The 113,799-nt window shown below is 57.0% G+C and carries 111 protein-coding genes, 1 tRNA gene and 1 pseudogene (2 of these 113 running past the window's edge); 70 read left to right on the top strand and 43 right to left on the bottom strand.

What is annotated here, in order from left to right; translation table 11 throughout:
• The 9 genes from FOY93_RS03035 to FOY93_RS02995 all read left to right on the top strand — a co-directional run.
• Positions 1-64, top strand: the 3' end of a protein-coding gene (locus tag FOY93_RS03035) for an EAL domain-containing protein (protein ID WP_115876526.1). 575 nt of this gene lie to the left of the window's left edge; only the last 64 of its 639 coding nucleotides appear in the window; its start codon lies beyond the left edge, outside the window; the stop codon is at positions 62-64.
• Positions 61-603: a helix-turn-helix transcriptional regulator gene (locus tag FOY93_RS03030; RefSeq protein WP_115876527.1), complete on the top strand. Its 543-nt coding sequence runs from the start codon at positions 61-63 to the stop codon at positions 601-603. Before FOY93_RS03035 ends, FOY93_RS03030 begins: the two co-directional genes overlap by 4 nt.
• Before the next feature lie 32 nt (positions 604-635).
• Positions 636-1,130: a Csu type fimbrial protein gene (locus tag FOY93_RS03025; protein WP_143344621.1), complete on the top strand. Its 495-nt coding sequence runs from the start codon at positions 636-638 to the stop codon at positions 1,128-1,130.
• 2 nt (positions 1,131-1,132) lie between these two features.
• Positions 1,133-1,909 (top strand): fimbrial biogenesis chaperone, encoded by a 777-nt coding sequence (locus FOY93_RS03020; RefSeq protein WP_143344620.1) that lies wholly within the window; start codon positions 1,133-1,135, stop codon positions 1,907-1,909.
• Positions 1,830-4,118: a fimbria/pilus outer membrane usher protein gene (locus FOY93_RS03015; RefSeq protein ID WP_232057368.1), complete on the top strand. Its 2,289-nt coding sequence runs from the start codon at positions 1,830-1,832 to the stop codon at positions 4,116-4,118. The genes FOY93_RS03020 and FOY93_RS03015 overlap by 80 nt, the downstream gene beginning before the upstream one ends.
• Positions 4,109-5,065: a Csu type fimbrial protein gene (locus FOY93_RS03010; RefSeq protein ID WP_133293734.1), complete on the top strand. Its 957-nt coding sequence runs from the start codon at positions 4,109-4,111 to the stop codon at positions 5,063-5,065. Before FOY93_RS03015 ends, FOY93_RS03010 begins: the two co-directional genes overlap by 10 nt.
• A gap of 125 nt (positions 5,066-5,190) precedes the next feature.
• Positions 5,191-5,931: a winged helix-turn-helix domain-containing protein gene (locus FOY93_RS03005; protein WP_127729524.1), complete on the top strand. Its 741-nt coding sequence runs from the start codon at positions 5,191-5,193 to the stop codon at positions 5,929-5,931.
• 1 nt (position 5,932) lies between these two features.
• Positions 5,933-6,406 (top strand): FidL-like protein, encoded by a 474-nt coding sequence (locus FOY93_RS03000; RefSeq protein WP_023615762.1) that lies wholly within the window; start codon positions 5,933-5,935, stop codon positions 6,404-6,406.
• 29 nt (positions 6,407-6,435) lie between these two features.
• Complete coding sequence (locus tag FOY93_RS02995) at positions 6,436-6,942, top strand: GNAT family N-acetyltransferase (RefSeq protein WP_133293733.1); 507 nt, start codon at positions 6,436-6,438, stop codon at positions 6,940-6,942.
• Positions 6,943-7,034: 92 nt separating this feature from the next.
• On the opposite strand, the gene tsr is transcribed toward FOY93_RS02995, so the two are convergent.
• Positions 7,035-8,699, bottom strand: a complete 1,665-nt coding sequence (gene tsr / locus FOY93_RS02990; protein ID WP_133293732.1) for a methyl-accepting chemotaxis protein — start codon at positions 8,697-8,699, stop codon at positions 7,035-7,037.
• Between the two features lie 83 nt (positions 8,700-8,782).
• Positions 8,783-9,223: a homoprotocatechuate degradation operon regulator HpaR gene (hpaR, locus tag FOY93_RS02985; RefSeq protein ID WP_143344618.1), complete on the bottom strand. Its 441-nt coding sequence runs from the start codon at positions 9,221-9,223 to the stop codon at positions 8,783-8,785.
• Between the two features lie 270 nt (positions 9,224-9,493).
• On the opposite strand from hpaR, the gene hpaG reads away from it, so the two are divergent.
• The 14 genes from hpaG (at position 9,494) to yjiA (ending at position 24,355) form a co-directional block, all read left to right on the top strand.
• Entirely contained in the window at positions 9,494-10,771 is a 1,278-nt protein-coding gene (gene hpaG / locus FOY93_RS02980) for a 4-hydroxyphenylacetate degradation bifunctional isomerase/decarboxylase (RefSeq protein WP_133293730.1), read from the top strand.
• Entirely contained in the window at positions 10,768-12,234 is a 1,467-nt protein-coding gene (gene hpaE / locus FOY93_RS02975; RefSeq protein WP_008502108.1) for a 5-carboxymethyl-2-hydroxymuconate semialdehyde dehydrogenase, read from the top strand. Before hpaG ends, hpaE begins: the two co-directional genes overlap by 4 nt.
• A gap of 2 nt (positions 12,235-12,236) precedes the next feature.
• The gene (gene hpaD / locus FOY93_RS02970; RefSeq protein WP_133293729.1) at positions 12,237-13,088 is read left to right on the top strand and encodes a 3,4-dihydroxyphenylacetate 2,3-dioxygenase; all 852 of its coding nucleotides are present in this window, start codon (positions 12,237-12,239) and stop codon (positions 13,086-13,088) included.
• 9 nt (positions 13,089-13,097) lie between these two features.
• A complete protein-coding gene (locus FOY93_RS02965) occupies positions 13,098-13,478 on the top strand; it encodes a 5-carboxymethyl-2-hydroxymuconate Delta-isomerase (RefSeq protein ID WP_133293728.1) in 381 nt (126 codons plus the stop codon).
• Positions 13,479-13,545: 67 nt separating this feature from the next.
• Complete coding sequence (hpaH, locus tag FOY93_RS02960; RefSeq protein WP_133293727.1) at positions 13,546-14,349, top strand: 2-oxo-hept-4-ene-1,7-dioate hydratase; 804 nt, start codon at positions 13,546-13,548, stop codon at positions 14,347-14,349.
• 9 nt (positions 14,350-14,358) lie between these two features.
• Positions 14,359-15,156, top strand: coding sequence for a 4-hydroxy-2-oxoheptanedioate aldolase (gene hpaI / locus FOY93_RS02955; RefSeq protein WP_133293726.1), 798 nt, complete (start codon positions 14,359-14,361; stop codon positions 15,154-15,156).
• A 21-nt stretch (positions 15,157-15,177) separates the two neighbouring features.
• Complete coding sequence (hpaX, locus tag FOY93_RS02950; RefSeq protein ID WP_133293725.1) at positions 15,178-16,530, top strand: 4-hydroxyphenylacetate permease; 1,353 nt, start codon at positions 15,178-15,180, stop codon at positions 16,528-16,530.
• The gene (gene hpaA, locus FOY93_RS02945; protein ID WP_048028628.1) at positions 16,502-17,392 is read left to right on the top strand and encodes a 4-hydroxyphenylacetate catabolism regulatory protein HpaA; all 891 of its coding nucleotides are present in this window, start codon (positions 16,502-16,504) and stop codon (positions 17,390-17,392) included. Before hpaX ends, hpaA begins: the two co-directional genes overlap by 29 nt.
• 195 nt (positions 17,393-17,587) lie before the next feature.
• Positions 17,588-19,150: a 4-hydroxyphenylacetate 3-monooxygenase, oxygenase component gene (gene hpaB, locus FOY93_RS02940; RefSeq protein ID WP_143344617.1), complete on the top strand. Its 1,563-nt coding sequence runs from the start codon at positions 17,588-17,590 to the stop codon at positions 19,148-19,150.
• Between the two features lie 17 nt (positions 19,151-19,167).
• A complete protein-coding gene (locus tag FOY93_RS02935) occupies positions 19,168-19,680 on the top strand; it encodes a 4-hydroxyphenylacetate 3-monooxygenase reductase subunit (protein WP_111964122.1) in 513 nt (170 codons plus the stop codon).
• Between the two features lie 179 nt (positions 19,681-19,859).
• The gene (locus tag FOY93_RS02930; protein ID WP_111964123.1) at positions 19,860-20,777 is read left to right on the top strand and encodes a helix-turn-helix transcriptional regulator; all 918 of its coding nucleotides are present in this window, start codon (positions 19,860-19,862) and stop codon (positions 20,775-20,777) included.
• A gap of 191 nt (positions 20,778-20,968) precedes the next feature.
• Positions 20,969-23,122, top strand: a complete 2,154-nt coding sequence (locus tag FOY93_RS02925; protein ID WP_111964124.1) for a carbon starvation CstA family protein — start codon at positions 20,969-20,971, stop codon at positions 23,120-23,122.
• A gap of 65 nt (positions 23,123-23,187) precedes the next feature.
• Entirely contained in the window at positions 23,188-23,391 is a 204-nt protein-coding gene (locus tag FOY93_RS02920; protein ID WP_003856610.1) for a YbdD/YjiX family protein, read from the top strand.
• A 10-nt stretch (positions 23,392-23,401) separates the two neighbouring features.
• Complete coding sequence (gene yjiA, locus FOY93_RS02915) at positions 23,402-24,355, top strand: GTPase (protein WP_115876542.1); 954 nt, start codon at positions 23,402-23,404, stop codon at positions 24,353-24,355.
• 62 nt (positions 24,356-24,417) lie between these two features.
• Here the strand turns inward: yjiA and FOY93_RS02910 are convergent, their stop codons facing one another.
• Complete coding sequence (locus FOY93_RS02910) at positions 24,418-25,776, bottom strand: esterase-like activity of phytase family protein (protein ID WP_133293724.1); 1,359 nt, start codon at positions 25,774-25,776, stop codon at positions 24,418-24,420.
• A 410-nt stretch (positions 25,777-26,186) separates the two neighbouring features.
• Between FOY93_RS02910 and FOY93_RS02905 the strand changes: the two genes are divergently transcribed.
• Positions 26,187-26,732, top strand: coding sequence for a YfaZ family outer membrane protein (locus tag FOY93_RS02905; protein ID WP_133293723.1), 546 nt, complete (start codon positions 26,187-26,189; stop codon positions 26,730-26,732).
• A gap of 51 nt (positions 26,733-26,783) precedes the next feature.
• Here the strand turns inward: FOY93_RS02905 and FOY93_RS02900 are convergent, their stop codons facing one another.
• Positions 26,784-28,154, bottom strand: a complete 1,371-nt coding sequence (locus tag FOY93_RS02900; RefSeq protein ID WP_133293722.1) for an NAD-dependent succinate-semialdehyde dehydrogenase — start codon at positions 28,152-28,154, stop codon at positions 26,784-26,786.
• A gap of 151 nt (positions 28,155-28,305) precedes the next feature.
• On the opposite strand from FOY93_RS02900, the gene FOY93_RS02895 reads away from it, so the two are divergent.
• From FOY93_RS02895 to FOY93_RS02885, 3 genes are read left to right on the top strand one after another with little or no spacing between them, the layout of a single operon-like run.
• A complete protein-coding gene (locus FOY93_RS02895; RefSeq protein WP_133293721.1) occupies positions 28,306-29,049 on the top strand; it encodes a helix-turn-helix transcriptional regulator in 744 nt (247 codons plus the stop codon).
• 48 nt (positions 29,050-29,097) lie between these two features.
• Positions 29,098-29,751: a LysE family translocator gene (locus FOY93_RS02890; RefSeq protein WP_133293720.1), complete on the top strand. Its 654-nt coding sequence runs from the start codon at positions 29,098-29,100 to the stop codon at positions 29,749-29,751.
• Between the two features lie 3 nt (positions 29,752-29,754).
• Positions 29,755-31,026, top strand: a complete 1,272-nt coding sequence (locus FOY93_RS02885) for a DUF445 domain-containing protein (protein WP_032660921.1) — start codon at positions 29,755-29,757, stop codon at positions 31,024-31,026.
• On the opposite strand, the gene FOY93_RS02880 is transcribed toward FOY93_RS02885, so the two are convergent.
• The 7 genes from FOY93_RS02880 to FOY93_RS02850 all read right to left on the bottom strand — a co-directional run bounded on the left by FOY93_RS02880 (position 31,023) and on the right by FOY93_RS02850 (position 36,642).
• Positions 31,023-32,099, bottom strand: a complete 1,077-nt coding sequence (locus tag FOY93_RS02880) for a DUF2955 domain-containing protein (protein WP_133293719.1) — start codon at positions 32,097-32,099, stop codon at positions 31,023-31,025. The two genes, FOY93_RS02885 and FOY93_RS02880, sit on opposite strands and share 4 nt — an antisense overlap.
• Positions 32,089-33,156, bottom strand: a complete 1,068-nt coding sequence (locus FOY93_RS02875; RefSeq protein ID WP_133293718.1) for an HlyD family secretion protein — start codon at positions 33,154-33,156, stop codon at positions 32,089-32,091. The genes FOY93_RS02880 and FOY93_RS02875 overlap by 11 nt, the downstream gene beginning before the upstream one ends.
• Positions 33,153-33,623, bottom strand: a complete 471-nt coding sequence (locus FOY93_RS02870) for a MarR family winged helix-turn-helix transcriptional regulator (RefSeq protein WP_136195663.1) — start codon at positions 33,621-33,623, stop codon at positions 33,153-33,155. The genes FOY93_RS02875 and FOY93_RS02870 overlap by 4 nt, the downstream gene beginning before the upstream one ends.
• Positions 33,624-33,769: 146 nt before the next feature.
• Positions 33,770-34,465 carry an ArsR/SmtB family transcription factor gene (locus tag FOY93_RS02865; protein WP_133293716.1) on the bottom strand — a complete coding sequence of 232 codons (696 nt, stop codon included), beginning with the start codon at positions 34,463-34,465 and terminating at the stop codon, positions 33,770-33,772.
• Positions 34,458-34,835, bottom strand: coding sequence for an amino acid-binding protein (locus FOY93_RS02860; protein WP_133293715.1), 378 nt, complete (start codon positions 34,833-34,835; stop codon positions 34,458-34,460). The genes FOY93_RS02865 and FOY93_RS02860 overlap by 8 nt, the downstream gene beginning before the upstream one ends.
• A complete protein-coding gene (locus FOY93_RS02855; RefSeq protein ID WP_033144543.1) occupies positions 34,828-35,151 on the bottom strand; it encodes an antibiotic biosynthesis monooxygenase family protein in 324 nt (107 codons plus the stop codon). Before FOY93_RS02855 ends, FOY93_RS02860 begins: the two co-directional genes overlap by 8 nt.
• Before the next feature lie 75 nt (positions 35,152-35,226).
• Positions 35,227-36,642: an aldehyde dehydrogenase family protein gene (locus FOY93_RS02850; protein ID WP_133293714.1), complete on the bottom strand. Its 1,416-nt coding sequence runs from the start codon at positions 36,640-36,642 to the stop codon at positions 35,227-35,229.
• 100 nt (positions 36,643-36,742) lie between these two features.
• On the opposite strand from FOY93_RS02850, the gene FOY93_RS02845 reads away from it, so the two are divergent.
• Complete coding sequence (locus tag FOY93_RS02845) at positions 36,743-37,645, top strand: LysR family transcriptional regulator (RefSeq protein ID WP_143344616.1); 903 nt, start codon at positions 36,743-36,745, stop codon at positions 37,643-37,645.
• On the opposite strand, the gene FOY93_RS02840 is transcribed toward FOY93_RS02845, so the two are convergent.
• Positions 37,632-38,111 (bottom strand): carboxymuconolactone decarboxylase family protein, encoded by a 480-nt coding sequence (locus FOY93_RS02840; protein WP_133293712.1) that lies wholly within the window; start codon positions 38,109-38,111, stop codon positions 37,632-37,634. The two genes, FOY93_RS02845 and FOY93_RS02840, sit on opposite strands and share 14 nt — an antisense overlap.
• A gap of 101 nt (positions 38,112-38,212) precedes the next feature.
• Here FOY93_RS02840 and pdxR point away from each other — a divergent pair, with 101 nt between their 5' ends.
• Complete coding sequence (gene pdxR / locus FOY93_RS02835; protein ID WP_136195665.1) at positions 38,213-39,601, top strand: MocR-like pyridoxine biosynthesis transcription factor PdxR; 1,389 nt, start codon at positions 38,213-38,215, stop codon at positions 39,599-39,601.
• Between the two features lie 39 nt (positions 39,602-39,640).
• Here pdxR and FOY93_RS02830 read toward each other — a convergent pair whose 3' ends face one another.
• Entirely contained in the window at positions 39,641-39,802 is a 162-nt protein-coding gene (locus tag FOY93_RS02830) for a DUF1127 domain-containing protein (RefSeq protein ID WP_045357378.1), read from the bottom strand.
• Positions 39,803-39,978: 176 nt separating this feature from the next.
• On the opposite strand from FOY93_RS02830, the gene FOY93_RS02825 reads away from it, so the two are divergent.
• Positions 39,979-41,397 (top strand): aminotransferase-like domain-containing protein, encoded by a 1,419-nt coding sequence (locus FOY93_RS02825; RefSeq protein ID WP_133293710.1) that lies wholly within the window; start codon positions 39,979-39,981, stop codon positions 41,395-41,397.
• A gap of 61 nt (positions 41,398-41,458) precedes the next feature.
• On the opposite strand, the gene FOY93_RS02820 is transcribed toward FOY93_RS02825, so the two are convergent.
• Positions 41,459-42,580 carry a ribosomal protein uL16 3-hydroxylase gene (locus FOY93_RS02820; protein WP_143344615.1) on the bottom strand — a complete coding sequence of 374 codons (1,122 nt, stop codon included), beginning with the start codon at positions 42,578-42,580 and terminating at the stop codon, positions 41,459-41,461.
• A gap of 331 nt (positions 42,581-42,911) precedes the next feature.
• Here FOY93_RS02820 and FOY93_RS02815 point away from each other — a divergent pair, with 331 nt between their 5' ends.
• The 15 genes from FOY93_RS02815 (at position 42,912) to FOY93_RS02745 (ending at position 61,661) form a co-directional block, all read left to right on the top strand.
• Complete coding sequence (locus tag FOY93_RS02815) at positions 42,912-44,132, top strand: VWA domain-containing protein (protein ID WP_143344614.1); 1,221 nt, start codon at positions 42,912-42,914, stop codon at positions 44,130-44,132.
• Between the two features lie 249 nt (positions 44,133-44,381).
• Positions 44,382-45,755, top strand: a complete 1,374-nt coding sequence (locus tag FOY93_RS02810) for an SrfA family protein (RefSeq protein WP_133293708.1) — start codon at positions 44,382-44,384, stop codon at positions 45,753-45,755.
• A complete protein-coding gene (locus tag FOY93_RS02805; RefSeq protein ID WP_133293707.1) occupies positions 45,756-48,761 on the top strand; it encodes a virulence factor SrfB in 3,006 nt (1,001 codons plus the stop codon).
• Positions 48,761-51,424 (top strand): putative virulence factor, encoded by a 2,664-nt coding sequence (locus FOY93_RS02800; protein WP_133293706.1) that lies wholly within the window; start codon positions 48,761-48,763, stop codon positions 51,422-51,424. The genes FOY93_RS02805 and FOY93_RS02800 overlap by 1 nt, the downstream gene beginning before the upstream one ends.
• A 6-nt stretch (positions 51,425-51,430) precedes the next feature.
• Positions 51,431-52,390 carry a hypothetical protein gene (locus FOY93_RS02795; RefSeq protein ID WP_143344613.1) on the top strand — a complete coding sequence of 320 codons (960 nt, stop codon included), beginning with the start codon at positions 51,431-51,433 and terminating at the stop codon, positions 52,388-52,390.
• Positions 52,391-52,398: 8 nt separating this feature from the next.
• Positions 52,399-54,354 (top strand): vWA domain-containing protein, encoded by a 1,956-nt coding sequence (locus tag FOY93_RS02790; RefSeq protein ID WP_136195669.1) that lies wholly within the window; start codon positions 52,399-52,401, stop codon positions 54,352-54,354.
• A complete protein-coding gene (locus FOY93_RS02785) occupies positions 54,354-55,040 on the top strand; it encodes an ABC transporter ATP-binding protein (RefSeq protein ID WP_136195670.1) in 687 nt (228 codons plus the stop codon). Before FOY93_RS02790 ends, FOY93_RS02785 begins: the two co-directional genes overlap by 1 nt.
• A gap of 31 nt (positions 55,041-55,071) precedes the next feature.
• Positions 55,072-56,253, top strand: coding sequence for an ABC transporter permease (locus FOY93_RS02780; RefSeq protein ID WP_232057367.1), 1,182 nt, complete (start codon positions 55,072-55,074; stop codon positions 56,251-56,253).
• Positions 56,243-57,778 carry an SUMF1/EgtB/PvdO family nonheme iron enzyme gene (locus tag FOY93_RS02775; RefSeq protein WP_143344612.1) on the top strand — a complete coding sequence of 512 codons (1,536 nt, stop codon included), beginning with the start codon at positions 56,243-56,245 and terminating at the stop codon, positions 57,776-57,778. Before FOY93_RS02780 ends, FOY93_RS02775 begins: the two co-directional genes overlap by 11 nt.
• A gap of 18 nt (positions 57,779-57,796) precedes the next feature.
• The gene (locus FOY93_RS02770; RefSeq protein ID WP_133293703.1) at positions 57,797-58,495 is read left to right on the top strand and encodes a hypothetical protein; all 699 of its coding nucleotides are present in this window, start codon (positions 57,797-57,799) and stop codon (positions 58,493-58,495) included.
• An 11-nt stretch (positions 58,496-58,506) separates the two neighbouring features.
• Positions 58,507-58,989 (top strand): hypothetical protein, encoded by a 483-nt coding sequence (locus tag FOY93_RS02765; RefSeq protein WP_133293702.1) that lies wholly within the window; start codon positions 58,507-58,509, stop codon positions 58,987-58,989.
• 51 nt (positions 58,990-59,040) lie between these two features.
• Positions 59,041-59,517 carry a hypothetical protein gene (locus tag FOY93_RS02760; protein WP_197737687.1) on the top strand — a complete coding sequence of 159 codons (477 nt, stop codon included), beginning with the start codon at positions 59,041-59,043 and terminating at the stop codon, positions 59,515-59,517.
• Between the two features lie 25 nt (positions 59,518-59,542).
• The gene (locus FOY93_RS02755) at positions 59,543-59,971 is read left to right on the top strand and encodes an IrmA family protein (RefSeq protein WP_127729460.1); all 429 of its coding nucleotides are present in this window, start codon (positions 59,543-59,545) and stop codon (positions 59,969-59,971) included.
• 1 nt (position 59,972) lies between these two features.
• Positions 59,973-61,223 carry a hypothetical protein gene (locus FOY93_RS02750; protein ID WP_136195672.1) on the top strand — a complete coding sequence of 417 codons (1,251 nt, stop codon included), beginning with the start codon at positions 59,973-59,975 and terminating at the stop codon, positions 61,221-61,223.
• Between the two features lie 129 nt (positions 61,224-61,352).
• Positions 61,353-61,661 carry an SH3 domain-containing protein gene (locus FOY93_RS02745; protein ID WP_232057366.1) on the top strand — a complete coding sequence of 103 codons (309 nt, stop codon included), beginning with the start codon at positions 61,353-61,355 and terminating at the stop codon, positions 61,659-61,661.
• 59 nt (positions 61,662-61,720) lie between these two features.
• On the opposite strand, the gene FOY93_RS02740 is transcribed toward FOY93_RS02745, so the two are convergent.
• Positions 61,721-62,323: an ATP-dependent Clp protease proteolytic subunit gene (locus FOY93_RS02740; protein ID WP_008501342.1), complete on the bottom strand. Its 603-nt coding sequence runs from the start codon at positions 62,321-62,323 to the stop codon at positions 61,721-61,723.
• Between the two features lie 284 nt (positions 62,324-62,607).
• Between FOY93_RS02740 and FOY93_RS02735 the strand changes: the two genes are divergently transcribed.
• Positions 62,608-63,225 carry a response regulator transcription factor gene (locus tag FOY93_RS02735; protein WP_143344611.1) on the top strand — a complete coding sequence of 206 codons (618 nt, stop codon included), beginning with the start codon at positions 62,608-62,610 and terminating at the stop codon, positions 63,223-63,225.
• Positions 63,226-63,228: 3 nt separating this feature from the next.
• Here FOY93_RS02735 and FOY93_RS02730 read toward each other — a convergent pair whose 3' ends face one another.
• From FOY93_RS02730 to FOY93_RS02710, 5 genes are all read right to left on the bottom strand, one after another.
• The gene (locus tag FOY93_RS02730; RefSeq protein WP_143344610.1) at positions 63,229-68,811 is read right to left on the bottom strand and encodes a trifunctional serine/threonine-protein kinase/ATP-binding protein/sensor histidine kinase; all 5,583 of its coding nucleotides are present in this window, start codon (positions 68,809-68,811) and stop codon (positions 63,229-63,231) included.
• A gap of 9 nt (positions 68,812-68,820) precedes the next feature.
• Positions 68,821-69,201 carry a response regulator transcription factor gene (locus FOY93_RS02725; RefSeq protein ID WP_133293698.1) on the bottom strand — a complete coding sequence of 127 codons (381 nt, stop codon included), beginning with the start codon at positions 69,199-69,201 and terminating at the stop codon, positions 68,821-68,823.
• Between the two features lie 23 nt (positions 69,202-69,224).
• Positions 69,225-69,485 (bottom strand): XapX domain-containing protein, encoded by a 261-nt coding sequence (locus tag FOY93_RS02720; RefSeq protein WP_111964146.1) that lies wholly within the window; start codon positions 69,483-69,485, stop codon positions 69,225-69,227.
• Positions 69,482-69,703 carry a DUF1427 family protein gene (locus FOY93_RS02715; protein WP_133293696.1) on the bottom strand — a complete coding sequence of 74 codons (222 nt, stop codon included), beginning with the start codon at positions 69,701-69,703 and terminating at the stop codon, positions 69,482-69,484. The genes FOY93_RS02720 and FOY93_RS02715 overlap by 4 nt, the downstream gene beginning before the upstream one ends.
• Before the next feature lie 61 nt (positions 69,704-69,764).
• Positions 69,765-70,451, bottom strand: a complete 687-nt coding sequence (locus tag FOY93_RS02710) for a hydrolase (protein WP_133293695.1) — start codon at positions 70,449-70,451, stop codon at positions 69,765-69,767.
• A 218-nt stretch (positions 70,452-70,669) separates the two neighbouring features.
• Between FOY93_RS02710 and FOY93_RS02705 the strand changes: the two genes are divergently transcribed.
• The 4 genes from FOY93_RS02705 to FOY93_RS02690 are packed head-to-tail and all read left to right on the top strand — an operon-like array spanning position 70,670 to position 75,416.
• On the top strand, positions 70,670-72,541 hold the full coding sequence (locus tag FOY93_RS02705; RefSeq protein WP_048225481.1) for an amidohydrolase: 1,872 nt from the start codon (positions 70,670-70,672) through the stop codon (positions 72,539-72,541).
• Entirely contained in the window at positions 72,541-72,948 is a 408-nt protein-coding gene (locus tag FOY93_RS02700; RefSeq protein ID WP_090419234.1) for a DoxX family protein, read from the top strand. The genes FOY93_RS02705 and FOY93_RS02700 overlap by 1 nt, the downstream gene beginning before the upstream one ends.
• Positions 72,945-74,564 (top strand): MFS transporter, encoded by a 1,620-nt coding sequence (locus tag FOY93_RS02695; RefSeq protein ID WP_143344609.1) that lies wholly within the window; start codon positions 72,945-72,947, stop codon positions 74,562-74,564. Before FOY93_RS02700 ends, FOY93_RS02695 begins: the two co-directional genes overlap by 4 nt.
• Positions 74,565-74,594: 30 nt before the next feature.
• The gene (locus FOY93_RS02690) at positions 74,595-75,416 is read left to right on the top strand and encodes an alpha/beta fold hydrolase (RefSeq protein WP_143344608.1); all 822 of its coding nucleotides are present in this window, start codon (positions 74,595-74,597) and stop codon (positions 75,414-75,416) included.
• A gap of 107 nt (positions 75,417-75,523) precedes the next feature.
• Here FOY93_RS02690 and fosA read toward each other — a convergent pair whose 3' ends face one another.
• Positions 75,524-75,949 (bottom strand): FosA/FosA2 family fosfomycin resistance glutathione transferase, encoded by a 426-nt coding sequence (gene fosA / locus FOY93_RS02685; protein ID WP_143344607.1) that lies wholly within the window; start codon positions 75,947-75,949, stop codon positions 75,524-75,526.
• 199 nt (positions 75,950-76,148) lie between these two features.
• Between fosA and trpS the strand changes: the two genes are divergently transcribed.
• Positions 76,149-77,153 (top strand): tryptophan--tRNA ligase, encoded by a 1,005-nt coding sequence (trpS, locus tag FOY93_RS02680; RefSeq protein WP_143344606.1) that lies wholly within the window; start codon positions 76,149-76,151, stop codon positions 77,151-77,153.
• A gap of 174 nt (positions 77,154-77,327) precedes the next feature.
• Positions 77,328-77,675 (top strand): hypothetical protein, encoded by a 348-nt coding sequence (locus tag FOY93_RS02675; protein ID WP_047059065.1) that lies wholly within the window; start codon positions 77,328-77,330, stop codon positions 77,673-77,675.
• A 50-nt stretch (positions 77,676-77,725) separates the two neighbouring features.
• On the opposite strand, the gene FOY93_RS02670 is transcribed toward FOY93_RS02675, so the two are convergent.
• The 4 genes from FOY93_RS02670 to FOY93_RS02655 form a co-directional block, all read right to left on the bottom strand.
• Positions 77,726-78,223, bottom strand: coding sequence for an Hcp family type VI secretion system effector (locus FOY93_RS02670; RefSeq protein ID WP_023315311.1), 498 nt, complete (start codon positions 78,221-78,223; stop codon positions 77,726-77,728).
• An 18-nt stretch (positions 78,224-78,241) separates the two neighbouring features.
• Positions 78,242-78,574 carry a DUF1493 family protein gene (locus FOY93_RS02665; RefSeq protein WP_064673157.1) on the bottom strand — a complete coding sequence of 111 codons (333 nt, stop codon included), beginning with the start codon at positions 78,572-78,574 and terminating at the stop codon, positions 78,242-78,244.
• Positions 78,568-79,026 (bottom strand): STM2901 family protein, encoded by a 459-nt coding sequence (locus FOY93_RS02660; protein WP_040020219.1) that lies wholly within the window; start codon positions 79,024-79,026, stop codon positions 78,568-78,570. Before FOY93_RS02660 ends, FOY93_RS02665 begins: the two co-directional genes overlap by 7 nt.
• A gap of 216 nt (positions 79,027-79,242) precedes the next feature.
• Entirely contained in the window at positions 79,243-79,710 is a 468-nt protein-coding gene (locus FOY93_RS02655; protein WP_143344605.1) for a SymE family type I addiction module toxin, read from the bottom strand.
• Positions 79,711-79,797: 87 nt separating this feature from the next.
• Here FOY93_RS02655 and FOY93_RS02650 point away from each other — a divergent pair, with 87 nt between their 5' ends.
• Positions 79,798-80,667 (top strand): phosphorothioated DNA-binding restriction endonuclease, encoded by an 870-nt coding sequence (locus FOY93_RS02650; RefSeq protein ID WP_143344604.1) that lies wholly within the window; start codon positions 79,798-79,800, stop codon positions 80,665-80,667.
• Positions 80,668-81,212: 545 nt separating this feature from the next.
• Here FOY93_RS02650 and FOY93_RS02640 read toward each other — a convergent pair.
• The 5 genes from FOY93_RS02640 to FOY93_RS02620 are packed head-to-tail and all read right to left on the bottom strand — an operon-like array spanning position 81,213 to position 84,916.
• Positions 81,213-83,546, bottom strand: a complete 2,334-nt coding sequence (locus tag FOY93_RS02640) for a primase-helicase zinc-binding domain-containing protein (protein ID WP_143344602.1) — start codon at positions 83,544-83,546, stop codon at positions 81,213-81,215.
• 14 nt (positions 83,547-83,560) lie between these two features.
• A complete protein-coding gene (locus FOY93_RS02635; protein ID WP_047721534.1) occupies positions 83,561-83,881 on the bottom strand; it encodes a DUF5375 domain-containing protein in 321 nt (106 codons plus the stop codon).
• The gene (locus FOY93_RS02630; RefSeq protein ID WP_017692848.1) at positions 83,878-84,105 is read right to left on the bottom strand and encodes a hypothetical protein; all 228 of its coding nucleotides are present in this window, start codon (positions 84,103-84,105) and stop codon (positions 83,878-83,880) included. The genes FOY93_RS02635 and FOY93_RS02630 overlap by 4 nt, the downstream gene beginning before the upstream one ends.
• Positions 84,102-84,653: a host cell division inhibitor Icd-like protein gene (locus FOY93_RS02625; RefSeq protein WP_143344601.1), complete on the bottom strand. Its 552-nt coding sequence runs from the start codon at positions 84,651-84,653 to the stop codon at positions 84,102-84,104. The genes FOY93_RS02630 and FOY93_RS02625 overlap by 4 nt, the downstream gene beginning before the upstream one ends.
• Positions 84,650-84,916 carry a helix-turn-helix transcriptional regulator gene (locus FOY93_RS02620; RefSeq protein ID WP_023165627.1) on the bottom strand — a complete coding sequence of 89 codons (267 nt, stop codon included), beginning with the start codon at positions 84,914-84,916 and terminating at the stop codon, positions 84,650-84,652. The genes FOY93_RS02625 and FOY93_RS02620 overlap by 4 nt, the downstream gene beginning before the upstream one ends.
• 537 nt (positions 84,917-85,453) lie before the next feature.
• Here FOY93_RS02620 and FOY93_RS02610 point away from each other — a divergent pair.
• The 3 genes from FOY93_RS02610 to FOY93_RS02600 are packed head-to-tail and all read left to right on the top strand — an operon-like array spanning position 85,454 to position 87,010.
• Positions 85,454-86,197, top strand: a complete 744-nt coding sequence (locus FOY93_RS02610; protein ID WP_143344599.1) for a capsid protein — start codon at positions 85,454-85,456, stop codon at positions 86,195-86,197.
• A 2-nt stretch (positions 86,198-86,199) separates the two neighbouring features.
• The gene (locus tag FOY93_RS02605; protein ID WP_014830132.1) at positions 86,200-86,418 is read left to right on the top strand and encodes an ogr/Delta-like zinc finger family protein; all 219 of its coding nucleotides are present in this window, start codon (positions 86,200-86,202) and stop codon (positions 86,416-86,418) included.
• Between the two features lie 28 nt (positions 86,419-86,446).
• Positions 86,447-87,010: a phage polarity suppression protein gene (locus tag FOY93_RS02600; RefSeq protein WP_143344598.1), complete on the top strand. Its 564-nt coding sequence runs from the start codon at positions 86,447-86,449 to the stop codon at positions 87,008-87,010.
• Between the two features lie 5 nt (positions 87,011-87,015).
• Here FOY93_RS02600 and FOY93_RS02595 read toward each other — a convergent pair whose 3' ends face one another.
• The gene (locus tag FOY93_RS02595) at positions 87,016-87,159 is read right to left on the bottom strand and encodes an acetyl xylan esterase (protein ID WP_143345700.1); all 144 of its coding nucleotides are present in this window, start codon (positions 87,157-87,159) and stop codon (positions 87,016-87,018) included.
• Positions 87,160-87,303: 144 nt separating this feature from the next.
• On the opposite strand from FOY93_RS02595, the gene FOY93_RS02590 reads away from it, so the two are divergent.
• Positions 87,304-90,057 (top strand): restriction endonuclease, encoded by a 2,754-nt coding sequence (locus FOY93_RS02590; RefSeq protein WP_143344597.1) that lies wholly within the window; start codon positions 87,304-87,306, stop codon positions 90,055-90,057.
• 73 nt (positions 90,058-90,130) lie between these two features.
• On the opposite strand, the gene FOY93_RS02585 is transcribed toward FOY93_RS02590, so the two are convergent.
• The 5 genes from FOY93_RS02585 to rraB form a co-directional block, all read right to left on the bottom strand.
• Positions 90,131-91,387 carry a tyrosine-type recombinase/integrase gene (locus tag FOY93_RS02585; RefSeq protein WP_143344596.1) on the bottom strand — a complete coding sequence of 419 codons (1,257 nt, stop codon included), beginning with the start codon at positions 91,385-91,387 and terminating at the stop codon, positions 90,131-90,133.
• Positions 91,388-91,550: 163 nt separating this feature from the next.
• Positions 91,551-91,635, bottom strand: a tRNA-Leu gene (locus FOY93_RS02580).
• 104 nt (positions 91,636-91,739) lie between these two features.
• Positions 91,740-92,462 (bottom strand): topoisomerase II, encoded by a 723-nt coding sequence (locus FOY93_RS02575; RefSeq protein WP_143344595.1) that lies wholly within the window; start codon positions 92,460-92,462, stop codon positions 91,740-91,742.
• A 30-nt stretch (positions 92,463-92,492) separates the two neighbouring features.
• Positions 92,493-93,251, bottom strand: coding sequence for a tRNA isopentenyl-2-thiomethyl-A-37 hydroxylase MiaE (miaE, locus tag FOY93_RS02570; RefSeq protein WP_143344594.1), 759 nt, complete (start codon positions 93,249-93,251; stop codon positions 92,493-92,495).
• A 46-nt stretch (positions 93,252-93,297) separates the two neighbouring features.
• Entirely contained in the window at positions 93,298-93,723 is a 426-nt protein-coding gene (gene rraB / locus FOY93_RS02565) for a ribonuclease E inhibitor RraB (RefSeq protein ID WP_006810300.1), read from the bottom strand.
• 99 nt (positions 93,724-93,822) lie between these two features.
• Here rraB and argL point away from each other — a divergent pair, with 99 nt between their 5' ends.
• The 4 genes from argL to xynR all read left to right on the top strand — a co-directional run bounded on the left by argL (position 93,823) and on the right by xynR (position 96,977).
• Entirely contained in the window at positions 93,823-93,918 is a 96-nt protein-coding gene (gene argL / locus FOY93_RS23645) for a putative translational regulatory protein ArgL (RefSeq protein WP_213014347.1), read from the top strand.
• Positions 93,888-94,892, top strand: a complete 1,005-nt coding sequence (gene argF / locus FOY93_RS02560) for an ornithine carbamoyltransferase (RefSeq protein WP_045339574.1) — start codon at positions 93,888-93,890, stop codon at positions 94,890-94,892. Before argL ends, argF (FOY93_RS02560) begins: the two co-directional genes overlap by 31 nt.
• Before the next feature lie 396 nt (positions 94,893-95,288).
• On the top strand, positions 95,289-95,987 hold the full coding sequence (locus tag FOY93_RS23940) for a DUF3828 domain-containing protein (protein WP_306434533.1): 699 nt from the start codon (positions 95,289-95,291) through the stop codon (positions 95,985-95,987).
• A 231-nt stretch (positions 95,988-96,218) separates the two neighbouring features.
• A complete protein-coding gene (gene xynR / locus FOY93_RS02545) occupies positions 96,219-96,977 on the top strand; it encodes a DNA-binding transcriptional repressor XynR (protein WP_133293670.1) in 759 nt (252 codons plus the stop codon).
• A 4-nt stretch (positions 96,978-96,981) separates the two neighbouring features.
• Here xynR and FOY93_RS02540 read toward each other — a convergent pair whose 3' ends face one another.
• The 5 genes from FOY93_RS02540 to FOY93_RS02520 form a co-directional block, all read right to left on the bottom strand.
• Positions 96,982-98,592 carry a glycoside hydrolase family 43 protein gene (locus FOY93_RS02540; RefSeq protein WP_143344593.1) on the bottom strand — a complete coding sequence of 537 codons (1,611 nt, stop codon included), beginning with the start codon at positions 98,590-98,592 and terminating at the stop codon, positions 96,982-96,984.
• 11 nt (positions 98,593-98,603) lie between these two features.
• Positions 98,604-99,986 carry an MFS transporter gene (locus FOY93_RS02535; protein WP_143344592.1) on the bottom strand — a complete coding sequence of 461 codons (1,383 nt, stop codon included), beginning with the start codon at positions 99,984-99,986 and terminating at the stop codon, positions 98,604-98,606.
• A gap of 226 nt (positions 99,987-100,212) precedes the next feature.
• Entirely contained in the window at positions 100,213-102,180 is a 1,968-nt protein-coding gene (yagF, locus tag FOY93_RS02530) for a xylonate dehydratase YagF (RefSeq protein ID WP_143344591.1), read from the bottom strand.
• 14 nt (positions 102,181-102,194) lie between these two features.
• On the bottom strand, positions 102,195-103,103 hold the full coding sequence (yagE, locus tag FOY93_RS02525; RefSeq protein ID WP_143344590.1) for a 2-keto-3-deoxygluconate aldolase: 909 nt from the start codon (positions 103,101-103,103) through the stop codon (positions 102,195-102,197).
• 211 nt (positions 103,104-103,314) lie between these two features.
• Entirely contained in the window at positions 103,315-103,767 is a 453-nt protein-coding gene (locus tag FOY93_RS02520; protein WP_143344589.1) for a YhcH/YjgK/YiaL family protein, read from the bottom strand.
• A 675-nt stretch (positions 103,768-104,442) separates the two neighbouring features.
• Between FOY93_RS02520 and arcA the strand changes: the two genes are divergently transcribed.
• The 5 genes from arcA (at position 104,443) to FOY93_RS02495 (ending at position 109,626) form a co-directional block, all read left to right on the top strand.
• On the top strand, positions 104,443-105,663 hold the full coding sequence (gene arcA, locus FOY93_RS02515; RefSeq protein ID WP_143344588.1) for an arginine deiminase: 1,221 nt from the start codon (positions 104,443-104,445) through the stop codon (positions 105,661-105,663).
• 10 nt (positions 105,664-105,673) lie between these two features.
• Positions 105,674-106,585: a carbamate kinase gene (arcC, locus tag FOY93_RS02510; RefSeq protein ID WP_143344587.1), complete on the top strand. Its 912-nt coding sequence runs from the start codon at positions 105,674-105,676 to the stop codon at positions 106,583-106,585.
• Between the two features lie 26 nt (positions 106,586-106,611).
• Positions 106,612-107,616, top strand: a complete 1,005-nt coding sequence (argF, locus tag FOY93_RS02505; RefSeq protein WP_008501386.1) for an ornithine carbamoyltransferase — start codon at positions 106,612-106,614, stop codon at positions 107,614-107,616.
• 46 nt (positions 107,617-107,662) lie between these two features.
• On the top strand, positions 107,663-109,066 hold the full coding sequence (locus FOY93_RS02500) for a YfcC family protein (RefSeq protein ID WP_047742986.1): 1,404 nt from the start codon (positions 107,663-107,665) through the stop codon (positions 109,064-109,066).
• 80 nt (positions 109,067-109,146) lie between these two features.
• Complete coding sequence (locus tag FOY93_RS02495) at positions 109,147-109,626, top strand: arginine repressor (RefSeq protein WP_143345699.1); 480 nt, start codon at positions 109,147-109,149, stop codon at positions 109,624-109,626.
• A 3-nt stretch (positions 109,627-109,629) separates the two neighbouring features.
• Here the strand turns inward: FOY93_RS02495 and FOY93_RS02490 are convergent.
• A pseudogene (locus tag FOY93_RS02490) lies at positions 109,630-109,747 on the bottom strand (hypothetical protein).
• Between FOY93_RS02490 and FOY93_RS02485 the strand changes: the two are divergent.
• From FOY93_RS02485 to ridA, 4 genes are all read left to right on the top strand, one after another.
• Positions 109,727-109,831 carry a pyrBI operon leader peptide gene (locus FOY93_RS02485; protein WP_022646880.1) on the top strand — a complete coding sequence of 35 codons (105 nt, stop codon included), beginning with the start codon at positions 109,727-109,729 and terminating at the stop codon, positions 109,829-109,831. The pseudogene FOY93_RS02490 and the gene FOY93_RS02485 sit on opposite strands and share 21 nt — an antisense overlap.
• Before the next feature lie 34 nt (positions 109,832-109,865).
• Entirely contained in the window at positions 109,866-110,798 is a 933-nt protein-coding gene (pyrB, locus tag FOY93_RS02480; RefSeq protein ID WP_143344586.1) for an aspartate carbamoyltransferase, read from the top strand.
• Between the two features lie 13 nt (positions 110,799-110,811).
• Positions 110,812-111,273 carry an aspartate carbamoyltransferase regulatory subunit gene (gene pyrI, locus FOY93_RS02475; protein WP_143344585.1) on the top strand — a complete coding sequence of 154 codons (462 nt, stop codon included), beginning with the start codon at positions 110,812-110,814 and terminating at the stop codon, positions 111,271-111,273.
• A 73-nt stretch (positions 111,274-111,346) separates the two neighbouring features.
• Entirely contained in the window at positions 111,347-111,733 is a 387-nt protein-coding gene (gene ridA / locus FOY93_RS02470) for a 2-iminobutanoate/2-iminopropanoate deaminase (protein WP_008501391.1), read from the top strand.
• A gap of 50 nt (positions 111,734-111,783) precedes the next feature.
• Here the strand turns inward: ridA and FOY93_RS02465 are convergent, their stop codons facing one another.
• On the bottom strand, positions 111,784-113,799 hold the 3' portion of the coding sequence (locus tag FOY93_RS02465) for a beta-N-acetylhexosaminidase (RefSeq protein WP_143344584.1). It continues 369 nt past the right edge of the window; 2,016 of the gene's 2,385 nt are visible here — the last part of the coding sequence; its start codon lies beyond the right edge, outside the window; the stop codon is at positions 111,784-111,786.

The following is a 113,799-nucleotide window of genomic DNA, read 5'->3' as shown; positions in this document are numbered from 1 at the left end:
TTTCGCGCTGGCCCGCGCCAGCGCGGCCGATTACGGCCAGGGCTATCTGTGGGGTAGAAAATGACCCCTTTCATTCTGAATGCTGGCTATCAGGTTATCGTTCTGAGCGGGAATACGTTTTTATGGCTTGGCCTCACTTCGATGATCTCGACGGCCGTAACCCCTCGCCCGGAGATGTATTGGATCCATGACGTTAATCCGGAAGGGCTTTTGCGCCTGCAGGAACGGCTGCTCAATACACACGCTGGAGAGAACTGGCTGGTATTTACGGATGCAGCGCGGGTCTGCGACGTTCACGCCTTCCTGCGCAACGAGCGGGTCCGAGTGGTCGCGGACAACCTCTCTTTTGCGCAGCTAAGCCACTGTTTTAGCGACACGACATTCGCCTTCGAAAACGCCGCCATGCTCTCGTATCAGGAGAGACGGGTTTGCATGTTGCTCCATAAAGGATTCAGTCCGGTTCGCATCGCAAAAATCATGAATAAGTCCCCTAAAACGATCTACACCCACAAGCGTAACGCGATGAACAAATTTTGCTGCCACAGCCTGGCGGAATTCCATCGAAAACTCTGCCTGCTGGACGCTCAGTCATTCGCTTTGTAATTCCACTGTTACTCACGTCAGGAAATAAAATCATGAAAATTATTCCCACCGTTGCATGTTGTTCCGTTCTCCTGCTTCCTGCTGCTGCGATCGCCGCAGACAGTAGCGCAAGCGCGACGATGCACGTATCACTTGAGGTCGTAAAGTCGTGCACCCTCAAAGCCAACGACCTCAACTTCTCGCGTCACGGCTCCGATGAGTCGAGCGAAATCCAGGCCAAAACGCAGGTCGATATCGTCTGTACCAACGGCACGCCTTTCACCCTCACCGCCACCAGCAACGACGGCGAAAACGGAACCTTCTGGCTGAAGCCGGAAAACGGCGAAACGGGCGCACAGAAGATTGCGTGGAAACTCTTTGCCGACGAAGGCAAACAGACGCAAATCACCGGCACGAATGGCCTGGACGATACCGGCAACGGTGTGGAACAGGAGGAAACGCTGTATGGCGTCATTGAAGCCGGGGCGCTGACAACCGCCCAGGCAGGTACCTACAGCGACGATATCACGTTAAAACTGGAGTACTGATCGTGCGTCGCTACCTTCCCTGCTTCATTCTATGGCTCATGATGCTGGCGCTGCTGTCACGCTACGCGCTGGCCGCCACGCTTCAGGTGGCCCCGGTAACGCTCGATCTGCAGAGCGACCAGCGGGCAGCGGCGGTCTATCTCACTAACAGTGGGAAAGAGGCCATCCATGCGCAGATTCGGGTGTACGAATGGATGCAAAAAAACGGTAAAGATGTTCTGGTGAACACCGGGGAGGTGGTCACCAGCCCGGCGATGACATCACTGGCGCCGGGCCAGCAGCAGCTGGTGCGCATTATCGTCATGCAGCCAGGCAACCGTGCAAAGGAGCAAAGTTACCGGCTGGTCATCGACGAACTGCCGGACGCCACGTCCCGCGCCGCCAATCCCACCGCGGTGCACTTCCTGCTGCGCTACTCGATTCCGGTGTTTATTGCCGGGAACCAGAGCGCGCCCGTCAGCCACGATGCCCTGAGCTGTGAGCAGGCAGACATACCGGCCACTCTCCGCTGCTTTAACGCCGGAAACCGCCATATCCGCCTGAGCCACCTTGAGGCCCTGACGGCCGATGGGCAGGTTGTAGGGTCGATTAAAGGCCTGGCGGGCTATGTGCTCCCGGGACAAATCGCCCTTTTATCGCTCAAGCAGCCCTCACGACACGCGCTCAGCTCGCTGCGCGTCTATCTCAATGATGACCATCATGCCAGCCAGATACCCCTGCGCCCGCTCGCTTCTCGCGCTCCTGTTTTGGCTACCGCTCATGCTGTCAGCCAGGGCTGAACCCACCGACACCGTACAATGGCTGGCCATTACCGTGAACCACGCCCCGCGAGGCGAGCTGTGGGCCTGCCGGGTGGTGGATAATGCGCTATGGATAAGGCGCAGCGACATGAAAAAGCTGGGGCTTCACGCCCCGGACGATCGCGCAGAGTGGGTTGAGCTGACCTCCCTGCCGGGCCTGAAGGTCAATCTCGACGTGCTGTCCCAGCAGTTGTCGATTACCGCAGAAGCAGACGCGCTCGAGGGCCAGCAGCATCTGACCGTCTCAAGGCCCACGCCGATGTACCGCTATCCTGATGCGCAGCCCGTCAACGCCTATACGCTCGGATACGCGCTCTACGCCAGCGACGTGCAGGGGAAGCGCCAGCTTAACGCCCAGACCATGCTGACCGCGTCCGGAGGGCTACCCGGAACGTTCAGCAGCAGTTTTTCAAGCCATGCCGGGGAGGAAAACAGCGCCGGTCGGCCTACCCACACCCGTCTCGAAACCCGCTGGCAGTGGGACAACACCGACTCGCTGACCACGCTGGCGCTGGGCGACAGCATCACCACCGGCACCCGCTGGAGCCGGCAGGTACGCTTTGGCGGTCTGCACTGGGCACGTAACTTTGAGCTTAATCCCCAGCTCAATACCGAACCGCGCAGCCGCTACAGCGACACGGCCGTGCTACCTTCCACGGTCGATCTATATATCGACGGCCTAAAGCAGAGCAGCCAGCGCGTCACGCCGGGAGACTTTCTGCTGGATACCCTGCCGTCCTTCACCGGCAGCGGGCAGGCGGAGGTGGTGATTACCGATATCAACGGTCAGCGTCGCGCCGTACAGCTCGATCTCTACGGCGCCCCGGGCATGCTGGCGGAAGGGCTCAGCAGCGGTTCGCTGGACATCGGCTGGATGCGGGAAAACTACGCCCTGCACTCCGACGACTATGCCGCCTCGCCGCTGCTGGACGCGGGCTGGCGCTATGGAGTGAATAATCACCTGACGCTGGCGCTGCATACGGAGCAGCAGCGCAGGCTGCACAACGTGGGCACGGGCGCTGACTGGCTGGTCTCCCCCGCCGTAGGGGTGGTCAGCCAGCACGTTGCCGTGAGCGATAGCCCTTACGGTCAGGGCGTTCAGTGGGGCCTCGGCTGGCAGTGGAACGGCAGAGGAACGGGCATTTCTGCCAGCACCGTCCGTACCGGGGCGGATTTCGCCGACAACGCCCGCATGAGCGGTGCCGCGCCCGTCAGGCGCAGCGACAGCGTGTGGGTAAGCCAGTCCGTCCCTCATTTCGGTACCGTGGGCGCGGGCTGGGTACAGCAGAACATTCAGGGCAGCACAGAGCGCTACCTCAACTCCTCCTGGTCGGTGTCGCTGCCGGCACACATCTCCACCACGCTGAGCTATACCCGCTCGTTTACGGATGCGTCGAGTCACGTTCAATTGCTGTTTTCCGTCCCATTGAGTCGCGAGGACACGCTCTCCGCTCAGGCCAGCCGGGATACGCCGCGCATGGATTACCGCCACCAGCCGGACGATGAGGCCGGCGGCTGGTCATGGGAGCTGGGCCAGGGCTTTGGCGAACGACGTGAAAGATATGCGGACGTAGGCTATCTGGGCCGAGCGGGCGAATGGCACGTTGGGCTGCAGCAGGGTGCCAGCCAGGGCAACCAGTACGCCTCCGCCGAAGGTAGCCTGACGCTGCTGGACGGCAGCCTGCACGCGCTGCGCTACATCCAGCAGGGCATGGCGCTGGTCTCCACGCACGGTATTGGGCACGTACCGGTGATGCTGGAAAACCGCCCGGCCGGTGAAACGGATGAGGACGGTTATCTCCTGCTGACCGACCTGCCGCGCTACCACAACAGCAAAGTCAGCATTAACCCGCTCGATCTGCCCGCCGATGTGATCGCCCCCGTCACCGACATGCATGCCAGGCCGGGCAACAGCAGCGCGGTCAAAGTCGATTTTAACGTCCATCACGCCGTCACGGTTCAGGCCCGGCTGGTCGACAGCCGCCGCAGGCCGCTCCCACTGGGCAGCGTCGTGTCAACGCCGCAGGGTGCCACCATCGTGGGACGCGACGGCTTTATCTGGCTTGAAGATCCGCCCCTGCCAGGTGAGCTGGTGGTGAAGACCGGTGAGGGGGAGTGCCGGGTCACGCTTCCGGCGCCGCGTACCGCGTCATCTATACAGAATATCGGAGAACAACTGTGTCACTAAGAGCGCCGTTATTATTGCTGCTCGCCCTGTCCGTGAAGGCGATGGCGGCAGCCTGCTGGATTACGTCCATGCCCGCCATTAACTTTGGCAACGTCGTCGCGGGCAATACCACCTCCGTCAACACCGAGGTCAAGTTTAGCTGCCAGGCCGACAACGAGGGCAGGACGGAATATCTCAACGTCTGCCTGAGCAGCGTAGACGCCCCGCCCTTTGAGATGATCTCGCCGGGGGACCAGGAGGGAAAACAGTACACCCTCCTCTTCCGCCTGCTGAACGGCGCAGCGCGCTCTCAGGAGCTGGGGCCTGCCAGCAGCGGGAACCTGATTCAGCAGACTCTGGCCGCGCAAAGCAATGCCAACGTCAGCGGTACCTTTCCGCTTATCGCTACCATTCCGGCAGGGCAAAGCCAGCTTCCGGCCTACCACTATTACAACTACAACATGAATCTGCGTATCGCCTGGCACAGCGCCCTGCGTCAGGATGCCCTGCAAAACTGCTCGGACGGTTCCGCAGAGGGGGAGCAGGTGCAGGGCGGCACCAGCGCGCAGGCTGAAATCAGCCAGGGGTGCTACATCGAGCGCGTGACGCCCCTTAACTTCGGCACCCTGACCAGCACCGCGACCCTGCGTCCGACGCGTTCCACCGCCACCCTCACCACGCGCTGTCCGGCCGGAACCGCGTTCACCCTTGCCATGGGCAAAGGCAACCATGCCAGCGGTAACCAGCGGCAGCTCTGCAACAGCGAGGGCCAGTGCCTGCGCTACGGGCTCTGGCAGGATGAGGCGGCCACGCAACGCTGGGGAGATCAAAGCAGCGGCGATGCGCTGCAGGTCACCAATCCCGCTGGCGGCCCCCAGAACTACACCGTTTATGGCGAGGTCCCGGCACAGCCGCTAACCGGTACCGGGGAATTTATTGATGACGTGATTATCACGCTGACTTATTAAACCACCCAAAATCCTGTCTGGATCAATGTTATCGGTAACAATGGCGTTAAAATAGCCAGCAATGCAGCCCGGAAGGCGTAGATCTTCTCTTTTATTTTTTATCTCTGTTTTTATTACAACAACTTATGAAATACCTGCTTGCTGACGCCATCGTCTATAACGACGAGGACGGTTCTGTTTCTCTTATCAATGCGCCGGATGAGGATGCGCAGCTCCTCACCTGTACGGCCAATACCATCATGAAGCTGCTGGTTCAGCATCATGGGAACGTGGTTGAACGGGAAACCTTTCTCCAGGAAGTCTGGGATCGGCGAGGGCTACAGGGATCTAACAACTCCTTAAACCAGTACATCAGCATTCTGCGCAAGATGCTGGCGGCCCTGCTTCCCGACGCGCTGCTTATCGTTACCGTACCGAAAACGGGCTTTATGCTCAGCGCGGACGTCACGGTCACTCCGCTGGAGGAGGCTCCGCCGACCGCCGAAACGGCAAAACCTGCATGGCGCGTTCGCCCGGAATGGCTGTTCTGCGGCGCGCTCACGCTGGTCGTCGTTGCGCTATGCCTCTGGATCGCGCTGATCAAGCCAGAAAATTCACAAAGGGAGATCCATCTGCTGACGCATATCGGCACCTGCCCGGTCTACACCTTTACGCCGCTGGCGGACGTGTTTCACGGGAAGGCAATAACGCTGGCGCAAACGCTTCAGAAGGACGGCCATCTTCCGTGCCTGAAAAATTCAATTTTCTACATGCACATTCAGAGAACGCTTTTCTACGGCCACGAAGGGCGGCTGGTGCTCTCCCAATGTTCCCTCACGCGGGGTAAAGCCAGCGCCTGTCGTACGCTTTACTATTACGAGTGGTGATATGAGACACAAAAAAGTTTGGCTAATCCTGTTCCTCAACCTGCTGCTGCTGGGCGCCGTGACGGCGTGGTACTTTCACACGCCCCCGCTGTCGGTGGCCTGCGATGGAAACCTGACCTTCTCCGACCGGCGCGACAGCCACGATTTCACCTTTGACGGTGAGATCATTATGCGTTTTCATCCCGACAAAACGGGGTATATCACGGTTAACGGCAGCGTGGTGAATGCCCCGCGCAGCTGGGAGGTTTCCCGCCAGGAGATGTTTAAATGGCGTCACGTGGAGGGCGAACTGTATGAGATTGCTATTCAAAAAGTGGAGCGTTTTAGCCATGACGCCATGCCGCCCGGGGTCTTTGAAAAATACGTTGCCGGCCTGACGCTGGGCAATAAAAGGCTTCTGACGATCGAGCGCACGCCGGAAGACGCGCTGGTGATCAGCAATTTCTATTCGCCGGTGCTGATCTGCTCGGAATAATGTCGACGGGTCAGGCTATACTTGCCGCCATGACTATTCGCATTCGCCCTACCACCCGCAACGACGTTGCCGCCCTGCCCGCCATTGAACGCGCGGCAGCCGGGTGCTTCCGTGGCTTCCCGGCACTCGCCTGGCTTGCCGATGGCGTGGTCATTTCCGCTGAACAACACCTCGGCTATGTCGAACGCGGGCTAAGCTGGCTGGCGCTGGCAAACGACCACCCCGTCGGGTTTATCCTTGCCGAAGCCCATCCGTCATCACTGTTTATTGTCGAACTCTCGGTTGATCTGCACTCGCAGGGAAAAGGGATCGGCAGGCAGCTCATCGCCTGCGTGGCAGAACATGCCCGTAACAGGGGGCTGACAGCGCTGACGCTGACGACGTTCAGGGACGTCCCGTGGAATGCGCCGTTCTATGCCCGGCTGGGGTTTGAAAAAATGACGACGCTGACGCCTGAACTGCGTCGGAAAAGGGAAGAAGAGACGGCGCACGGCTTCGCGTATGAAACGCGCTGCGCCATGCGCCTGCCTCTGTAATATCGCCCGGTAGCGCTGCGCTTACCGGGCCTACAAAACCACGAACCGTAGGCCGGGTAAGGCGCAGCCGCCACCCGGCACAACACACGGCGTTAGAAGGTTTCCCAGTTATCACCTGCGTCAGCGGTAACCGCTTTACGCGTCATCGCCGGTGCTGAAACGGTTTTCGCAGAAGCGAATTCGCGCGCTTTCATCTGCTCCTGCTGAATGCGGAATACCGCTACGGCCTGAGTCAGACGGCTTGCCTGCTCTTCAAGGGCGGCCGCCGCTGCGGCAGATTCCTCAACCAGCGAGGCGTTCTGCTGGGTCACGCGATCCATCTCTGCTACCGCCAGACCCACCTGGTCGATACCGCGGCTCTGCTCGTCAGACGCAGAGGCGATTTCACCCATGATGTCTGTGACGCGTGTTACCGCATTCACGATCTCACCCATGGTTTCACCGGCGCTTTCGACAAGCGTTGAGCCTACTTCCACGCGGCCCACGGAGTCTTCAATCAGGCTCTTGATCTCGCGTGCCGCCTGGGCGCTGCGCTGGGCCAGGTTACGTACTTCACCTGCCACCACCGCAAAACCACGGCCCTGCTCGCCCGCACGCGCCGCTTCTACCGCCGCGTTCAGTGCCAGAATGTTTGTCTGGAAGGCAATCCCGTCAATCACGCTGATAATGTCGGCGATTTTCTGCGAACTGCCCGCGATATCGCGCATGGTCTGCACCACGTTATCCACCACTTTGCCGCCTTTCTGCGCGGTTTCAGAGGCGCTCAGCGCAAGATGGCTTGCCTGACGAGCGTTCTCGGCGTTCTGCTTAACGGTCGCCGTCAGCTGTTCCATGCTGGCAGCGGTCTCTTCCAGGGAAGCGGCCTGCTGTTCAGTACGGGAGGAGAGGTCGTTGTTGCCCATCGCGATTTCACTCGCGCCGCTGTAGATAGCGTTCGCGCCGTTACGCACGTCGCCAACGGTACGCACCAGTTCGCCCTGCATATGACGCAGCGAGTCGGCCAGTTCACCCATCTCGTTGGTGCCCTGAACCTCAATGCGCTTCACCAGGTCGCCGCTGGCGATATGGCGAATGTTGTCGATCAGACGATTCAGCGGAGAGATCAGCGTCTGCTTGATGTTCAGCCAGACGGCCACGATAACCACCAGCACGGCAATCAGGACGCTAATCAGCACCCAGATAGCCTGGCTGTAGGAGCTGTTGCTGTCTTCGACCGCCGTCTGATACAGCTTGTCGTTCTGCTGCAGGTAGCTCACATACTGCTTCTCAAAACCGTCCTGATAGCTCTGGGTCGGCTGGTCGAAGAAGGCGTTGATTTTGCCCGCGCCCAGCAGCTGAATCAGCTCCGCCAGCGCGCCGTGGTAAATATCATAGTTACGCTTGATCTCCATGGCATCCGCATCGCTTTGACGCGGATCGCGCGGCAGGGCTTCGTAGGCAGCCCAGTTTTTTTCCGCCTGTTTCAGAGACGAAGACGCGATTTGCATCAAATCGTTAACGGTCGCGCCGCTGCCGATATTGCTCTGATCCATCATATAGCGGATACCCGCACGGTTCAGGGTATTACGGGTTTGCAGCAATGCTACCCAGCTGGCGTTCAGCGTGGACTGTTGCTGGCGAATGGTTTGCAGGACGGTGAAATTCTCTTTGTCATTCTTAAGGGCATTAAAGAAAAGACCACCGGACGTGAGTTGTAAAAGGCCAAATATCGCTAAAACCAGCATTAAGCTGGTGACAATCTTGATACGGTTTAACATGTTTTCTCTTTCCTCAGACAGATACAGAATTTTCGGCCTGGAAAGGGAAAACTTTACGAAAATCATCCTGGAATTTGTGGTTTTTACTCTTCTTCCCGCGCTGCGTTATGCCGGTTTCCGAGTTCAATAAACTCTTCCAGCAGCGCCGTCAGCTGTTTCATCTTCTCCGGCGTGTATTCCGCCTCGATCTGCTGATACGCCTCTTCGACCTGCGCCTGGGCGTGTTCATACAGCGCATTTCCCTCTTTGGTCAGCGATACGTACAGCTTGCGCTGGTCGTTCACCGGCTTCAAGCGCAGCACCAGGCCGTCGCGCTCCATCCGCGTCAGGATGCCGGTCAGGCTCGGGCGCAAAATACAGGTGCGAAACGCCAGATCGTGAAAATCCATCGACGGATGTTCAGCCAGCACGCGCACAAGGCGCCACTGCTGCTCGGTCAGGTTATGGCGCTTCACGATTGGGCGGAAATAGGACATCGCCGCTTCCCGCGCCTGCAGCAGCGCGATGGTTAATGAATCATGCATAGCGTCTCCCCTTCACATCATTAACAAGTAAACAATCACTAAAAGATGTTTTTATAAACAACGCGTTTTCCGTCAAAAAGTCTAACAGAAACCCGTCAATTTTATTAACCCTATGATTTAAATATTAATAAAGTCCAACATGTAAATTTATTGTTATTCATATCACAAATTTTTCACTTCTGATTGCGAAATAAACAGCAAAAGCATAAAACCAGATCATTAACATATTAATGAAATCCAAACCGGACATCCGGCCTGAGGAGTATGTAAATGAAAGGTACCGTTTTTGCCGTCGCCCTCAACCATCAAAGCCAGCGTGAAGCCTGGCGTGAGGCCTTTGAAAAAGCCCCCTACAACACGCCGCCGAAAACAGCGGTGTGGTTTATCAAACCGCATAACACGGTGATCCGCGCGGGCGAGTCGATCCCCTTCCCGCAGGGTGAAACGGTGCTGAGCGGCGCCACGGTGGCGCTGGTCGTGGGCAAAACCGCCAGCAAGGTGCGCGTGGAGGACGCCGCGGAATATATTGCGGGATACGCACTCGCCAACGAGGTGAGCCTGCCGGAAGAGAGCTTCTACCGCCCTGCCATCAAGGCGAAATGCCGGGACGGATTTTGCCCGCTCGGTGAAATGGTCGCCGTTGGTAACGTGGATAACCTGACCATCATCACCGAGATCAACGGCCGCGAAGCGGACCACTGGAACACGGCCGACCTTCAGCGTAACGCAGCCGAACTGCTGAGCGCCCTGAGCGAGTTCGCTACCCTCAATCCCGGCGATGCGATATTGCTCGGTACCCCGCAAAGCCGCGTTGAGATCCGCCCGGGCGATCGGGTGCGTATTCTGGCGGCAGGTTTTCCGCCGCTGGAAAACCCGGTGGTAGATGAACGCGACGTCGCTCACACGCACCGCACGCCGCCGCACGCCACGCTGTTTGCCCTCGGTCTGAACTATGCCGACCACGCCAGCGAGCTGGACTTCAAGCCGCCCACCGAGCCGCTGGTATTTATCAAAGCGCCAAACACCTTCAACGGCGACGGCCAGACGTCGGTGCGCCCGAACAATATCGAGTACATGCACTATGAAGCGGAGCTGGTGGTGGTCATCGGCAAAACCGCGCGTAAGGTGAGTGAAGCCGAGGCGATGGACTATGTTGCGGGCTACACGGTCTGCAACGACTACGCCATCCGCGACTACCTGGAAAACTACTACCGCCCGAACCTGCGGGTAAAAAGCCGCGACGGGCTGACCCCCATTTCCCCAAACGTCGTGCCAAAAGAAGCCATTCCCGACCCGCACAACCTCGCCCTGCGCACCTTCGTCAACGGCGAGCTGCGTCAGGAAGGCACCACGGCGGATCTGATCTTCAGCATCCCGTACCTGATCGCCTACCTGAGCGACTTTATGACCCTGCAGCCGGGCGACATGATTGCCACCGGCACGCCGAAGGGGCTCTCCGACGTGGTGCCGGGCGATGAGGTGGTGGTGGAAGTGGAAGGCGTGGGACGCCTGGTGAACCGAATTGTGAGTGAGGAGACGGCAAAATGAAAAAGATTAACCACTGGATCAACGGTAAAAACGTCGCGGGCAGCGACTACTTCCACACCACTAACCCGGCCTCCGGCGAGGTCCTGGCAGAAGTGGCCTCAGGCGGCGAAGCCGAAATCCATCAGGCCGTTGCCGCCGCCAAGGAGGCGTTTCCGAAGTGGGCCAACCTGCCGATGAAGGAGCGCGCGCGCCTGATGCGTCGTCTGGGCGATCTGATCGACCAGAACGTGCCGGAGATCGCCGCCATGGAAACCGCCGATACTGGGCTGCCGATCCACCAGACCAAAAACGTGCTAATTCCGCGCGCCTCGCACAACTTCGAATTTTTCGCCGAGGTGTGCCAGCAGATGAACGGCAAAACCTACCCGGTCGACGACAAGATGCTCAACTACACCCTGGTGCAGCCGGTGGGCGTCTGCGCGCTGGTGTCGCCGTGGAACGTGCCGTTTATGACCGCCACCTGGAAGGTCGCGCCCTGTCTGGCCTTAGGCAATACCGCGGTGCTGAAGATGTCCGAGCTCTCCCCGCTGACCGCCGACCGTCTGGGCGAGCTGGCCCTCGAAGCGGGTATTCCGGCGGGCGTGCTGAACGTCGTTCAGGGCTATGGCGCCACGGCAGGCGACGCGCTGGTGCGTCATCACGACGTGCGCGCGGTCTCCTTCACCGGCGGCACCGCCACCGGGCGCAACATCATGAAAAACGCCGGGCTGAAGAAGTACTCCATGGAGCTGGGCGGCAAATCCCCGGTGCTGATTTTTGAAGACGCCGACATCGAGCGCGCGCTGGACGCCGCCCTGTTCACCATCTTCTCGATCAACGGCGAGCGCTGCACCGCGGGCTCGCGCATCTTTATCCAGCAGAGCATCTACCCGGAATTCGTCAAGCGCTTCGCCGAGCGCGCCAACCGCCTGCGCGTGGGCGACCCGACCGATCCGAACACCCAGATTGGCGCGCTGATTAGCCAACAGCACTGGGAAAAAGTCTCCGGCTATATCCGCCTCGGCATCGAGGAAGGCGCAACCCTGCTGGCGGGCGGCCCGGACAAACCGACCGACCTGCCTGCACACCTGAAGGGCGGCAACTTCCTGCGCCCGACCGTGCTGGCGGATGTTGATAACCGCATGCGCGTGGCGCAGGAGGAGATCTTCGGGCCGGTGGCCTGCCTGCTGCCGTTTAAAGACGAAGCGGAAGGTCTGCGCCTGGCGAACGACGTGGAGTACGGCCTGGCGTCGTACATCTGGACCCAGGACGTCAGCAAGGTGCTGCGTCTGGCGCGCAGCATTGAAGCGGGCATGGTGTTCGTCAACACCCAGAACGTGCGCGACCTGCGCCAGCCGTTTGGCGGCGTGAAGGCCTCCGGCACCGGCCGCGAGGGCGGTGAGTACAGCTTCGAGGTGTTCGCGGAGATGAAGAACGTCTGCATCTCCATGGGCGACCATCCGATTCCAAAGTGGGGGATCTGAGCATGGGTAAACTAGCGTTAGCGGCGAAAATCACCCACGTACCGTCGATGTATCTCTCCGAGCTGCCGGGCAAAAACCACGGCTGCCGCCAGGGCGCCATCGACGGTCATAAAGAAATTAGCAAGCGCTGCCGGGAGCTGGGCGTCGATACCATTATCGTCTTCGACACCCACTGGCTGGTGAACAGCGCGTACCACATCAACTGTGCGGACCATTTTTCGGGCGTCTACACCAGCAACGAGCTGCCGCACTTTATCCGCGACATGACCTACGACTACGACGGCAATCCGGAACTCGGCCAGCTCATCGCCGACGAGGCGGTGAAGCTCGGCGTGCGCGCCAAAGCGCACAACATCCCGAGCCTGAAGCTGGAGTATGGCACGCTGGTGCCGATGCGCTACATGAACGCGGATAAGCACTTCAGGGTGGTCTCCATCTCGGCGTTTTGCACGGTTCACGACTTCGCCGACAGCCGCAGGCTGGGCGAGGCCATCGTCAGCGCCATCGAAAAATATGACGGCACCGTGGCGGTGCTCGCCAGCGGCTCGCTGTCGCACCGCTTTATCGACGACCAGCGCGCCGAGGAAGGGATGAACAGCTACACCCGCGAGTTCGACCGCCAGATGGACGAACGCGTGGTGAAGCTGTGGCGCGAGGGTCAGTTCAAAGAATTCTGCAGCATGCTGCCGGAGTACGCCGACTACTGCTACGGCGAGGGCAACATGCACGACACGGTGATGCTCCTGGGCATGCTCGGCTGGGACAAATACGACGGCAAGGTGGAGTTTCTCACCGAGCTGTTCGCCAGCTCCGGAACCGGCCAGGTCAACGCCGTTTTCCCGCTGCCCGCCTAAGGAGCCACCATGCCGCACTTTATTGCTGAATGTACCGAGAACATCCGCGAGCAGGCCGACCTGCCGGGGCTGTTCGCCAAAGTGAACGAGGCACTCGCCGCCACGGGCATCTTCCCTATCGGCGGTATCCGCAGCCGCGCCCACTGGCTGGACACCTGGCAGATGGCCGACGGCAGGCACGATTACGCCTTTGTGCATATGACGCTGAAAATCGGCGCCGGGCGCAGCCTGGAGAGCCGGGAAGCCGTGGGGGAGATGCTGTTTGGCCTTATCAAAGCGCACTTCGCGGAGCTGATGGCGAGCCGCTACCTGGCGCTGTCGTTCGAGCTTGACGAGCTGCACCCGACCCTTAATTACAAACAGAACAACGTGCACGCGCTGTTTAAGTAATACCGGCACGGTCAGTCCCCTCTCCCACAGGGAGAGGGTGAAAACAAAGATAAAACAGGATATCGCCATGCTCGACAAACATACCCATACCCTGATCGCCCATCGTCTGCATCAGGCGGAACAGTCCCGGGAGCAGATCCGCGCGATCTCGCTGGACTACCCGGAGATTACCATTGAAGACGCCTACGCCGTTCAGCGCGAATGGGTCAGCCTGAAGATTGCCGAAGGCCGCGTGCTGAAGGGCCACAAGATCGGCCTGACGTCCAAAGCGATGCAGGCCAGCTCGCAGATCAGCGAGCCGGACTACGGCGCGCTGCTGGACGACATGTTCTTCCACGACGGCAGCGACATCCCGGTCGACCGCTTCATCGTCCCGCGCATTGAAGTGGAGCTAGCCTTCGTGCTGGCAAAACCGCTGCGCGGCCCGAACTGCACTATCTTCGACGTCTACAACGCCACGGACTACGTCATCCCCGCGCTGGAGCTGATCGACGCCCGCTGCCACAACGTCGACCCGGAGACCCAGCGTCCGCGCAAGGTCTTCGACACCATCTCCGATAACGCCGCCAACGCGGGCGTGATCCTCGGCGGCCGTCCGATTAAGCCCGACGAGCTGGACCTGCGCTGGATCTCCGCCCTGCTCTACCGCAACGGCGTGATCGAAGAGACCGGCGTGGCCGCAGGCGTGCTTAACCACCCGGCGAACGGCGTGGCGTGGCTGGCGAACAGGCTGGCGCCGTACGACGTGCAGCTTGAGCCCGGCCAGATTATTCTCGGCGGCTCGTTTACCCGCCCGGTGCCCGCCAGCAGGGGCGACACCTTCCACGTCGACTACGGCAGCATGGGCTCCATCAGCTGCCGCTTTGTCTAGGAGAGCACGATGCAAAACGCATTCAAAGCGGCGCTGAAAGCAGGCCGTCCGCAAATCGGTTTATGGCTGGGGCTGACCAGCAGCTACAGCGCCGAGCTGCTGGCCGGGGCAGGCTTCGACTGGCTGCTGATCGACGGCGAGCACGCGCCGAACAGCGTGCAGACCGTCTTAACCCAGCTGCAGGCTATCGCCCCTTATCCCAGCCAGCCGGTGGTCCGGCCATCGTGGAACGACCCGGTGCAGATCAAACAGCTGCTGGACGTGGGTGCGCAAACCCTGCTGGTGCCGATGGTGCAAAACGCCGACGAAGCGCGGCTGGCGGTACGTGCCACCCGCTACCCGCCTGCGGGCATTCGCGGGGTGGGCAGCGCCCTGGCGCGCGCGTCGCGCTGGAACCGCATTCCCGATTACCTGCAGCAGGCCAACGACGCCATGTGCGTGCTGGTGCAGATTGAAACCCGCGAGGCGCTGAAAAACCTGCCGCAAATCCTGGACGTGGAAGGCATCGACGGCGTGTTTATCGGCCCTGCGGATCTCAGCGCAGACATGGGCTTTGCAGGCAATCCGCAGCACCCGGAGGTGCAGGCCGCCATCGAGCAGGCGATTGCGCAGATACGCGCCGCCGGTAAAGCACCCGGCATCCTGATGGCGAACGAGCCGCTGGCAAAACGCTATCTTGAGCTCGGCGCGCTGTTTGTTGCCGTCGGGGTCGACACTACCCTGCTTGCCCGCGGCGCGGAAGCGCTGGCGGCACGTTTTATCGAAAAACCGGTTACGTCAGTTAATAACAATAAATCCGTCTACTAAACGTAAGATCTGGAGCGCACCATGACGACCTCTACCCTGCAAACCCATGATAATAAAGCTGTTGAACATCGCGCCATTAACAAGCTGTTCCGTCGCCTGATCGTCTTTCTTTTTATCCTGTTTGTCTTCTCGTTTCTCGATCGCATCAACATCGGCTTCGCCGGGCTGACGATGGGTAAAGATCTTGGCCTCACGTCAACCATGTTTGGCCTGGCCGCGACGCTGTTTTACGTCACCTACGTGCTGTGCGGCATTCCGAGCAACATCATGCTGGCGAAGATCGGCGCACGCCGCTGGATCGCCGGGATCATGGTGGTGTGGGGTATTGCCTCTACCTGCACCATGTTCGCCACCAGCCCGCACACGCTCTATGTTTTACGCATGCTGGTGGGCATTGCCGAAGCCGGCTTCCTGCCGGGGATTCTGGTCTACCTCACCTGGTGGTTCCCGGCCTATCACCGCGCCCGCGCCAACGCGCTGTTTATGATCGCCATGCCGGTAACAATGATGCTCGGCTCGATCCTCTCCGGCTACATTCTGGCGATGGACGGACTGTGGAATCTCAAGGGCTGGCAGTGGCTATTCCTGCTGGAGGGGCTGCCGTCGGTGGTGCTCGGCGTAGTGACCTGGTTTTACCTCAACGACACGCCGGACCAGGCCACCTGGCTGGACGAGGACGAAAAGCAGGCGCTCAAAACGATGATCGCCCGCGAGCAGGAGGTCGCGATTGCCCAATCCGTCACGCCGCGTTCCACGCTGCGCGAGGTGCTCACGCCCGCCGTGCTGCTTTACACGCTGGCCTACTTCTGCCTGACCAATACGCTGAGTGCAATCAACATCTGGACGCCGCAGATCCTGCAAAGCTTCAACACGGGAAGCAGCAATATCGTCATCGGCCTGCTGGCGGCGATCCCGCAGTTTTGCACCATCCTCGGGATGATCTGGTGGAGCCGCCGCTCCGACAGGCTGAAAGAGCGAAAAAAGCACACCATCCTGCCGTACCTGTTCGCTGCGGCGGGATGGATGCTGGCCTCCGCGACGGATCACAGCCTGATCCAGCTGCTTGGCATCATCATGGCCTCAACCGGATCGTTTACCGCCATGGCGATATTCTGGACCACGCCGGATCGGGTTATTAGCCTGCAGTCCCGCGCGGTGGCGCTGGCGGTGATCAACGCCATCGGCAACGTCGGCTCCGCCGTCAGCCCGCTGCTGATTGGGATCCTGCGCGACGCGACCGGCAGCTTCAGCTCGGGGCTGTGGTTTGTGGCCGGGCTGCTGGTGGTCGGCGCGCTGGTGCTGACGCGCATTCCGATGACGCAGCGGGATCAACAGAGGAACGATCATGTGCCAGAACCCTATCGCCAACATTGATATCAGCAAGGAGTACGACGAAAGTCTGGGCACCGACGATGTGCACTACCAGTCATTTGCCCGCATGGCGGCCTTTTTTGGCCGCGACATGCAGGCGCATCGTCACGACCAGTACTTTCAGATGCACTTTCTCGATACCGGGCAGATTGAGCTCCAGCTCGACGATCACCGCTATTCGGTGCAGGCCCCGCTGTTCGTCCTCACGCCGCCGTCGGTGCCGCACGCGTTTATCACCGAATCCGACAGCGACGGTCACGTGCTGACGGTCCGTGAGGATCTGATCTGGCCGCTGCTGGAGGTGCTCTACCCCGGCACGCGGGAGGCGTTTGGCCTGCCGGGGATCTGCCTCTCGCTGGCGGATAAGCCGGACGAGCTGGCGGCGCTGAAGCACTACTGGCAGCTGATCGCCCGCGAATCCACGGAACAGCTGCCCGGGCGCGAGCATACCCTGGTCCTGCTGGCGCAGGCGGTGTTTACCCTGCTGCTGCGCAACGCGAAGCTCGACGACCACGCCTCAGGCGGCATGCGCGGCGAGCTGAAGCTGTTCCAGCGCTTTACCCAGCTGATCGACACCCACTACCACCAGCACTGGACGGTGCCGGAATACGCCAGCGAGCTGCACCTGACCGAATCCCGCCTGACCGATATCTGCCGCCGCTTCGCCAACCGGCCGCCAAAACGGCTGATCTTCGACCGCCAGCTGCGGGAGGCCAGGCGCCTGCTGCTCTTCTCCGACAGCACGGTCAGCGAGATTGCCTGGCAGCTGGGATTCAAAGATCCGGCCTATTTCGCCCGCTTTTTTAACCGCTTAGTGGGATGCTCGCCCAGCGCATATCGGGCGCAGAAAGTACCGGTTTCCTGAACGCATCACGGTTCGTAGGGCGGGTAAGCGCAGCGCCACCCGCCGAAAAGCCGCACAGATCACAAAACCACATCCCACCCGAAAAGTACCCGTCGTTGTCCCAATCGTCCCTTCACGTTACGTCCCTCTCAGGCTTCAATTAAACAACAAAAACAAAACATAAATTTAACAACACTATTCCGATACGAGGTCCCTATGAAGCCTGAAGATTTCCGCGATGATGCCAAACGTCCGTTAACCGGTGAAGAGTATTTAAAAAGCCTGCAGGACGGTCGTGAGATTTATATCTACGGCGAGCGCGTCAAAGACGTCACTACCCATCCGGCGTTTCGCAATGCGGCAGCCTCCATCGCACAGATGTACGACGCGCTGCACAAGCCGGACATGCAGGACACGCTATGCTGGGGCACCGACACCGGCAGCGGCGGCTATACCCACAAGTTCTTCCGCGTGGCGAAAAGCGCCGACGACCTGCGCCAGCAGCGCGATGCCATCGCCGAGTGGTCGCGACTGAGCTACGGCTGGATGGGCCGCACGCCGGACTACAAGGCCGCGTTCGGCTGCGCGCTCGGCGCCAACCCGGCCTTCTACGGCCAGTTCGAGCAGAACGCCCGCAGCTGGTACACCCGCATTCAGGAAACCGGCCTGTACTTCAACCACGCCATCGTTAACCCGCCGATCGACCGCCACAAGCCGGCGGACGAGGTGAAAGACGTCTACATCAAGCTGGAGAAAGAGACCGACGCCGGGATTATCGTCAGCGGCGCGAAAGTGGTAGCCACCAACTCGGCGCTGACCCACTACAACATGATCGGCTTCGGCTCCGCGCAGGTGATGGGCGAAAACCCGGACTTCGCGCTGATGTTCGTCGCGCCGATGGATGCCGAGGGCGTGAAGCTGATCTCCCGCGCCTCTTACGAGATGGTGGCAGGCGCGACCGGCTCCCCTTACGACTACCCGCTCTCCAGCCGCTTTGACGAGAACGACGCGATCCTGGTGATGGATCACGTGCTTATCCCGTGGGAAAACGTGCTCATCTACCGCGATTTCGACCGCTGCCGTCGCTGGACGATGGAAGGCGGTTTCGCCCGCATGTACCCGCTGCAGGCCTGCGTGCGCCTGGCGGTGAAGCTCGACTTCATCACCGCCCTGCTGAAGAAATCCCTGGAGTGCACCGGTACCCTGGAGTTCCGCGGCGTGCAGGCAGATCTCGGCGAAGTGGTGGCCTGGCGCAACATGTTCTGGGCGCTGAGCGACTCCATGTGTTCCGAAGCCACCCCGTGGGTCAACGGCGCGTATCTGCCGGATCACGCCGCGCTGCAAACCTACCGCGTGATGGCGCCGATGGCCTACGCCAAAATCAAGAACATCATCGAGCGTAACGTGACGTCCGGCCTGATTTACCTGCCGTCCAGCGCCCGGGATCTGAACAATCCGCAGATCGACCAGTATCTGGCGAAATACGTGCGCGGCTCCAACGGCATGGATCACGTTGAACGTATCAAGATTTTGAAACTGATGTGGGACGCCATCGGCAGCGAGTTCGGCGGTCGTCACGAGCTGTACGAAATTAACTACTCCGGCAGCCAGGATGAAATTCGCCTGCAGTGTCTGCGCCAGGCGCAGAGCTCCGGCAACATGGACAAGATGATGGCGATGGTCGACCGCTGCATGTCCGAATACGACCAGCACGGCTGGACCGTACCGCACCTGCACAACAACAGCGATATCAACATGCTCGACAAGCTGCTGAAATAGCGCAGCGGGAGGTTGCAATGCATTCAGATGAACAACGCCTGCGTTTTCGCGACGCAATGAGTAGCCTGTCGGCGGCGGTAAACGTGGTCACCACCGAGGGCGAGGCGGGCCGCTGCGGCATTACCGCCACCGCCGTCTGTTCGGTCACGGACACCCCGCCGTCGGTCATGGTGTGCATCAACGCCAACAGCGCCATGAACCCGGTATTCCAGGGCAACGGCAGGCTGTGCGTTAACGTGCTGAACCACGAGCAGGAGATCATGGCTCGCCATTTCGCCGGGATGACCGGTATGACGATGGAAGAGCGCTTTGCACTCTCCTGCTGGCAGAAAGGGCCGCTGGCGCAGCCTGTGCTCAAGGGTGCGCTCGCCAGCCTTGAAGGTGAGATTAGCCAGGTGCAAACCATCGGCACGCATCTTGTCTACCTTGTTGAAGTTAAAAACATTATCCTGAGTGACGCGGGACACGGCCTGATCTACTTCAGGCGCCGTTTCCACCCGGTCATGCTGGAGGCAGAAGCCGCCTTGTGATGCCCCCTCGCGCTGGCCTTTTTTTCCGGCCAGCGCCGCTTTCTACAAAAACTCCTAAGGTTTCCCCTAAATCACGCCGTTATATAGCCATAAGAGAAATTTTCTGCGACTGAATACTGACACTACCTGTCAGTGCATCCGCATCATTCAGCGCATACCTAAATATACAGGATGACCTTATGGCTAAAACGACGCGTAGCCGCTCGGCTGAACGTCTGGTCGATATTCTGGTTGAGCTACATTTAAACGGTGTGGTAAACCGCAGTGCGCTAATGGAGAAATTTAAAATTACCGAGCGTACCGTCTACCGGGATTTAAATGCCCTCTCTCCCATTGTTGAACATTTCGGTAACGGGCTATATCGGCTGATCCATTCTGCACAATCGCCCGGCGGACAAGGCTTACATCACACCCTTGCTAACTTCCTGAATGCTGACAGCTTTTTCCCTGAAAGAAATACGGAATTCTGGCAGAAGCTTGAAACGCGCGTTGACGAAAACCATATTCTTATTCTTGGCAATGAAGCAGAACACACGGTAGAGCGTGATATTCGCCGTCATTTAACGAAAATCGAGAAATCGATTAAAAACCATAATGTTTGTCAGATCGTTTATAAGGGTAAAACCCGTCTGATTAATCCCTATAAACTCATTAACAAAAAAAATATATGGTATTTACAAGCCACCGAAAATAGCCGACTGAAATCCTTCTCCTTGAGCCAGATTAGCTGGTTTGATATTCAGAAAACGACCTTCACTCCTGAAGAAAACGTTCTTGAGCTGCTGGAGAAAAGCCTCGACCCCTGGGTATCTGAAGATACTTTCGCAGTGAAAATATTTATTAAAGATAATATTTCACATTACTTCCTGCGCCGCGATCTTCTGCCGGAACAGGAGCTGCTGGAGGAGCAACAGGGCGGCGTCACGCTGCGCTGCCAGGCGGCACACGAGAACCAGATCCTGCCGCTGCTGTTCTACTGGCTCCCCCATATTCAGATACTGGAACCGAGCTGGCTGAAGGAGAAGCTCATCAGGACGCTGGAAAGCTATCTGGCCGTGGAGCGAACCCCGAATAATCAAGTGATCTCAATCACATAATTTCGCCCACTGGCGGCGAGCCGAAACCGCTCGTCGCCGCCTTTGACCGCTCACCCGGCACTTTCAACCACTCATTCATTTACCGTCCTTTACGCGCGCGTTGATCTGGCACGATCGCTCCAGCATTAATCAATACCTCCTCACAACGAACCCTGACCCTTTTTTCTTTACATAAAAAACCAGGTCTTACTATGGATACTAAAAAACTACTGAAGCACGTGCCCTGGGCCTTACTCGGGATCCTCGGCGCTTTTTGTCTGGCGGTTGTCGCATTACGCCGGGGCGAACACGTAAGCGCCCTGTGGATCGTGGTCGCGTCCGTTTCCGTCTATCTTGTGGCTTATCGCTACTACAGCTTATACATCGCGCAGAAGGTCATGAAGCTCGACCCAACGCGCGCCACTCCGGCGGTCATTAACAATGACGGCCTGAACTACGTGCCAACCAACCGCTACGTGCTGTTTGGTCACCACTTTGCCGCTATCGCCGGGGCAGGCCCGCTGGTCGGCCCGGTACTGGCCGCGCAGATGGGCTACCTGCCGGGTACGCTCTGGCTGCTCGCTGGCGTGGTGCTGGCGGGTGCGGTGCAGGACTTTATGGTGCTGTTTATCTCTTCTCGCCGTAACGGCGCCTCTCTGGGTGAGATGGTCAAAGAAGAGATGGGCCGCGTGCCGGGGACTATCGCCCTGTTCGGCTGCTTCCTGATTATGATCATCATCCTCGCGGTGCTGGCCCTGATCGTGGTGAAAGCCCTGGCCGAAAGCCCGTGGGGCGTCTTCACCGTCTGCTCTACCGTGCCGATTGCGCTGTTCATGGGGATCTACATGCGCTTCCTGCGTCCGGGACGCGTAGGTGAGGTGTCGGTCATTGGTATCGTGCTGCTGGTGGCCTCTATCTACTTCGGCGGCGTCATCGCGCACGACCCGTACTGGGGCCCGGCGCTGACCTTCAAGGACACCACCATCACCTTCGCGCTGATTGGCTATGCGTTTATCTCCGCGCTGCTGCCGGTCTGGCTGATTCTGGCCCCGCGCGACTACCTGGCGACCTTCCTGAAAATCGGCGTGATCGTCGGGCTGGCAATCGGGATTGTGATCATCAACCCTGAACTGAAAATGCCGGCGGTGACCCAGTACATCGACGGTACCGGTCCGCTGTGGAAAGGCGCCCTGTTCCCGTTCCTGTTCATCACCATCGCCTGCGGTGCGGTCTCCGGCTTCCACGCCCTGATCTCCTCCGGTACCACGCCTAAGCTGCTGGCAAACGAGAAAGACGCACGCCTCATCGGCTACGGCGCCATGCTGATGGAGTCCTTCGTGGCGATCATGGCGCTGGTTGCCGCGTCTATCATCGAACCGGGTCTGTACTTCGCGATGAACACCCCTCCGGCGGGTCTCGGTATTACCATGCCGAACCTGCACGAGATGGGCGGCGACAACGCGGCGCTGATTATGGCGCAGCTGAAAGACGCCAGCGCACACGCGGCTGCGACCGTCAGCTCCTGGGGCTTCGTGATTTCGCCTGAGCAGATCATGCAGACCGCGAAGGACATCGGCGAACCGTCCGTGCTGAACCGCGCCGGTGGCGCACCGACGCTGGCTGTCGGTATCGCACACGTGTTCCACAAAGTGCTGCCGTGGGCGGACATGGGCTTCTGGTACCACTTCGGTATTCTGTTCGAAGCGCTGTTCATCCTCACCGCGCTGGACGCCGGTACCCGTGCGGGCCGCTTCATGCTGCAGGATCTGCTGGGTAACTTCGTGCCGTTCCTGAAGAAAACCGACTCTCTGGTAGCAGGCATTCTGGGTACGGCGGGCTGCGTCGGCCTGTGGGGCTACCTGCTGTATCAGGGCGTTGTCGACCCGCTCGGCGGCGTGAAGAGCCTGTGGCCGCTGTTCGGTATCTCTAACCAGATGCTGGCGGCTGTAGCTCTGGTGCTCGGTACCGTTGTCCTCGTGAAGATGAAACGCACCAAATACATCTGGGTCACCGTGGTCCCTGCGCTGTGGCTGCTGCTCTGCACCACCTGGGCGCTTGGCCTGAAGCTGTTCAGCGCCAACCCGCAGCTGGAAGGCTTCTTCTTCATGGCTAACCAGTACAAAGAGAAGATTGCCGCAGGCGGCGCGGATCTGACCGCCCAGCAGATTGCCAACATGAACCATATCGTGGTGAACAACTATACCAACGCGGGTCTGAGCATTCTGTTCCTGGTGGTGGTGTACAGCATCATCTTCTATGGCATCAAAACCTGGCTGAAAGTGCGTAACGCCGACGGCCGTACGGACAAAGAAACCCCGTACGTGCCGGTGCCTGAAGGCGGCGTGAAGACCTCTTCACACCATTAATCCAGCATGTCACTCCAGGCCCGGATCGCTGCGCGCCACCGGGCTTTTTCTTATCAGGACCCGTTATGTTTGGTAACTTAGGCGAAGCAAAAAAATACCTCGGTCAGGCGGCGAAAATGCTGATTGGCATTCCGGACTATGACAACTACGTTGAGCATATGAAGACCAACCATCCGGATAAGCCGTACATGACCTACACTGAATTCTTCCGCGAGCGTCAGGAAGCGCGCTACGGCGGAAGTGGAGAAGGCGGCGTCCGCTGCTGCTAAAGGAGAGACCATGACCCCGATTGCCGTTACCCTGCTGACCGGTTTCCTCGGCGCCGGTAAAACCACCCTGCTGCGCCACATTCTGAACGAGCAGCACGGCTTCAAAATCGCCGTCATCGAAAACGAATTTGGCGAAGTCTCCGTAGACGACCAGCTGATTGGCGATCGCGCCACGCAGATCAAAACCCTGACCAACGGCTGCATCTGCTGCACCCGCTCTAACGAATTAGAAGATGCCCTGCTGGACCTGCTCGACAGCCGCGATCGCGGGGAAATCGACTTTGACCGCCTGGTGATCGAGTGCACCGGCATGGCCGATCCCGGCCCGATTATTCAGACCTTTTTCTCCCATGAGATCCTTTGTCAGCGCTATCTGCTGGACGGCGTGATTGCCCTGGTTGATGCGGTCCACGCCGACGAACAGATGAACCAGTTCACCATCGCCCAGTCTCAGGTGGGCTACGCCGACCGCATCCTGCTGACCAAAACCGACGTGGCGGGCGAAAGCGAAAAGCTTCGCGAGCGCCTGACCCGCATTAACTCCCGCGCGCCGATTTACACGGTGACGCACGGCGATATCGACCTGTCCCAGCTGTTCAACACCAACGGCTTTATGCTGGAGGAGAACGTCACCGCGAAACCGCGCTTCCACTTTATGGGAGACAAGCAAAACGACGTGGCGTCGATTGTGGTGGAGCTGGATTATCCGGTGGATATCAGCGAGGTCTCCCGCGTGATGGAGAACCTGCTGCTGTCGTTTGCCGACAGGCTGCTGCGCTACAAAGGAATGCTGTGGATTGACGGCGAACCCAACCGCCTGCTGTTCCAGGGCGTGCAGCGCCTGTACAGCGCCGACTGGGACCGCCCGTGGGGCGATGAAGCGCCGCACAGCGTGATGGTGTTTATCGGCATACAACTGCCGGAGGAAGAAATTCGGGCGGCGTTTGCGGGTCTGAAGAAATAACCGCATCGAACATCCCCTCTCCCCTATGGGGAGAGGGCTAGGGTGAAGGGTAAGCCCTGGTATTATTTCACCGCCTCCGGAAGCGTCACAATCCACAGCTCGCTGTCCGACTCCGGCTTCTTCAGCGGCTTCACGCTGAGCGTGGTTTCCACCGGTTTATCATCCAGCGTCAGCTTGCCTTCCGCGTTCACCCGATAATCCTTGAGCTTCTTGCCCTCGACCGGGTTTTGCATCGCTACCTTTACGCCAAAGTCGTTATCGTTCGCCACCGCAAGCGTTTTGCTGTCGATCAGCGCCAGCCCTTCGGCCTTCTCCTGCTGCCAGCCCAACGCGCGCAAATCGACGACCTGCGTTTTAGCCGCAAGGGTAATGCCGCGCTGCGCCAGGGTTTTCTCATCATCAAACTCAGGGTACTCGCCCGGCTTGTCGAAGGCGGAAAGGTCGCTCGCCTTGCTGAGATCCACCTTGTAAATCAGGTTACGCATTCCGTCGTTTTTATCGCTTCCCTGCTCAATCAGCAGGATGTGCTGGTCATCAAGCGCCACGATATCGCCGATTTTGGCGTCGCTGTTTTTGTCGTAGGCCGCGCTGTCGATGGGGTAACCGTACATTGCGGTTTTGCCGGTTGCCGGATCGAAGCTCACCAGACGCGTAAACAGCGCCTGCTTTTTGCTCTTACCGTCGATGTCCAGCGTGCTCTGCACGGCGGCGATAATGCGTCCGTCCGGCATCCGGGTCAGGCCTTCAAAGCCCCGGTTCGGCTGGCGCCATTTGATGATGTTTGGCAGGCCGCCCGCGATGGATTTCTCCCCTTCCGCGGCCTGCGGCCCGTGGATCGCCAAGATCTTCCCTTTGCTGTCGACGTTAATCAGGAACGGACCATATTCGTCGCACAGCCAGTAGCCGCCTTTTCCGTCCGGGGTGATGCCTTCTGTGTCCAGGCCACGGTTGTCACCCCTGAGCGTCTTTAAGGTATCGCTGAACGCCACTTCATTGGTGGAACCAATCACGCCGCTTTGCAGCGGCAGACCGTTAATCTCGCCTTTATCATCATGCAGCGGGCGGGCATCAACCGCCTCCGCTTTGCCGTTCTGGACGCGGATGGTCATCAGCAGCGGCGCGAAATCAGGCGTGACAAATATTTTGGCTTCGTTTTTACCCATTTTTGGCGCATCGGCGTTGGGACCGCGATCGGTCACGGTCGCAAAGGTCAGGGCATCGCCCTGCTTGCCCGTAAACAGCAGGCCGGAGCCGATTCCCACAGGGAGTCCGTTCGGAAACGCATCGGCAAACGCGCCGCTGTAGCTCACGTGGGAGCCTTCAGGGAAGCTGACGACATAGCGCTCAGCAGTGGGCTGCGCCGCGAGGCCAGAGAAAGAGAGCGCACAGCCGATAAGCACAGGAATAATTTTTCTTTTCATATTGTTAGTGTCCAGGAAGTGAAGCCAACAACGTAAAGAAGGAACGTGTCAGAAAAATGACATGGCGGAAAGCGACCTGGCGTTGCGGGACGTATAACCACCTCCAGAAATGTAAACCTGTGTCTTAATCTGTGACAACTGAAACACTTTTGGAAATTATTAGAAACTCAATTAATTCAACACGAACTACATTCTCCGGCTCGTTCAGCGTACGTTTAATCAAAACCCTGAACCATCCCTAAACGCGAATGCATTACGTATTGACTCCTTGCCGGCTCAACATTCAACCAACATTTAAAATTCAAAAACCCAACAAAATCAGCTTAAAAACGCGACAAACATCACATTTGCAGTGATAAACAGCTCTTGTTAAGGTGCCCTCAGATTAATTTGATGAAGAGGAAAAACTCATGAAAAAGCTCAACGTTCTCCTTCTTTCCGCTCTGACCGCCGTATCAGGCTCCGCACTGGCCATGGGCGGCAGCATTGAGCAGGGTAAGAACTTCACTAACCTGAACGTCGAAATGGGTAAATCAACCTCTGGTCTGTACACCGAAGGTAGCTGGCTGAAAAACACCGACGACGGCACCACGACCGGTGGCGTGGGTGCAGGCTACAACTTCGAGGTCGGCCCGGTGATGCTGAACGCAGGCGCTAAGGCCCTCTACGTTGGCCCGAAGAAAGGCGATAACGGCGTGGCGTTCCCGGTCGGCGGCGGTGTGAACGTTGCCCTGACCGACAGCATCAGGGTATTCGGTGAAGGCTACGTTGCTCCAGACGGCCTGAACAACAGCGTGAAAAACTACGTTGAAGCGAACGGCGGCGTAAGCTGGACGCCAGTGAAGCCGGTGACGCTGAAGGTGGGTTATCGTCACGTGAGCGTTGATGGCAAAGACGGTCGTCCAAACCACACGCTGGTAGACGGCGCTTACTTCGGCGGCGGCGTGAGCTTCTAATCCACCTGATAAATAAAAAACCTGCCATTCGGCAGGTTTTTTATTACTACGTTACTTACGCACCACCACCAGCTTCTGGTTCACAAATTCTTTAATCCCCAGATCCGACAGCTCGCGTCCGTAACCGGAGCGCTTCACGCCGCCGAACGGCAGCTCTGGCGCGGTATCGGTGAGCCAGTTGATGTACACCATCCCCGTCTCGATACGCGACGCCATCTTCTTCGCGCGCTCGATATCCTGGCTGAATACCGCCCCGCCCAGGCCGTAGTGGGAGTCGTTCGCCAGCGCGACCGCCTCTTCGTCGTTTTTCACCACGTACATCTGCGCCACCGGGCCGAAGAACTCTTCGAAGTACGCCGGGTTGTCGCGCGAGATGTTCGTCAGGATCGTCGGTTCAAAAAAGCTGCCGTCGCGCTGCACCGGCTTGCCGCCATAGTGCAGCGTCGCGCCGTTTTTCACCGCCTCGTTAACCTGTTTGGTCAACGTTTCTAGCGCATCTTTCGACGACAGCGGCCCCAGCGTAGTGCTTTCGTCCAGCGGATCGCCAATCTTCACCTGCTTAAACGCCTCGGTGAATTTGCTCAGGAAAGCGTCGGCGATCTTTTCATGCAGGATAAAGCGCTTCGCCGCGGTACAGACCTGCCCGGCGTTGTTGAGACGCGCATTCACGCCAATCTTGACGGCTTTGTCCAGGTCCGCATCGTCCAGCACCACGAATACGTCGTTACCGCCCAGCTCAAGCGTGGATTTCTTAATGTGCTTCGCCGCCTGTGCGGCCACCACGCTACCGGCTTTTTCGGAGCCGGTTAATGCGGCACCCTGCACGCGATCGTCGGCAATGATGTTCGCCACCTGCTCGGACGAGATAAACAGGTTGGTCCATGCACCTTCCGGCGCGCCCGCCTCGCGGACCAGATGGGCAAAGGTTTCGGCGCAGTGCGGCACGATGCTGGCATGCTTGGCGATCACCGGGTTACCCGCCGCCAGATTTGGCGCCAGAACGCGCATCAGCTGGTAATACGGGAAGTTCCACGGCTCAACGGCCATCAGCACGCCGATGGGATGATGCTCCACCCACGCTTCCCCGAGTTCGGATTGATACTTCACCGGGGCCAGGAACTGCTTCGCGTTGTCAGCGTAATAGCGGGCGATTTGCGCGCACAGCTTCACTTCGCCGCGGCTCTGTTCGATGAGCTTACCCATCTCCTGGCTGGCGATTTTCGCCAGCTCCTCGGTGCGCTCGTCGATCAGGTCGGCAAGCTTATGCAGCACCGGCAGGCGCTGATTGATGTCGCCTTTCGCCCAGTCCGAATGATAAAGAGCATCGGCCGCCTTCAGCGCCGCTTCGATATCCGCGTCGGTATGCGAGGGGTATTCTTTGATGAGCTGGTTAGTGGCAGGGTTTACTGTCTGATAAGCCATGTCGAATCTCCTTGTTTTACCGCTTAGGGTATTAAGGGTAGTCAACATGACTGGCCGTGGGCGTAAAGTTGGGTATATCCGGAAGGTTCTTAATGAAGCGCTGCCAGACGGTTCGCTGACGTGGTATAAAAAACGTCCAGAAGGAGTGCTTATGACCGATACCCGACACATCCGGCAGACTTTTCACCGCGCCTCAGGCCTTGAGCTGCGCAGCACGTGGCGGAGCACGCAGGCGTATAAACGCCATAGTCACCCTCAGCTCTCCATCGGCGCGATTGTGGAAGGCCAGACCTGCTGCGTGTGCCATAACAGAGAATACATCCTTAACCCCGGGGACCTCATTGTGATCCCGGCCTCTGCGCCGCACAGCTGCAACCCCGTCGCCGGGCAACCGCGCAGCTACCATATGCTCTATATCGACACCGATCTTCCTCTGGCGCTCCAGGTGATTCGCGACCCTACGCTCTTTAAGCGCTACCTTGATATTGTTGAGACGATGTCGCCTGCATCCGTGGATACGCTGCTTTCAGCCCTTCCCCGATGCGAGAAAAACGCAGATGCGCTTCGCTCAACCAGCCAGCACGTGCGGCAGGCGTTTCTTGCCGACCTGGCCGCACCGCCTTCCCTCGACGAGCTTGCCCAACGCTTCTCGCTGCGCAAGGAGACGCTGATCCGCACCTTCAGGCAGGACACCGGCCTGACGCCGGGCAGCTTCCTCAACATCTCCCGCGTGGAGTTCGCCAAAGCGCGGCTACGTGCCGGGGACGACATCGCCGACGTTGGCTACCAGAGCGGCTTTGCCGACCAGAGCCATTTTCATAAGACCTTTGTAAGCTATACCGCCGCCACGCCGCGCCAGTACGCTACGGGCCGATCAATATCCGACAATAAATAGCGTTTGCAGCGCCGTAGTCTGACCGCAGATTTTTAAACTGAGGTTGCTATGGAACTGTTCTTCCCTTCCGCTTTTCTCGCCCTGGCGCTGGCGCACTTTGTCGCCCTGCTAAGCCCGGGCCCGGATTTCTTCCTGCTGGTGGGCTACGCCGCGCGCTATCGGCTGCGCGGCAGCGCCGGAGTGTGCGTCGGTATCGCCGCGGGCAACGGGCTGTATATCTTACTGGTGATTATCGGCTGGAGCGCGCTGCGCCAGTTTACGTGGCTGTTTACGCTTATCGAGCTTTGCGGGGCGCTGTACCTGCTGTGGATAGGCTCGCATCTGGTGCGCAGCCAACCGCAGGCGCTTGCATTGAATGAAACCCGTCAGCATCGCCCCTCGCTGCGTAAGCAGATCTTGCTGGGGCTCGGCTCGGCGCTGCTTAATCCGAAGAACGCGCTGTTCTATCTGGCCCTGATGACGGCGCTACTGGGGCCGGACGTCACGCTGCTTCAGCAGGCGACCTGCGGCATCTGGATGGTAATGGTGGTGCTGGCGTGGGATCTGGCGCTGGTGTCGATGATGGGGCTATCGGCGGTGCAGCAAAAGCTCAGCCGTGCGCTGTGGCTGATAGAGCGCACGGCGGGCGTGGTGCTGATGGGGTTTGGCGGGTGGGTGCTGTGGCGATTTTTGCACTTTCCCCCCGCTTACCTCTATCCTTAACCCATGGAAAAAATAGCTGAACTCAAACGCGCCAAGCTGCTGGCGCTGTCGCTGCTGCTGGTTGCCGCCGCGGCCTTTATCACCACCCTGTTCCTACCGCAGACCTTCTGGGTGCGCGGCGTCAAGGCCATTGCCGAGGCGGCAATGGTCGGCGCGCTGGCTGACTGGTTTGCGGTGGTTGCGCTGTTCCGCCGGGTGCCCATTCCGTTTATCTCGCGCCATACGGCGATTATCCCGCGCAATAAAGACCGGATCGGCGACAATCTCGGCCAGTTTGTTCAGGAGAAGTTTCTGGATACCCAGTCGCTGGTGGCGTTGATCCGTCGCTATGAACCTGCGCAGATGATCGGCGCCTGGTTCAGCAAGCCCGACAACGCTCAGCGCGTCGGGCTGCACTTGATGCAGGTGATGAGCGGTTTTCTCGAACTGACCGACGACGGGCGCATTCAGCGCCTGCTCAAACGCGCTGTGCATAAGGCCATTGATAAGGTCGATTTCACTGAAACCAGCGCCGTGATGCTGGAGAGCATGACCAAAAACAACCGCCATCAGGTGCTGCTCGACGCCATCATCAATCGCCTGATTACCCTGATTCAGCGGGAAAGCACGCGGGACTTTATTGCCGATCAGATTGTCCACTGGCTGAAGACCGAGCATCCACGCAAGGCGATGGTGCTGCCCACCGAGTGGCTGGGCGATCAGAGCGCGGAGATGGTGTCGAACGCGGTGAATACGCTGCTGGACGATATCAGCCACGACCGCACGCACCAGATCCGTCAGGCATTCGACCGCGCCACGCTGAAGCTTATCGACAATCTGAAAAACGATCCGGAGATGGCGGCAAAAGCCGACAACATCAAGCACTACCTGAAAAACGATGAGGCGTTTAACCGCTATCTGGGCGAGATGTGGGCCGATCTGCGCCAGTGGCTGAAGGCAGATATGCAGAGTGAAGATTCGCGCGTGAAGCAGCGCATCGCCAACGCCGGGCTGTGGTTTGGCGAAACGCTGTCTAACGACGCCAGCCTGCGGGCATCGCTGAACGAGCATCTGGAGCAGGCCGCACACCGCCTCGCGCCGGACTTCGCGGCGTTTCTGACCCGCCACATCAGCGACACGGTGAAAAGCTGGGACGCCAAAGACATGTCACGCCAGATTGAGCTGAACATTGGCAAGGATCTGCAGTTTATCCGCGTCAACGGAACCCTGGTGGGCGGGACGATTGGCCTGATCCTGTTTTTACTCTCGCAGCTGCCTGCCGTGCTGGGGCATTAATCTGCTTTTGGCGGCGCGATGACGTAGCGGGTCGCCTCGAAGCGGTTGAGGATCAGGTGCATCAGAAAGACCATCGTCAGCGTCGCCACCAGCGAAAAGGTGACAGAGGTGATGCGGTACAGATCGCTGAACACCAGGTCAGTGTCAGGGTGCATGTTCTGCCCGAACATAATGCCGATGGTGGTGATGCTGGAAAAGCCCACGCCCGCCCCCACCTTTTCCATCACGTGGAGTCGTGCGCCAAACGCCAGCCCGAGGCCAATCAGCGGCATCATCAGCAGCATATGGCTGCTGTGATCGTAGAGTATTAGCTGCACCACCAGAATGTAGAGACAGCCCAGCACCACGCCGACCACGCGCCAGATCGAGCTCATCACCGAACCTCGGTAGTGCATTGGGAACAGAATCAAAATCCCCGCCATCAGCGCCGAAAGCGAATCGCTTAAGTCGCTAATCTGGAACACGACGAAAATCAGCGTCGCGACGGTGCCGGAGAGCAGCGACTCGTGGCGCACCCGGGCGTCGTCTTTCTCAATCAGCGGCGGCGGCTTGCGGGGCTCCACGTCCGGCAGGAGATAGTTCATCAGCGCGCTCAGGCACACCGCCATGACGCTCGCCTCGATGTTGGAAAACAGCAGCGTGTGCCAGTTGGTAGTGGGGTAGCTCATAAAGTTGAGCATCACGCTCTGGCACACCACGCCCATTGAGCCAAACAGGAACAGCGGCCCCTTGCTCATAAAGCGAAAGCGCATCACGTACAGGGCAAAAACCACCAGCGTCATGATTACCGGCCATTGCGACAGATAGCCGATAATGAAGATCATTTCGACGCAGTTAAGCGCGGCGCTGAAGATAAACTGCTTCGCCACGTGGCGATTAAAGACCGGCACCAGCGACAGCAGCATGATCGGATAGACCACAAAAAACACGCCGTAGCTGGTGTTGTAAAAGCTGGAGATGCTCAGCGCAATCATCCCGGCAAAGACGATGCGCAGGGTCTGGCGAAAGTCGTTTGCCGTGTAGACGATGTTGCCGTGCGGGGTAAAGACCCGCGCAAGGGTGCTAATAGACATAGTGAAGCAGGCTCACCAGGTGGATTTGCATCCCGGAGAAGAAGCGCGCAAACGGCCCTTCGCTGTTGTAGAGCTGTACGGTCGCGCGGGCGCCGGTCGGCAGATACTTCGGCAATTCTTCGTCCAGCGCGACGTGAATGCGCATGCGCTGGGCGTCGCGCACCCAGCGGTTGGAGGTTTCCGGTTCGGACAGTTGACCGTTAACGGCCTCCTGACCCGCCAGGATCCCCGCGTCGCTGCTGGTGACGTGGGCGCGGAAAACGCGCCCCGGGAAGGCGTCAAACACCACGGCCGCATCGGTGCCCTGATGGGTATGGCGCAGGCTCTTCTCACGGAAATCGGCCACGATATCGGTCTGGTTGTTCACCAGTGCCAGCGCGGCGGAACCGGAGGAAGCGTAGAAGCCGGGGCTCAGCTGCAGGTTACTGACCGTGCCGTCCGCCTGGGCGTAGACCTTCGTCCAGCCGAGGTTCAGCTCAGCGTCATCCAGCGCGTTGCGGTATTTTTGCAGCGTCACGTTGCGGTGTTCTTCGCGCTCACCACGCTGGATGCGCAGGTTGCGGATGTTGGCCTGAATCGTGCTGACGGACTGCTCGCTGCTCTGCCAGGTGGTGCGAACCTTATCCAGATCCGCCTGCGAGACGTTCTGCAGCGTGCTCAGCTTCTGGTAGCGGTCAAAGGTCACTTTGTCGTTACGCGCGGTCAGCACGGCGGTTTTCAGGCTGGCCTGCGCGGCGGCGATCTGCGCATCCAGCTGTTCGTTAGACAGGCGAGCCTGCTCGAGCGCGATTTGCGCCGCTTCCACCTTATTGCGAAACGGCGTGTCGTCGAGTTCAAACAGCAGATCGCCTTTCTTCACCTGGCTGTTGTTATGGACATGTACCGCCGCCACGTAGCCGGAGACGCGCGGAGACACCGGCGTCACAACGCGCATCACGGTGGAGTCCGGCGTCAGCGGGATCCAGATATCCGCGACGATAAAGTAGACAAACATCAGCAGGAAAGAGGCAATACTCACCCTTACCCAGCGGGCAAACTTTTGTTCAGGGGTCATTATTTTTCGATCTTGTTATCTTCTTCGCGGATTGTCCGCAAATTGCAGGCGATTTGATTCAACGTGGCGCTGAAAATATCGAGATGTTCCGGCGCGATGTTTTGCGATACGCGCGCCTGATACGTCTCAATCACCTGAGTGAGCCTTTGTAACAGGGCTTTTCCCTCAGGCGTCAGCGTCAGAAGCCGGATGCGCTTGTCATAAGGCGATGTGGTGCGCAGCAGGTAACCCTGCTTTTCCAGCTGTGTCAGGGTGCGCATCAGCGGCGGCAGTTCAATGCCCTGCACCTCCGCCAGCTCACTCATTGAGACGTTATCCCCGAGCTGATGAAGCTGCATCATCACCGTCCAGCTCGACTGGGTTAAACCGGTATCGAGAATGGCGTCGTCGATGACGGCACGCCACTGGCGCACGATCATCGCCATCCGCATGCCCATCGGCCTTCGACAGAACAGTTCTTCTTCTCTCATGGGGAAACCTCTCGTCACACGCGGTCAAGATAATAGTTATCAGGGTAAGTATCAAGAAACGAGAGGCAAAAGCGCAGGAATTGCGAAAGGTGTTACTGGAGGCGATGTACGCGTAGGCCCGGTAAGCGCAGCGCCACCGGGCGTTTTTAGCGGCTAAAAAACCTCTTTACAGCGGCCTTCCCCGACGCCGTCACCACCACCTCCCGATACCCCGCCACCCGCTGTATCCAGCCTTTGCTTTCCATGTGGATGAGCAACGCAGCCCCCGCCTCACCGCCGAGATGAAACCGCCGCTCGCTCCAGTCCAGGCAGGCGCAGCAGGCCTTCCGGCGCGGGTGATCGCTTAACGAAACGCCAAGCGCCAGGAACTGCTCCCGGCCATACAGCGTGAGCGCTGAACCGTCTGCCTCCAGCCAGCTTTCCGCCTGCATGAAATCATAGATCTGCACCGCCACCGTACCGGCAAGATGGTCGTAGCAGGTCCGGGCTTCACGCATGGCTTTCGGCGCGGTGGTTTCCGGCGGGGTAATACGGCTCCAGGAAAGCCCCATCATTTGCTCCACCAGCGCCGCCACGTCGTGCCCGGCAAGACGATAATAGCGATGCCGCCCTTGCGACAGGCAGGTAATTAGCTGACCTTCAACCAGCCGGGCGAGATGCCCGCTGGCGGTCGACGGGGCGACGTCTGCCGCCGCACTCAGTTCGGTGGCCGTCCACGCCCGCCCGTCCATTAGCGCACAGAGCATCTTCACGCGCGACGGATCGGCCATGGCAGCCGCCACCGCGGCAATCGCCTTTTCCAGCATCGCGCTGTTATCGGGGGGTAAACTCGTCTTAAGCATGGGCCGCCCAGGGTTCGGTGATCTCTGCGGCCAGCTTATCATCATCCGTCAGCAGAATAAGGTGATTCGCATGGTCGCTGTACTGAGTCAGGATAGACACGCCGCGTGCCGCCAGCGCCGCCGCGATTTCACCCAGCTCACCGGGGCGTTCCTGCTTAAGCTTTCTGATCACCGGCTGTCGCACCGCCTGTACGGTAAACCCGGCGTCGAGCAGCGCGCGTCGCGCTTTTTCCCCGTCTTCCACCAGGAAATGGGCATGTGTACCAAATACGCCACCGCCCTCCAGCCCCACGCCGTTGCGGCCCAGCAGCTGTCCAAACCGCGCCAGTTCACCCGGGGTATCGCGAAAAATGACATGAACGTCATACATCGGCATGCCCTCCGGTTTCGGAACTGTATTCCCGCACCAACTGCGCCACCCGGATGCGGTAGTACGCAAAAATTGACTCACGCCCTTCGGCCTGCGCCGCCTGATGAAAGACGTTCTGCTTCCAGCGGCGGACGGCCTCTTCATCCCGCCACCAGGAAAGGGACAGGATTTTGCCGTCGGTGGTCAGGCTCTGGAACCGTTCGATATCAATAAAGCCGTCGATGTCCGCCAGCAGCGGCTTAAGCTCTGCGGCAAGCTGAAGATAGCGCGCCTGATGGGCAGGCGCGGCTTTAGCTTCGAAAATGACTGCGATCATGGTTTTCTCTCCGTTGCGATGTTGGGGAGAGCATGCGGGATGGAAAAGCACAATGCTTCGGTAAAGAGCGAAGTTTTAGCCCACAATCGACCTCGGCTCCATAAACGCCCGAATTCCCCACTCGCCCATCTCGCGCCCCAAACCGGAGTGCTTGAAGCCACCGAATGGTGCTTTCGGTTCATGAGCCAGGGTGTTCACCAGCACGCGACCGGAAACAATCTGCTGCGCCACGCGTCGCGCGCGGTTTACATCACTACCCAGCACCATCGCGCTCAGGCCGTAGTCGGTGTCGTTGGCAATGGCGATCGCCTCCGCCTCGTCACGATAGGGGATCACGCACAGCACCGGGCCGAAAATCTCGTCACGGGCAATCGTCATCCGGTTGTTCACGTCGGCAAACAGCGTCGGACGCACGAACCAGCCGTCCCGCGTGCCTTCCGGTCGCCCTTCACCGCCCGCCAGCAGGCGTGCCCCCTCTTCGATACCTTTCCGGATATAGCCCTGCACCCGCAGCCACTGCTTTTCGCTGACCATGGGGCCGACGTCCGTTGCGCTATCGCGCGGGCCGCCGGATTTCACCGCCGCCACGGCCTGCGCCAGCGCGGTTTCGATCTCTGCCTTGCGCGCCTGCGGCACCAGAATGCGCGTTCCGGCCACGCACGCCTGCCCGCTGTTCATAAACCCGGCCTGGATCGCCAGCGGGATCGCCTGCGCGAGATCCACATCATCCAGCAGGATCGTCGGCGATTTACCGCCCAACTCCAGCGTCACGCGCTTAAAGCTTTCCGCCGCGTTACGCAGGATCGCCTTACCGGTATTCGTGGAGCCGGTGAACGAGATTTTTGCCACGTTCGGATGACGGCTAATCGTTTCGCCTACCGTCTCGCCGCGTCCGGTGACGATATTAAATACCCCTGGCGGTAATTCAGCATCGCGCAGCGCTTCGGTGACAATCTGCGTTTGCAAGGCGCTCATTTCGCTCGGCTTGATCACCGCCGTGCAGCCCGCAGCCATCGCGGCTGCCAGCTTGCCGCAGATAAAGCCCGCGTCGCTGTTCCAGGGCGTAATCAACCCGGCCACCCCAAGCGGCGTCATCTGCACCGTCGCTGCACCTGCGGGGGTGACAAACTCAAACGCCTCCAGCGCCTCGATGGCCTGAGCAATCACCTCCGCCGGATAGCTGGCCATCCACGCCGAGCGCGAGGCGGGCGCGCCGTACTCTTCAATGACCGCTTCCAGCAGATCGTCGTGGCGAGCGGCCACGGCGGCGTGCATGCGCTTCAGCGCGGTGATGCGTTCCTGTTTTGTGGTCTGCGACCACGCCGGAAACGCCGCTTTTGCCGCCGCAATGGCGCGCGTTGCGTCAACCTCATCCGCCAGACGAACCTGGCCGATGACCTGCGCCGTCGCCGGATTGTACAAATCAAACCACTCGGTACCGTGCGGGGTAACAAACTCGCCGTTAATAAAGATCTGTTCGATGGTGTGCATATAAACCTCCTCAGGCTGTGTGAGCCCAGTCTGTCACGGCTTCTCCGTTGCGATAATCCACGCTATGCTGCAAGGGTTGTTTCGATTTTCAGGATAATCTATGCATCGTTCAGGTCTGACAGAGCTGGAAGTAGTGATGGCGGTGGTGCGGCGCGGCAGTTTTCGCGGCGCGGCACAGGAGCTGGGGATGTCCGCCACGGCGGTCAGCAACGCCATCGCCGGGCTGGAAAGCCGCCTTGAGACGCGACTTTTCAACCGCACCACCCGCAGCGTGGCCCTCACCGACGCCGGGCAACGGTACGTGGCGCGTATCGGCCCTGCCCTGCAGGAGATCCGTCTCGCCAGCGAGGAGATCCACAGCGACACCGGGGAACCCGCCGGTACGCTACGGCTGAACGTGCCGAACCATATCGGCACGCTGTTTCTGAACCAGTTGCTGATCGACTTCATGATCCGCTACCCGAAGATGCGCGTAGAGACCGTCAGCGAAGCGCGAATGATCGACATCGTCGCGGAAGGCTATGATGCGGGGATCCGCCTCGAAGAGTCCGTCCCGCAGGACATGATCGCCGTGCCGCTGACCGGTGAGATCCGCCAGCTCGTCACCGCCACGCCGGACTATTTCGCCCGTCACGGCATACCCGAAACGCCGGACGATCTGCTTTCACACCAGGGGATCGGCATGCGCATGGCCCACGGCGGGATCTACCGCTGGGAGCTGGCGCGTCGGGGGGAAACGTACGCCCTTGCCGTGCCGCCGCGCTTTGCGACGTCCGATCTTTTTGCCTCGATCCGCGCCGTGAAAGCAGGATTAGGGGTGGGATTTTTGCCGGAACTCTATATTCGGGACGAGCTGAAAAGCGGGGAACTGGTGAGCGTCTTAAACGACTGGGCGCAGCCGTTTGCCGGGCTGCGCCTGTACTACCCCGGCCATCGCCACGTCCCGCCGGGACTGCGGGCGCTGGTGGCGATGATCCGCGAGCGCGGAATTATTCCAGGTTAGCCTTGTTCAGCCCGTACGCCGCGTCCAGCGCGCCGGGCGCCATGCGGGAGGTGATCCCCAGACGGTTCCAGGCGTTGATCGCCACGATGGCGAAGTTCAGCTCTGAAATCTCGACATCCGAGAAGTGCTCCGCCACGCTGCGGTACAGCGCATCGCTTACGCCGTGAACGCTAATCTGGGTCAGCGCTTCGGTGAACGCCAGCGCCGCTTTCTCGCGGGCGCTGAACAGCGGGGACTCGCGCCAGGCCGCCAGATGGTACAGGCGCAGCTCGCGCTCGCCGGCGATTTTGGCCTCTTTTGAGTGCATATCCAGACAGAACGTACAGCCGTTCAGCTGCGACACGCGAATGTCAATCAGGTGTTTCAGCGCCGGGTCGATGGAGGTTTTTGCCACCTCCATGCTCAGGGCAGACAGCGCGTTGGCGAGGACAGGTGTAACTTTATGGTGGTTAACGCGAGTGCTCATTGTCTTTCCTCTTTTTGTGCGGCATGTGCCGTGCGATGAGGCAAATCTACGCCGTTCATGACATAGTAAAAAGATACAAAAAGCGTGAAATGAGGTAGGACATGAAGCCGGGCTATCACGAGATTTATTCCCGCTACCGCGATAACATCATGCGCGGCGTGCTGAAGCCGGGCGATAAGGTGCCTGCCATCCGCGTGCTGGCCGAAGAGCTGAAGGTGGCGCGTAAAACCGTCGAAACGGCGTATGCCATTCTGACGGGCGAAGGGTATCTGGTGAGCCAGGGGGCGCGCGGTACGCGGGTTAACCCGGACTTACTGTTGCCGGACAAGACAGCCCCCGCGGAACAGCCCACCGGCACGCTTCCGGCATCGCTCATCAGCCAGCGCGAGCGGGCGGGGTTTCTGCGCCCCGGCATCCCGGCCCTCGACAGCTTTCCATATAAAAAATGGCTGCTGCTGGCGGGCCAGGCGACGCGGGCCATGCGTCAGGAGGAGATGCTCAACCCGCCCGTTCTGGGCTGGTATCCGCTGCGCCAGGCCATCGCCAGCTATCTCAACATTTCGCGCGGGCTGTCCTGCAGCGCCGAACAGGTGCTGATCACCAGCGGCTACAGCGGTAGCCTGCGGCTGATCCTCGACACCCTAGCCAGCCGCAGCGACAAGGTATTGTTTGAAGATCCGGGCTATTTTATGGGCCAGCAGCTGCTCAAGCGGATCGTGCCGCGCCTGCACACCGTGCCGGTCGATCGCTGCGGCATCGATACGGACTACCTGCTCCACCACCATCGCGACGCACGTTTTGCCATCGTCACCCCGTCGCATCAGAGCCCGCTGGCGGTGACGCTCTCCCTGCCGCGCAAGCAGCAGCTGCTCGACTGGGCCAGCCAGAACGAGGCGTGGATCATCGAAGACGATTACGACGGAGAATTCCACTACACCCGCAAGGTGCTGCCGTCGCTGAAAAGCCTCGACCAGCACGACCGGGTGATTTTTATGGGCACCTTCAGTAAAACCATCATGCCGTCGCTGCGCATGGGCTACGTGGTGATGCCCGCCAGCACCGTCGGGGCCTTTACCGACTGCGCGGACATCACCACCAGCGGCCAGCCGGTGCTGACGCAAAAGATCCTCACCGCGTTTCTCAACGAAGGGCACTTTTTCCGTCACCTGAAAAAGATGCGCGCGCTGTATCAGACCCGCCGCGACTGGATGATTGCCGCCCTGCAGGAGGTGTATGGCGATCTGTTTTTCACCGAGCAAAACGACGGCGGGATGCATATCGTGGCGTTCCTGACCAAAGGAAGCCGTGACCGGGAAGTGGCGCGCTGCTGGCAGGAACAGCAGCTGCAGGTCAATGCGCTCTCGGAGTGGTATCGCGGGTCGGGCAAACGCTACGGACTGGTGATGGGCTATAACAACGTGCGGTCGTATCAGGAGGCGCTGGATTTACTGGAAAGGCCGAAGCGGCAGACGTTTGAGCTGTTGCGCTGAACATCGCCGGGTGCGGCTGCGCCTTACCCGGCCAGGGGTTTAAATATCATTGCGGGATAAACCAACGTCCTTCAGCTGCTCGTCGCTCATCTGGCTCAGGATGCGGCGGGTACGGTTGATGCGATACCAGTTGCAGATCGTTTTTCCGATCCAGACAAACACGACGAACGGACGTTTTGAACGATTCTCGTAAAATTCCATGATGCTCTCCTCACTGTGCCAGTGGGGTTATCATTCCGGAAATCCACCCGTGCAATACAGATGCAAAAACAGCTTTTGTTTAACATACAGATCCGCTAAAACAGTATCTGCATGCCAATTTTCGCAGCAATCTGTACTGGTTTTATAATCTGTATGGTGAAAACAAAGGATACAGCATGACGCGCTATCAACATCTCGCCAACCTTCTGGCAGAACGCATTCAACAAGGTCTGTATCGCAGCGGCGAACGTCTGCCGTCGGTGCGTGCGCTGAGCCAGGAGCACGGCGTGAGCATCAGCACCATACAGCAGGCCTACCAGATCCTCGAAAACCTCCAGTTGATAACCCCTCAGCCGCGCTCCGGCTATTTTGTCTCGCCGCGCAAGGCCCAGCCGCCCGTACCGGCAATGACGCGCCCGGTGCAGCGCCCGGTGGACGTTACCCAGTGGGATGAGGTGATGATGCTGCTGGACGCCCGCGCCGACAAAGAGATGATCTCCTTTGGCGGCGGTTCGCCGGACATTAACCAGCCGAGCCTGAAGCCCCTGTGGCGCGAGATGAGCCGCATCGCGCAGCATAACCCCGGTGAGATGCTGAGCTATGACGTGCTCGACGGGCGCCTGGAGCTGCGCGAGCAGATCGCGCGCCTGATGCTGGACGGCGGCTCTACCGTCTCGGCAAGCGACATTGTGATTACCAACGGCTGCCACGGTGCGCTATCAATCGCCCTGCTCTCGGTATGCAAACCTGGAGATATCGTGGCGGTGGAATCGCCGTCGTTTCACGGCACCATGCAGATGCTGCGCGGGTTTGACATCAAGGCGATTGAAATTCCTACCGACTCTGAAACCGGGATCAGCATCGAAGCGTTAGAGCTGGCGCTGGAGCAGTGGCCAATCAAGGCGGTGATTCTGGTGCCCAACTGCAATAACCCGCTCGGGTTTATCATGCCGGAGGCGCGGAAAAAGCAGGTGCTGGCCCTCGCCCAGCGGCACGATATCGTGATTGTTGAGGATGACATTTACGGCGAGCTGGCAGCGGAGTACCCGCGCCCGCGCACCATTCATTCGATGGATATCGACGGCCGCGTGATCCTCTGCAGCTCGTTTACCAAAACCGTGGCGCCGGGCCTGCGCGTCGGCTGGATTGTACCAGGACGCTACTACGACCGGGTGATGCACATGAAATACGCCGCCGGCGGGTTTAACGTGCCGGGCACGCAGATGGCGGTGGCGGCGTTTATTCGCGACGGTCATTACCATCGCCACGTGCGCCGCATGCGCCAGATTTATCAGCAGAATATGGAAACCTACACCTGCTGGGTACGGCAGTATTTTCCGGCAGAGATTTGCGTCACGCGCCCGCAGGGTAGCTTCCTGCTGTGGATTGAGCTGCCGGAGAAGGTCGACATGGTGTGCGTCAGCAAGCAGCTGTGCCGGCTGAAGATCCAGGCCGCGGCCGGGTCGTTGTTTTCCGCCTCAGGGAAGTACCGCAACTGCCTGCGGATCAACGTGGCGCTGCCGCCGACGGAGAAAAACCGCGAGGCGCTGAAGAAGCTGGGTGAAGCGATTGTGATTGCGATGGAGGAGGGCTAGTGCGGCCTGATGCCCTCACCCCGCCCCTCTCCCACAGGGAGAGGGAGAAAACCGTGCCGCACTACTCGTCGAAGTACCAGTATCCCTGGTGAATCAGCCCGGTAAGCTCTTCAACAAACGCCGGGTTTTTCAGCGCATCGCCCAGCTCGGCCTGGCCGAGTTCCGTGTAGCGGCACAGCGCATCCGCCGCCTTCGCGTCTACCGTCTCCAGCTGTTCGCTGTTGATAAAGAAGCTGCCGTTGACGTTCAGCACGCGCAGGCCGCTCAGGCGAGACAGCGTTTCGCCGCCCTGCAGCGCGTCCAGCACCTCTTCCGGCGCGTAAGGCGGCTCGGCGGCGGCGATATCCAGCTCGTGACGCGGCGTGGAGACAAAGCTGCCGAACCATTTTGTGAAATCATCAGGCTTGCCGATCATGTCGATCATCATCTGACGAATGCGATCGAGCTCGTACTGCTCCACGCGGCCCGGGTGTTCGCGGCAGGTCAGATCCGGATCGCTGTAGTGCTCGCCGCCCAGATCGTTCTCCAGCGCGTAGTCGGCGAAGCTGCTGATCAGATCGCGGCCGTTCGGCCCGCGGAAGCCGATGGAGTAGTTGAGCGCCGTTTCATGGGTAAAGCCGTCGTGCGGGAATCCTGGCGGGATGTAGAGGATATCGCCCGGGGCCAGATCTTCGTCAATAATCGGCTCGAACGGATCCACATGCAGCAGTGCCGGATGCGGGCAGAACTGACGCATCGGCAGCTTGTCGCCCACGCGCCAGCGGCGGCTGCCCATCCCCTGAATGATAAACACGTCGTACTGATCGATATGCGGACCCACGCCGCCGCCGGGCACGGAGAAGGAGATCATCAGGTCGTCCAGACGCCAGTCCGGCAGAACGCGGAACGGACGCACCAGCTCCGCGGCGGGCATATGCCAGTGGTTCACCGCCTGCGCCAGCAGCGACCAGCCGGTTTCGCCCAGATCGTCGAAGTGCTCAAACGGACCGTTGCTGGCCTGCCATTTACCGTTGAAATGGCTTACCAGACGGCTATCGACCTCCGGCTCCATCGCCAGACCCGCCAGCTCGTCCGGTGTAATCGGGTCGACAAAATTCGGGAAGGCATTTTTCAGCACAACGGGTTGTTTTTGCCAGTATTTCTCAAGAAATTCCGGCCAGTTCAGGTTCAATTGATACGCCATGGGTAGCACCAGTGAGAAGGGAAACAGGCGCGATTATGGTGGAGGGCGTGGAGGGCTGCTTTGTCGTGGGTCAAGCGCAGATGATTTGCCTGCCACGCGCGTGTTGGCAATGATAAACCTGGTCATTAGGTGAAGTGGTATTAAAGTAAAACTTAAATGATAATTTTTCCTGAACCTTTTCCCCTGTCCGATGTTTACTTTTACTCAAAACATCTTACCTCTTAAAACTGGTAGTTTTTTAATTTTAAGAACAAGATTAGTATTAGAGATTGTCATTATTTATATTTAGCTCTAAGCTATTTTCTTTTGCATACCTGGCTCATTAAAGGCAATGATTAGAATCACAAGGACCGTTGAGAGCGAACATTGCTTACAAGAATATATTTCAACGTTTTCTGTCGTAAATAATCTTATTGACCGACACCTTTCTAAAACTTATCTAAATCTTTTTGCCCGCCCTCAGCAGGCTGAAGATGGTGCGGTTGAATGGTATAGCGAAATAAATGGTAAACCCCAACGCTTTAACGCTTTAAACGTCGTTGAGCGAGACAAAATCGCCATACTCCTCTCACAAAAGCTGGCGGCACTCACTCAACTTCATCAAACACTCTCGACTAGCGCGCAGACTTCTCCCGAAACACTGCAGTTACTGGCAAAAATAGCCATACAGCCCTCACCAGAAAGAATATGGATCGTTGACGGTCAGCCTGTGATTACAGGCTGGGACATCATGCCGGCAACTAAGTTGCCGGCAGAACAGCTGCCTAAAAAGCGTGGGTGGTTATGGCTGGGGCTTTTAGCGCTGGCTCTGCTTCTGGCTCTTGTTCTCCTGCGCGGCTGCTGGCCGACTGTCAAAGTAGTCACTCCTGCCGTTTCTCCCGTCCAGCCAGCCCCTGAGCATCAGGTCAAAATGCTCTGCCCGGCACAGCGGACAAAACAGCAGGCACCTGAAATGGTTATTATTTTTGATGCTTCTGGCTCTATGGCCATGAGCATGGATGCCACACCAGAAGAGATAATGCGGTGGATGCAGGATAAACCTGTACCCGGTATCGATCGTGAACCTCGCCGCATTACGCTCGCGCATCAATCCGCTAAACACATTATCGATGACGTGCCAAATGACATGGACATTAGCCTTATTGCCGCAGCTAACTGCCACCAGGTGAGCGCAACTCCGGCTTTCCTGCCGGAACAACGCGCTGAGCTAAAAAAGTTAATTGATAAAATCCAGCCGGTGGGTAAAACCGCTCTGGCAGAGGCGTTAGAAGAGGCGGGGAAACGAGTTAATGGCGTTGACCGTGATGCCATAATTCTACTGGTGACGGATGGGGAAGAGACATGCGGAGGCTCGCCTTGCGATGTCGCGCTTGAGCTAAAAAAACGTAAGCCCCGATTACAGGTCAATGTTGTCGATATCATGAATACCGGCGCCGGAAACTGTATTGCCAGCAATACAGGTGGAAAGGTATTTGCTGTCAATAATACGCAGGAATTTAATAAGATGATGAACAACGCCGTGAAGGAATATATACCGCAGGGTTGTGACTAACACATTAGAGAAAATGAATACATTGCCAGAAATATAGTTTCACAGCGAAACTTTTTTTGCGGTAATCGGATATGCGCACGTCCCAATAATAAGTTTAGTTTAGGTCTAAACGTTTTCGGCCACTTGCCGATAATACTCAATATTTTGTTGCTATAAACAAATGACGCAGATTACAAGGCGTATTTGCGGCGTCCTTTTCCACAGTGGAACCAGCTTTCACTTGTTCGTTTAACAGCAAAGGCATGCAGCGTGAAAGAAATTTTTCTATGCAGTGACAAGCTCGATAAATATCAGTCGATGGGTGAGAATGGACAGGCAGTATATATTTCCGCATTACAGCTGCGTGAAACCCTACGACTTAGAAAACAAACGGCGGTTGCTGACACTTTAGCCATCCCGCAAATCAGCGAGCATGGCGATCGAATCGACTGGTATGCCCCGCTGGCCGGTGACGTTATTCCATGGACGGCCGCAACGGAAGCTGAGCGCCAGGCCGCGCTCGCGCAACTCGAAACCACCCATGCAGCGTTTCGCCAGATAAGTAATGAATTTGCCCAAAGCCAGCAGCCGGAACGCCGGCTCTTTGGGAAATTACTTGAAAAAGCGATGCAATTCCCCGATCAGCAGCACGTGTGGCTGGTAGGTGGAAAGCCGGTCATCAGTTTTTGGGGATTTGTGAACGCCACTAACCAGGCCCGCATCGAGCCGCTAGACTGTTTGCGTCCAATATCTACAGCCTTGCCTCCGCAATCAGCAAGTATTGAACCGGTGATACCAGAACGCACCTTTACGCATCAAAGGCCCGCCAAAAGACGCTGGTGGTTGCTCTTACCCGCATGGTTGCGTTGGCTACTGCCGCTACTTCTGTTACTCCTTTTAGCGCTACTGTTCTTACGGGGTTGCATGCCAGGCATAACGATCCCTGGTATTTCATCTTCTGTACCCGCTTTGCCCGCGCCCCACCTTCCAACAGCCGAATCTCTTGCGCCGTCGTCAAGGGCCATCATCAGCACAACAACGTCTAAGGCGAACCTGCATTCGACAACGGGCAGTGAGATTTTAAGCGCCACGGGCACTTCACTCACAACGTCACAAGAGCAATCAGCATTACAAACGCCGTCACAAAGCGCAGCAGCAACGGCATCTGCTGTGGATCCTGCGTCAGCCACGAATAGCCCTCATCCCGGCGGAACAGCACCTGCTCTCGAAGCGCCATCAGCCAATACCTCAGCTGGTGCTAAAGTCCCGTTGACCCTGCCTGCATCTTCACTGGCACAAGGAAATACCCGTTTTCTGGACGGGAACTGGCACGCAGGGGCTGGTATTCAGGATCAACGCACAGGAAAGCCCCTTAGTCTGAGTTACCAAATCAATGACGGTAAGGGCGAAGTACAGATGATCCGTGGCGACGGTGTGACCTGTCGTGGCGCGGTCAATGCGGCCATTCAGTCAGGTCATCTCGCCATTAACAATCAGGGAGAAGCACAGTGCTCCGATGGCTCACGCTACCAAATGCCAGAAATTCTGTGTGCTCCCGGCGCGCAAAACATTGCGAATTGCAAAGGCCGTTACGACGCCAAAACACTTTTCCCTATTTCGATGAAGCAGGAGGCAAGTCAGTAAATGCTCGCTGAACTCACTGATTTTAAAAAACAGGTCAAACTTATTCGCGACAGCGGGATCCAGTTCCTTGATTTCGCCTTTACCCTGCCAACGCGTAAAGAATATGGGGAATTTCTTCGTCAACAGGGTGACGAGGCTATTATGCGGCTTATCTATAATGAGAGGGAAGATAAGCTGCAGCTCCCTCTGCCTGACAGCGAACCTCCTCGCTACGCAGACTCCGACTACACATTGACGACCGAAGAGTCGCTACGCCTCTATCGCGGCCTCTGGTTACCGCTGCCATTTTTCCGCTTCAACCCGCCACGAGCCTTTGCTCATGGGCCCTATAACTGGTCACGCGTCCAGTTCCATGAGCTGCCTGAGCCGGATGAAAAGGGTAATACCTGGCGCGCTACTCTGATTTTTGATACCAAAATTTTCCCGGATCGCGAGAATACGCAGTATCTCGCACCGGGCGAGGATGATATCCGTTCAGGTGCGGGATTTGCTCTGGCACGCCATCCTCACGAGATGAGGGAGTTTCTCTCACTGCCATGGGTGGATGAATGGCTACGGGAAATTTTCAGTACTCAGGCTCGCGAAGTATTACGCCAACATATTGATGACATTGATGAAAAACTGCTGCAGAAGGAACATCAGGCGCATTATCTTAACCTGCTGCATGTACTGGCGACGACGATTGTCGTTCCTGAAGTACAGGTCAATGACGTAAAAATCCGGGACTCAGCGATTCCTGTAGACCTCGTGCTGGACATTGGTAACTCACGTAGCTGCGGCATCCTGATCGAAGAACATCGTGACGACAATAAAGGGCTTTCTCAACTTTATCAGCTTCAGCTCCGCGATTTGAGCCAACCGCAATTTGTTTATAACGAGCCTTTTGACAGCCGTCTCGAGTTTGCCCAGGCCGAATTCGGCAAGCAGGATTTCTCGCTAAAAAGCGGGCGCAGCGATGCCTTCACATGGCCAACCATTGGACGCGTCGGCGGAGAAGCCTTCAGAATGGCGGCTCAACGCCTGGGTACCGAGGGCTCAACAGGGATCTCCAGCCCTAAACGCTACCTCTGGGACGATCAACCCTATTCACCGGGATGGCGCTTTAGCCAGGCCTTCGTGAAAAGTGACAGAGAGCCGTTAGCCACTGCAGCACCGCTGCTGTATATGGTCAACGATCAGGGGAAATTGCTCATTCGCCTGAAAAATGAAGAAGACCGTATGCCCGTCTTCACGCCGGTATACAGTCGTAGCTCGCTGATGACGATGATGTTGTCAGAGGTATTAAGCCAGGCTCTCATGCAAATCAACAGCCCTTCACAGCGGCTGAAGATGAACCACGCCAGCACACCGCGTCGTTTACGAAATGTCATTATGACTGTCCCTCCGGCGATGCCAAAGCCTGAGCGCGCTATCTTTGAGGAGAGCATGCATGACGCTATCCGCATGGTCTGGAAAGCGCTCGGCTGGGAAGAGATGGATTATGAAGGCGATGACCCGCAGTGCTTGAAGTACGCCCATCCAGGCGTACACGTGAAGTGGGACGAAGCCACCTGTGGGCAGTTGGTATATCTCTATAACGAAACGCAGAACTACTTTGGCGGTCGCACGGACGAATTTTTTGCAGCTACTCGCCGTCCCGATACTCAAAAAGACACCAGCGATACACGCTCATTAAAAATCGCGTCGATTGACATTGGCGGAGGAACGACCGACCTCGTCATTTCTCGCTACACGCTGGATGAAGGCCAGGGCATTAACGTCCGAATTACCCCGAAACAGCTTTTCCGTGAAGGGTTTAAGGTAGCAGGCGACGACATACTGCTGGATGTTATACGGCTTTTCCTCCAGCCAGCAGTAAAAGCGGCCATGACCAAAGTCGGCCACAGCGATCTTGCAGCCGAATCAATGATGTCACAACTCTTCGGTAGTGAATCTATCGAAGCCGGAAAACAGGTATTACGTCAGCAGCTTACATTGCAGATCTTCGCGCCTCTGGCGTTATCTATTTTGCATCGCTATGAAGAGTACTCCCCGGAAAATGGGCGGGAGATACTGAATTACACCTTCCGTGAGCTACTTGCCGATAATCTTCCAACCGAGAAAGTACAGGATTATGTAAACGACGTTGCCCGTTCCGGACAGCTTGCGAGCGAAGTACCGTTCTCCATTCTGGATGTACCGCTGGAATTGGATCTTGCGCGTCTGCACAATGAATTTATCGACCCTCGCAGCGGGCGAATGAACATTTGCCACAGCCTGCGCGCGTTGTGCGAAGTGCTTTGGCACTACAACTGCGATGTATTACTTTTAACCGGTCGTCCATCTCGCCTGCCGGGAATTCAAGCGCTCATTCGCCAGCTTCAACCTGTTCCCCCTTCTCGCGTACTGCCACTCCACGGTTATGAAACCGGTGGCTGGTATCCGTTTAACAAGAAAGGATGCATTGACGATCCGAAATCGACAGCCGTTGTGGGGGCGATGCTCTGCCTGTTAGCGGAGAAATCCAGACTCAACAACTTCTTCTTCCGCACTGCGAACTTTAAGCCTTATTCAACCATCCGCTATGTCGGGATGCTTGATGGAAACAATGTGATTAAAGACAGCAATGTCGCCTATCGCGATGTTGATTTGGACTCCGCTAATTTCCAGTTACCCGAAGGGAAAGGCTTTGAAGCACGGGGGGAAGTGCGTATCGGTTTCCGCCAGCTTGATAACGAACGCTGGCCATCGACCGCACTTTATACCCTAAAAATTACCAGTGCGAACCTGGCAAGCGAGCTGTCGGGTGATGCTGTAATAAGCATCGGTTTAACCGCAGAACACGGACGTGGACGTAGTAGCGAAGAACCGGTCAGTCCGGAGCGCTTCCAGATTGGCTCGATGGAAATGGAAAACGCACAGCGCGGTTATGGCCGTAGAGATGTTGCATTCCAGTTGAACACAATGGTCGGTAACGGGCTGAGTGAAACCCATTACTGGCTGGATAGCGGGAGTATTAAAAGCTAATGAGCACTATTCATCCCAACACCATTATCCAGGGCTGGAATGGCGTCGAACAAGGTGCAGGCCGGGCTATTGACTGGATCGCAAGCGTTCGTCAGGACGCACCGCGCCTGAACACTGAAGCCGATCGCCTGACCATGAACTTGCGCCGCAGCCGTAACAAAGCACGCAGGCTGGCGCAGGCCGCAGCGAAACCGATGACAATCGGCTTCTTTGGCTTGTCGCAGGCAGGCAAATCGTATCTCATTTCCGCGCTGGCTGCGGGTGAAAACGGAAAGCTGGAAACACGCCTCGGCGGCAATCAGCTCGATTTTCTGACCCACATCAACCCGCCTGGCGGCGGCAAAGAGGCGACGGGTCTTGTTACCCGGTTTAGCCGCAGTGATCAGAGCACGGACGAACGCTGGCCTGTCACGTTACAGCTCTTCAACGAAGTGGAAATGGGGAAGATCCTCGCCAACGCATTCATCCATGACTTCAACCAGGAAAAATTTGACTGGCAGTTCGATGAAAAACGTATCAGCGATCTGTTAACGTCCCTGTCGAAACGACGCCTGACCTCCCGCAGCCCTGGCGTGACCGAAGATGACGTAGTTTCTTTTTGGGATTACCTCATCCGCCATTCTGAGAAAACGCAAAGCCGTTTTGCCCTGACCTACTGGCCACAGGCAGTAAGCCTCGCACCATGGCTTTCTGTTGAAGATCGCGGCCAGCTTTTCTCCGTTTTATGGGGCGAAGTACCAGAACTAACCAATGCCTATATCCGTTTTGCCAACACGCTACAGCGTCTCGGTGGAGTGCAGGAGCTGCGTGCCCCACTGAGCACGCTGGTTCGTAACGAAAACGGCATGCTTCTCCAACGGGATAGCATCATGAACGTCGATATGCTGGAGCGGCTGAATACCCCGTCAGATCAGACTATTGAAGTCTGTCCTGTGGTAAATGGGCAAACGGGTGCGTCTATTTCGCTATCGCTGGCAGAGCTCACCGCGCTTACCGTTGAATTGCATATCCCGTTAATGGCTCCGCCTCGCGAAACAATCTTCGAAGCCGTCGACTTGCTTGATTTCCCGGGTTATCGCGGCCGTCTGGCGGTGGAGTCCATGGGTGATGTCACCCGCGAGGTTAAAAATGCAGAGAGCAACCCGCTAGCGCAGTTAATTTTGCGCGGAAAAGTGGCCTATCTTTTTGAACGTTATACCGAAAACCAGGAGATGAATGTCCTGGTGGTGTGTACGGCCTCAACAAAACAGTCTGATGTCAAAGAAGTGGGCGGCGTGCTGGACGAGTGGATCCGTTACACCCAGGGCGCCGATGCCGACGCGCGTGGTCGTCGCTTACCAGGCCTTGTCTGGGCATTAACCATGTTTGATCTGCGCATTAGCCAAAACCTTTCCCATGACGAAGCACTTCTTCGCCAGTCCTGGGGGCTTGGCGGGATGATCAAAATGGCGATGACCGAGCGTTTTGGCCAGTACAAATGGATGCAGGAATGGAGCCAGGGTCAGGCGTTCAATAACACGTTCCTGGTGCGCAAACCGCGCCAGCAAACGCCCTTTATCCGCATGAACGCAGGTAGTGAAGCGGCTTTCAACGACGACAATGGCGGGCAGCTTGCACTGATGCGGAAAACCTTCCTTGAAGATGAAGCTGTCGCTCGCTACATCGCGAACCCTGCTGAAGCCTGGGATGCGATGCTCACCCTCAACGACGGTGGTATGCGCCGAATGGCCGATTATCTGGCCCGCGTCGCCCGCCCTGAACTGAAACTGGAGCGGATCGCAGAACAGCTCGACGAGATCCGCCACGAACTGGTCGAAGGGGGACTGGGGAACTGGTACCAACCGGACGGCGAAGAAGAGCTGTCCAGAAAATCCCGAATTGCGCAAGAGATCCTTGCCACCCTGAAAAAACGCAGCGGCATGCACGGCGAACTGCTGGCGCGGTTGGTTCCGGCACGCCGCGATCTCCATGCACTTTACATGCAGCAAACGACCCTGTCTGCGCCTGAAGCAGAAGAAGATGCAGGATTCTTTGATATCGGTGTGGAAGATGCTTTCGAAAGCAGCGCAACTGCGGTGACGACGCACAGCCATGAGGTCGCTTTCGCGCACCAGAGCGTTCAGCTCTGGATTAACCATCTGCGCGGCCTGCCTGAAACCGCCGCCATGCTCAACTACATCAGTCTTCCGCGCCCGATTGCCGAAGCGCTGGTAGACGAATTGATCACGGGGTTATTGCGTTCACGTGTCGAGGACGCGCTGGTCAATGCAATGAAAAATACCGAGCAGGCTGGCGTTCGTCGTGAACGTATGGTCGAGCGTCAGGTTTCACGCGTGCTTCACGTGATGAGCGATTTCATCACCTGGCTGGGCTATCAAAATATGCCGGAATCGAAACGCCCGGCCCGTCTCAACCAGCCCGAACAGCCGATCTTTACCCGTCCACCAACGTGCGACAGTGTGGTCTGGAAAGGTGATGAACGCCTGGCACGCCTGACGCCGCAACAGCTGAACTACAGTGCCTTCTTTATCATCGACTGGCTGGTTGGCCTGGAAGCACTCATTACCGAAAACGCAGGTCATTCTGCCGGACGCGAGATTAGCGTCGCGCAGAACGAAAATCTGGGCGTCATTCTCCGCCAGATTAAATCGGCAAAGGAGTAACTGGACGTGATCAAACCTGAACTTAAGACGCTGACCCCTATACAACCAGGATTCGCATTACTCTTGTTGAAAGGCTGGAAAGGCGATGCCGAGGGCGTCACAATCTCGGTAGTACGTAATCAGGATCGCCTGTATCTGGACAGCCACGGTGATTGGGTCAGCGGCGAGATTTTCCTCGCCCTCCCTCCACTGATACAAAATGAGGAGACGCCCTGCGTTCAGGTCGGCCCTTCTCTGATCGATCCACTACTCGCTAACCGCCAGGCGGCCTATCGCATCACCATCAAAGATGGAAGTAATAAGGATATGGGGATTCTGACCATCGCTGAAGGGCTACTTAGCTCCCAGGCCGGTGGTGAAAACCCACTCCCGGAAAATATACAGACGCTGAATGATACCCCCATCGTGCAGCCGATGTCCGTTCAAGAACCGGAACCTGTCGTTTTAGAACCTGTCGCAGAAAAGCCTGTATCTCAACTGCCGCAGAAGCCGAAAAGCAAGCTGCCGTTATTTGCAGGATTAGCCATTCTATTGCTCCTGCTGGCCGCTGCTGGGTGGTGGTTTACCCGTAAGCCAGAGCCTGCAATTCCAGCGGCACCCCCCACACCCGTCGCGAAAACTACCGGGCCGTGTGGTGATGAACAAATGGCGAGCGGCAATGAAATGGCGTTCGTTAAAGGGTGCCTGCGTAGCCAGCCAAGTAGTGCACAACTGCTGGAAGTCATCGCAAAAGCGAAAGCGGCAAAACATTGCGATATCGCTCAGCGCCTTTACGCCTATAAAGCCCAGTCCGGCGATACGCAGATGGCCGTTCGTTATGCACAAGAATATGACCCTAAAACCGCAAAACCTGGGGGATGCTTCAATCCTGACGCAGAGACAGCGGCGTATTGGTATGAGTCGGTTGTAAATCAGGATCCGCAGAATAACGAGGCCAAAGCCCGTTTAGCTGAGCTGAAGAAATAGGATAAATAATGAAATACATGCATTGGTTCAGTAGCCTGGTGTGTGCCGCAACGCTGGCATCCCCCGCCTGTGCCGCGGGTAAACAGCCGCTTTTGCAGGAAGGTAAACATGCGTTATTCCAGCGGGTACTGACTTACCCAGGCTGCCAGCTGTCCGCCAAAGCAGGTGAAGCAGGTAAAGAGCAGCCGGCCTTTAGTCGATTCTATGTTTACCAAAGGACAACGCAGGGTCAGGACACGTGGCTGCAGGTTGGGCCGGACAGCTTTGGTCATACCGCTGGCTGGATGAAATCCTCCTGCACCGTTGACTGGAAAATGCAGCTGACGCTGGCGTTTACCAATCCTGCTGGCCGTCACCCGATGCTGTTCTTTAAAGAGAAATCCGACGTTGAGTCTCTTCTGAACAGCAAAAACCCTGCGGCAACATTGCAACCAATGCTCAACAGTTTGAGCAGCCATAAACCGGTCCCGCAGGTTCTGGCACGCGAGCCTGATTACATGGTGGATCAGTTAAAAAACTTTTATCTCTTACCTGTTCTTGGCTCAGATGATGTGTTTACCGATACCGGCTTCCAGGTACGTGTACTCAACGTTGCCTCCGTCAGCGAAAAGTCGCCCGCAAAAAAGGCCGCGTCCGCTGCTGATGAAAAGAACATGATGAAAGGGTTCTCCGCCTCGGTTGTCTTTGTGATCGACTCCACCATCTCGATGGGGCCGTATATCGATCGCACCAAAGAGGCGATCGATAAGATCTACAAGAGGATCGAGAAGGAACACTTACAGGATCAGGTCAAGTTTGGCCTGGTAGCTTTTCGCTCCAGCGTGAAAGCGGTTCCGGGTCTTGAATACGACAGCAAGATGTATGTCGACCCCAATACCGTTAAAGATGGTAAAGACTTCCTCGCTAAAGTACATGACCTGAAGCAGGCTACCGTTTCCAGCAGCAAGGTTGATGAAGATGCTTACGGCGGGGTCATGACAGCGCTGGACAAAGTGGACTGGACGCAGTTTGGCGCCCGCTACGTTGTACTGATTACTGACGCAGGCGCGCTTGATGGCACAGATAAGCTCTCGTCAACCCATCTGGATGCCGCCCAGGTGCGTCAGGAAGCCGCCTATCGTGGCGTTGCGCTGTATGCGTTACATCTGAAAACCTCTGATGGTAAGAAAAATCACAGTTCTGCTGAAGCCCAGTATCAGGAGCTGACGTTAAATCCATTCCTGCACAAACCGCTCTACTATCCTATTGATTCAGGTGATGTAAATAGCTTCGGTAGTATGGTCGATAAGCTGGCGAATGCCATTACCGGCCAGATTAAAACAGCCTGGAGCGGCGAAGAAACGGCGGGGAGTGCGCTGGGGGCAAGCCCTAAATATGCCGGTAAGAAAGAAGATCCCCTGCTCAGTGATGCCGACAAGTTAAGTAAGGCAATGCGTCTTGCCTATCTGGGTGAAAAGCAAGGCACCACGGCACCACCGGTATTCAAGTCATGGATAAGCGACCGCGATCTGATTGACCAAAACATCCCGGCGACCGAGGTGCGCGTACTGCTCACGAAAAGCGAGCTCAGCGATCTGAGCGATGTCATGAAGAAGATCGTCAATGCCGCCAATGAGGGGATGATTTCTCCGGATGACATGTTTGCCAGCCTGCGTTCTCTGGCGGCAACCATGGGCAACGATCCAAACCAGGCGAAAGGGAAAAATGCGACCCGCCTCGGAGAGATGGGACTGCTCGGTGAATATATCGAGAGCTTACCTTACCTCAGTGAAGTATTGAGCCTGGATGAAGAAACCTGGAAAAGCTGGGATGGCCTTGAGCAGGAGCGTTTTATCCGCAGGCTGAACACCAAGCTTAATTACTATCAACGCTACAACCAGGATGTAGACCGTTGGGTGGCATTAGCGCCCGATAGCGACCCACGCGATAACGTTTATCCGGTACCTCTGGAGAACCTGCCCTGATGTTGAGGATCCGCGATATGGAGATCAGCCGGGGCGGGACGCATGGCTATAGCGTCGCCCTCCCGCACCTCTCGTTGAAAAAGGGAGAGGTGGTCGCTCTAACCGGGCCTAGCGGGTGCGGTAAAAGCACGCTTCTGGAGATGATAGGGGCGATCCTCCGCCCAGCGCATCTTGCCGAGTACCGGCTCGCCGGTCGCGATATTTCAATACCGCTCATGGCTGAAAACGAGCCTGCCCTGGCCGCGCTTCGCGCACGCGAGCTTGGGTTTATGCTACAGCACGGCGGCTTGTTGCCCTGGTTACCCGTGATAGAAAACATCACTCTGGTTCGCAGGCTGGCAGGACTTGGCCTACAGTCAGCCTGGCTCGATAAGGCCATCGACACCCTGGGCGTGCGGCCGCTGCTGACAAGAATGCCTTCCCGGCTTTCTATCGGCGAGCGCCAGCGCGTTGCCTTCATCCGTGCGATTGCCCACCAGCCACGCTTACTCCTTGCCGATGAACCGACTGCGGCGCTGGATCCTGATAATGCAGACCGGCTGTTTGACCTTATGATCGGTTTGGTGCGCTCACTGGATATGGCAGCCATCATTGTGAGCCACGACTGGCAGCGCGTGACGCATTTTGGGATTGACCGATATCAGGCCGTGACCGGAGAGGGAAAAAGTGTCTTCTTACCCAGCTGATATGCCAGCGTCAGGCACCCTGCTGTGCCGTATGGCTCTGCGCGATCTCATTCACGATCGCAAGGTCGCGCTGTGCATCATCTTCTCTTTGATTGCCGTTATCGCACCGTTATTGCTGCTGTTCGGCTTGAAGAATGGCATTGTCAGCCAGCTTCGCCATCAGCTTCTCGACGACCCTCGCACCCGGGAAGTACGTATGACGGGTAATGGTAATTATGATTTTGCCTGGCTTGATAAGCTCGCCCGCCGTTCAGAAGTCGGATTTTCGATTCCGTTGACTCGTTCGCTGAACACTCAGGCCGATCTGGTCCGAGACGGGCAACACTTTGTCCCGGGTGCTGAAGTGATCCCGACGGCCAAAGGCGATCCTCTTTTGCAGGATGTCAGAGCACCGGTCAAAGACAGCGATACCGTACTCAGCGCCAGTGCGGCACGCCGCCTTGGCGTGCAGACAGGAGATATCCTGCGCCTGATGGTGAGCCGAAAAAGCGAAGGGAAAAACCAACGCGCCACGTTCGCTTTAACCGTTACCGGCGTGCTGGATGACGCAAAATTTTCACGTCAAGGTGCCTTTATTACATTGCCTTTGCTTGTTGCTCTGGAAGACTACCGCGATGGCTTTCAGGTTCCCTTGCTGGGGGTCAGCGATGGCAAGCCGTTCAGAGAGAGAACCCGCTATTCAAGGGCACGTATCTATGCCAGTTCGATAGATGACGTTTCACTCCTCGCGCGGTGGCTGGAGACGCAAAACATTGAGGCTATCACTCAGTCAGCTCAAATTGAGTCTGTGCGTGCCATCGACCGAGTGCTGGGTATTATCTTTGGCGTGATTGCCTGGATCTCTGCATCAGGGTGCATCGCCTCGTTAGTCGGTGCCTTCATCGCCAACATTGATCGTAAGCGCAAAGATATGGCCGTGCTGCGCCTTCTGGGTTTTCGCCGTCGCTCTGTGACGCTTTTTATTATTATTCAGGCGCTGTGTTTGACCGGCGTCTCATACGGACTGGGTGTGATCATCTACCTGCTGGGCAGTGCATTGTTCAACCATGTGTTGGGCAGTTCTTTACCGGACCAGGCATTCGTCTGTCACCTTGACCCCCTTCATTTTATAGCAGCATTGCTCTGTGTCCTTGCCGTGGCGTTAGGCGTGGCCGCTATCGGAGCACTGCGCGCACTGAAAATCGAACCTGCGGAGAGTTTACGTGAAATCTAAACTGGCGATGAGCCTGGCTATCATTGGACTCGGGTACGCCTGCGCGGCTAATGCCACCTGGGATGAAAAGTTCTGGAACCCAAAACCTCTGGCCGATGACGTGATATTGCCTATGCCGTGCGACGGTGCCATGGCATTTCGCAAAGTCGCTATCCCGCTGAATAAACCGCTGGAAGATTACAACATCACGCTGGGGCAAGAAGGCGACGACTGGGGATACGTTGAACAATCTCGCCAGGAACACATTGCAGGCAGTTTCCCGGAGAAGGGTGGTAAGGGCCGTTATTACCTGATGGCCAAATATGAACTGAGCGACCTGCAGTATCGCGCGCTTTCTGGGGAATGCCCGACGACGGATATGAAAGGACGTTTACCGAAGGTGAGTATTGGCTGGATGGATGCCATGGTATTCGCAAATCAATACAACCTGTGGTTACGAAAAGAAAAAATTTCTGCACTGCCTGAAGATGATGGTCAGGCGGGATTTTTACGGCTTCCGACAGAAACCGAGTGGGAGTTTGCCGCACGCGGCGGGCTCGCGGTTTCCCCCGCAGAGTTCCGCGATCGCCACTTCCCCATGCCTGAAGGATTAAATGGTTATGTCTGGTTTGCGGGGGCACAGTCTGCAAATGGAAAACTTCAGCTTACCGGCCTGCTGAAACCTAACCCGCTCGGATTGCACGACATACTGGGCAACGCAGCAGAGATGATGTTTGACCCGTTCCGCCTGAACAAGCTCGATCGCCTGCATGGTAAGGCTGGGGGCTATGTCGTTCGGGGGGGCAGTTATATGACTCCTCAGGCGGATATCCGCAGTTCACTGCGTGGAGAGGAGCCGTACTATGCCAATGCGGGCGAGAATACAACCAAAAGCACCGGTGTTCGTCTGGTTTTAGTTTCCACAACCCTGACATCACGCGAGCGGGTGAAAGAGATTGAAAAAGAGTGGCAATCATTAGGCACGGGTAAAAAGGAGACACCTGCAGGCAAAGCTGATGATTCGCTAAAAAACCTGAATGCTATCTCGGCAAAAGTCCAGGATGACGCACTGAAGAAACAACTTGAGCAACTGCGCGGTGAGCTGCGCGCAAATAGCCAGCTTCGGGATGAACAACGGGATCAGGCAATACGCACATCGTTACAGTTGGGCGCCTTTTTGTGCACAAAAATGAAAGATGACGGCGAGTTTTACGATCGTCTCAACCAGCTCTTTACCAAAACCTGTGCCGCTGGCAGCCAGCTTGATGCTAATTGCTCCCGCCGTCAGGAACAGCTTGGTCAACATCAAAAAGCCCTTGATTTTATTAGCAGTTATTATGCTGACACTCTGGTAGACATGGGCACAACCTATGACAAACCCCTCATCGAACCGCAGGTCGCTGTCGTGTTGCAACAGATGGCTGCACGCGGAAAAACCAACCTTAACGGTTATCTCGATACCTACTGGAAGAACCTTCAAGGGTACTGGAAAGATGGAAAAGTTGCGCGCGAGGCGTGGCTTAATTCATGTAAAAAAAATAATTAAATAGTTCAGGAGAATGGAATGTTAAAGGTTATTCGCACAGCGGTGATAGCAGGAATGATGGTATTTCTGGCGGGGTGCCAGAATGGCAGTACGGGAAGTAGTGGCGGCGTCGACCCGCGCCTTGCCAATAATCAGGATGTTGAGTTTTTCAATAAATCAGGCTGGCAGGCCTGTGCTGGGGGCGCGGTAATCGGCGCACTGGCCTGCGCTGTCAGTAACTCCAGCAACAAAGCAGTATGTATGGCCGCCGCCGCTATCGCCGGTTGCGGTGTGGGTATGGGGGCTAACGCCTATCTGGATAATCAGCGCAAAAAATACGCCTCCAAAGAGCTGCAGTTAAACGCAACGATTAAGGATGTTGAAGCCGAAAACAAACGCATTCAGAACGCAACCAGCGTTGCAAAATCGGTTATCGACTCTGATAAAAAGACCCTCGCTCAAATAGAAAAAGATATGGCTGCAAACACGGTGAAAAAAGACGCCGTACAGAAGCAAATTAAAGGAGTGGATGCCAACATTGCTTACCTTCGTGGCACCATCACCGACATGAAAAAACATGAGAAGCAGTGGCAGGACGTTTCTGCAGACATGAGCAAATCCGGCAGTGATACCCAAAATCTGGATAGCGAGATTGCGTTGATGCGCGACAAAATTGGCTCTCTGCAGGGCGAGCTCGATAGCCTCTATACCCAGCGCACCGCGCTGAAAGTCGGTTGAGGGGAATAGCAATGCGTTATATTTTTCTTGCACTCAGCGCCCTCATATTAGCCGGCTGTGCCACTAACGCGCGAGATTGTGACCCGACAACCGGTGATGTCAGCATTATTACCAAATTTAACTGCAACTACTCCGGCACCTGGGATAAGCGCGTTGAAGATAAACAAAAAACGCTGCAATACGATCAGGAACTGAATAAAGAGTTCAAAGCGGTGAACGATGCGATTGAAAAAGAGAAAGCACTGAGCAATGCCAACGTAGTCAGTAAACAAAAATCGCAGCAAGAACTGCAAAAGTCGATGAACAATCTGCTCGCCCAGTTGAAGAAAAAAACAGCTGGCCGGGCTGATGCTCAAAAGCAAGTTGCAGACCTTGAAAAAAGTATGAAGGAGGCGCAAAACAAACCAAGCGCTTCCGAATTGCAAAAACAGATGGAACTGCAGAAGCTGCAGGGACAGCTGAATGAATTACAAGAAACACTGGCTTCACAATAATAAAATAGCAGCCGGGTTACCGGCTGCTTTACCTGCTAAGGAAAAATAACGTTGAAATCTCAATTACTCTCTGCTGGATTATTGACACTTCTGGCGACAATTCCAAGCGTTCATGCTGCACCGCCTGAGCCTGAGCTTATTTTCAACTGCGAACTCACGAACGGAAAATACGTTATCGTCCGTCTGGATCACGATGTTCCTACTTATTATTACGGCTCACTTGAAAAAGTAGAAATGACTCTCCCCCAAAATGAGGGAGACAAAACGCAGGTTCGCCTGGGTGAAATGACGTTCTCGGGTGGAGGCGCTTATTATTATCGTTTCATCAATGGCAACTACAGCTATGTTGTTTATAGCGGTACGGGAAAAGGATGGGATTATACCGGCCTGAAAGTATATAAAGACCAAAAGCTCATCATGAAAAAAGAGTGCACTAATGGGGGGGTTTTACCTAATGAATATCGCGGTCAAGGCCTCGTAAAAGAAGCGGACACCGGTGATGATGCAACATACGGTTATGTTGATTAATACATCATTTTCAGGATGGTAAAATATGATGAGCCGTTACTTACACTGTAGCACAGTATTCGCATGTCTTTTATTCGCTGCTCCATCTCATGCGATTGAGATCTGGCACTCAAACACCGTCTGGGCAAATCAAGGGATGTGCAGCGCCACTTTCACGCTGGACAGTGGCATGGAAAGCGTCGGTTCGTTAGAGATAGGCTTTGACCTCGTTGATGCAAAAAATAACCTTGTAGCTCATGATACTTTGCAGGTAGAGCCATTCGGCGATTCTGATGCCACGCGATACCAGACGGCTTTCGCCGAAGGCGAGCATTATTGCGAAAGCAATCTCACGCTGCGCCTGACGTCACTGGCGTTAGTTAACGGAAAGACCAAACAGCCTTTACCTCTCAGTTTGCTTACACCAAGGCCATTTATTCCATTCCCTATCATTAACCCGCAGGCAGATCACTAATATGTCTATAGACGCTGAAGCAAACTCAACACCTGACAATAATGGGCCTGGCCTTTGCTTTTTGTTATTACTTATCTTTGGCGGGTTCGTTTTCTTTATACCTGCAAGCGTTGTGGTCGCCTTCCCGGCCGTTCTCGCCGGTTCCTTCCTGTATTTTATCTGGTATCTTATTTCGGAAGGGCATTTAGGCAATATTCTTGGCAGTATGATCGTCAGCATGATACTTATGGCTATCGCCGCAGCTATTCCTGTCATTGGCTGGATATTGTTACTTCTGTGGATCTTCTACAATATTGCAAAAGCCTTTGAGACGATAAAAACATTACTTCCCGATGCGCTCTTTAGCGCTGTTCTCTATGGATGTTTGCTCTTTCCCGTTATCCAGGAAATGGCAATGGACGGGGAGAGCAACATGGCTGCCACTATCGCTTGTGGTGTCGTGTACGTGATAACTGCAGGGCTTTATTGTTCCAGGTTAACGCAGCTGGCAACCAACACTAAGCAAAGTATTTTCTATTTTTCAATTATGTGGCTTTCGGTCCCACTTATCGCACTTCTGATCGTCTCGATTGTGGCATCCCTACGCGCGGCATTCAGAACCGTGCTGACCCCGGTGCAGACCGTGGTCAAAACCCCGCAAAACGTATCAGCGCATATGCGAGGCGGGAGCCATGTCAACGCTTACACCCGAACTGTTACCACCATTCAACATAGCGTGACCTCACAGACACTTCCGGGGATGGGAGCTGTTGGTGCCTCTATGGTTGGTTCCGTATCGGAGGCAACGATAACAACACCACAACAGCCACAGCAAACCTTGCCAGCGCTGGAGCACAAACCAGCCGGGAGTGAATTAACACAGTATGCGACGAACAAAGACCACAATTTTTACCGCTACGACAATCTCAACGCGAAAAAAATAAGCAATTTCGTCCAGGCGGCCAGTCATCGTCAATCGCTGCCTCCTCTCACGGAAGATGCGATCCTGTTCTACTACGACGAAACGGTTTTCGGCCAAGGGGATCGTGGTGTGGTATTAACTGATGACGGTGTTTATTGCGTGTTGGGAAAATTGTATGAAACTTTCTACGCCCGCTTCAGAGACGTCAGTAGCGTAGTCATAAAAGGATCCTTTAATAAAAAAATTGTCCTGCATATGAAGAATGGCCAGAAACATAATATTGAACTGACTCAATCAAATGCCGGGGCAAAAAAAATCTACGAACTTATCAGCATCGCAGCCCAGAATTAAGTAATCCTCCAGGCACCCGCTCAACGGGTGCCTTTCAGACTTCCGCATGACACATTCTGACAGTTTCACGCTTTATCGTGATCGCCATATTTACAGCGGCTTATATCGTTACGTTAAGAGAGAACTGTCATGAGGTCTAAAATGAGCGATTTCACTGAACTGCCGGTCACTGGCTTTGTTAAGACCACAACAGCGGTCTACACGCGTAAACAGAGCCCCTCGGTATTCTCGCCCGTGGCGTGTGAACTCTCTGCGGGAAGCCAACTGACGGTGCAGGCTGCGGTGATGGGGGATGCGGTGGAAGGCAACGCGCACTGGTATCGCATTGGTGAGGATACATACATCTGGGCGGGGGCATGCACACGGCTCGATCCTTACCCGGCGTTTCCGCCAGGCACGCGAACGAACTGGATGGTGGTGGTGTTCGAGGTACGATAGGTTCGGCGTAGGTCGGGTAAGGCGAAGCCGCCACCCGACACGTACACGGCGATAAAACCTTAATCCAGCTTCAGCTCGTCATAATGGGTGATCAGCTTGCCCACGATGCCGTAGTCCAGCGCTTCTGCCGGAGACATCCAGAAGTTGCGGTCGGTGTCTTTTTTCACTTTTTCCAGCGGCTGGCCGGTGGCGTCAGCGATCAGCTTGTTCACGCGATCCAGCATGCGGATGATCTCGCGCGCTTCGATCTCAATATCCGTCGCCTGGCCGCGCACGCCGCCCAGCGGCTGGTGGATCATAAAGCGGGTATTCGGCAGCGAGTAGCGGTGCTCTTTTTTCGCTGCCAGGAAGATGGTTATCCCGGCGCTCGCCACCCAGCCGGTGCCGATGACGTGCACTTCCGGGCGAATGAATTTGATGAAGTCGTGAATGGTGTCGCCCGCTTCCACGTGGCCGCCCTGGCTGTTGATGTACAGCTTGATCGGATCGTTGCTGACGCTTTGCAGCAGGATCATCTGGGTGATCACTTTCTGCGCCAGCTCCTGATTGATCTCACCGGAGATCACAATCGAACGAGACTCCAGCAGTTTTTGCTGCAGAGCGCCCGCGCCGTTTGACCCTTCCGCTTTATCCTTGTCGCTCTCTTTCAGTGTGTAGTGCATTGTTATGTCCTCAGCATTTAGCGCTCAAAACCAGAGTGTAGCCTGTTTTACCGATCAAAGTCCTCACCGACAAATAACGAGGGCGCTGGGGCATACTGCCCATGTTGCACGCGTTTCGTTCCTTCACCACTCCCGCCCCGGCTCGCTATACTTCATACGGTTATCATATTGTTAAATGATAATGATAGTTAATGTGTTAAGATGAAAGTCAGCATAAACAGTCTCTTACGTCGCCGTAGTGACTGTTTGCATCCTCGACATGTCAATCAGCACCGGGGCGGTGAATGGAACACATTGTGTATATTGTAGATGACGATGACGCAGTCAGGCAGTCCGTGATTGGGCTGCTGGAATCGGCAGACCTAAACGCCGTCGGCTTTTCATCGGCAGAAGCGTTTCTTCAGTACCGCTTTGAAGAGCTCCCGTCGTGCGTGGTGCTTGATATGCAAATGCCTACCATCTCGGGTTTTGAGGTGGCTGACGCCCTTAAGGATAGCGGGCGCGAGATCCCGATTATTTTTCTCACCGGCCACGGCACCATCCCGATGTCGGTGCGCGCCATTAAAGGCGGCGCGTACGAATTCCTCACCAAGCCCGTCGAATCTAACGCGCTTATCGACGCCATTGAATCCGCGCTTCAGCTGGCGGAACACAACGCCGTGCGCAATAAAGAGCACTACGCCCTGAAGCAGCGCCATATGTCCCTCACCCCGCGCGAACACGAGGTGCTGACGCTGGCGATAAGCGGCATGCTGAACAAGCAAATTGCCGCCGAGCTGGGCGTTAGCGAGATCACGGTGAAGGTGCACCGCCGCCGCGTGATGGAGAAAATGCAGGTGCGCTCTGTGGCAGAGCTGGTCAGGGCCGTTGAGCGCCTGACCAAAAGCCAGCCTGCGGAGTAACGTTTACCCTTCCTGCGCCGCCAGCGGCAGCGCAAACGCAAACACAGTGCCGTACGGCTCCCGGCGGCGCGCGCTCAGCTTCCCGCAGTGGCGCTCAATGATGCTGGCGCTGATGGTCAGCCCCATCCCCATTCCCTGTGGCTTGGTGGAATAGAACGAGTCAAAAATCTGCTCCAGCCGCTCGGGCTCAATGCCGCTGCCGGTATCGGCAATCTCGACGATCGCTTTCCCGTCCGCGTTGGCGGTGCTGAGGGTAATGGTGCAGGCGCGATCCTTCACCTCGGCCATCGCCTCTACCGCGTTCATCACCAGATTCAACAGCACCTGCTGGATCTGCACGCTATCGCCGGTGATAAAGCTGTCGCTGGCTTTCAACAGATAATCAACGCTTATGTGTCGCTGCTCCAGCTCGCTGCGCGAAAGCGCGATGATATGGTGGATCAGATAGTGCAGATCGATGCGCGAGAAGGTGGGATCCTGCTTGCGCGTCAGGGACTGAATGCTGCGAATGATCTCCCCCGCCCGCGCGCCTTCCGCGGCGATCTCCTCCAGCCCTTCCCGCACTTTATCCAGCCGGGCGGGCTCGCGGCTGAGCCAGCGCAGGCTCGCTCCGGCGTTCGAGACGATCGACATCAGCGGCTGGTTGATCTCATGGGCGATGGAGGAGGTCAGCTGTCCGACGGTGGTGGCCCGGGACACCCGCGCCAGATCCGCCTGCGCCACCCGCATGGCATCCTCCGCGGCGCGCTGGCTGGTGATATCGGTGATAATGCCGTAGTACTCGTTCACCTCGCTGCCCACGCCCACCGGATCGCCAATTCCGAGGATGTAGCGCGTCGAGCCATCGGGACGCTTGACGCGAAACTCCGCGCGCATGGAGAGACCTTCGCGCACGCTTTGGGTGACGATGGCGCTGATGCGGGCGTAATCGTCCTCATGGACGAAGGTCAAAAACTCCGCCATGGAGATCATCTTTTGCTGCTCGGGCATGCCGAGAATGCGGGCGTACTCTTCCGAGACATACATCAGATCCTGCTCCAGTTCCCAGCGCCAGCTGCCGGTGTGGCTGATCTGCTCGCCCAGCATCAGCGAGGTCTTGCTGGATCGCAGCTCTTTCTCCACCCGGCGGCGCTGGATGTTCTCCGCCAGCAGCTCGGCGTACAGCCGCGCCGTCTCCAGGGATACCGCTGCCTGCGCGCCCAGCAGGCTCACCACGCGCGAGTGCTCGGCGGTGAAGACCTCCGGCATCAGGCGGTTTTCGAGATAGAGCACGCCCACCAGCCGCGCCTGTTTGAACATCGGAACGCACATAACCGCCGCCCCCGAGGTCACAAGATAAGGGTCCTGGCTGAAGGGATGGAACTCCTCCGGCCTGCCGGTGCGGATCTCCTGCCCGGTGCGGATCACCGCCGCCAGCACCGACAGCGGCAGGTCGGTCGCCGTCGGCACGTCTTTCAGGATCCGCACCCGCACGCCCTCGGTGCTGGTCCAGGCGCTGGCCTCGATCTCAGGGATAAGGTTATCGCTCACGCGCAGCAGCAGGCCACGCTGCGCCCCGGCGCGTTCGAGCAGGATGGTCATCAGGTTTTCGATCAGGCGCTCAAGATTAATCTCTTCCGACAGCGCGCGGGATGCTTTGATCACGCTCTGGAGATCGCGGATGGTCTCGTTCTGGGCGAACGCCACCGTGTCGTAGGCGCTGGCCTGCCCGGAGGCCAGCAGGTGCGGGAAATCCTGCTCCAGCTGGCGCACCTTGGCCTGCGCGCCCGCGCGACCCCAGGCGGCAATAGAGCCGCGGAAGTGGGCGTCCGAGGCAGTCGGATAGCCGCAGGCCAGCGCAAAGCGCCCCGCCAGCTCGTGGGCCAGGGCGTTGATCGGGTTAAACCCGCCCTCGCGGGAGAGCCGGACCGCCTTCTCATACTGCTCAAGCGCAATGCTGTTCATCCCGTCCAGACGCACGATTTCGGCGTAGATCAGCGCCTCTTTATCCGCGAACGTGCCGGGATTAACGCGCGCCCAGAGGGCGATTTTGTCATAGTGGGCGTGAATGCTGCGACGGTGGTTCGCCGAGAAGGTCTCCGGCGTCAGCTGACGGGAAAGCGCCAGCGCGCTGTAAAGATGGTAATCCAGCAGATGGATGTGCCCCGGCGCAGACCACGCGTACCACCCCGCCATCTCCAGATCCGCCTGCGCGTCGGCATACTCCCCGCAGGTAAAGTGCGCCATGCCGCGATAGAGCCAGTACCAGAACAGCATGGTGGAGGTCTGCTCCGGGGCCTGCTCCGGCGACGCGGGAAGCAGCGCCTCCGGCAGCACCTGCGACGCGGTCCAGGTGCCGATGACCGGCGTGCGCAGGAACTCAACGTACCCGCGCTGAACCATCAAAATGGTTTCCACGTCCTGGAAGTGGGTTTTACGCACAAACGCCAGGCCGCGATCGATGCTGGTCAGCACCCCGTCCAGGTGATCGCCCCGCGAGAGGAAGTTAATCACCTGGTGGCAGGCCGCAAAGCAGGCCATCGTCATATCCCCGTGGGTCACCGCTAAGGTAAAACAGGCTTTCGCGCACTCGATGGTGAACGACAAAGGCTGGGTCCAGACGCTGAGCTGGTCGAGCGGCAGCAGGGTTTTGGCTTCGAACGCATCGTAGCCGTGGCGATTCACCAGCTCGCGGGCCAGCGTGCCGTACTGGAACCCAAGGCGGTACTCGGCGTAGCGGTGGCCAATCAGCACGCCAAACCAGGCCATCGCCGTGGTGGACGCGCCGGTAATGCCGTGGTCGAGGGTCAGGTGCATCATGCGGCAGAGCAGTAAAAAGTGCAGGCGCGGGCAGATGAAGCTGGCGCAAATGCTGGCGCTGTAGAGCAGGTTCATCACCGCTTCGGTTTCAGGGTTATCCATCCGCGACAGCTGGGCAAACAGGTTTTGCGGCGCGTCTGCCGTGCGGTTGCAAAAGAGCGCCCAGGCCTCGTCGCAGTCGGCATCTTCCGGATAGCGGCCGATCTGAATACCAAAGACCCCCAGCCAGCAGAGCGCCGCCTCCAGCGCCAGACGGCTGTCCGACTGGCGAATGTACACCTCCACCAGCAGGTTGGCCGCCAGCGCCTTTTCGGTCAGCCCGCCGGGGCAGCCGAGGATCGCGTCACACAGCTCGCGGGTCCGCTCCAGGTGCCCCAGCGCAAACTCGCAGCCCGCCTCTTCGATATCGAGCATAAAGTCCGACACCGTCCCGGCGTTGCCCAGCGCTCTGGCGGTCTGGATATAGCTGAGTGCCGACGGGTAATCTCCCGAGCGCTTCGCGCGCCGCGCGGCCAGCAGGCTCAGCTCGCGGAACATCTGGCGCTGCGGCGCGGGCTGAATGCTGTCCAGCGCGGCCGTGACGTGGTGAACGGCGCGGAACAGCAGCTCGTTCCCGGCCGCCTGGCGCGCGGCGTCGGCCAGCAGGCTGGCAGTCGTCAGGTGAATATGGCTTTTCTCATGCCGATCCAGCAGCGCGAAGGCGGCCTCCTGTACCCGGTCGTGGGTGAAGGAATACGCTTTTTCCGTCAGCACGATGAGCTGGGCCATCACCGCCGGGTGCAGCGCATAGCGCATTTCCGCCATCGACATGCCGACAACGCGGCAGACCATCTCCATCTCGCCCGTGCCGCCAAGGCAGGCGATGCTGCCCAGCAGGCGACGCGTCTCGTCGGGCAGTTCTTCGAGCTGCTCCAGCACCAGGGTGACCACGTTTTCGGTGTAATGCCGGGCGCGGATCGCCTGCAGATCGTAATGCCACTTGTCCTGATATTTGTTGTGTACCACCAGCCCGTCATCAACGATACGGCGGAAAAACTCGTGCACAAAGAGCGGGTTACCCCCGGTCTTCTCGTGGATCAGCGTGGCGAGATCGGCCGTCGCCGCGCTACGGGTGCGAAATACCGTCGCCAGCCAGCGCGCCACCGCTTTCACGGAAAGCGCCTGCGGGGCAATCTCGCTCGCGTTTTGCGCCGCTTCCTGCAGGCTTGCCAGCAGCGCCTGCAGGGAGGCGACGGTCACAGAGCCGATATCCCGGTGGGCCGCGACCACCAGCAGCGGGATAGCGCCGCAGTTCATCAGCAGATATTTGAGCGTGTGCAGGCTGGCAGCGTCGCTCCACTGGAGATCGTCGAGCACCAGCACCAGCGGGCAGCCCTGCGAGGCAAAGGTCTTCACCAGTGCCAGCACCATATGGCTGAAGCGCGCCCGGGCATCAATGGAAAACGTATCCGTCGAGAAGCGCGGCTTGCTCTCAAGCAGCAGTCCCAGCTCGGGCACCAGGCTGACGGCCAGCGCCTCGTGTCCCTCCAGGGCGCGAGACAGGCGGATTTTCCACTTCGCCACGTCGTTTGCGGGCAGCCCCAGCAGGTGCAGCGTCAGGGCGCGGAACGCAGAGCTTAATACGCCGTAAGGCAACGACGGTGAAAACTGATCGACTTTGCCCACCGCCAGCAGCACCGTACGCTGCTGCAGCGTTTTAAGCGCCGTCGCGATAATGGAGGATTTGCCGATCCCGGACGGCCCGCCGATCGTCACCAGCTCCGGTACCAGGCTCTGCCCCACCCGCTCAAACGCGGCAACGACATCATTCGCCTGCGGATGCGTCGCGAACAGGGAGTCCGCCAGATGGATCGCCGGAGTGCGATCCTGCTGACCGGGGGTAAAGGCGACGATCTCGCCCTCGCAGGTTAACGTCGCCTGACAGCGTCGGAGGTCGGCAATCAGCCCGTCGACCGTCTGGTAGCGGTTATCAGGGTTCTTTTCCAGCAGCTTCAGGATGATTGTTGACAGCATTCCCGGCACGTCCGGGCGGATCGCATCCGGGGCCAGCGGCGCCGAGGCAATATGGTAGTGCGCCCAGTTGGTCTGCTCGTCCTCTCCCAGCTCAAACGGCAGGCGTCCGGTCAGGAGTTCATACAGCACCATGCCGAGGCTGTAGAGATCGCTGCGGCTGTCGACGGGGCGCTGGGTGCGGGTGGTATGCTCTGGAGACATATAGGCGGGAGTGCCGCCGGACACGGCAAGCCGGGTCTGGGTGAAGGCTCCGGAGAGGCTACAGGAGAGGCCAAAGCTGCCCAGACGGCAGGTGGCATCGTGATGAACAAAAATCGTGCCGGGCTTGATATCGCCGTGGATCAGGTTTTGCAGATGCATCTGGCGCAGGGGAACGCAGATCTGAATCGCCATCTCGATAAAGCGCGTGATACCCGAGATCGCCCTGCCCGCGCGCCGCGCCAGCAGCTCAAACGAAAACGGCGCGTACACCAGCGCGAAGCGCCCCCGGTACTGGGTGGATGCGACGGCGCGAATGGCCCAGCTATCCTGCAGCGCGTCACGCAGCGCAAACTCGTTTTTCAGCAGCCGGGTGGCCCGCTCTTCCTCTTCGTCGCTGACCGCGGTGGCGATAATAAATGAGCCGCCGGAATGAGGATGTCGCGCGTGCATCCAGGCGATTCCGCCCTCCTGCGCCAGCACGGTAAAAATCACATCCTCTTTAAGGACAAAAACCCGCCCCTGGTGAAGATTCCCCTGGGCGGGCCAGAATGCAGGCTGCTCGTTTTCGTTCATCCGCGATCCTTATTGTCGGCGGGCCAGCTCCCGCTGAATATGACCCAGCAGAATATCGATGTTAATGGGCTTACGCAAAAAAGCAGCGGCGCCCAGACCGAGAGCGTACCGCTGCATATTTTCATCAGCATGACCGGAGATAAAGAGCACGGGCGGAGGCGGTACGGCCAGCAGGCGCAGCTTTTCAAACAGCTCCAGGCCGCTCATGCCCCGCAGCTTGATGTCGGTGATCACCAGCGCCGCGCCGGACAGGGCAAGCGGATGGCTCAGAAATACCTCTGCCGAATCAAACGTATCGGTCGAATACCCTTCCGACTCCAGGAGATTACTCAGCCCGCTGCGGACGGAACGTTCGTCATCAATGATGGCAATGCGCCACGGCAGCGTCATGCTGTCTTTCCTCTAAAAAATCATTATACGTCGCGATCGTCCTTCGCGGGCGCAGGGGGCGCCGAGCCGCTGATTTTCGGTACGCATTCGTGACGAAACCAGGCGAGGGTGAGCGGTTCGCGACTCAGTAAACGTCGTCCCACCGGGATGAGCTGTTCGCCCACCAGCATGCCGAACAGGCCAAGCAGGGCGACAACCGGCGGTGCCGGGGAATGAACGTCGAGCAGGGCGTAAATTACCCCAGCAACCACGCCGCACACCAGCGAAATTATCCATGCCTTCATGAGGACGCTCCCGTCTGCGATTTAGCCTCCGGCACGGTCACCTGAGGAGGAGGCGCGCCGTCCCGGGATAACAGATGACGCGTCGCCTGTTCACCCGCCAGCATCCCCAGCAGGCCAATCAACGCCAGCGCGGGCGGCGCGGGGGAGCGCACCTTCAGCACGGCATACATCAGGCCAATCAACACGCCTGCCGCAAGGGATATCAGCCCTGTACTCATTGTGAACTCCAGAGAAAGAGGCAGCGGCGAGCCGGATGAGGGACCAGCCCGCCAGCGGAACTTAGCGAGCCGGGACCGGCGCTAAGGTGCGGTGCTCGCTCTTCTGGCGAGACGGCGCTTTGTGCACCATGGTGTAGGCGTAATCCACGCCCATGCCGTACGCGCCGGAGTGCTCGCGCACGATGTCCATTACCGCGGTATAGGTCTCTTTACGCGCCCAGTCGCGTTGCCACTCCAGCATCACCTGCTGCCAGGTCACCGGGATCACGCCCGCCTGGATCATGCGCTGCATCGCGTAGTCGTGGGCTTCTTTGGAGGTGCCGCCGGACGCGTCCGCCACCATATAAATTTCGTAGTCGCCTTCGAGCATCGCGCATAGGGCGAAGCTGTTATTGCACACTTCGGTCCACAGACCGGCAACCACCACCTTCTTCTTGCCGTTGGCCTTCAGCGCGTCGCGCACCTTCTGGTCGTCCCAGGAGTTCATGGAGGTACGCTCCAGAACGTCCTGGCCCGGGAACACGTCCAGCAGCTCAGGATAGGTATTGCCGGAGAAGCTTTCGGTCTCAACGGTGGTGATGATGGTTGGAATGTTGAACACCTTAGCCGCTTTCGCCAGCGCCACGGTGTTGTTTTTCAGCACCTGACGGTCAATAGACTGCACGCCAAACGCCATCTGAGGCTGGTGATCGATAAAGATGATCTGACAGTTCGCAGGGGTTAACACTTCGAGCTTTGAAGAGGTCATAGCATTTTCCAGTGGTTAAGGGTAGAAATCGCCGCGAGTGCCACGGCGATAAAGTCACCATCATCCTGCGGTTTTCCTTCTCCGCGCGTAATTATCTCTTCGTATAGTTAACCTTAGGTATAGTTATACTTTGGTATACCTATCCTATTGTATAACTGGATCTTTGCCGAAACCGGTTCCCATAATCCTGACCATTCCCCTCTCAGTCAGGAGCAGTTATGGTTACCCTCGGTAAAGCCGATCTCATTCTGGTTAACGGCCAGTTTCACACCGTCGATCGCGAGAATCCTGTCGCGGAAGCCGTTGCCGTGCGCGACGGAAAATTTCTGGAAGTGGGTACCGTCGCCGAGGTGATGCAGCACCACGGCGACGGCACCAAAGTGGTCGACTTAAAAGGCCACACCGCCATCCCCGGCCTCAACGACTCGCACCTGCACCTGATCCGCGGCGGGCTGAACTACAACCTCGAGCTGCGCTGGGAAGGCGTGCCGTCGCTGGCCGACGCCCTGCGGATGCTGAAAGAGCAGGCCCTGCGCACGCCGTCGCCCCAGTGGGTGCGCGTGGTGGGCGGCTGGACCGAGTTCCAGTTTGCCGAGCGCCGCATGCCGACCCTGGACGAAATTAACGACGCCGCGCCTGACACCCCGGTCTTCATCCTGCACCTGTATGACCGCGCCCTGCTTAACCGCGCCGCGCTGAAGGTGGTCGGCTACACCAAAGACACGCCAAACCCGCCGGGCGGCGAGATCCAGCGCGACGCCAACGGCAACCCGACCGGGATGCTGATCGCCCGTCCGAACGCCATGATCCTCTACGCTACGCTGGCCAAAGGGCCGAAGCTGCCGCTGGAGCAGCAGGTTAACTCCACCCGCCAGTTCATGCGCGAGCTGAACCGTCTGGGGCTGACCAGCGCCATCGACGCGGGCGGCGGCTTCCAGAACTACCCGGAAGATTACGAGGTGATTGCCGAGCTGCACGAGAAAAAGCAGATGACCATCCGCATCGCCTACAACCTGTTTACCCAGCGTCCGGGCCACGAGCTGGAAGACTTTGAAAAATGGACCGACATGCTCACGCCGGGCCAGGGCAGCGACTTCTTCCGCCACAACGGCGCGGGCGAGATGCTGGTCTTTTCCGCCGCCGATTTTGAAGACTTCCTCGAACCGCGCCCGGACCTCGCGCCGGGCATGGAGGACGAGCTGGAGCGCGTGGTGCGCCATCTGGTGGAGCACCGCTGGCCGTTCCGCCTGCACGCCACCTATAACGAATCCATCAGCCGCATGCTGGACGTCTTCGAGAAGGTGAACCGCGACATTCCGTTCAACGGCCTGCACTGGTTCTTCGACCATGCGGAAACCGTGTCACAGGCCAACATCGACCGCATCAAAGCGCTCGGCGGCGGCATTGCCGTCCAGCACCGCATGGCCTTCCAGGGGGAGTACTTTGCTGAGCGTTACGGCATCGAAGCCACCCGCCACACGCCGCCGGTGGCGAAAATGCTGGAGACCGGCGTACCGGTGGGCTTAGGAACGGACGCCACCCGCGTGGCGAGCTACAACCCGTGGACCGCGCTCTACTGGCTGGTCTCCGGCCGCACCGTCGGCGGGATGCAGATGTACGATCACAGCGCCCGTCTGGACCGCGATACCGCCCTGATGCTCTGGACCCAGGGCAGCGCGTGGTTCTCCAGCGAGCAGAACCAGAAGGGACAGATTAAAGTCGGCCAGCTCGCCGACCTGGCCGTGCTGAGCAAAGACTACTTCCGCGTGCCGGAAGAGGAGATCAAGGGCATCGAGTCCGTTCTCACGGTGGTCAACGGCGACATCGTCTACGCCGCGGGCAGCTTTGGCCCGCTCGCGCCGCCGGCCATCCCGGTCCTGCCCGAGTGGTCCCCGGTGGTCAAGGTGCCTGGCCACTACCGCAGCGCGCCGCCGCAGGCCGCACGCGTGGGTATGAGCGCCGTCCACCACTGCAGCGGGCCGTGCGGGGTTCACAGCCACCAGCATGATTTCGCCCGCACGTCAGCGATGCCGGTGTCCGACGATAACGCTTTCTGGGGGGCGCTGGGCTGCAGCTGCTTTGCATTCTGATGAAAAACACCACTATGCCGCCCCGGATCGACCTGGGGCTGTTCTTCCTGCGCCTGACCGGCAGCCTGCTGCTGCTCTACGTGCACGGCCTGCCGAAGGTGCTGCACTTCAGCGAAGAGCTGACGCGCATTGAAGATCCGTTCGGCTTCGGGCCTTACGCCAGCCTGATCCCGGCGATTGTCGCCGAGGTGATTTGCCCGCTGTTTATCATTGCGGGCGTCTACACCCGCCTGGCGTGCCTGCCGATTATCGCCGTGCTGCTGGTGGCGATGCTGGCGGTCCACCCGAACTGGTCGATTGCCGAAGGGCAGTTTGGCTGGCTGCTGCTGATTATCTTCACCACTCTCGCCCTCACCGGGCCGGGCCAGTGGCGGCTGCAGCGTAAGGCAACGGAGAGGTTCGCATGACCCAGGTTAACGACGTTCGCGACGCACACGTCGAGACGACGCCCGCACCGACGGTTTCACCCTGGCAGCCGCTGAGCCAGCCGGTGTTCCGCATGCTGTGGATCGCCACGGTGGTCTCTAACGTCGGCTCATGGATGAGCGACGTCGGCATCAACTGGAGCATGCTGACCCTGAGCGCCGATCCGCTGGATATCGCGCTGGTGCAGGCGGCCAGCAGCCTGCCGATGTTCCTCTTCGCCCTGCCGTCCGGGGTGATGGCGGACATCGTTGACCGGCGTAAATACCTGCTCTTCTCCCAGCTGTGGGTGTTCATCGCCGCCGCCGGGCTGACGGTGCTCTCCTTCACCGGACACGTTACCCCCACCGTGCTGCTGGTGGCGACGTTTCTGCTGAGCGTGGGGGCGGCGATGAGCTCGCCGCCGTTCCAGGCCGTGGTGCCCGATCTGGTGAGCAAGCCGGAGCTGGGCGCCGCCGTGGCGCTGAACTCGCTCGGGGTGAACATCAGCCGGGCGATTGGCCCCGCGCTGGGCGGTTTCCTGCTGTCGCTCGCCGGGCCGTGGATGGTGTTTGCCCTGAACGCGCTGTCCGTGGTCGGCGTGGCGTGGGTGCTGTGGCGCTGGCGTCCGGCCCCGTCCATACAGCGTCTGCCGCCGGAGCACTTCTTCTCCGCGGTGCGCTCCGGGATTCGCTACGTGCACGCCGCGCCGGTGCTGCGCAACGTGCTGGTGCGCACGGTAGCGTTCTTCGTTTTCGGCAGCGCGGGCTGGGCGCTGCTGCCGCTGGTGGCGCGCCGTGAGCTGGACTTAGGCCCGGCGGGCTACGGCGTGATGCTGGCGTGCATTGGCCTGGGGGCGATTGCCGGGGCCATCCTGCTGCCGCGCCTGCGCCAGCGGCTGAACGCCGACCGCCTGATGGTGGCCGCGAGCCTGGTCTTTGCCCTCACCATGCTGGCGCTGGCGTTTGTGCGCCACGTCTGGCTGCTCAACCTGTTTGAGTTCTTCACCGGCTTCGCGTGGATTGCGGTGCTCTCGACGCTGAACCTCGGCGCACAGCGCAGCGCCGCACGCTGGGTGAAGGCCCGCGCGCTGGCGGTCTACCTGACGGTGTTCTTCGGCTCGATGGCCACGGGCAGCGCCATCTGGGGGCAGATAGCCTCCCGGTTCGGCACCCCGACCGCGCTGGTTGTCGCCACGCTGGGGATGGTGCTGGCAAGCGCCACCGTGTTCCGCTGGAAGCTGGAGAAAGACCCGGAATTGAACCTCGACCTGAGCGGTCAGCCTCTGGACGGCGTGGAGATTGACCTACCGAACGAGCGCGGCCCGGTGCTGGTCTCGCACGAGTACATCATTGACCCGCACAACGCGAAAGCCTTCCTGGAGGCGGTCCACGAGCTGCGCCGGGTGCGACGCCGCGCCGGGGCGATGAGCTGGGCGGTATATGAGGATATTGAGCGCCCCGGCCTGTTTATTGAGACCTTCCTGATGGGCTCGTGGATTGAGCATCTGCGCCAGCAGGAGCGCCACACCATGAATGACCTCCTGCTGCAGAGCCGCGTTTTGGCTTTTCATCAGGGCACAACATCACCGGCAATTCGTTATCTGGTCGCGCCGGTATAACCATAACCATCACCTGCACAGGAACACACTATGGCAACGTTTAAGGCAAAAGACGGCACGCAGATTTACTACAAAGATTGCGGCGCGGGCAAACCGGTTCTCTTCAGCCACGGCTGGCCGCTGGACGGCGACATGTGGGACAGCCAGCTGAACTACCTGGCCGAGCGCGGCTTCCGCACCATCGCCTTTGACCGTCGCGGCTTTGGCCGCTCGGATCAGCCGTGGAACGGCTACGACTACGACACCTTTGCGTCCGACATTAACGACCTGATCACCACCCTGGACCTCCAGGACGTGACGCTGGTGGGCTTCTCCATGGGCGGCGGCGACGTGACCCGCTACATCAACAACTACGGCAGCGCGCGCGTGGCCGGTCTGGCGCTGCTGGGCGCGGTTACGCCAATCTTTGGTAAATCAGAGACCTTCCCGCAGGGTGTGGATCAGAGCGTGTTCGACGGCATTCGCGACGGGCTGCGTAAAGATCGCGCCCAGTTCATCAGCGACTTCGCGACGCCGTTCTACGGCATCAACGCCGGGCAGACCGTTTCTGCCGGTGCCCTGACCCAGACGCTGAACATCGCCCTGCTGGCGTCCCTGAAGGGCACCATCGACTGCGTGACCGCCTTCGGCGAAACCGACTTCCGCCCGGATATGGCGAAAATCGACGTGCCGACGCTGGTGATCCACGGCAGCAACGACCAGATCGTGCCGTTTGAAAGCACCGGCAAGCTGGCGGCAGAGATGATCAAAAACGCCACGCTGAAGGTGTACGACAACGCGCCGCACGGCTTCGCGCTGACCCACCAGGACCAGCTCAACGAAGACCTGCTGGCGTTTGTGAAGTCGCTGTAATTTTTCCAGGCCGGGTAAGGTGCAGCAGCCACCCGGCGCTTTCGCTCCGCCAGCGGCACGTAGCCAGTGATTGCTGAGACAGGACCTGCAGGCTGAAGGTGCGCGCCTCAAGCCCCGTCAGAGGTAAACACCATGCCCGCGTAGGGTTTCTCGCGACACGCCGCCAGCCGCGCGGCGAGGCTGCCCACGTGCAGCTCCAGCTTGTGCCCGTCCGGGTCGAGAAAATAGAACGACGCTCCCTCGCTTTTATTCTGCTTCCAGACGGTGACGCCCGCCTGCTCCAGCCTTTGCGAGAACGGTTCAAAATCTGCCTCCGCGACGGTAAACGCGTAGTGGGTATAGTCGCTCTCCTGCGGCGGCACGTACCGGCGCGCCTCGTCGTACGACAGGCAGACCCACAGATCGCCGCAGGTGAGATAGGCCCCGGTATTCCAGCGGGCGTGCAGCACTAGCCCCAGCAGCTCGTGCCAGAAGGTGACGCTTTTTTGCAGGTCGCTGACCGCGAGAGTCAGGTGGTTGAGAGATTGCAGCATGACGTGCCCTTTTGTTTTTCGCGCCGGACGTGGTACGGTAAAGAGATGAACATAAACCACGCCGTCCTCACCGTAAACCGCTGGTGGCTGCCTTCTTAAAGGCGGCACGGAGTAGTTTTCCCCATTTTCAGATAGCCGCCGAAAGGCGGCTTTCACTTTTCTAAGACCCCTTTCGGCAACTGCACATTAAGGAGTCTTTATGAACGCACCCACCATCCTCACCGGCGATCGCCCAACCGGCCCGCTGCACCTTGGCCACTTCGTCGGATCGCTGCGCCAGCGCGTGGCGCTCCAGCAGACGCACAGCCAGTTTGTGCTGATTGCCGACCTGCAGGGGCTGACCGACAACGGCAGCAACCCGCAAAAAATCCGCGACAACACCCCCGAAGTGCTGGCCGACTACCTCGCCGCCGGCATCGACCCGAACCTGACCACTATCTGCCTGCAGTCCGCCCTGCCCGCCCTCGCCGAGCTGACGATGCTGTATATGAACATCGTCACCGTCGCCCGGGTGGAGCGTAACCCGACGGTGAAGAACGAGATTGCGCAGAAGGGCTTCGCCCGCTCGCTACCGGTCGGGTTTATGGCCTACCCCATCAGCCAGGCGGCGGACATCACCGCGTTTAAGGCCGAGTGCGTGCCCGTCGGCGACGATCAGCTGCCGATGATTGAGCAGACCAACGAGATTGTGCACAAGATGAACAGCCTGCTGCCCGCCCCGGTGCTGCGCCATTGTAAGGCGATGCTGAGCGACACCAGCCGCCTGCCCGGCATCGACGGCAGCGCCAAGATGTCGAAATCGCTGGGCAACACGCTGCACCTTTCGGCCAGCGAAGAGACCATTCACCGCGCGGTCAGCGCGATGTACACCGACCCGAACCACCTGAAGGTGAGCGACCCGGGGCAGATTGAGGGGAACGTGGTGTTTACGTATCTCGACGCGTTTCATCCGGACAAGGAGAAAGTGGCGGCGATGAAGGCGCACTATCAGGCGGGCGGGCTGGGGGATCGGGTGTGTAAGAACGAGCTTGAAGCGTGCCTGCAGGAGCTGATTGCGCCGATGCGGGAGCGGAGGGCGATGTATATGCGTGACAGGGGCGAGTTGATGGCGATGCTGAAGCGCGGGACCGAACGGGCGCAGGGGGTGACGCAGGAGACGTTGAGGGAGGTGAAGGTTGGGCTGGGGGTGCCGGTGTTTAGTTAAAGTCGATTTAGCGGTGGAATGCGTGAGACTGGCATGAAGCCGCTAACTTGATTATTGCGTAAATAAGCGAGGAGCAAAAATTCTTAAATGCATTATTAGCCATTGTCGTTTGTCATTCTGTTAAGAGCGCTATTGTCATAGACTCTTTATTTTTTAACTGTCTCGGAAAATGCTATGGGCAAGTTTATTATTTACATGCTGAATATATTATTCTGTGGTTATGTACTGGCTACATGCCTCATTTCTTTGGTTAGTTTTGATAACTGGGAGGACCGTATAATCGCAATAACAATAATCTTAGGAAGTGCACAACTTATTGCGACATTACTTAATCGGGCACTGCCTCATAAGTTACATGTTTTAGGGGGGATAGCTGAACTGATAGAAGGTCCGCTATTAGTTATTGGCGCAATTGTGTGTCTGGATGTGTTTGAACCCTGGCCTATGAAGATTATTGGAATTTTTGCGTGGGTTATTTTTATGATGTTTCTGCCATCATTTACGAAAAGGAATAAAGAATGATATTCTCTGCCCGCACAAACGAAACGCTGGCGGGCAAGTTCAAGATAGCATCAAGCAGCGGAACCCGATGTTGGACGTTCGTTCCACGCATCGTGCGCTAACAAGTTACCGTCCTTGTACAAATGGGTAATCTTCTCATAATTAAACGCCACTTCCTCCATATGCCCCGTCCCCGGACAGCCTCGGGTGTCGTACATTACTGGACTCACAGAAATGACCTTAACATTCTCGAGCGTGATTCGGTAATACTCCTCCTCTTGCCCAGAATAGTTAATATGGTAAAACCTGAATTCTGCCGTTTTAAGGGTCTGACCCGTTGCTGCCGCTTTGAACAGATAGGGCGAAGAGCTATCCAATTCCTTGGTAAACTGAAACGGCGAATGTTGACGAGTGCCAGTGACCTTTCCCGTTGCCGAGTCGGTTGGCAGGCTGAGGTTATGTTGTAATCCTCTTAGCTCAATACTTCCTTCCCTTTGTGCAACGTCACAAGAACCACAAATCATTGTGCCGCCGTCATTGGTTAAAAAGAGATGTACAGGTACGGCCATTCTATTGCTCCTTGCGTTTTAGTCGTATAACCATTTGCCCGCTTTTGCGGATTCGATAAGCATTCCAATAGTGAAATCTGGAACCATCACCACCGGGCTTTTTTTGAATGGATTCCATGAAAAAGGCTCATCAGGATAGTAGGTGTTTATGTTAAAATTCCCTCTATCAACATCAAATTCTTTAAAAAATTCTTCCATTAAATCTTCTGCTTCAGTGACATCAAGCTGCATGTCAGTATCCAAGTCAGTTTTTGCATTCAGTAATTTCTGCTTCGCTTCGTTATTCATCAGATAAACGCCGTTATAGCGTCTGGCTAAGGCGTAGATGCGCTGCTCAATATCCTCTACCATAGTTTGTCGCTGCCCCGTGCGATTCGATTATAATCACGTATTGCAGCATAGGTGATTAGTGATACATCAGCGACTAATATCACTATGCCTATTAACGGTATTGTCCTGCCAACAAACGCACTAACTTTCGATACCATTCGACACTTTACTGTCCACGGAGTGTACCCACCAACCCAGGTAGGCAGCTTAATGCCATAAGGAAATTTCGCCTGTTTGAAATAGTTCCTCATGGCTTTCGAGGCTCGGGACGTTCCTTCCGTAGCTCCTGCGGGTTTCTTTCTAGTCGTTTGATTATTAGCACCACTGTATAACGCAGCAATTCCTGCCACATCGTCAATACCAAAATGATCGGCAATTGACTCACAGTAAATCATAAAGAAAAGTCCTGCCGCAGTAAGATTGGTTCTGCCAGCATAAAAATAGGTTCCATTTAGTTCTTCTGTTGTGTCCATAGTTCATTCCATTGAGTTGCTCCAGGAAGAATCATAAATGTTGGACAATAATTAAATTGAGATCTCCAACATACTTCTGAAAAGCCTCCTTATATAACCACAATGATAAAAATACAGCCATACCATTCAGCTCAATAATATTATTATAAAAACAAATCCCCCCTTCTACTAATTTAAACACCCTCGATTCAGGATCAAGGGTGTTTAAATACGTTATTATTTTGCCTGCCCTATAGTGCGCTTAACTACCGGGATATCTCCAGTATAATTCAGCGCTCCCGGAAACGTCTTCAACCACTGCGCGACTTTCTGTTTATTGATATTCACCACACTCATACCTTCCAGGCATCCCCATAATTCTCTTGTATGCTGCGGCGTAATCACAATGCAGTCTTTCATGGCCCGGATTTTCACGGGCATGCCGTTGATAAAGCCTGCACGGGTTAACCAGTCGCCGCCGAGGAGAAGGTATTTCATGTCTATGCGTGCATAGAGTTCACAGCAGGCGGCACTGTCCTGAGGCGTTTCCGCGCGCGGATGGACGGGCGCCGCGTTGAGCTGGTTGCCGTGTAAACGGCGGGCGCTGTTTTTGCGGATCAGCTCGTGGTTTTCAATCATGCCGGTGAAAGCGTCTGATTCTGTTTTGCAAACGGTAAACTCTGGCTTAAAATTCGTCGCAGCCATTTTCAACTCCTTTTCAGTTGTTTGTGGTTAGCGGTATGGGGGTGTTGCAGCACCTTCATATCGCGAATTCTTCTTTAAAGTAACGCGATGGCTTCCAGCAAAACTCTCGAACAGGCAATTGCCGACATCACCATCTGGCGCAAAGGCGAACAGCGTGCGCCGCATAAGCCTTTATTGCTTCTGTACGTGCTGGCGAACTATCAGCAGGGGCATGCGCGACTATTTGATTATGGTACCGAGGTCCATGAGCAGCTTCTTAGCCTGTTAGAACGCTTTGGCCCACAGAGGAAGGCGCATTACCCGAATATGCCTTTCTGGCGGCTCAAAGGGGATGGATTTTGGGATCTGAAGAATACTGAGTTCTGTTCGACCACAGGCAGCAAGCAACCGCCTGTTAAAGAGCTTGTGGAACATAACGTTGCAGGCGGGTTTGATGAAGAACACTTTGCGCTGCTGAGTAAGAACAAAAACCTGATCGGCTCGCTGGCGCAGCAGATCCTTGAAGCGCATTTTCCTGAAAGCATTCAGGAAGAGATCGCGGATGAGATGGGTTTTGATATCCGGCAGATCCGTAAGGTTCGAGATCCGCTGTTCCGCCAGCAGGTGCTGCGAGCTTATAACTACGAGTGTGCCATCTGCGGATTTAACATGCGGCATGATAACGCCTCCGTTGGACTTGAGGCAGCGCATATCAAGTGGAAGCAGTTTGGTGGACCATGTGAGATCCCGAATGGACTGGCGTTGTGTGCGATTCATCATAAGGCGTTTGATAAAGGATCTATTGGGCTGGATGAGAGTATGCGGGTGCTCGTGTCTGAGGCGGTGAATGGGAATGGAATTGTTGGGAGGCTTTTTTGGGATTTTGCCGGGAGGCAGATTGCTTTGCCGATGGTGAAAGGGAATTATCCAAGGGAAGGGTTTGTGGAATGGCATCGGAGGGAGGTGTTTAGAGGATGAGTGCGAAGGCCGGACTCAAATCACAACTTAAGCAACTGAAATACAATAACATTCACAACAATCATAAGTAATATGCCCCCTTTTGTGCCCCCAACGATTTTTTTGAACATATCAAACTTAGCTATTTGATATTGCTACCAAATTCAAGATTAACGCCCTATTCGGTTAGGATCCGAAATCCGGATCCTAACCGGGACTCAATGCCCACAAAAAAATTTTTTTTGCATTTTACTGTTCACACTGTTCACCTCAGTTATTTCTCATTTTATATCATGAAGTTAAGTGGTGATGAGTTGGTGAAGGGTGAACAGTCGACTCTTCACCTTTGTTCGTTTTGCTCGTTCTGGCTGCGCCCGGTCAGGCAATACACGGGGGGTATAAAAAGTTTTTTCCGGTTTTACTGTTCACACTGTTCACCTTTTATTTTTTATCAAAAATTTCATATGGATACAGGGTGAATATACGGTGAAGGGTGAACAGTGGAGTGTTCACCCTGTGGCAATTGCCGGAAAGAAAAAGACCGGTAGTAGCCGGTCTGGAGTGGGTTATGTCGCTGCGGGTTCATCGCATTTCGGCAGCCAGTCGCCGTAGCTTTCCTCTTTCAGCGACAGGTTGGTCTGTATCCCCTGCTTTGTGTGCCGCTTTTCATAATTCAGGCCGTACTCTTTCAGCATCATGGGCAGCCCCAGCCCGAACATTTTCAGGCTGAGCACGTTCCTGTATCCGTTAGCCTCCATATAGGCCAGATACGCGTGATAGAGATATTTACGGTAATTGCGCGGGACGATGCTGGCATTCCCCATAAACATCCCACTGGTCTGCGGCAGCATTTCCAGATAGCCGCAAAAATCAAACGTCGGGTCAGCATCGCGCTTGATGCTGAGCGCCTCGTCGGAATTCTGCTGCGACTGGAGCAGTGCTCGCGCCGTCATCGGGTCGCTGAACCGCTGCATAAGCTGGCGCACAATAACTGCCAGCTCGCGCGCAATTTTATCCCTGAGCTGCGGGTCGCGTTCTTCCGGGGCAATCTGCTCCGGGAAATGAATAATCACCCGTCGACGGGAGACGCCTCCGCTGCGGTCGGTGAAGCGCATCGGATTATTGTTCACAGCCAGAATCACCGCCGGAATATGTGTTGAGTACGGGTTCTGGTATTTCGGGTCAACCGAGACCGCATCGCCGCCGGTGATGGCCTTAAGCCCTGCGCCGTCACCACTCCATTTTTCCTGGTCTGGCAGACGTATCAGCGAGAAGCCAATCAGGGAGGCACGCTTGCGCGGGTCTTCCAGCGTATCGATATCGGCCGACGTGGCATTATCCTCTCCGGCGAGCAGGGTCGCGATTTCGGCCAGAATACTTTTCCCGCTCCCGCCGGGACCTGTGACTTCGAGAAAGAGCTGCCAGTCGTAGCGGTTCGCCAGCACCATAAACAGCGCGGCCAGAATCACGTCGCGTTTTTCTGGTCTGCTACCGGCAGCCCGGTCGAGCCAGCGCCAGAAATTCGGGGCATGGGTCTCCAGCGTTTCCCCCTCAACAGGCGGGGTAAAATCCACGTCGCACAGCGTGCGCAACCAGTGAGATTTGCTGTGCGGGCTGAACAGGCCGCTCCGGGTATCGAGTACCCCGTTGCGAAAGCCAATCAGACGGCGTGCCGGTGCGGCCTGCTGAGGAATAATCAGCTTCAGCGTCTCAACCACTGAGGTGATTCTCCCCGACGAGAACGGGGCGCGCAGGCGCTGGAAAAGCCCGGCTACGTCGCGTTCGAAACTGGACGGCTGAACGACTTTCCATATCCCTGCGTCATAACGGGACAGGAGCTGGCCGTTCGCATCCACCGCCAGCGCTTCGCCGTAATGCTCATGTACCCGCCAGGCCTTGTCGCTGGCACTCATGGCGGTAAATTCCGCCTCGCTCATGGTGTCGAACGGGCTTTGTGCCGGTGGCCGGATGGCGTCATAAATCGCTTTTCGCGTGGCCTCCCCGCCATTCTGCATAAACGCATCATTCCAGTCACCAAACACCGGCGGCAGGGCAACAACGCCCTCACAGGTTTCTGCGGCCGCGGCGGCTTTTGTCTGACCATCGCCGTTAAGGTCACGGTCAGCAGCGAGGACAATCTGACAGGCCGGGTGTTTCTGACGGGCAAGGCTCGCCAGAGAAAGGAGGTTCACGGACGACAGCGCCACCATAACGGTTTCGCCGGTCAGCTGATGCACGGTGAGTGCCGTCGCATAGCCTTCTGCAATCCACAGGCGTTTTCCAGCCTGTTTTTTCCCTTCGATGGTATGGCTCGCTCCTTTTACCGCCCCGCCTTTCAGGGTGCGTTTGAGCCCCTCAGAATTGATAAGCTGAAGGTTAACCAGTGCGCCGGTATCGTCATACAGCGGGACAACCACATCCCCGGCGCGGAACATCACGCCGCCGGTTTTATGTGTGGCCGTCAGCATAACACATTCATGACCGGGAAATCCCTTGCGGGTCAGATAGGCGTTGCCGCTGGCCGTGCGGGTTTTCTCCATCAGTCTGACGGCCAGCGCGGCCGCCGCTTTGCGGTCTGCTTCGGTTTCAGCCTCTGCGGCCGCAATCACTTCGGGGGCAACCGGTGGCAGGTTGCCGGTCACGGCATCCACCTTTCCGGCGGCCTCTGATGCGGTCACGCCGAACACTTTCTCGACCAGCTTAAGACCGTCACCCGCACCGCACTGGTTGCAGAACCATGTGCCTCGCCCCTCTTTATCGTCAAAGCGGAAACGGTCAGAGCCACCGCATACCGGACAGGCCTGATGCCGGTTTTTAATCACCTTCACGCCCAGCGCCGGGAGAATGCGCGGCCAGTGGCCGCACGCCTGTTTTACGGTTTCCGTTACGTTCATTTTCATCGTTATTTTCTCCCTCAGTGCACAACAGGCGATTGAATGTGACGGGCGCAGAGTTCATCCATCACGGCCAGCCCGAGAAAGGACAGTGAGGGCGCGGCCTTGAGTGGTCCGGCTTCCATTAAATCTTCCAGCAGTGCACAAGCAATCTGACGCCCTTTTTCCTCGCCGTGCTGGCGCAGGTAGAAGCCCTCCAGCTCGTCGGCAATCGCACTCTCCAGCGCGTCGAGGGTGAGGTTTGGGTAGCGGCGCTGGCGTTCGCATACCGTCAGCCATGCACAGGCCACGGCGCGACGATACAGCGCGGCGCGTAATACGGGCGGTAATGGCTTTTTCATACGTTGCCCTCCCCGGTCAGCCAGCGCTGATTGCAGCGCTCTACCACGCCGTCGAGCTGGGCGGTCATAAGGTAAATCACGGAGGTGAGTTGCGACTGCTGCGCAGGATCACGACGAACGGTGGCGCAATCCTGTACCTGCATCAGCTCATTGACGAGCTGGCCGACATTGCGCATGTGCTCAAGGCATTCGAGGTCACGGGCGGTAATGGTGGTGTGTCTCATGCGCGCACCTCCGCAACCGGCAGACGGCCGGCAAACGAGAGGACGTAGTCGCGAACGAGCGACAGGCGTGCGGCGTGTTCATCACCGGCAACGGTGCGGAGCATACAGATACGGGGTTTACGGTCTGCACGACGAACGGCGGCAAACACAAAGACGAATTGCGGGTGTGACGGGGTGAGGGTCGTAGCCATAGTGGCAACCTCCAATGTTTGCATGTGACTGCTACCACTGGAAACGCCAATTTCACTGGTGGTAGCCCAGACGGGGTTGGCGTAACCGGCAACATTGGAAACCGGCGCTTCGTGAGAAGCCCCCGCCTGAGCCACCATTACACGAAGGATCCATAGACAGATAAATCTCTGGATCAAAAATGGATGCGCTGAGGCATAGACACAAAAAAAGACGCAAGGCGCGTCCGGTGTCGCCAATGTTGTAAACGGGACGCCAATCCCGGCTGCCGATTTTGCGACAGCGGGAAAACTATACCTGGAAACGGCGAAAAGAAGCAAGCCAGAAAAAGGGTCTGTTTGCTGAACGGTCATCATCATGCGTCATAGCCCCGGTTGCGTTCGGCAATACGATCCGCCATCCATGCCGTGATTTCAGACTGCGCCCACGCTACGTTTTTGCCGCCCAGGCTGATTTGTTTCGGGAAAGCCTCGCGGCTGATGAGGTCGTAAATGGTTGACCGGGACAGGCCGCACAGATGCATCACTTCAGGCAGGCGGATAAAGCGCTCCTGAACGGCATCAGAAACCGGCATCAGTGGTGCGGCAGGGGCAGAAGACGGGGAAGAAAAAGCGGTGTGCATCGGGCTACCTCATAAAGTCCATACAGTGCCGGTCATGTCCGTCCGGCTTCGGGTAGCTCCTTATTATGTCTATATTTTTCCTCAGGTCATGTGAGATTTTTGGGGAAACAAACATTGACTTTTCGCTATGACAAACAAAGGAAAACGCTGGCAAACATATGCAAATCACTGCATTACAATGCAGCAATTTCTATTGCTTTTAGTTATACATTTTTCATTTTTAATCGAAATAAAGTCTAAGTGGTATGGACAGAGCAAAACAGGAGGGTGAACAGTGGTGAACAGACGGTGAACAGTCATGCCGTCAACTGTTCATCCTTTATCTTACTGTATTGCTTATATTTTTATTTAAGGTGAACAGTGGTGAATAGTTATAAGTAAAAAAACAAACGATGAGCAAGGTTTTGCTGAGACCTTTCTCTGGCAAGCCGGGTTTTGAGTGTTGTTTGTGCCAGAGCTGCCACAACTGCAATGAATCGAGATGTTGTGTGATGAAGGGCAGAATCATTTCAGGTTGAATAAACGGAGAGCCTGAACATGAAACCCGAAACAGTCATTACCGCCCTGCAAGACGTTGCCGCTCAGCAGTACGCAGAGAACAGCCAGCGCATCACCGACAAGCTGAGCGCATTCACTACGGCCAGAGACACCCACGCGGCCAGCATGCAGGTACTGAAAGAGATTGATACGTCCATTGAACGCTGTAAGCAGGAGCGGCAGACCGCTCTCGATGAGAGCGCAGAAGCGGAGCTGGACTGGCGCAGTCGCTTCCGCACCCTGCGCGGCAATCTCACCCCTGAAATGAAAGCTGAGCATGGCAAGCGTATCGCCAGTCGCGAGCTGGCCGACGAGTTCACCGGCCTGATTGCGGAGCTGGAGACAGACCGGACACGCTCCATGCTGAATGCCTGCTCCACCGCCAGTAAATACCTGTCAGCGCATGACGATGCCTTTACCACTTATGCCGGTGCGGAATGGGCTCAGGCTGTCAACACGCTCCCCGTCGCGCTCATACGTGCTTTCCTGCTGCGCATTCGCGCCCTCGAAATGCAGGGTGACAGAGCCCCCCAGTCCGTGGCCGTCGGCGAGCTGCGCGATGCACTGAGCCGTCAGGGCAGCCTGTATCACTTCGATATGAAGCAGGAGCCGGTATTGTCTGTGACGGGCATGCACCGACCGCAGATTAACGGTGTGGATATGGAGCTGTTACGCAGCCCGGCGAAGAGGATGATGCTCGCCAGAAAACTGGCTGATAATGGCGAGACAAAAGCGGAGGTATAAGCATGTTTCACTGCCCGTTCTGCAAAACCAGTGCGCACGCCCGCACCAGTCGCTATCTGTCTGAGAACGTCAAACAGCGCTATCACCAGTGCGTGAACGTCGAGTGCTCGGCGACCTTCCGTACGCTTGAATCCGTTGACGGGATTATCCGTTCACCGGTTACTGAGCCGGTTATCCCTGTACCCGCACCGGCGGCCACCGTTAACCGTGCCGGTGCGTGAGCACGGTCAGACATCAGGAGAGACATACGTGACCACACTGACGCTACAGAAAGCCTTTGAGGCCTGTCAGGCAAATAAATCCGCCTGGCTGCAACGCCGGGATGAACTGAAGCAGGCCGAACAGGCGTACCGTGAACAGCTTGCCGGTAACGGCCACAGCGGCCGGAGCCTGCAAACCCTGCGCGAAATTATCGATGTGAAAAAGTGGGAAATAAATCAGGCTGCCGGGCGTTATATCCGCTCGCATGAGGAGGTGCAGCGAATCAGCATCCGTAACCGGCTGAATGATTTTATGCAGGCGCACGGCGCGGAGCTGACCGCCGCCCTTGCCCCGGAGCTGATGAATTATTCCGGGCAGCATTCCGCCATTCAGCGCTGCGCCATGCAGCACTCACTCGACTGTCTGCGTGAGGCGCTGCAGGTCTGGCTGGCCGCCGGTGAAAAAATTAATTATTCGGCGCAGGATAATGACATTTTAACGGCCATCGGATTCAGGCCTGACGCGGCCTCGCGCGATGATAATCGTGAAAAATTCACACCCGCACAGAACCTGAATTACACCCGCCGACGCGCAGAGCTGCCCGCGCAGTAGTCCATTCAAAAATTCACGAAAATCCCGCCATTTTTACGTATAAAAGCCATGCATGCATAAGGTGCATGGTTTTGCATGCGTTTTACCGACACTGAATCCCCCGCCAGCGCCAGCACTGGCGCGCCCTGAGGCTTGTCATGCACCTGCATTAAAAGCGCCCCCTTAAGCGGGCAGGCGTGGCGGGGAGAGCATTGCGCGCCATCCCAGAAAAAGATGCTTGGAGTGCAAAGATGAAAAACGTATATTAAACACTCTACACACTGCCCCCTTTTCAAAAAACTCAGGACAAATGTATGCAAATTGAAGTTGCAACAGAAAACACTGATACGACAAAACAAAAAGGCGATCTTTTCGAAGGGCTTATAAAGGATCTGCTTTCGGCACAAAATTACGAAGTCGCACAAGAATTAAGAGTAACAGGTGCCGAGTTAGATTTATTATGTAAACACAAAGTTAACTCAAAAGAAATTTATGTTGAATGCAAGGCTCAAAAAGAAAAAATTAGCGCACCGATTCTAAATAAACTTATGGGCGTGGTCGATTTACATGATTATTCTGAAGGCTGGATAATTTCAACCTCAGAGTTCGGCAAGGATGCTCTAGGGATAGTTGATATTATATCAAAAAAACCTAAAGAAAAATCTTCTAAATTCAGCTTCTACACACCTCAACGAGTAATTGAATCGCTTACTTCCGCAGGCGTAATTAAAAAACCTCCAACTGACAAAGCTATTGACTTCATAGGATCAGAAGATAATTTAGGTAGTTGGACACTTTTAATAAGTAAATTTGGAAGGTTTTGGGCTGTTTATACATTAAAAGGTGGCGTTCCTGAAGGAGTATTATTATTTAATGCTACTTCTGGTAATTTAGTTAATGATAGTGCCACTTTAGAAAACATATCTAAACTTGAAGCGACAATCACAGACTACGATTTATCCGTAGGAAAAAAAGATGATGACATATCAGTTCTACCTGACAAAACTGAAGGTATTACAAATGTAGTTGAAGTCCAAATAGGCGATTCTTGGGATGATTATAGACCTGCAAGACCAAAGGATTTTGTTGGTCGGGACGATATGCAAAAAGAAATTCTAGGTTTTTTAGCAAATGTAAAAGAAGGGAAAACTAACACTAGAATATTTGCAATAACCGGGAACTCGGGTTTAGGGAAAAGCTCTTTAATCGCTAAAATCAGGGACAGGTCAAAAAACAAACATTATCATAAAAAATACTTTGTCTATGCTGTAGATATTCGTGGTGCAAAATCACCCTCATATATCACATCCGCACTATTGCAAGCGCTAAAGCTGGCACAAGAAAATGGGTTTGGCAAAAAAATTGATTTATCTCTTACAGACCCAACAAATCATTTTTCCTCAGAATCTATAGCTGAATATCTCGAAAGCATCAAATCCGAGGATAAAGTTATATGTATTATCTTTGATCAATTCGAAGAGCTTTATTCAAAACCTGAATTGTTTAGTGTATTTAACTCTGCGAATAGCTTAATGCTTGAGGTGGCCGGTTATAAAGGGAATTTAACGCTTGGTTTTGCATGGAAGACTGACAGTACTACTCAGCAAGATCATCCAGCGTATCATATGTGGCATAATCTTTCTGACTTAAGAAAAGAATTTAAATTAAGTTTATTCGATGGTGGTGAAATATCTAAATCCATTACCACATTTGAAAAAGAATTTAATCACAAGCTAACACCCGCTATCAGAAATCAGATAACATACAGTTGCCAAGGTTTTCCATGGCTTCTGAAAAAGCTTTGTATTAATTTGAGGGAAAACATCAAGAAAGCAGGAAATAATGAAGTCACTACGGTTGAACTTGATGTAGAGAAGTTATTTACCAACGATCTTGACTTACTGACTCCATCAGAAAAAACTTGCCTTGATTTAATTGCTAGCAAAGCCCCAGCCGACTGGAGCGAAATAATAGAACTATCAAGTGCGGCAGATGTAAGTAATTTAGTAAACAAAAGAATGGTGATTAAAAGTGGCGACAGACTCAATATCTACTGGGATATATTCAAGGATTATTTAGTCACAAAGAAATTACCTGTAATCCCTTACAACTATGTCCCAACCTCTGATTATCGAACCATCGTTAACATTGCCAATGAACTAGATAATAAAAATTATCTTTCATCTCATGAAATATCACTAAAGGCAGGAATAAAAGAATCGACAATGTTGAACATTGGAGCTGACTTAGTAATGTTTAACATAGCTGAGCGAAATGGCTCTAGTTTTAAGTTAAATTCTGCTATTACGTCAAAAAGTGAAGACGAATTTCTAAAAAAAATACGCGAGCGACTTGGAAAGCATTCATTCAAAATAGAACTGTACAAAAAATATTTTGGTAAAATCATTGACATCAACATATTAATTGAAGTTTTGAAAGAAAGCCTGCCGAAAGCGCACCACAGCCAGCCAACTTGGGGTGTTTATGCTCGAAGGCTATCTCGCTATTTGCATATGGCAGGATACATATCTCAGCAAAAAAATATCTACATCGTTCAAGATAAAGGAACAATACAACAGGCTGTTGCTTCCTGGCAAAAAAGAACCAAGGGGCATAAGAGTGAAATATTTGCTCCTAATGCCTCACCACTTTTAGTTTATGAGTGTTACAAACTAATCCAAGAAGGTAAAACTTATGAACAAATTCAAGATGATGGCTGCAAAAACGCGCTAACTGTATTATTAAGATTTAATTTAATATCGATTCTAAAGAAAGAAATTCATATAGAACATGAATTAATGTCGAAATATAACTCACCACTAGAAGCTATATGGGTAAATGCATCCAATGAAATATGCATGAAAACTTGCATTGAAAAAATAAATAGCGAACCGAATATAAATAATATTAGCCTTGCTAGTTACATAGCTAAAAAACATGGGGCTAATTGGAGCGATTCCAGTCTAAAGCGATTCGGAAACAGCTTAAAACAGTGGTCGAATTGGCTCAACTCGAGAGAGTCGGGCGATGTAATCCCTACACCACCGGGAAGACGAGCACAAGCCTAAATATTAGGTAAAGCAAATGGTGCAGTGGTAATAAATAATCACTGCATCATTTATGGTAACAACAGCCAGAGGGTTAGCTACTTTTAGCAAAATCGAATGGCGACACTTCAGTTATTTTATTTAGATCAAGATAATCTGCCCACCATTGCACCATTAACCTCCGTTCATCCAAATGCTCAGAAGTATGAATATAGGCCGCCCGCACATTATTACGCTCTGTGTGGCTCAACTGTCGCTCTATCGCGTCATCGCTCCATAACCCTGACTCACCTAAAGCACCTCGCGCCATTGTTCTAAATCCGTGCCCGCAGACTTCGGTTTTCGTGTCATAGCCCATCGCACGCAATGCACTGTTTACTGTATTTTCACTCATAACCTTAGTTGCGTCGTGATCCCCCGGGAATAGCAGCTCTTTATCACCACTAATATGCTTGAGTTGCTCTAACAAGACCATCGCCTGTCGACTGAGAGGAACGATATGCTCCTCTTTCATCTTCATACCACGATACGAGTAACGCACACCTTTAATTTCTTCTCGTTTTGCAGGTACTCGCCAAAGAGACTTATCGAAGTCGAATTCATCCCAGCGCGCAAAACGTAACTCGCTTGAACGCACAAAAGTTAGCAATGAAAGTTCTACCGCGATCCTTGTCATTACACGGCCACGATATGCAGCAAGACGCGCAAGAAACTCTGGGAAGCGGCTGGAAGGTAGAGCTGGATAGTGTCGTGCTTTGGTTGTCGATAAAGCCCCAGCCATATCACTGGCTGGATTAGAGTCGATGTAATCGTTCTGTACGGCGTAGCGCATAATGGCCGTGACGCGCTGCTGAAGACGCTGCGCAACATCATGCTTACCACTGGCATCAACTTTTTTAATCGGGGATAACAGGTGACTGGTTTTGAGCAGGCGAATGTCGGATGAACCGATATGAGGGAAAATATAAAGCTCAAGATAGCGAAGAACGCGCGATCGATGGTCTTCACTCCAGCGCTTGTTACTGGCATGCCATTCGCGAGCAATGGTTTCGAAAGTATACGCCCCTGAATTCTCGGCTTGAGCTTCTTTCTGTTCGGCTTTTGGGTCAATGCCCTGTACTAATAGCTTTTTAGCTTCATCGCGCTTAGCTCTTGCCTGAGCAAGCGTCACCGTAGGCCAAACACCAAAAGCGAGGCGATCCTCTTTTTTGTCAGAGGGCCGTCTGTATTTCATGCGCCAGTATTTAGAACCCTTGGTCGAAACCTCGAGATATAAACCGCCGCCATCGGCCATTTTGTAGGTTTTGTCTTTTGGCTTTGCGGTCTCGACCTGTCTGGAGTTGAGCTTCATTTGGGGGCACATTTCTAATCGAAGTTAAGATGCCCCCAATTATGCCCCCAATGACATCCGGATTTCAACGGACTACCTCGGACAACTCGGGACAGGAAAATCGCTGCAAGCATTGATTTTAAAGGGTTTGGCGGACTTTCTCGGATGGTCTTGGAAGTACTAATGGTGCCGAAGGCCGGACTCGAACCGGCACGTATTTCTACGGTTGATTTTGAATCAACTGCGTCTACCGATTTCGCCACTTCGGCACTGAAGGGGATGCGGAAACGTTGTGGATTATACCTGTCGCGCGCCGCCATGCAAGCGACGACGCGCGAAACCCACGCTAAGTGCCCAAAAAACCAGCGCCCTTTCACTCCAGCTCAGACACCGCCAGTCGAATCACCCTCGCCGCCTTCTGCTCCGGCAGCGCCAGCACCTTGGCCCACATCTCCTGCACCATATCGCAGGAGAGCTTCTCTTTGCCCGCCGCCTTCTCAGGCATCTGCAGCAGCTGGATGTCCTCGCCGTACTTATCGGCAAGCGCCTTCATAATCGGTCGCACATCCTCGACGGCCGCCTCGCGTTCGGCCGGGGTCACGGTGTGGCGGTTTTTGCCGTAGGCCGCGCGCATCATGTCGGCGTCGGCCTGCATGCGCCGCGTCATCAGGTCTTTATCCAGCATGCGCATCGGGTTCACGCCGCCCTTCACCATCGGGTAGAGGAAGCGGAAGCAGGCGTCGTCGCTCACCTTCTGGATGGCGGCGGTCTGCTCCATATTGATGGTCATGTAGTTCACCACGTTGGCGTCCGGGGCGTTTTGCAGGCGCGACATCTGCAGATGCAGGATCTGCGGCTGGATGGTGTCGATAATCTGCTGCTCCGGCTCGCCCGCTTTTTGCAGGGCGGCCATCTGGTCGAGGATGCGCTGATGCAGCGCGGGCTCCTGCTCCTTAATCACCTGCCAGGCGGGCATCGCGTTGAGGGCGTTATCCATCTGCCGTTCCGGGGCGCGCTGCCTGTCGAAAAACACCCAGAACGCCACGGCGGCAGCCGCAATGACGACAATAACAATACGGGTCCACGTTTTATTCATCTCGCATCCTTATCCTTGAGTTGTGCCGGTTTACACCGGCACGCCGCTGTGGAAGCGAAACTCGTTGTCCGGTGTCGAGATAAGTGTGGCTTCAATTTCGCCAAAAAGCTTTATGCGCGGTGAGATATCGTCGTCGCTCACCTGCCGGGCGAGCGTCAGGTAGTCCTGATAGTGGCGCGCTTCCGAGCGCAGCAGCGAGAGATAGAACTTTTGCAGGTCGTCGTCGAGGTACGGAGCCAGCGCGGCGAAGCGTTCGCAGGAGCGGGCTTCGATGTAGGCGCCGCAGATGAGCTTGTCGATCAGCGTCAGCGGTTCGTGGGTGCGCACGTCCTTCAGCATCCCTTTGGCGTAGCGGCTGGCGGTGATTTTGACGTACGGAATGTCGCGGGCCAGCATCGCCTCGCGCACCTGCCAGAAGTGGTGAAGCTCCTCTTTAATCAGCAGCACCATGCTGTCGATGAGCGCCTGGCCCCACGGGTCGTCGGTTTTGGGCATCACGCTTTTGCCAATCTGCTTATGCAGGGCAATGAAGTCCGGCTCCGGGCCGTCGCGGAAGGCGAACTGTTCGTAGGATTTGAGCCAGTCGAGCAGCGCGTCGGCACCGCTTTCGTCGGCGACGTATTTACGCACCAGCAGCAGCGCGGTCTGGGCGGCCTTGAGCTCGCACACCATGTGGTCGGTGAGCAGCAGCGGCAGGTTCGCCGGGTCGCGGGCTTTATCAATCCATGCTTGCGGGGTCGGGCACTGGAGGAAGCTGAGTACGGGGGCGAGTATCTGCGGGTAATCCATGGTTCTGCCTTGAAAAAGCGGTGGCGCGGGCCACCGCCTGAAACGCTTAGTGACGCACGCCGTCGTCGTCTTCGTCGACGTAATCTTCGTCGTCGCCTTCTTCGCCGTCTTCACCGTTCGGATCTTCGAAGTAGGTTCCCCAGCCGTCGTATTCCACGTCAAACTTCTCGGCCAGGTTCATCAGCTGTTCTACCTGCGCGTCGATCAGCTCCGCCTTCAGCGCGCCTTCGCTCAGGATGTCGCAGCAGATGACGGTGTCGCCCTCTTCCACTTCCAGCTCTTCCGGCTCGGTCACTTCGTAACCCAGCTTGAAGGCTTCCACGGCCATTTTTTCCAGCGCGTCGAAATCATCCGCAGAGAAATGGTGCTCGATGGTGTACAGCGCGTCCGGATCGCTACCATCTTCCAGCAGCTCTTCAATAATCAGGCGCGTCTCTTCGCGTTGCTCTTCCAGGTGTTCCGGGTTTGCCATGGCTCAATCCTCTTTAAAGTGCGGCAGATACTTCTATTTTCACACACGGACGGGTTTGCCTCCACCTTTGTAAGAAAGAATTGTGAAACGGGGTTGCAAATGAATAATTACACATATAAAGTGAATTTTAATTCAATAAGTGGCGTTCGCCATGTGAGGATAAAATGTCTGATCTGTACAAGAAACACTTTCTGAAATTGCTCGACTTTACCCCTGCACAGTTCACTTCTCTGCTGACCCTTGCCGCACAGCTCAAAGCCGATAAGAAAAAGGGCAAGGAAGTACAAAAACTTACCGGTAAAAACATCGCGCTCATCTTCGAAAAAGACTCGACCCGTACCCGTTGCTCTTTCGAAGTTGCCGCATTTGACCAGGGCGCACGCGTCACCTATTTAGGGCCGAGCGGCAGCCAGATTGGGCATAAAGAGTCAATTAAGGACACCGCGCGCGTTCTCGGGCGGATGTACGACGGCATTCAGTATCGCGGCCACGGCCAGGAAGTGGTCGAGACGCTGGCGCAGTATGCGGGCGTGCCGGTGTGGAACGGGCTGACCAACGAGTTCCACCCGACCCAGCTGCTGGCGGACCTGCTAACCATGCAGGAGCACCTGCCGGGCAAGGCGTTTAACGAGATGACGCTGGTCTATGCGGGCGACGCGCGCAACAACATGGGCAACTCAATGCTGGAAGCGGCGGCGCTGACAGGGCTGGATCTGCGCCTGGTGGCCCCGAAGGCCTGCTGGCCGGAAGAGAGCCTGGTGGCGGAGTGCAGCGCGCTGGCGGAGAAGCACGGCGGGAAAATCACGCTGACGGAAGACGTGGCGGCGGGCGTGAAGGGCGCGGACTTTATCTATACCGACGTGTGGGTGTCGATGGGTGAAGCCAAAGAGAAGTGGGCGGAGCGTATCGCGCTGCTGCGCGGGTATCAGGTGAACGCGCAGATGATGGCGCTGACCGGCAATCCGAACGTGAAGTTCCTGCACTGTCTGCCCGCGTTCCATGACGACCAGACCACGCTCGGCAAGCAGATGGCAAAGGAGTTCGACCTGCACGGCGGGATGGAGGTGACGGACGAGGTGTTTGAGTCGGCGGCGAGCATCGTGTTCGACCAGGCGGAAAACCGGATGCATACGATTAAGGCGGTGATGGTGGCGACGCTTGGGGAGTGATTGACTCCTCTTCGGTCTGGTGCCCTCACCCCGGCCCTCTCCCACGGGGAGAGGGAGAAAACCCTAAAAACGACAACAGCGTTATCGTCTGACAGAAAAATACATTTTACTGACGCTTTCTCAGATAGGCATTAACCATAATAGATATTTATATTTTTATTAACCATTATTTACTGAGTAGATAATGGTTAATATCAGGTCATTATCAATTACAAAACATTGTATATATTCGGTGTAATGTTTCCTTATTACTTCATTTCATTAATAAGGATGATTGTATGTCATGGAATAAGCACGAGGCTGTGTCTTATGCTCGCAGCCACGCGCACCATTACAGCACGGGTTACTGCGCTCGCGCCGTAGCCGCGGCTATCCGCGCCGGAGGATTAGAAATTAATGGCGCTGATGCAAAAAACTTCTGGCGCTCTCTTGAGAAAGCAGGATTCAGCAAGGTGTACGGCACCCTCATTGAGGGTGATGTTGCAGTCATTGACGCATTGCCTGGTGCGCATCAGAACGGGCATGCATGCATCTATGACGGTTCGGGTACCTGGTATTCAGATTTTAAACAGAATAGTCTTTATCCCGGCCAGAGATATCGGAAGATACAGCCAAAAATCACCTTTTACAGGCACTACTGATATGAAAAGCACCTTACTTCTTTGCTGCCTGTTTTCTTTCTCTGCTATGGCCGGCCATTCTGACCCGATTGAGCGTGCTGTAAAATTTAACAGCTGGTACGTAAATCAAATCAACAAAGACGTATTTCCCATTACTGATGGAAACGAAATAGATAAATATGTCACAGCATCAACAATGAAAAAACTCCGTCACGCGCAGGATCCTCGCTATGCAGACGAAGAGTTTTACGAGGCCGATATATTTTTAAAAGCGCAATACATCGGCGATGACTGGCCGCAGAATGTAACAGCCATAGCCGGGGATACCGATCCAGTCTGTGTCAACGTATACATTGCATTCGGTAAAAAGCAGGACCACATAGTCATAGACTGCATGGTTAAAGAAGACAACTTATGGAAGGTACAGTCAGTTTCTGCTGTTGAATTTTCAAGAAACCTGACTATACCGAACTGAGCCAAACGACGTACCGGCAATAATATTGATACTGCGCGCTCTTTTTGCCGGGTGGCGCAGCGCTTACCCGGTCTACAAAACCCGTAGGCCCGTGCAAGCGCTGCGCCGCCGGGCGAATCAGGCGACGATGCGGCTGATGCCCTTTCTCCCACAACCCGCTCTACTCAATTGATTTTTCACCCTGAAAAAGGTACGTTTTCGCCTTAATTCCAGCGTGGACATACCAGCATTATGCCGATTATTCAGTCTGTTGAACGTGCTTTGCAGATCCTCGACCTGTTCAACGAGCAGGCCACCGAGCTTAAGATCACCGACATCAGCAAACTGATGGGGCTGAGCAAGAGTACCCTCCACTCGCTGCTGAAAACCCTCCAGCTTCATGGCTATATCGATCAGAACCCGGAGAACGGTAAGTATCGCCTCGGCATGAAGCTGGTCGAGCGCGGTCATTTTGTCGTGGGCTCCATCGATATTCGCCAGAAGGCGAAAGGCTGGCTGACGGAGCTGTCCCAGCGGACCGGGCAGACCACCCATCTGGGGATCCTGGACGGGCGTGAAGGGGTCTATATCGAGAAGATTGAAGGCAAGCTGGCCGCCATCGCCTATTCGCGCATTGGCCGCCGCCTGCCGGTTCACGCCACCGCCATCGGCAAGGTGTTGATTGCCTGGCTGGGCGAGACCGAGCTGAACGCCCTGCTGGAGGGCTATCAGTACACCACCTTTACGCCCGCGACCCTCGCCTCTCGCGAAGCCTTAGTGGCCGCCCTGGCGCAGACCCGCGATCAGGGTTTTGCCCTGGACCGCGAAGAGAACGAGCAGGGCGTGCGCTGCGTGGCGGTGCCGGTGTGGAACCATGAATCTCGCGTCATCGCCGCCCTGAGCCTGTCGACGCTGACCTCCCGCGTGGACGACGCGGAGTTGGCTAATTTCCGCGAGCAGCTTCAGCAGGCCGGGCTCGAGCTCTCACGCGCGCTGGGCTACCCGGCCTGAGCCGTTAGACCGGCTCGTAGGTGAAATAGTCGAAGTCCGCGTGGCAGCCGTCGCCGCTGATGTCCTCGCAGTGCAGCCCCACAAACGCGCCGGTGAAGAAGCCGCGCCCGCCGATGTAGTCGTCCGACAGCTTCCACGCATCATACGTTACCGGCACGGTGTGCCACGTCTCGCCGTCGAACGAGTAGCTGTAGCGGTAGACCAGCGTATCCACATCTACCCGCAGCCAGACGCTCTCCGCGCTCTCCGGCACCGGAATGGGCTGCTCGTGCAGCGGCCATGACGGTACGTTGTGGTCGAGCTGGATAACCTTAATCGTTCTGCCCTGCCCCTCCTCGTAGTCCACAAAGCAGTAGCTCCAGTTTTTGCTGTTGTAGTAGCAGGACAGCCCCGCGCTCTGCTGGAAGTGGACCGGCGAAAACTGCATCCGCGTTTCTGAACGGAAGGCGAAGTGCTGCCAGCGGCGCGCCACGGTCGACTGGGTAAAGGTCGAGTTGAGCGAGTCGTTGCCGTAGAGCCGTAAATAGCCCGGGCGCGCGGTGAGCGAGCCGAGGGTGTCGTCGAACGGAATGCGCAGGGTCTGCAGTTCCGGGTCAAGCGAACTGGCGTCGAAATCGTCCCGCCAGCTGCTCTGAACGGCTGCAGGCTGTTCCACCACCTGCGGGCCTTTCACGGTCAGCTGCGCATGCTTGCCGCCTTCCACGTACGGCCAGCCGTCGCGCCACTCAATGCGGGCGATACCGGTCTCGCGCCCCAGCGGGCAGTAGCCGCGCCCGCCGGCGGCCAGCAGCGGCACGCCGGGCAGGCGCAGCGGGCGGCTGGTGAGGTAGGCCATGTACCACTCTCCGGTGTGGGTCTGCAGCAGCGAGCCGTGGCCGCTCTTCTGCAGCGGGTTCTCCGGCAGGTGCCAGCTGGTCATCATCGTCACGTCCGGGTGCAGCTCGTACGGCCCGTCGATATTTTTTGAACGCAGCACCACGACGGCGTGCTCGTAGCTGGTGCCGCCCTCGGCGACCATCAGATAGTACCATCCCGCGTGGTGGTACAGGTGCGCGCCTTCGGTGTAGCAGAGCGGCGTGCCGGTAAACAGGGTTTTGCGCTCGCGCGAGAGCGTGCCGGTCAGCGGATCAAACTCCTGCATCACGATGGTGTTGTGTGGGTTGCTGTGGTGGCGCGGCCCCCACGGGCGGTAGATATAGTATTTGCGGCCATCGTCGTCGTGGAACAGGGACGGGTCAAACCCGCCGTTGCCCATCGGGATCGGCTCGCTCCACGGTCCCTCAGTGGAGGGCGCGGTGACAAGGAAGTTACGGCCGTTTTTCCACGGCGAGTCGACAATCTTCACGTCGGTGTAAAGCAGCCAGAATTTACCGTCGGCATAGCTCAGGCACGGCGCCCAGATGCCGCCGGAGTCCGGGTTGCCCTTCATGTCCAGCATCGACACGCGGTCCAGCGGGGTGCTGACCAGCGACCAGTTTTTCAGGTCGCGGGAGTGGTAGATGCGCACGCCGGGGAACCACTCGAAGGTCGAGGTGGCGATGTAGTAGTCCTCGCCCTGGCGGCACAGGGACGGGTCCGGATTAAAGCCGGTGAGTATCGGGTTGGTGATTTCCATATTGCCTCCGGTTAATGGGATGCGGCTGTCGCGGCGTCGGGAATGGCCTCGCCCTGCGCCGCGCGGTGTTTGATCAGCTGCTGGCTGATGGCCTCCACGCGGGCGTCGGTGAGCTTGTAGAACGACAGCATGATGAACATGCCCGCGTAGAGCACCACCGGCACCACGCAGAACAGAATTTTGATGGTGGTGAGCACTTCGACCGGCTGCACGCTGCTGCTGGCGGAGTAGTTCACATACGCCAGGATCCAGCCCACCACCGCCCCGCCAATCGCCAGGCCAATCTTCAGGCTGAACAGGTAGGTGGAGAACACCAGCCCGTCGAGGCGGCGACCGCTGCGGCTCTCCTCGTAGTCCACCACGTCAGAGGCCATCAGCCACTGCAGCGGCGTGGTGGTGTTGAAGACGAACAGGAACAGGATGTTGAGGGCAAAAATCAGGGCGATATGCTCCGCCGGGGTGACGAAAATCAGCAGGCTGATAAGCGAGTAGGCGACGATGATCCACTTGAAGGCAGTGACGCGGTCAAAGCGTCCCAGCAGACGGGACGAACAGAGCGAGCCAAACATGGTGGCGAGGCTGCCGTAGAGTAAGAACTGGGTCGCCATCTCCGGGTGATCCATCACGTATTTGACGAAGTAGAGCGTCGCCCCGCCGCGCACCACGTTGGAACAGGTCGCCATCATCTTGAACGCGCACATGATCCGCCACTGGCCGTTGCCGAGCAGCAGCTTGAGATCTTTCACCACCGACGAGCCCGGCTGCACCTCAAAGGTGTAGCGCTCTTTGGTGGTGAAGAAGCAGACGTAGAGCAGCACCACGCCGGTCAGGCCCAGCACGCACATGGCGCCGAAATAGCCCACCTGCTCGTCCCCTTTGCCGATGATGCTCACCAGCGGCAGGGCAATGCCGCTGATGGCGAGCGACCCCGCCGCTGCCAGGAAGAAGCGCCAGGACTGCAGGGCGTGACGCTCTTTCGGGTCGGCGGTGATGACGCCGGGCATGGCGCAGTACGGCACGTTAACGAAGGTGTAGACCAGGGTAAGGAGAATGTAGGTCACGCAGGCGTAGATGATTTTGCCCTGCGCGGAGAAGTCCGGCGTGTAGAAGGTCAGCACGCAGACGATGCCAAACGGGATGGCGCCCCACAGCAGGAACGGGCGGAACTGGCCGTGCCGCGTGCGGGTGCGGTCGACCAGCAGCCCCATCAGCGGGTCGGTCACGGCGTCGAGCACGCGGGAGATTAAAAACAGCGTCCCCATAATGCCCGCCGACAGGCCGAAGACGTCGGTGTAGAAGTAGGCCAGCAGGAACATCGTGGCCTGCCAGACGAAGCCGCAGGCGGTGTCACCCAGCCCGTAGCCAATTTTGTCTTTCATGGTTAATTGCGTCATCAGAATTACACCCTTATGTAGTGTGCTGAATTACAACATCGTGTTAATGGAGTGTAATGAGCTGTTCAATTAACCAGCAATGGTCATATCTTATTTCTGAATTACGTTATTTTGCTTTTGTGACGCCAGCGATATATCACAACTTATTGTTTAAATTAATAAAATAAAGACAAGCAAAAGCCGTCCACGGAATATATTCCGTAGACGACAATCGCGTGAAAAATAATTAAATGCCGAGCGCTTTTTTACCGGCGTTAATTACCTCGATAATTTTATCGGTGTCATAAATACAGCCTTTCCAGGTGCCGCCGCTGACCGACTGTAATGCTGCCCACAGGCGGGTGTCGTCCGGCAAAAAGTCGTGGGCGTGCAGGTCCGGGTGCGTCTGCCGCATTGCCAGCTCGCGCGCGCCCTCCTCCGGCGTCAGCGGGTTGTCCTCCTTGCCGATAAAGTTCACGCTACCTGTTAATGTCAGTCGGTCGACGGCTATCTCAATAATGTCATTATTGCGCAGCTTGCCAATCGGCCCGCCCGCCAGCGCCTCCGGCGACACGTGGCCGAAGCAGGCGCCCGTTGACACGCCCGAGAAGCGCGCATCGGTGATTAACGATACCGTCTTGCCCCACGAGATATGCTTCAGCGCGGAGGTAAGCTGGTAGGTCTCTTCCATGCCGGTGCCGGACGGCCCGCCGCCGATGACCACCATGATATCGCCCTGCTTGATCTCTTCCCGCTTGATGGCCTTGATCGCCTGCGCTTCCGAGACAAACACCCGCGCCCGACCGGTGTGGCGGTAAACGCCATCTTCACCGACGACCGACGAGTCGATCGCCGTGGCCTTGATCACCGAGCCTTCCGGCGCGATGTTGCCCGTCGGGAAGCAAACCGTTGAGGTCAGCCCTTTCGCTTTTGCCTTCTCCGGCGGCAGGATCACGTCATCCGGCTCCACGCCGTCCTGCTCGCGCAGGCACTGGCGGAAGCGCTTACGTCGCTCGGACGCCTGCCACCAGTCGAGGTTCTCGCCGACCGTCTGGCCGGTGACGGTCATGGCGTCCAGATGCAGCAGGCCGAGATCGCGCAGATGGAGCATCACCTCCGGCACGCCGCCCGCCAGGAAGGCGCGCACGGTCGGGTGATAGTCCGGGCCGTTGGGCAGCACGCTGACCAGGCGCGGCACCTTACGGTTGACGCGCGTCCAGTGCTCTACGTCCGGGATTGTGCAGCCAGCCGCGTGGGCGATGGCCGGAATGTGCAGCAGTAAATTGGTCGAGCCGCCGAACGCCGCATGGATCACCATGGCGTTTTCGATAGCTTTGTCGGTAAGGATATCGCGCGTGGTGATGCCGCGGTTATCCAGCTCGCTTACGGCCCGCGCCGACTGGCGGGCAATCTCCAGCCACACCGCCTGCCCGGACGGGGCCAATGCGGAGTGCGGCAGCGCCAGACCCAGCGCTTCCGCGACCACCTGCGAGGTGCCCGCCGTGCCGAGGAACTGACACCCGCCGCCCGGCGAGGCGCAGGCGCGACAGCCCAGCTCGGCGGCCTCCTGCAGGGAGAGTTCGTGGTTGGCAAAGCGCGCGCCGATGGTCTGCACCTTGCCCGCATCTTCCCCCACGGTCGGCGGCAGCGTCGCCCCGCCCGGCACCAGAATGGTCGGCAGGTCGTGCATCGAGGCCAGGGCAATCATGGTGGCGGGCAGCCCTTTATCACAGGTGGCGACGCCGATCACCGCCCGCCGCGTGGGCAGAGAGCGGATCAGACGGCGAAACACGATCGCCGCGTCGTTGCGGTACGGCAGGGAGTCGAACATGCCGTGCGTGCCCTGAGAGCGCCCGTCGCACGGATCGCTGACGAAAGCTGCAAACGGGATCCCGCCGTTGCGGGTGATCTCCTTCGCCGCTGCCTGCATCTGCATACCGATTTCCCAGTGCCCGGTGTGGTAGCCCAGCGCAACCGGGCGTCCGTCCCCGGCGCGGATCCCGCCCTGGGTGCCGATAATCAGCACCTCTTTGCCGGTCAGCCTGTTGGCGTCCCAGCCCATTCCTGCGTTCTGCGTCATGCCGAACAGGTTGCCGCTGGGGGATTCCATCAGCATCTGCGGGGTCAGCGGCAGCGCGCCCTGCGGCCCCGCCGCGTGGGTGATCACCGCATAAAACGCATCGTCCTGTGGGGTGAAAATTTTCTCGATGGCCATGGTTATCGTCCGGCTCAGCAGAGCTTGAGCTGTTGCAGCAGGGTTTTCAGCTGCGCCTTGCGCGGCTCGTCCAGCGGCGAGGCGGGCGGCAGCACGTGCGTCGAGACAGGGCGACCGCAGAGCGCTATCGCCTCTTTAATGACGTTCACAAACGGCGTATCCAGCTGATACATCTGCGGGATTTGCAGCAGGGTCTGATGATACTCAGCCGCTTTCGCCACGTCTTTATCCCGCCAGGCTTTCAGAAGATTCACCGACACCTGTGGGGCAAAGTTGACGCTCGCCGAAATCGCCCCGTCGCCGCCGAGCAGCAGGGTATTAAACAGATGATCGTCGTAGCCGCACAGCACGGTGAAGTGCGGATGGGCGGCTTTGACGGTGTGGATCATGCTGCGCAGGTGGGCGACGGAGTCGATGGTGTCTTTGATGCCGACGATGTTGCTGCGCGAGTCGGCCAGGGTTTTCACCAGCGCCGGGGCCAGATCCTGCCCGGTCAGCGCCGGGAAGTTATAGAGCATTACCGGCAGCGTGACGCTGTCCGCCACCTGCTCGAAATAGCGGATCAGGTTCGCTTCCGACACTTTCCAGTAATAAGGGTTGATCACCACGATGCCGTCCGCCCCCGCCTGCTGCGCGTGCTGGCTGAGCGCAATGGTTTCCCGGGCGTTGGTGCCGCCGGTGCCGATCAGCACCGGTACGCGACGATCGACGCGATCGATAGCAAATTGGGCAATGGTTTTACGCTCTTCGGCGCTGAGCTGGGAGAACTCGCCGCCGCTGCCCAGGAAGAACAGGCCGTCAACGCCTGCCGCGATCAGATCGTCGATCAGCGCGGCGGTGCCCTGCTTATCGAGCTGGCCATCGGCGGAAAAAATGGTGGAGACAGGGGGAATGATTCCCGTAAACAACGCGGACTGCGGCATGAGATCTCCTTGCTGAATTATTTTGTTCTACATTATAGAACATCGTTCATTAAATTAACGATCATACTATGACGCAGGAAAAGCGCAGGTAAATGGGAAGGGAAGAGGGAGTGTGGGAAATTTAAGCTGGATCACATATTGCGTGGGTGCGGTCTGGTGCCCTCACCCCGGCCCTCTCCCACGGGGAGAGGGTTAGGGTGAGGGGTCAGGGTTACTCCACCAGCATTTTAACAACCACTTTCCTGACCTTCGCAGGCGCGCCCACCGCGCACAGCGGCTTGTGCACCTCACCCGGCCAGAACACCACAAAATCCCCTTCGCTAAGCACCACGGTTTTCTCCTGCTCGCCTTCCGGCAGGAACGCGATGTCTTTGTCCGCCAGCCAGTCGGTGTCGGGCGTACCGTACGGCAGTGTGCTGAAGGTCATCCCCTCCTGGCCCTTCATGATTATCTGGATGTCCAGATAGCGCGCGTGGTACTCGGCGCGGCGCTCGGCGAACGGCTGGGTCATGTCTTCCGAGACCAGATAAAAGAGGCTGCTGCCGTTGATGTCGTGCTTGCCGAGCGGCGTGGCGTCGGTGACGTGGGCTTTAACGTGCTCGATGGCCTGACGCAGATCGTCAGGCAGCCAGGAGTGCAGATGGTGGATGTTGCCGATAATCATGTGAAATTCCTCTATGTAAAACAACGTTTCATTTTTATCTCTTATACGAGAGTTAAGGCTGCCATACCAGCGCTTTTTAGACGGGTTTTGCGCGAACGCATGTTTATCGGGAATGGTGTTAATTTGCTGTTAATCCTGCCCAGGCAATTATGCAGGGGTTATGCATAACCTCGATCGGCGCTTATCGCACGGCTGTTCTAACCTCTTGATCATGCTCTCTAATTAACAAAACCCCATGCCGCCTCACACTTTACTGTTTTGATAATTTGCTCTAAAAAACCATAATTATTTATTGATTTTTCTTAAGTGCAAAATAGTTAATTACGTTAATTGCATAGCCATTCTTACCCATGAATCTTATCGTTTAAAATCAGTCACATAACAATATATGTCAAAAGATTAAAATCTACAAAACAATAACAACCTCAAATAATGCCACCGAATCCTGCTTAGCTATTCACCCATCAATAATATGAAATTAATCATTATCTGATGCGAATCATGCAAATGAAAACAAATCCCTTAATATCCATTTTCGCGTGAGCAACATCACAATACAGATTATTTAACTGCCTAGTATGAATCACGAAATCAATTGAGCTTAGCCGCCATGAAATTAAATACGTTACATGGCGCATGCCCTTTTTATTCTGAAAAACAGTTAAAGGAATAATTATGGAAAAGCATTACGTCGGTTCTGAAATTGGTCAATTGCGTAGCGTTATGCTGCACCGCCCAAATTTAAGTCTGAAACGCTTAACGCCATCGAATTGCCAGGAGCTGCTTTTCGATGACGTGCTCTCGGTTGAGCGGGCGGGTGAGGAGCATGACATCTTCGCAAACACGCTGCGCGAGCAGGGTGTGGAAGTCCTGCTGTTGACCGACCTTCTGACACAAACCCTTGATATTGCAGAGGCGAAGGCCTGGCTGCTGGAGACGCAAATCTCCGACTATCGTCTCGGCCCCACCTTTGCCGGCGACGTTCGCGGCTGGCTGGCGGATATGCCGCACCGCGAACTGGCGCGCAGGCTGAGCGGCGGATTAACCTACGGTGAAATTCCGGCGGCGATTAAAAATATGGTGGTAGATACCCACACGGCGAATGATTTTATTATGAAGCCGCTGCCAAACCATTTATTTACCCGTGATACCTCCTGCTGGATCTATAACGGCGTCTCTATTAACCCGATGGCCAAACCGGCCCGTCAGCGCGAAACCAATAACCTGAGGGAAATATATCGCTGGCACCCGGCGTTCGCCGACGGCGATTTTATTAAGTATTTCGGCGACGAGAATATTAATTACGACCACGCCACCTTAGAAGGCGGTGACGTATTAGTGATTGGCCGCGGCGCGGTATTAATCGGCATGTCCGAACGTACGACGCCGCAGGGCGTGGAATTTCTCGCCAACAGCCTGTTCAAACACCGTCAGGCCGAGCGAGTGATCGCCGTTGAGCTGCCAAAACACCGCTCCTGCATGCACCTCGACACCGTCATGACCCACATCGACGTGGATACCTTCTCCGTCTACCCGGAAGTGGTGCGCAAAGACGCCCAGTGCTGGACGCTCACCCCGGACGGACGCGGCGGCCTGCTGCGTACCCAGGAAACCGACCTGCTGCACGCCATCGAGAAGGCGCTCGGCATTAACCAGGTACGTCTGATCACCACCGGCGGCGACGCCTTTGAGGCCGAACGCGAGCAGTGGAACGACGCCAATAACGTGCTGACCATCCGCCCCGGCGTGGTGATCGGCTACGAGCGCAACGTCTGGACCAACGAGAAGTACGACAAAGCGGGTATCACCGTGCTGCCCATCCCGGGCGACGAACTCGGACGCGGCCGCGGCGGCGCGCGCTGCATGAGCTGCCCGCTGGAACGCGACGGAATTTAAAGGAGCCATCATGGAACGAAAACCCACTCTGGTTGTGGCCCTGGGCGGCAACGCGCTGCTCAAGCGCGGCGAGCCGCTGGAAGCGGAGATCCAGCGCCAGAACATCGAGCAGGCCGCCCGCACCATCGCCGGGCTGACGGCGCAGTGGCGCGTGGTGCTGGTACACGGCAACGGGCCGCAGGTCGGACTGCTGGCGCTGCAGAACAGCGCCTACGACAAAGTGACGCCCTACCCGCTGGACGTTCTCGGCGCCGAAAGCCAGGGAATGATCGGCTACATGCTCCAGCAGGCGCTGAAAAACAGCCTGCCGCAGCGGGAGGTGAGCGTTCTGCTCACCCAGGTAGAAGTGGACGCCGCCGATCCGGCCTTCAGCAACCCGACCAAGTACATCGGCCCGGTGTACAGCGAAGCCCAGGCAAAAACGCTGGCGACGGAGAAAGGTTGGGTGTTTAAGGCCGACGGCAAGTACTTCCGCCGCGTGGTGCCCTCTCCGCAGCCTAAGCGCATCGTCGAGAGCGACGCCATCACGGCGCTGATCCAGCGCGATCACCTGGTGATCTGCAACGGCGGCGGCGGCGTGCCGGTAGTGGAGAACGCCAACGGCTATCGCGGCATTGAGGCGGTGATCGACAAAGACCTCTCCGCCGCCCTGCTGGCGCGCCAGATCGAGGCCGACGCCCTGCTGATCCTGACCGATGCCGACGCGGTGTACCTCGACTGGGGCAAACCGACCCAGCGCCCGCTGGCGCAGTTGACGCCGGAGCTGCTCAGGGGCATGCAGTTCGACGCCGGATCGATGGGGCCGAAAGTGGCCGCCTGCCGCGAGTTCGTTGAAGCCTGCAACGGCATTGCCGGGATCGGCGCGCTGGCCGACGGCGCGGAGATCCTCGCGGGCGAGAAAGGCACGCTGATTCGTAACTGAACACTCATTTTAAAAAGGATTTAGCCATGACCATCAACCTGAAAAACCGCAACTTCCTGAAACTGCTGGACTACACCCCGGCGGAGATCCAGTACCTGATCGACCTCGCCATCGAGCTCAAGGCCGCCAAAAAAGCCGGGCGCGAGAAGCAAACCCTGGTCGGGAAAAACATCGCCCTGATCTTTGAAAAAACCTCCACCCGTACCCGCTGCGCCTTCGAAGTGGGCGCGTTCGACCAAGGCGCGCAGGTGACCTATCTCGGCCCAAGCGGATCGCAGATTGGCCATAAAGAGTCGATGAAAGACACCGCCCGCGTGCTGGGCCGCATGTACGACGGCATCGAATACCGCGGCTATGGTCAGGCCATCGTCGAAGAGCTGGGCGAGTATGCGGGCGTGCCGGTGTGGAACGGCCTGACCGATGAGTTCCACCCAACGCAAATCCTCGCCGACCTGATGACCATGCTGGAGCACTCCCCGGGCAAAACCCTGCCGGAACTGAGCTTTGCCTATCTCGGCGACGCGCGCAACAACATGGGCAACTCCCTGATGGTGGGCGCGGCCAAGATGGGGATGGATATCCGCCTCGTCGCGCCGAAATCCTTCTGGCCGGAAGCGGGGCTGGTTGAGCAGTGCCGCGCCATTGCGAAAGAGACGGGCGCGCGCATCACCCTCACCGACGACGTGGAAGAAGGCGTGCAGGGGACCGATTTCCTCTACACCGACGTGTGGGTCTCCATGGGCGAGCCGAAGGAAGCCTGGGCCGAGCGCGTCAGCCTGATGAAGCCATATCAAATTAACGCCCAGGTGATGAAGGCCACCGGCAACCCGAACGTCAAATTCATGCACTGCCTGCCGGCGTTCCACAACGAGCACACCAAAGTGGGCCGTGAGATCGAGATGGCGTACGGCCTGAAGGGGCTGGAAGTGACGGAAGAGGTCTTCGAATCGCCGAATTCCATCGTCTTTGACGAAGCAGAGAACCGCATGCACACCATCAAAGCGGTCATGGTGGCGACACTCGGCGACTAATCACCGCCCGGCGCGCCGCGGGTGCGCCGGGTTTAAGGAGAACATCATGGGCAAGTTCAAGTTTCCCTCCGCTTACACCATTCTCTTTTTCCTGATTGCCGTTGTGGCGGCGCTGAGCTGGGTCGTCCCCGCCGGTCAGTACCAGATGGCGATGAACGAAACCCTCGGTAAAGAAGTCCCGATTGCCGGAACGTACGCGCACGTGGCGGCACATCCGCAGGGGCTGGTTTCCGTCCTGATGGCGCCCATCGCCGGGCTGTACGATCCGGTCTCCGGCCAGGCCGGGGCGATCGACGTCGCGCTGTTTATCCTGATCATCGGCGGTTTTCTCGGGATCGTCACCAAAACCGGGGCGATTGATGCGGGGATCGAACGCGTCACTACGCGACTACGCGGGCGCGAGGAGTGGATGATCCCGATCCTTATGGCGCTGTTTGCCGCGGGCGGCACGATTTACGGCATGGCCGAAGAGTCACTGCCCTTCTATACCCTGCTGGTGCCGGTGATGCTGGCCGCGCGGTTCGATCCGGTTGTCGCCGCTTCTACCGTGCTGCTCGGGGCGGGGATCGGCACGCTGGGTTCTACCATCAACCCGTTTGCCACGGTCATCGCCGCCAACGCCGCCGGGATCCCCTTTACCAACGGCATCGCCCTGCGCGTGGCGCTGCTGGTTATCGGCTGGATCATCTGCGTGGCGTGGGTGATGCGTTACGCCCGTAAGGTGCGCCAGGATCCGTCGCTGTCGATCGTTGCGGATAAGCAGGAAGAGAACCGCGCCCATTTTCTCGGCGACAAGGGCGAACAGTCGCTGGAATTCACCCTGGTGCGCAAAATCATCCTGGTGATTTTCGCCCTCGCCTTCGCGGTGATGATCTACGGCGTGGCGGTGCTGGGCTGGTGGATGGCAGAGATCTCAGCGGTGTTTCTCGCCAGCGCGATCATCGTCGGCCTGATTGCCCGCATGAGCGAAGAGGAGCTGACGTCGACGTTTATCAACGGCGCGCGAGATTTGCTGGGCGTCGCGCTGATTATCGGCATCGCGCGCGGTATCGTAGTCATCATGGATAAGGGCATGATTACCCACACCATTTTGCACAGCGCGGAAGGGCTGGTCAGCGGGTTGTCCACGGTAGCGTTTATCAACGTGATGTACTGGCTGGAGGTCGTGCTGTCGTTTCTTGTGCCTTCTTCATCCGGCCTGGCCGTTCTGACGATGCCGATCATGGCGCCGCTTGCCGATTTCGCTAACGTCAACCGCGACCTGGTGGTGACGGCTTACCAGTCGGCCTCCGGCATCGTTAACCTCGTCACGCCCACTTCTGCCGTCGTGATGGGCGGGCTGGCTATCGCCCGCGTGCCCTACGTGCGTTATCTGAAATGGGTGGCGCCGCTGCTGGGCATTTTAACGGTGGTGATTATGGTGGCGTTAAGTCTGGGTGCCTTGTTGTGATTTGCCGGATGGCGCTGCGCTTATCCGGCCTACGGATCGGTGCGGTGCCACCGGTTATTTCGGGAACTGATATGGGAACTATGATGGATTACGAAGAGTACTCTCCCAAAGAGCAACTACAGCTGACGGTCTGCCAGCGCCTGATCGCAGAAAAGAGTTACCTCTCTCAGGAGGAGATCCGCCGGGATTTACAGGAGTGTGGTTTTGAGACCATCAGCCAGTCCACCGTTTCACGTCTGCTTAAATTGCTCGGTATCATAAAAATTCGAAATGCCAAAGGGCTTAAGATTTATTCGCTGAATCCCCAGCTGCGCCCTGCCCCCGACGCCGCGCGTACCGTGTCCGAAATGGTGGTCAGCGTCGAGCATAATAGCGAGTTTATCCTTGTTCATACCGTCGCCGGATATGGCCGCGCGGTGGCGCGTATTCTGGATTATCACCAGCTTCCGGAAATATTAGGCGTGGTGGCCGGCAGCAGTATTGTCTGGGTCGCCCCCCGGGTGGTGAAGCGTACCGCGCTGGTGCATAAGCAAATTAATTATTTACTCAGAACGCATTAATATTCATAAAGAACCGTTTGCATTGAGTAAAGCGTGCATTAAATCGCTTGATCCGAAAAGCGAGCTGCGTATAATGCCCAACAATTTGCCGGGAGGAAGCATGGTCAAGCGTGTACGACATAACGTCTTACCGCGTCTGAAATCAGACGCTGGCCTGCCGTTTTTCTTCCCGTTGCTAAACCTATTCCCAGAGCCCCTCATTTGAGGGGCTTTTTTTTGCCCGGCGTCAGGAGATAAACATGAATCCGCTTTATCAAAAACACATCATTTCCATAAACGACCTCAGCCGCGAAGAGCTGGAACTGGTTCTGGAAACCGCGGCAAAACTGAAGGCCAATCCGCAACCGGAGCTGCTGAAGCACAAGGTGATTGCGAGCTGCTTCTTTGAAGCCTCAACCCGCACCCGCCTCTCCTTTGAGACCTCCATGCACCGCCTGGGCGCGAGCGTGGTGGGCTTCTCGGACAGCAGCAACACGTCGCTGGGTAAAAAAGGCGAGACCCTGGCGGATACCATTTCAGTGATTAGCACCTACGTCGACGCAATTGTGATGCGTCATCCACAGGAGGGCGCGGCGCGCCTCGCGACCGAGTTTTCCGGCGGCATTCCGGTGCTGAACGCCGGCGACGGTGCCAACCAGCACCCAACGCAGACGCTGCTGGACCTGTTCACCATTCAGGAGACGCAGGGCAAACTTGAGAACCTGAACATCGCCATGGTTGGCGACCTTAAATACGGCCGCACCGTTCACTCCCTGACCCAGGCGCTGGCGAAATTTAACGGCAACCGCTTCTTCTTCATCGCCCCGGACGCACTGGCGATGCCGCAGTACATTCTCGACATGCTGGACGAGAAAGGCATTCAGTGGAGCCTGCATGCCAGCATCGAAGAGGTGATGACCCACGTGGATATTCTCTACATGACCCGCGTGCAGAAAGAGCGTCTGGACCCGTCCGAATACGCCAACGTGAAGGCGCAGTTCGTGCTGCGCGCCAGCGACCTCGAGGGCGCGCGCGACAACATGAAGGTCCTGCATCCGCTGCCGCGCATCGATGAGATCACCACAGACGTGGATAAAACGCCGCACGCCTGGTACTTCCAGCAGGCCGGAAACGGCATCTTCGCCCGCCAGGCGTTACTGGCACTGGTTCTGAATCGCGAATTGGCACTGTAAGGGGAAAACGACCATGACACACGATAACAAACTCCAGGTTGAAGCCATCAAGCGCGGCACCGTGATTGACCACATCCCTGCGCAGGTGGGCTTTAAGCTGCTGACGCTGTTCAAACTGACCGAAACCGACCAGCGCATCACCATCGGCCTGAACCTGCCGTCGGGCGAGATGGGCCGCAAAGACCTGATTAAAATCGAGAACACCTTCCTGACCGACGAGCAGGTCAACCAGCTGTCGCTGTACGCGCCGGACGCTACCGTCAACCGCATCGACGAGTATGAAGTGGTCGGCAAATCCCGTCCGAGCCTGCCGGATCGCATCGAAAGCGTGCTGGTCTGCCCGAACAGCAACTGCATCAGTCACGCTGAGCCGGTTTATTCCAGCTTTGCAGTGAAAAAACGCGCCGATGACATCGCGCTCAAATGCAAATACTGCGAAAAAGAGTTTTCTCATTATGTGGTGCTGGCCAACTAATTGAGGTTGGTAATGAAATCCCGGCTGTTATAATGGCCGGGAACATTCTTAACGCTGTAATTCTGGAGAAAACATGAGCAAAGTACTCGCGACGGAAAATGCACCAGCGGCTATCGGCCCTTACGTTCAGGGCGTTGATCTGGGTAGCATGATCATCACTTCCGGTCAGATCCCGGTGAACCCAAAAACCGGCGCGGTGCCGGAAGACGTCGCGGCACAGGCGCGTCAGTCGCTGGAAAACGTGCAGGCTATCGTTGAATCTGCCGGTCTGAAAGTGGGCGATATCGTGAAAACCACCGTATTCGTGAAGGATCTGAACGATTTCGCGACCGTTAACGCCACTTACGAAGCATTCTTCACCGAGCACAACGCCACCTTCCCGGCGCGCTCCTGCGTGGAAGTGGCCCGTCTGCCAAAAGACGTGAAAATTGAAATCGAAGCGATCGCCGTTCGTCGTTAATTCGCTTTGGCGATAAAAAAGGCAGCCCAGGCTGCCTTTTTTGTTGCTTGCTACTGATTCCGCGTTGCCCTGAGCAGCGTCTCCAGCGGATAGACCACCGCAATCACCACTTCGTCCTGAACCTTCGCCGCGTTATCCAGCTCGCTCTGAATCGACGCGATCTCTTTATCATCCAGCGTGCCCTGGCGCGCCACCAGATCCGTCAGCCGCAGGCCAATCGACGCCAGCTTATCCACCTCCTGGATCACCGGCTTCATCGCCTTCAGCTGATAGCTGTTTTCGCTTAACGCCAGCGCGTCGCTGGTGTTGCTCTGCCAGCGGTTAAAGACGTGGCGCAGGGCGTCAGCGCTTTCCGTGTCTTCCGCATCGCTCACCAGACGGTCCGCCCATTTGTGCATCTGGCGCACGGTGGCGCTTTCGGCGTTCAGCGCATCCGCAAAGCGGTTGAGGGGCTCGAACTGATGATAGTTTCCGGCCTGAAACTTCAGGTGCTGGCGGGTGTAATACTGCGCGGGCTCTACCGCCTGAGCGAGGATCTGCAGCGGCAGGGTATCGGCATTACCGGCGAGGCGCGTGAACTGCACCTGCTGCTGGGTATGCTGCTGCAGCCCGACCGACACCGTCGACCAGCTGTCCATCGCCTGCAGGCGGGTGTACATGTTATCGACGTCGTTGACGTCCTGCGCGGACCACAGCCGCTCCGCCACCGCAAAGGTGCGCGGCCACAGGCGGATATCCAGCACCGGCGCCACCACGTTTTCCGCCCATAGCGCGGCTTCACCGCCGAGCAGGTTTGCCTGATTCGCCACGTCCGGCACGACCGGCGGAATGCCTTTCGGCACCGCGTCCAGACGCGTGCCGCTGATTGGGTAACGCGTATTCCCCACCAGGAAATAGCCGGTGAGCTTGTCGTTATCGACGGAGACCACCGGGCGCGTCTCGCCCATCCAGGTGTCGACGGTGAAGGTCACCTGGTTGTCGTCACGCCATTCAATATCCTGCACCGCGCGGCGCGATTTCCCGGCAAAATCAATAAACCCGCGCCAGCCTGCGTCCCCTTTCACCAGCGTGAAGCTCCCCTCCACCGGCTTGCCCTTCAGGCGCGGCATGGAAAAGGCCCAGCTTTGGACGCTGTCGGTGTCTGCAATCACATCCACGCCGTTCAGACCCTGCGGGACGATCTCGTTGCGGTAGTGATAGGCGGTGGACTGGGGCTGATCGAGATAGAAACCGGTGGAGAGAATGCTCTTGTAGCCGTTCTGCGCCACCTGCCCCAGCGCGTCCTGCCCCTGCCAGGACTGGATCAGAATGCTTTTCGGCAGATCGGGATGGTAGATCTCATCCCAGCCGACCATCTGGCGGTGATGCTTCTCAAGGATCGTTTCCAGCCTGCGGTTGAAGTAAGCCTGCAGCGCGTGACTGTCCGCCAGCCTGTTGTCGCGCATAAACTGCTGGATGGCCAGGTTCGCTTTCCACTGGCTATCGTCCACCTCATCACCGCCGATGTGCAGGTACGGATCGGGGAAGATCGCCGCCAGTTCGCTGACCATCGCGTCAGCAAAGGCGTAAGTCGCGTCTTTTGTGGGATCCAGCACCGGCTTCAGCACGCCCCAGTGGCGCTCCATGGCGTACGGCCCCGGCGCGCTCATCAGCTCCGGGTAGGCCACGGCAATCGCCGAGGCGTGACCCGGCATGTCGATCTCCGGCACCACGCGAATGCCGCGCTCGGCGGCGTAACGCACCACCTCGCGCATCTGCTCAGGCGTGTAGAACAGCCCGTCGCTGGCAAGCTGCGTCAGCTTAGGGTAGCGCTTCGAGCTGAAGCGCCAGCCCTGATCGTCGGTTAAGTGCCAGTGCAGGACGTTGAGCTTCGCCGCGGCCATGCCGTCGATCTGGCGCTTGATATCCGGCAGCGGAATAAAGTGGCGCGCCGAGTCGAGCAACAGCCCGCGCCACGGGAAACGCGGCGAATCTTCAATGGTAACCCACGGGATCGAGGTGTTTTCCGCCCCGTTCTGCATCAGCTGGAGCAGGGTTTCCATGGCGCGCAGCGCGCCGAAGCGGGT

The sequence above is a fragment of the Enterobacter sp. 18A13 genome (assembly GCF_007035975.1).
Classification (GTDB): domain Bacteria; phylum Pseudomonadota; class Gammaproteobacteria; order Enterobacterales; family Enterobacteriaceae; genus Enterobacter; species Enterobacter vonholyi.
This window is presented reverse-complemented; position numbering and strand designations above follow the sequence as displayed.

Excerpts from the sequence above, each read along its gene's own strand:
- FOY93_RS03030 (WP_115876527.1), top strand. The coding sequence starts at position 61 with ATGACCCCTTTCATTCTGAATGCTGGCTATCAGGTTATCGTTCTGAGC.
- FOY93_RS03025 (WP_143344621.1), top strand. The coding sequence starts at position 636 with ATGAAAATTATTCCCACCGTTGCATGTTGTTCCGTTCTCCTGCTTCCT.
- FOY93_RS03015 (WP_232057368.1), top strand. The coding sequence starts at position 1,830 with ATGCCAGCCAGATACCCCTGCGCCCGCTCGCTTCTCGCGCTCCTGTTT.
- FOY93_RS03005 (WP_127729524.1), top strand. The coding sequence starts at position 5,191 with ATGAAATACCTGCTTGCTGACGCCATCGTCTATAACGACGAGGACGGT.
- FOY93_RS03000 (WP_023615762.1), top strand. The coding sequence starts at position 5,933 with ATGAGACACAAAAAAGTTTGGCTAATCCTGTTCCTCAACCTGCTGCTG.
- FOY93_RS02995 (WP_133293733.1), top strand. The coding sequence starts at position 6,436 with ATGACTATTCGCATTCGCCCTACCACCCGCAACGACGTTGCCGCCCTG.
- tsr (WP_133293732.1), bottom strand. The coding sequence starts at position 8,699 with ATGTTAAACCGTATCAAGATTGTCACCAGCTTAATGCTGGTTTTAGCG.
- hpaR (WP_143344618.1), bottom strand. The coding sequence starts at position 9,223 with ATGCATGATTCATTAACCATCGCGCTGCTGCAGGCGCGGGAAGCGGCG.
- hpaG (WP_133293730.1), top strand. The coding sequence starts at position 9,494 with ATGAAAGGTACCGTTTTTGCCGTCGCCCTCAACCATCAAAGCCAGCGT.
- hpaE (WP_008502108.1), top strand. The coding sequence starts at position 10,768 with ATGAAAAAGATTAACCACTGGATCAACGGTAAAAACGTCGCGGGCAGC.
- hpaD (WP_133293729.1), top strand. The coding sequence starts at position 12,237 with ATGGGTAAACTAGCGTTAGCGGCGAAAATCACCCACGTACCGTCGATG.
- FOY93_RS02965 (WP_133293728.1), top strand. The coding sequence starts at position 13,098 with ATGCCGCACTTTATTGCTGAATGTACCGAGAACATCCGCGAGCAGGCC.
- hpaH (WP_133293727.1), top strand. The coding sequence starts at position 13,546 with ATGCTCGACAAACATACCCATACCCTGATCGCCCATCGTCTGCATCAG.
- hpaI (WP_133293726.1), top strand. The coding sequence starts at position 14,359 with ATGCAAAACGCATTCAAAGCGGCGCTGAAAGCAGGCCGTCCGCAAATC.
- hpaX (WP_133293725.1), top strand. The coding sequence starts at position 15,178 with ATGACGACCTCTACCCTGCAAACCCATGATAATAAAGCTGTTGAACAT.
- hpaA (WP_048028628.1), top strand. The coding sequence starts at position 16,502 with ATGTGCCAGAACCCTATCGCCAACATTGATATCAGCAAGGAGTACGAC.
- hpaB (WP_143344617.1), top strand. The coding sequence starts at position 17,588 with ATGAAGCCTGAAGATTTCCGCGATGATGCCAAACGTCCGTTAACCGGT.
- FOY93_RS02935 (WP_111964122.1), top strand. The coding sequence starts at position 19,168 with ATGCATTCAGATGAACAACGCCTGCGTTTTCGCGACGCAATGAGTAGC.
- FOY93_RS02930 (WP_111964123.1), top strand. The coding sequence starts at position 19,860 with ATGGCTAAAACGACGCGTAGCCGCTCGGCTGAACGTCTGGTCGATATT.
- FOY93_RS02925 (WP_111964124.1), top strand. The coding sequence starts at position 20,969 with ATGGATACTAAAAAACTACTGAAGCACGTGCCCTGGGCCTTACTCGGG.
- FOY93_RS02920 (WP_003856610.1), top strand. The coding sequence starts at position 23,188 with ATGTTTGGTAACTTAGGCGAAGCAAAAAAATACCTCGGTCAGGCGGCG.
- yjiA (WP_115876542.1), top strand. The coding sequence starts at position 23,402 with ATGACCCCGATTGCCGTTACCCTGCTGACCGGTTTCCTCGGCGCCGGT.
- FOY93_RS02910 (WP_133293724.1), bottom strand. The coding sequence starts at position 25,776 with ATGAAAAGAAAAATTATTCCTGTGCTTATCGGCTGTGCGCTCTCTTTC.
- FOY93_RS02905 (WP_133293723.1), top strand. The coding sequence starts at position 26,187 with ATGAAAAAGCTCAACGTTCTCCTTCTTTCCGCTCTGACCGCCGTATCA.
- FOY93_RS02900 (WP_133293722.1), bottom strand. The coding sequence starts at position 28,154 with ATGGCTTATCAGACAGTAAACCCTGCCACTAACCAGCTCATCAAAGAA.
- FOY93_RS02895 (WP_133293721.1), top strand. The coding sequence starts at position 28,306 with ATGACCGATACCCGACACATCCGGCAGACTTTTCACCGCGCCTCAGGC.
- FOY93_RS02890 (WP_133293720.1), top strand. The coding sequence starts at position 29,098 with ATGGAACTGTTCTTCCCTTCCGCTTTTCTCGCCCTGGCGCTGGCGCAC.
- FOY93_RS02885 (WP_032660921.1), top strand. The coding sequence starts at position 29,755 with ATGGAAAAAATAGCTGAACTCAAACGCGCCAAGCTGCTGGCGCTGTCG.
- FOY93_RS02880 (WP_133293719.1), bottom strand. The coding sequence starts at position 32,099 with ATGTCTATTAGCACCCTTGCGCGGGTCTTTACCCCGCACGGCAACATC.
- FOY93_RS02870 (WP_136195663.1), bottom strand. The coding sequence starts at position 33,623 with ATGAGAGAAGAAGAACTGTTCTGTCGAAGGCCGATGGGCATGCGGATG.
- FOY93_RS02865 (WP_133293716.1), bottom strand. The coding sequence starts at position 34,465 with ATGCTTAAGACGAGTTTACCCCCCGATAACAGCGCGATGCTGGAAAAG.
- FOY93_RS02860 (WP_133293715.1), bottom strand. The coding sequence starts at position 34,835 with ATGTATGACGTTCATGTCATTTTTCGCGATACCCCGGGTGAACTGGCG.
- FOY93_RS02855 (WP_033144543.1), bottom strand. The coding sequence starts at position 35,151 with ATGATCGCAGTCATTTTCGAAGCTAAAGCCGCGCCTGCCCATCAGGCG.
- FOY93_RS02850 (WP_133293714.1), bottom strand. The coding sequence starts at position 36,642 with ATGCACACCATCGAACAGATCTTTATTAACGGCGAGTTTGTTACCCCG.
- FOY93_RS02845 (WP_143344616.1), top strand. The coding sequence starts at position 36,743 with ATGCATCGTTCAGGTCTGACAGAGCTGGAAGTAGTGATGGCGGTGGTG.
- FOY93_RS02840 (WP_133293712.1), bottom strand. The coding sequence starts at position 38,111 with ATGAGCACTCGCGTTAACCACCATAAAGTTACACCTGTCCTCGCCAAC.
- pdxR (WP_136195665.1), top strand. The coding sequence starts at position 38,213 with ATGAAGCCGGGCTATCACGAGATTTATTCCCGCTACCGCGATAACATC.
- FOY93_RS02830 (WP_045357378.1), bottom strand. The coding sequence starts at position 39,802 with ATGGAATTTTACGAGAATCGTTCAAAACGTCCGTTCGTCGTGTTTGTC.
- FOY93_RS02825 (WP_133293710.1), top strand. The coding sequence starts at position 39,979 with ATGACGCGCTATCAACATCTCGCCAACCTTCTGGCAGAACGCATTCAA.
- FOY93_RS02820 (WP_143344615.1), bottom strand. The coding sequence starts at position 42,580 with ATGGCGTATCAATTGAACCTGAACTGGCCGGAATTTCTTGAGAAATAC.
- FOY93_RS02815 (WP_143344614.1), top strand. The coding sequence starts at position 42,912 with ATGATTAGAATCACAAGGACCGTTGAGAGCGAACATTGCTTACAAGAA.
- FOY93_RS02805 (WP_133293707.1), top strand. The coding sequence starts at position 45,756 with ATGCTCGCTGAACTCACTGATTTTAAAAAACAGGTCAAACTTATTCGC.
- FOY93_RS02800 (WP_133293706.1), top strand. The coding sequence starts at position 48,761 with ATGAGCACTATTCATCCCAACACCATTATCCAGGGCTGGAATGGCGTC.
- FOY93_RS02790 (WP_136195669.1), top strand. The coding sequence starts at position 52,399 with ATGAAATACATGCATTGGTTCAGTAGCCTGGTGTGTGCCGCAACGCTG.
- FOY93_RS02785 (WP_136195670.1), top strand. The coding sequence starts at position 54,354 with ATGTTGAGGATCCGCGATATGGAGATCAGCCGGGGCGGGACGCATGGC.
- FOY93_RS02780 (WP_232057367.1), top strand. The coding sequence starts at position 55,072 with ATGGCTCTGCGCGATCTCATTCACGATCGCAAGGTCGCGCTGTGCATC.
- FOY93_RS02770 (WP_133293703.1), top strand. The coding sequence starts at position 57,797 with ATGTTAAAGGTTATTCGCACAGCGGTGATAGCAGGAATGATGGTATTT.
- FOY93_RS02765 (WP_133293702.1), top strand. The coding sequence starts at position 58,507 with ATGCGTTATATTTTTCTTGCACTCAGCGCCCTCATATTAGCCGGCTGT.
- FOY93_RS02755 (WP_127729460.1), top strand. The coding sequence starts at position 59,543 with ATGATGAGCCGTTACTTACACTGTAGCACAGTATTCGCATGTCTTTTA.
- FOY93_RS02750 (WP_136195672.1), top strand. The coding sequence starts at position 59,973 with ATGTCTATAGACGCTGAAGCAAACTCAACACCTGACAATAATGGGCCT.
- FOY93_RS02745 (WP_232057366.1), top strand. The coding sequence starts at position 61,353 with ATGAGGTCTAAAATGAGCGATTTCACTGAACTGCCGGTCACTGGCTTT.
- FOY93_RS02740 (WP_008501342.1), bottom strand. The coding sequence starts at position 62,323 with ATGCACTACACACTGAAAGAGAGCGACAAGGATAAAGCGGAAGGGTCA.
- FOY93_RS02735 (WP_143344611.1), top strand. The coding sequence starts at position 62,608 with ATGGAACACATTGTGTATATTGTAGATGACGATGACGCAGTCAGGCAG.
- FOY93_RS02730 (WP_143344610.1), bottom strand. The coding sequence starts at position 68,811 with ATGAACGAAAACGAGCAGCCTGCATTCTGGCCCGCCCAGGGGAATCTT.
- FOY93_RS02725 (WP_133293698.1), bottom strand. The coding sequence starts at position 69,201 with ATGACGCTGCCGTGGCGCATTGCCATCATTGATGACGAACGTTCCGTC.
- FOY93_RS02720 (WP_111964146.1), bottom strand. The coding sequence starts at position 69,485 with ATGAAGGCATGGATAATTTCGCTGGTGTGCGGCGTGGTTGCTGGGGTA.
- FOY93_RS02715 (WP_133293696.1), bottom strand. The coding sequence starts at position 69,703 with ATGAGTACAGGGCTGATATCCCTTGCGGCAGGCGTGTTGATTGGCCTG.
- FOY93_RS02710 (WP_133293695.1), bottom strand. The coding sequence starts at position 70,451 with ATGACCTCTTCAAAGCTCGAAGTGTTAACCCCTGCGAACTGTCAGATC.
- FOY93_RS02705 (WP_048225481.1), top strand. The coding sequence starts at position 70,670 with ATGGTTACCCTCGGTAAAGCCGATCTCATTCTGGTTAACGGCCAGTTT.
- FOY93_RS02700 (WP_090419234.1), top strand. The coding sequence starts at position 72,541 with ATGAAAAACACCACTATGCCGCCCCGGATCGACCTGGGGCTGTTCTTC.
- FOY93_RS02695 (WP_143344609.1), top strand. The coding sequence starts at position 72,945 with ATGACCCAGGTTAACGACGTTCGCGACGCACACGTCGAGACGACGCCC.
- FOY93_RS02690 (WP_143344608.1), top strand. The coding sequence starts at position 74,595 with ATGGCAACGTTTAAGGCAAAAGACGGCACGCAGATTTACTACAAAGAT.
- fosA (WP_143344607.1), bottom strand. The coding sequence starts at position 75,949 with ATGCTGCAATCTCTCAACCACCTGACTCTCGCGGTCAGCGACCTGCAA.
- trpS (WP_143344606.1), top strand. The coding sequence starts at position 76,149 with ATGAACGCACCCACCATCCTCACCGGCGATCGCCCAACCGGCCCGCTG.
- FOY93_RS02675 (WP_047059065.1), top strand. The coding sequence starts at position 77,328 with ATGGGCAAGTTTATTATTTACATGCTGAATATATTATTCTGTGGTTAT.
- FOY93_RS02670 (WP_023315311.1), bottom strand. The coding sequence starts at position 78,223 with ATGGCCGTACCTGTACATCTCTTTTTAACCAATGACGGCGGCACAATG.
- FOY93_RS02665 (WP_064673157.1), bottom strand. The coding sequence starts at position 78,574 with ATGGTAGAGGATATTGAGCAGCGCATCTACGCCTTAGCCAGACGCTAT.
- FOY93_RS02660 (WP_040020219.1), bottom strand. The coding sequence starts at position 79,026 with ATGGACACAACAGAAGAACTAAATGGAACCTATTTTTATGCTGGCAGA.
- FOY93_RS02655 (WP_143344605.1), bottom strand. The coding sequence starts at position 79,710 with ATGGCTGCGACGAATTTTAAGCCAGAGTTTACCGTTTGCAAAACAGAA.
- FOY93_RS02650 (WP_143344604.1), top strand. The coding sequence starts at position 79,798 with ATGGCTTCCAGCAAAACTCTCGAACAGGCAATTGCCGACATCACCATC.
- FOY93_RS02640 (WP_143344602.1), bottom strand. The coding sequence starts at position 83,546 with ATGAAAATGAACGTAACGGAAACCGTAAAACAGGCGTGCGGCCACTGG.
- FOY93_RS02635 (WP_047721534.1), bottom strand. The coding sequence starts at position 83,881 with ATGAAAAAGCCATTACCGCCCGTATTACGCGCCGCGCTGTATCGTCGC.
- FOY93_RS02630 (WP_017692848.1), bottom strand. The coding sequence starts at position 84,105 with ATGAGACACACCACCATTACCGCCCGTGACCTCGAATGCCTTGAGCAC.
- FOY93_RS02625 (WP_143344601.1), bottom strand. The coding sequence starts at position 84,653 with ATGATGATGACCGTTCAGCAAACAGACCCTTTTTCTGGCTTGCTTCTT.
- FOY93_RS02620 (WP_023165627.1), bottom strand. The coding sequence starts at position 84,916 with ATGCACACCGCTTTTTCTTCCCCGTCTTCTGCCCCTGCCGCACCACTG.
- FOY93_RS02610 (WP_143344599.1), top strand. The coding sequence starts at position 85,454 with ATGAAACCCGAAACAGTCATTACCGCCCTGCAAGACGTTGCCGCTCAG.
- FOY93_RS02605 (WP_014830132.1), top strand. The coding sequence starts at position 86,200 with ATGTTTCACTGCCCGTTCTGCAAAACCAGTGCGCACGCCCGCACCAGT.
- FOY93_RS02595 (WP_143345700.1), bottom strand. The coding sequence starts at position 87,159 with ATGCAGGTGCATGACAAGCCTCAGGGCGCGCCAGTGCTGGCGCTGGCG.
- FOY93_RS02590 (WP_143344597.1), top strand. The coding sequence starts at position 87,304 with ATGCAAATTGAAGTTGCAACAGAAAACACTGATACGACAAAACAAAAA.
- FOY93_RS02585 (WP_143344596.1), bottom strand. The coding sequence starts at position 91,387 with ATGAAGCTCAACTCCAGACAGGTCGAGACCGCAAAGCCAAAAGACAAA.
- FOY93_RS02575 (WP_143344595.1), bottom strand. The coding sequence starts at position 92,462 with ATGAATAAAACGTGGACCCGTATTGTTATTGTCGTCATTGCGGCTGCC.
- miaE (WP_143344594.1), bottom strand. The coding sequence starts at position 93,251 with ATGGATTACCCGCAGATACTCGCCCCCGTACTCAGCTTCCTCCAGTGC.
- rraB (WP_006810300.1), bottom strand. The coding sequence starts at position 93,723 with ATGGCAAACCCGGAACACCTGGAAGAGCAACGCGAAGAGACGCGCCTG.
- argL (WP_213014347.1), top strand. The coding sequence starts at position 93,823 with ATGAATAATTACACATATAAAGTGAATTTTAATTCAATAAGTGGCGTT.
- argF (WP_045339574.1), top strand. The coding sequence starts at position 93,888 with ATGTCTGATCTGTACAAGAAACACTTTCTGAAATTGCTCGACTTTACC.
- FOY93_RS23940 (WP_306434533.1), top strand. The coding sequence starts at position 95,289 with ATGGCGCTGATGCAAAAAACTTCTGGCGCTCTCTTGAGAAAGCAGGAT.
- xynR (WP_133293670.1), top strand. The coding sequence starts at position 96,219 with ATGCCGATTATTCAGTCTGTTGAACGTGCTTTGCAGATCCTCGACCTG.
- FOY93_RS02540 (WP_143344593.1), bottom strand. The coding sequence starts at position 98,592 with ATGGAAATCACCAACCCGATACTCACCGGCTTTAATCCGGACCCGTCC.
- FOY93_RS02535 (WP_143344592.1), bottom strand. The coding sequence starts at position 99,986 with ATGACGCAATTAACCATGAAAGACAAAATTGGCTACGGGCTGGGTGAC.
- yagF (WP_143344591.1), bottom strand. The coding sequence starts at position 102,180 with ATGGCCATCGAGAAAATTTTCACCCCACAGGACGATGCGTTTTATGCG.
- yagE (WP_143344590.1), bottom strand. The coding sequence starts at position 103,103 with ATGCCGCAGTCCGCGTTGTTTACGGGAATCATTCCCCCTGTCTCCACC.
- FOY93_RS02520 (WP_143344589.1), bottom strand. The coding sequence starts at position 103,767 with ATGATTATCGGCAACATCCACCATCTGCACTCCTGGCTGCCTGACGAT.
- arcA (WP_143344588.1), top strand. The coding sequence starts at position 104,443 with ATGGAAAAGCATTACGTCGGTTCTGAAATTGGTCAATTGCGTAGCGTT.
- arcC (WP_143344587.1), top strand. The coding sequence starts at position 105,674 with ATGGAACGAAAACCCACTCTGGTTGTGGCCCTGGGCGGCAACGCGCTG.
- argF (WP_008501386.1), top strand. The coding sequence starts at position 106,612 with ATGACCATCAACCTGAAAAACCGCAACTTCCTGAAACTGCTGGACTAC.
- FOY93_RS02500 (WP_047742986.1), top strand. The coding sequence starts at position 107,663 with ATGGGCAAGTTCAAGTTTCCCTCCGCTTACACCATTCTCTTTTTCCTG.
- FOY93_RS02495 (WP_143345699.1), top strand. The coding sequence starts at position 109,147 with ATGATGGATTACGAAGAGTACTCTCCCAAAGAGCAACTACAGCTGACG.
- FOY93_RS02485 (WP_022646880.1), top strand. The coding sequence starts at position 109,727 with ATGGTCAAGCGTGTACGACATAACGTCTTACCGCGTCTGAAATCAGAC.
- pyrB (WP_143344586.1), top strand. The coding sequence starts at position 109,866 with ATGAATCCGCTTTATCAAAAACACATCATTTCCATAAACGACCTCAGC.
- pyrI (WP_143344585.1), top strand. The coding sequence starts at position 110,812 with ATGACACACGATAACAAACTCCAGGTTGAAGCCATCAAGCGCGGCACC.
- ridA (WP_008501391.1), top strand. The coding sequence starts at position 111,347 with ATGAGCAAAGTACTCGCGACGGAAAATGCACCAGCGGCTATCGGCCCT.